Below are 115,343 nucleotides of genomic sequence, written 5' to 3'. Positions count from 1 at the left end.
TAAACTGCTCATAAAATCCAGCCCTTCGGTATTTAATTTCAGCGGTATTAATTTTTGATGATCGGTTAGTTCTGAAAGAGACGCACAAGCGGCTTCGGCCTTTGCCTGGTTTCTACCGGCGATATAAATTGTTTTTGTTTTGTGTTGACACAAATGTTGTGCAATACGTTTACCGAAGTTTCCATAGCCTCCAAGGATCACCAAGTTTCGGATATTATCGGACAAAGATTCCACACCGCGAGGAAATTGATAGTGCACGCAAGGATACCCAATGCTTGTCGATATTCCAAGATATCTGAAAATATGCGTCCAAATTGAAATAGCGGTTGGCCGACGGGGGTCTTTAGAGTTAGTATTGTTTTATGTAGGAATTAACCTATTTGTCAACGGAAATTGTTTTTAACTAACTGAGATACGACTGTTTAACCTTAAAAAATGCCAGAGGGTCTTGACTATTAAAGGTTTTGGATAACAAATTATCATGCGTTCGTTGTTATGGATTGTTATTACAATAATTGTTTACGGATCGCTCTATCCGTTTAACTTCGTATGGCCCGATTTTAGTCAGATAGCTTGGCTTGATTGGGGGATCAGTATTGCACACAAAACCACTAACGGTGACGTTTTGAGCAATTTTCTTACCTTTATTCCTCTCGGATATTTTGCTTTTTTCTATGCGCCTTTAGAAAAAACACCAATACGTCGACGTGCGATAGTGATTTTATTTTTGGGATTTGCATTTGCTTATCTTCTTCAAATGGCTCAATTCTTTTTACCCAGCCGCGTTCCGACCGTTGGCGATGCGATGGTTAACTTATGGGGAATTTTAATCGGTATTATTGTCGCGATTATTGTGCAGCAGCAAATGCAATTGAATCCCAGACTTAATCGCGAATGGCACAGCCAATATGTCGTACCTATTATTTTGGTGATGTTTTGGTTTTTGTATCAGTTGTTCCCATTTTTTCCCGACTGGAGCATGATCAGTTTTATCGATAGTATTGCTGCAATCGCCAATTCACCTTATCTAATTTGGTATCAGTGTTTTGCGCAAAGTGTATTCTGGTATTGTTTTCTGACATTAATTAAAGACAATCCTTGGCGACGCCTTAATTACCTGAACACTTTAGGTCTTGTCTTTGTTGTTGTTTTACTAAAACTTCTGATTGCTCATAACGATGTTGATTTTACTTTTATTATTTCAGCGCTAATTGGTGGAGTACTCGCGTTTAAAGTGCCAGATTCAAAACAGCTTGTCGTTATCGTTGCACTCACAGCGATTGCATTAGTGGTTAAAAATTTATTTCCGTGGCATCAAAAAATGTTCGTGTCTAATTTCAATTGGACACCCTTGGGCAGTTATTTGAGTGGCTCTATGTGGGTGAACACCTATAATTTCCTGGAACGATTATTTACGTTTGGATGCTTAGCCCACTTTGCGCAAGCCTATTGGGGAGATAAAATAAAGGCAATTTTAATCGGGTTAGCGATTGTCTCTGGTATTGAAATATGTCAGTTATTTATCTCCGTTGGTCAAGCAGATGTCACTGAACCAATATTATTTCTGGTAATCGCTTACGCATTTAGTCAGCTCGCTAAACCAGAATTTTTGCCCTCCTCTAAGGTTGGTGATGCCGATGATGCTGTTGCCTGATTGATTTTTTACTCTTGTAAATAGCAGCGAAACCGTCTGTCTGGAGGCTTGCGAAGGGCATGTAGATGCAAGTGTTAATAATGCGATGTTAATCAATTGGTGAATTGATATAGAATACCGCTATCTAATTTTGATACTGCAACAAATAATCCATGAAACTCCTGAGTTTTTCTCTGGTTGTCATTTTGTCAGCCTGCGATAGTGCGCCGGTCACGATTGAACCACCAGCTAATTCGCCGACTAATTCATCACCTAAACCAAAGAATATTATTCTGCTGGTTGGTGACGGCATGGGGCCGGCTCATATCAAAGCGTACCGAATGTTTAAAGACAATCCCGAAACTGCTGAAGAAGAAAAATTGGTTTTTGATGATTACCTGGTGGGAAGTTTAAGTACCAATTCTTATGATTCTAAAGAAAACGTGACGGATTCTGCGGCTTCCGCAACCGCCTATGCAACAGGAAAGCGGACGGTAAACGGTGCATTGTCGATTGACAAAAATGGTAATCACTATAAAACGGTTCTGGAACAGGCTAAAAACATTGGCTTGTCTACAGGGTTGGTCGCTACCTCAGAAATTGTACACGCTACACCAGCTGCGTTTGCCAGTCATCAGATTGATAGAGAGCAAAAAAATAATATTGCCGATCAGTATTTTGACAATCAGAAAGATGGCTCACCAATGGTTGATGTAATGCTGGGTGGCGGATTAAATTACTTTGTCCGAAAGGACAGAAACCTGTTGTCTGAGTTTATTCAGGCAGGCTACACAGTGGTCGATAGTAAAAAAGAACTACTCAAAGCTGATAGCGAAAAACTTATTGGTCTATTCGCTAAAGAAGGCTTACCGAAAATGTGGGATCGTGATAGTCACACACCTTCCCTGGCCGAGATGACACAAGTGGCCATTGAGCAGCTTTCAAAAAATCCAAAGGGTTTTTTCCTGGTTGTGGAAGGTAGCCAGATTGACTGGGCTGCCCATGAGAATGATATTGTTGGTGTAATTTCTGAAATGGCGGACTTTGAAGCCGCAATGAAAACGGCCGTGGACTTTGCAAAAGCCGATGGTAATACATTGGTCGTTGCCACCGCCGATCATGAGACCGGTGGATTATCAATTGGCTCCAGGTGGACTGGCGAAGACCGATACCATTGGGATGTAGAGGTTATCCGGTCATTTAAGTATACGCCAGCCAAAATTACAACAGAGGCTCAGCGATCAGGCAATCTTGTTGCTGAATTTCATAAGGCGACTTCACTTAAACTCAATGAAGCAGAAAAGCAATTATTGCGCGAATCCAACTTAAAAAGCTGGGATAAAACACGACGTTTGGTGAGTGAGGTAATTTCTAAAAGGAGTTATACCGGTTGGACGACCTATGGTCATACTGGTGTTGATGTTTTCCTTTACGCGTTGGGACCTGGAAGTGAAAGCTTTCGTGGGCATTTGGACAACACGATAGTTGGGCAGAATATTTTCAAGCTTTTAGAGCAAAAACAGCTTTCGCTAGCAGAATAAACTATCTCGAAGGCATGGCGGCTTAATCGGCTGGAATGATTTCACTTTCGCCGATTTCTTTACCTGGCTCTTTTTTGTCAACGGGCGTGACTCTCAAATCAAATCTGATTTTGGTTTCAAGAGTCGGCAACCAATAATTGGGGTTATGAAAAGAGTCGTCAAGCCAGGGAGTAATTTCTTCCGGCAGCAACATGAGTGGTATCGATTTATCATGAATGTGACAAAGCTTCGGGTGTGGTGGAAGTGTGATGATCGAGCAGGAGTAGTGGGGAGGTTCATCGCCGGCGTGCCACACTTTATATAAACCGCCGAACGCGATTGCTTTATCTACGGGTTCAATTTTGTAGCGGTTGCCTTTCCACTCATAAAAACAACTGGCGGGAATAACACAACGTCTATATGAAAAATCTGCTTGGCGATTAGAAAAAAGTTTATCTTTGCGTGTATTAAATGAACGCCATTGATTGTGATAGGTAAAGCCTGTTTCAGTTCTCTTTTGAAAAAGCCACCAATTAGCTTCAACGCCTGTAGCTTGACCACCTTGACCAATAGAAATGGGAATTCTGGCGTTTGGCCTGATATTCAAGTCACTCTCTATTTCGGTGGAAATATGCAGTGCTTCGAGTAATATTTTGATCAATGAACTATTCTGATTAATGCCGAATGCGCCACACATGTAACCTGCCTCTTATCAAAAGTGAAAAAATTACCAGTTAAAGCTGAATTGTCCGATGAATCGGATTTTGCAGCGATATAAAAGTTTCGGTTGCGCGAATTTTTTCTATTGACTGTATTTTATCGAGTAACAACCACTGCAAATCATCGTTCGAACGACACATAATTTTTGTAAAAACGCTGTATTTACCGGTGGTGTAATAGGCTTCAACCACCTCGTCAATTTGTTTGAGCTGTTTGATGACTTCTGGATAATCTCGCGCGCTACTCAAGCTTATGCCAATAAAACAGCAGACGTCATACCCAAGTTGCTTAGGCTCTACAGATAGTCGGGTTCCGGCAATAATGCCGACGGCTTTCATTTTTTCGATACGAACATGGATAGTCGCAGGGCTCACTTTAAACCGCTTGCCCAATTCGGCATAGGGCGTTCTGGCGTCTTCAATTAATGCATTTAGAATATTTTTATCCAAATTATCGATTTGTTGACTTTGCACGGGTTTAGCCCTCTTTTTTTAACGATTTTGAAAAATACTAACCTAATTTTAAATATTATTCACCTGTTTGGTTGTTTTTGTTTTGTTCTATTCACAAATAGCTTGATTTGGTTAACTATTGTGTAAAGCGTTGGTGTAATTAATCGCTTAAAGCTCTAGCTTATGAAACCCGAGCTTATAAGACCTTAGCTTAAATAGTTAATTGATGTAAAAGGTGAAATAACCATGTGTTCTATTTTCGGTATTTTGGATATTCAGCAAGATCCTCAGGCGCTGCGTAGCCTGGCGCTTGAGCAGTCCAAAAAGCAAAGACACCGAGGACCTGATTGGTCAGGTATCTGGACAAACGATTCTGCTGTGCTGGTCCATGAACGGCTTGCGATAGTTGATATCAATAGTGGTGAACAACCTCTACTCAATGAAGATGGCGACCTGGCACTGCTAGTTAATGGCGAGATATATAACCACAAAGCGCTAGCACAGGCTGAAGTGACTGACTATGCATTTCAAACTGAGTCAGACTGTGAAGTATTGTTAGGGTTATACGCAGAAGATCGTAAGTCAGGTGCCGTTGTGTCCCGACAACAGATCGAACATCGTTTAAATCAATTGGAGGGAATGTTCGCTTTTATCCTGTTTGATGACAAGGAAAAGCGATACCTGGTTGCCCGCGATCCAATTGGTATTATCCCCCTTTATTATGGCTATGATAAACAACGCCAACTGTTTGTTGCCTCGGAGATGAAAACCCTGGTTGATATATGTGAAGAAGTGCATAGTTTTCCTCCGGGGCACTACCTTGACAGCCAGATAGGCGAAATCCGCGCCTATTATCAACCCGATTGGAAAGACTACAGTAATGTCGCAACCCAACCTGCTTCACCTGTCGATATTCGCGAAGCAATGGTCGAATCCGTCAAGAAACATATGATGTCAGATGTGCCTTACGGCGTATTGTTGTCCGGTGGTCTTGATTCGTCGGTAGTTTCTGCAATCGCTCAGTTAAATGCAGCCAAAAGGGTGGAAGATGATCAGAATTCTCCAGCCTGGTGGCCCCAGCTTCATTCATTTGCTGTCGGACTAAAAGGATCGCCAGATTTGAAAGCCGCACAAAAAGTGGCAGAAAAAATCGGTACTATCCATCATGAAATTCATTTTACGGTACAACAAGGACTAGATGCGCTTTCTGATGTGATTTACCACCTGGAAACATACGATGTAACCACGGTGAGGGCATCGACACCTATGTTTTTAATGGCGCGGAAAATTAAATCCATGGGTATCAAGATGGTGTTGTCTGGTGAAGGCGCTGATGAAATATTTGGTGGTTACCTTTACTTTCATAAAGCACCAAATGCGAAAGAGTTCCATGAAGAAACAGTGCGAAAATTAGAACGACTTCATCAATTTGATTGTTTGCGAGCGAATAAATCCATGGCTGCATGGGGAGTTGAAGCAAGAGTCCCATTCCTTGACCGTAAGTTTCTTGATGCTGCAATGAGCATAAGCCCGGAAGCTAAAATGTGTGGTGGCGGTAAAATTGAAAAACATATCCTGCGGGAAGCTTTTGAAGGTTATTTACCAGAAGAGATTTTGTGGCGACAAAAAGAGCAGTTTTCTGATGGCGTGGGTTACTCGTGGATTGATTCGCTTAAGGATTATGCTGAGGCAGAAATTAGCGATCTAGAATTTGAAAGAGCGGCTGTTGATTTTCCGATCAATACGCCGGACACCAAAGAAGGTTTGTTGTATCGAAGACTATTTGCAGCTCGGTTTAACAGTAACAGTGCGGCGGTTACTGTCCCTGGTGGAAAGTCAATTGCTTGTAGTACTAAAGAAGCATTGGCTTGGGATGCAAGTTTTCAAGGTAACTCAGATCCTTCAGGAAGAGCTGTTGCCGGTGTCCATGCGATGGCCATTTAGTTTGTGCCGATTGCAAGCAATAAAAGATTAATAATAATTAAATAAATATATGAGATAAATGAAGGAATAAAAGATAAAAAAAAGGAATAATAAGGAAATAAAATTAATAATAAAAAAGTTGGAGAGCGACACGGCTATGTCCGGGAAAAAAATGGAACGACCAAAAAGAGGTAAATAAAGAGCAATGAAACTTCAACAATTGAGATTTATTTTGGCAATTGCCGATTGTGGGTTGAATATCACGCAGGCTTCGCAAAAGCTTTATACATCCCAACCAGGTGTTAGTAAGCAACTGCGCTTGCTTGAAGAAGAATTAGGCATAGAGATTTTTTCCAGAAATGGTAAGAGTCTGGTTGGTATTACTGCACAAGGCAAAATTGTATTAGAAAAAGCGCAAGAAGTGATGGAAACGGTTAATGAGATAAAGGAATTTTCGAACCAGCTCAGTGCCCGTGCGCACCCACTGCCAATACAAAGATTTGCACCTGGTGCCTGAAAATTTAAATTTAGTTAGCTACTAAATTTCGATTGATGACGTAAACGACGTTTGCGAATGTGTATGCACGCGTGTGGAATATTTTCAATTGATATAGCGTTGCGCACTACTCGATAACAATCGTAATCTTTTGTTTTGTTGATATCTCTAAGTTTTTGGAGAGGGTGTTCGTCTGTTTGATATAAAAGTAACAATCAGTGCTAAATTAAGCAGAATTTAAGCTGACGTTGCTACAATCGAGGTTAGGCCGCACTTTATAATCATCTGTTTTGTCCAATTGGTTGTGATCTGTATCTGTTTTAACTGAATTTATATCCCATAATTAATTGTGATATTCAGGTAAGACAGGATTAAGCGATGATACCTCGTAAGACTGACTGGCAAGAGCTTGAGAATTTTCTAGCAACTTTTTCGTTATTGACCAAAAATTTTTTTCATGATTTGGATGAGCGAGCCGTTGCGATTACTCACGCGAAACTCCCTGATTTACCAATGTCGACTAATGGGCTCGATTTTCAATCTGCACTTGAGGTACTTTGTGACCACGTGATTCCGCAGTTATCTGCCAGCAGAGGTCCACGGTATTGGGGATTTGTTACTGGTGGTGCAACGCCCGTTGCAACTTTTGCTGATTGGTTGGTCAGCACTTTCGATCAAAACCTCTCTTCATCGGGCGACTCTGTTGCAACGCAGGTGGAAAAACAAACCATTCGCTGGCTTTGCCAATTATTCGATTTGCCTGAGAGTTTTTCTGGAATAGTAACAACCGGCGCTACAGCCTCAAATTTTTTAGGCGCGTTATGTTCACGACAGTTTGCGGGGCAAAAACAAGGAATCGATGTTGCTAAAGAAGGTGTCGCCGGTCTGTCAGTTGAAATCTTTTCAACGACACCTCACGCTAGTATGTTAAAAACGCTTGGTATGGCTGGGTTAGGCCAAAATTGTGTTACCAAGGTAAAGTCTTTACCTAATTCGGAACAAATGGATGTGATAGATCTGGATAACAAACTATCCGAGTCAACAGTCAAAGCGAAAGTTATCATAGCCAGCGCGGGTACAGTAACCGGTACAGACTTTGATGATTTGGAGAGCATTAGTGAGCTTGGCGAGCAATACCAATGCTGGCTGCATGTGGATGCCGCGTTTGGCATATTTGAACGGTTGATTGGCGGAGAAAAAACGAGAGGATTAGAGCGTGCAAACTCGATTACGCTCGACTGCCACAAATGGCTAAATGTTCCTTATGATTGTGGTGTATTTTTGACACGCAATTTAGACATGTTGTTTAACTCGTTGAATGTTCCGGCGCCATATTTACAAACGAACCAGACTGACCCTGATTTTTTGTCCCTTGGTGTTGAAAATTCTCGGCGGTTTCGCGCGCTTCCAGTGTGGCTGAGTTTATTAACCTATGGAAAAAAAGGCATTGCTGACTGGGTCAACAGGAACGTAAAATTAGCAAAATTTTTTGCGAAAGAAATTAACAAATCTCAAGATTACGAATTACTTCATGACTGCCAGTTGAATGTTGTTTTATTTCGGCCAAATTGCGAAGGGCTATCTGATATTGAAGCGACTCAAAAAACAAAAAAGTTTCTCAAGGCAATTAATTTGGACGGTCGCGTTTTCCTTAGCCCTGGACTATGGCAGGGTAAACAATGTATTCGCGCGGCATTAAGCAACTGGGAAACTCAAACCAGTGATGTAGATATTGTTATGCAATGCTTAACGGATGTTGCGAACAATTTCTGATCACGCTTTTTGGAAAATTCGATACATATTCAGTCTTAATGAGTATTAAAAACTGCTCTGGTTTTTGACCTCTACCAACCAATGCTCAGCAAGTTTAATGGTATCACCTAGATGCCTTTCTTCTGCAAGTTCTAATGCCTCTCTGAAAAAACTTTTTGCCTTTACGAACTCTTTGGAATGAAAAGCGAGCTCACCTAAATCGATGAGAGTATTTGAACGACCGAATGGACACTGAATAGCGCTATGGGAAGAAAGGGCCTCGTTAAATTCGTTTTCTGCCATATCATAACGTTGCTGAGCTAAGTAAATTTTACCTGATACTCTGGAAATATTTGCAATATACAAAAAATCATTAACCGCTTTCGCTTTTCGTTTTGCCTCTTCTAACACTATTAATGCCTGTTCATATTTGTTTTGCTGGGTGATACTTAAAGCATTCCAAAACATTATTCTCACCAGTTCCAGCTCATTTGGGTTTTTCGCGATACGTCGCATACCTTCTGAGCTTACTTGCTCTGCTTCTTCAAATTCGCCGGTATGGTTAAGAACTTGGGAGAGCAGTTTATATGCGGTCCAGTTGTTAGGCTCGGTAACCAGAACTGCTTTGAGCAAGGTCGCGGCTTTACTGAAGTTTTTAAGTTGAAGTTGATCCATCGCTTTGGCAACCAATTCATTTGCAAAGTCGTTCTGATAATTATTACTTTGTGATTTTTTTTGAATGCCTGTAAAGCTTAATATTCGGTCATCGAGATCAACAAACAAGGATTCAACATTTTCAGAAAACAACGCACCTCGCCTGGTTTCAGCTTTTCTGTGCAAGCTATACACCAATTGGTAGTCTCTTGTTGAACCTGAAAGGGATTGCTCAATAATAAGCTCTGCACCTGACACTTCAAAAATTCTGGAAATACCATTAGTATCCAATGAGTCTGTATCAACTTGAGCTCGCTTGATGATTTCTAGTACATCCTCGGTTTGCAAAACAGAAAGCTTCATTTGCGGCTTTAAGCGTTTAATGAGCAAATCCATACCGCCATATTTGAGCCATGAATGATCTGCATCTTCAATATGGTTTTTCACTGGTAAAACAATAATAGAGCCGAAAGAATCCAAGGGCTCAATATCAATGAGTGAGCGATAGAAAACTGCAGCAAACAGAAACGCTGTCATTGCAACAAGGTACTTAAGCCAAGTAAGGTTTTTTGTCTTCTCAATAAATGTCTTAGGACCGGGATTTAAATCAGGAGCTGCTGTAAAGCATTCTTTGATGTTCGCTGTAACTGAATAACCTTTTCTCGGGTGTGTTTTTATAATAGAAGAGTCATCAAAAATCTTACGGAGTTCAGTTATCGATTGAAAAACGACATGTTCTTCTACAATCGCATCACTCCATACTTGCTGAAGTAAGTCATGCTTACTAACAATTTCACCATTAGCTTTCAGCAATACCGCAAGTAGATCGGCCGTTTTAGGCCTTACTTTAAAAATCTCATTTTTTCGGTGAACTTCATTTTTTTGAGGGTAAAAAAATAACTCATCTATTCGATAGTAACGTGACATTTTTATACTTTTAACTATTTATTTATGGTCTAGAGCAAACAAATTGTCGACATTTAGCTACATTGTGATTTTAGTGCAAGTCGTTGTTATGTAAGTAATTATAGAAAATTATAGAAATCTATAATGCGTGATATGGGGCGTATGGTGACATTATAGCGCTAAATCACACAGAACAGGTAACGATCAAATTGAATACGTTAAAACAATATATGGAAGAGTGTCCAGCGACGCTTACAATCACCATGACATTCTTGTCAGTCGCGTTATTATTTCTAGCTAAAATATTTGAGCCAGATCCAGTACCGCTATTTAACTTACCAAGATTATTTTTGCTTGCAGGAATTTCTGCCGCGGTATTCAAAATCCTTAAACACTGTAATTGGACAGAATCCGCAGGGTTAACCAAGCCTCTATCTTCGTGGCACCCTAGATGGTTTCTAGCCACAATTCCATTACAGCTAATTGCTTTCTTGAGTTTTACCAGTGTTAACTGGACAGAAATACAGTTTTCAACACATGCCGTTTCTGCCTGGATTTTGTCTAATTTCGCCACTGGTTTTTTTGAAGAAGTGCTCATGCGCGGCCTTTGTTTTTATATACTAGTTAAGGCTTGGGGCGCTACCAAAAAAGGGGTTTTTCTTGCTGCAATTTTTCAAGCGGTCATATTTGGTCTGGCTCACCTTGGCAACCTTTATAACATGCCCGCACTCGACGTTTTTGCACAAGTCGTTTTTGCAACCTTAATAGGGGTTGGTTTTGCTGGTCTGGTTTACTTAACAAAGTCATTATGGCCTGCCATTATCGTGCATAGCTTAATCAACGCCATTGGAACGATTAATGACTACCTGGTGCCCGGTACTGGCGAATTTCAAAGCCCTGGTTTGGCGGGCTATATCGTTATCATTGTCATCTTTTTCGTACTATCCACAATTCCTGGTTTGCTTTATATAAAGTCGAGCAAGCCCTATTTTTCGCAAGCACACGATTAAGCGGTGATGAACATGACAGTAGATAAAGTACTCCTGATTTTCCTGCTTTTTTGCCCAGTTGCTGCATCAAGTGAGAAGTCTTCAACAAATACCGCTCAAGCGGCTTATAAGCTAGCTTTAAATAAAATTGTCACTGGTTGGCAGCCTTTGTTAAAAGGGCAATCTATTTCCTTCTTAGAAGTTAGTGAAGAAGAAAGTGGCGATAAACAGTCAATTGCTAAATTAATCAAATTAGATACCAACGGTGAAGAAATCGTCAAGCCAATGGTTGGCACCAACAATCAAGAGGAAGATGAATTCAATTGGGAAACTAGTGTATTAGTTAATCCAGCAAGGTTTCCTGCTAACGCCAAACTCATTAGAGAAACTGAAACTACGTGGGTATTTAGCATTCCAAGTTTAGTTAAGGCAAACATTGACGATGCTACAGGAGATGTCGACAGTAATAGAATCAACAAACAGTTGACGTCCGCATTGGTTTCGGAGCTAACTGTATCCAAACAATCCCCTCGTTTCATATCATTAAAAACATACTCTAAGCGACGTTTTAAACCAGCTCCTTTGGTTGAAGTTAGTAAGTTCAATGTCAGAATCGAATACACCCAGGCATGGCAAAATGGTCCGTGGGTTACTGAGTCAATTTCAAGAACATTAAAAGGAAAATATGCAATTTTTGTTAGCGTAAACGAATTTTCTCTTAAAACATATCGCTCGTTTCACCTTGTTAATTAACACCTGAGTACTAATAAAACTTATGAAAAACATCAATAAAAGAAGCTTGGTTACCTTATTGGTTATGTCGACGTTTGTGATTATAACCGTTACATCCTTATTAATGTTTAGCCAACGATACAATAGCGCTATTGCTTTGATTCATACTATCGTGGGCTTTTCGCTGATACTCATCGCAATATTTCATCTTAAAAATAATTTTCCAGCTTTAAAGCATCATTTAAAAGTGAAGTTATTTACAAAGCAGGCACCGACAAATCTTGCATTACCAGTTGCGATTGTTGTCACCAGTATACTTGCTGTAATGTCTTATTATCGATTGCCACCCATGGAGCTGCTTTATAAATGGGGTAACACACTGAGAGCTGGCGCAGAGGCTTCCGATAAAAACGAACTAGTGTATGCCGTTGTCGACAAAAGACAAGATTCACACACCGGCCCAACACTGACAATAGATTTACGTAAAGGGCGTTACTTTACCTGGCCACAATATGCTATATGGGTTGAGGATATAGAAGGTAATTTCATACAACCAATCTATGTTACGTCGAAGCTCGCAAAGAATAACTTTGTTAATAAAGTAACAAAAATAGATAGTAATATTGTTTTTGATTCACACGTCTTTTTATCGGGAGATGTTGATTTGTCAACCACATTTGAGTCTGGAGTCTTCCCTGAATCGAAAACTGAAAGAGCCAGACCAGAATCTCTACCGGTATTTTTGTACAAAAATATGTCAAGTACGAATGATGACAAGCTCATACCTGACGGTGACTCTGCGATTGCTGATGCATATACGGGAGCCACGATAAATCAAAGTATCTTGCTAACTTCAAATTTAAATACTCGGGTTAAGAATCGTTTCAAAATTCGATTAGAAATTAACACATCATTTGATTTTAACGAGTTCTACTCTAGTGATCGTTTTCCCAACGATCGGATCTATTCAGGTGATGGTTATAGCGCGCAACCTTCCCTCGTTTATGAAGCAATCATTTCATTAGACGATACACAAAAATTATATGCAATGGAGTTAATTGGTAGGGGGCACCACTCAGGAAAAGATGGAAACATATATCCTGATTTAGAAAACATTACTACTGCTCGAGAGATTATTGACCGAGTTATTGTGGAAGTTAATAACTAATCTAACTAATTTGATGTTTTTACATGACTGTAAAAAACTGAGGAAAACAATGACACCATTTTTAAGCGTTTATTTTCTGGTGGCAATTACTTAGCTTCTTGAGAACATATTAATCAAATATGGTAGGTCTGAAAACTTTAATTTAGAATGCTACTAAATCAGGAAGGCTTACACCTTTTCTCTTGTTAAATGAATTAGTTTTGAGTGTTCAATAATGTCGTTAATTTCAATTGTATTGCTATTAGGTGGTTTTCATGGCTTTTACCTGAGCTACGCCCTTTATCAATGCAACGACCGAAAGAACAATGCTAATCTGATTTTGTCACTATTGATATTCACCTTATCTGTGTCATTGATCGAGGGGTTATTGGATGATAATGGATATTTGAGGTCTTTTCCGCACCTGGTTGGTATTACTGAACCACTTATTTTTTTGTATGCGCCTTTACTCTACTTGTATACGCGCCGGTTAACATCGGCTGATTATTTCAGAGCGAATATTGTTCATTTTTTTCCTGCAATATTGCTAGTTTTGATATGTCTGCCTTTCTATTTTTCCAGTGTGGAGATCAAGCAGGACTTTTTGTATTCGCCTAACATTCAGTCTGATATCGGTCAATTTTATGATGACTTATTCGAGTTCTGGGTTACTCCATTCGCCTATGTCATTGTCGGAATTTACCTGGCTTGTGTGTTAAAGCGATTACTTCGTCATAAAAAGTCTATCGCTGATCAATTTTCTTATTCAGAAAAGATTAATCTGAACTGGCTGTTTTTGATCACAGTTTCGTTAGTCGTACTTTACCTGTTATGGATATTTGATGAGGTAAAATTCATCTATATCGAAGCTTGTGAAGAAGGAATTATAAAGACTGGATGTGACCCTCTGGCTTTGCTTTGGGATCAACCGGTGAGGTTTGCCGAGGTTGGAATGGTCTTATCTATTTATCTCTTCAGTCTGTTAGGACTTAAGCAACCTGGTATATTTAATCGCCCTGTTGTTGAAAACAAAATCGAAGCTTTGCAGACTCCTGAGCAAGAACTATCCAATGCTGATGAAAAAATTGGTAGCGATTTATCCAAGAGCCCGAAAATTGAAATTTTGTCAGAAAAGTATAAAAACTCTGCCGTTGACCACGAACAAGCGAACGCCATTTTTGAGGAATTACAAAACTATGTTGCAAGCCAACAGCCATTTCTGGATTCAGCGTTGTCGCTTGATCAGCTGAGCAAAGCGACCGAAATTCCTCGTCATTACCTTTCCCAGGCGATTAATCAGTGTGCAGAGCAGAATTTTTTCGACTACATTAATCGTTTTAGAGTCGAAGAAGCTAAGCGCTTGTTACAGGCCGAATTAAACACCAGTGTTCTGGATATTTCCCTCGCCGCCGGATTTAAATCCCGTTCCGCTTTTTACAATGCCTTTAAGAAAAATACGGGGATAACGCCTAACCAGTTCCGTAAAAATATCCAGAATCCTTCACGATGATTTTTTCAATTCAATAAAGCTCGAAAATTTGTCCTGATTTGTCGGGAGGGACGACATTACCGGCGTTTCAGGGCAATTTAACCACGTTCAACTTCAACTGATTTTTAAGGAGCTAATAGTGGTTAATTTTTTTCGTTTCATTGTTTTAAGTATTTTCGGGGGAGCTGTATTATCAAGTTGTCACTCTGACAATCCTGACCCTATCATTAACGAACCTCTGCCTGTCGAAACATTCCAGGCGGGTAAAGCGCCGCCTGAATACCCCGCCAGCGTGGTATTCGATAATGTTAATGTGATTACCATGACAACCGAAGAAGACGATGTTGTGAGGAATAATCAGCGTGTTATCGTTGAAAATAGCGAAATTATTGAAATTGGTCCACAAGATAGCATTGCTATTCCAACAGAAGCCCTTGTCATTGATGCGCAAGGGGGTTATTTACTACCTGGTTTTATCGATTCTCACGTTCATTTTGAACACGATGGAAATTTAGAGGAGGTCGCATTACTTTTCACTGAACCAGCACAAATGTCGCTCTACTTGCAACAGGGGATCACCACTACGCGATCTTATTCTGGCACGCCCCGAAATATTGATTGGCGTGATAAAGTTTCTTCCGGTGACTGGCTCGGTACTCGAATTATTTCTAGCGGACCAATGCTAAATAATCCATTACTATTTGAGGAGTTGGGAATCGATATCGAAGAGTTAAGTGATGATTTTTTAGAAAATGTGTCTGTCGCAGTGCCTTCAGACCCCGATGCAGCTGTTCAGGAAGTCAATCGTCAAGTTCAGCTGGGCTATGACTACCTGAAAATATATGCTGGTGTAGAGGAAGCTATTTATATGGCTGCGGTTGGTGAAGCCAAAAGTAATGACTGGTTTATTGCAGGGCATATTCCAGAGGTTGAGTTGGAAACTGTGTTGAGAAATCACGATGAAATTGCGCATATCACTGAGCTGGTTGAGAGGTTTGAGGATCAAGACATGTCGTGGGAAGTTTATCAACAATGGCTTGTTGATATGATGGTATCAGAGCAGGTTTCAGTAGTATTTAATTGGTCGACTGATGAAGTTGTCATGGCGTTATCTGAGGGAGTCGATGTATTTCAAAATGACAGTTACCGGTTTATTCCTGAGCCAATTCTTGAACAGTGGCGAACTCAGATCGGTGAAGAATCAAGCTTAACCGAATTAGAACACGAGCGTTCATTAGCACTTGCAAAGTCGTTGATTGATGCAGGTGTAATAGTTTTAGCCGGCTCTGATACTTCCGATCCCGGTTCTATCCCGGAGTTTATACATCGTGAGCTAGAACTACTGGTTGAGGCTGGTGTTACTCCCTACCAGGCCCTGTTGACAACAACTCGCTTTGCCGCTGAGATGATTGAAAAAATCACCGGGGAAGATACCAGTTTTGGTGAAATTCGTGTAGGTCATAAAGCCGACCTGGTTTTATTGAGCAATAATCCGTTAACCGATATTTCAAATACCCGAGAACGACTTGGCGTAATGGTTAATGGTCACTGGTTTACCCAGGAGGATTTGGATGAGATGGCGAAAGAATTTCAAAAAATGCCGGTAGTTCCTTTGAAATTTCAGTAAAATAAAAGCATGTTACTTGCGTGATAAATGTTAAGTATCATCGTTAGGGGATGGGCTAGCCTAGCCTAGCCTTGGAGGATCTCCCGACTACGCTCAAGATGACAAGGTGTGGTTTCAAGAGATTTTGATATTGGAGCCGGAATTCAGATTCATTCTCTACTTAAAATCGACTTTGCAAATAAAAATTAACCTGGCGATCATTAATCTGATAATCAAACGGGAATGGCCCGGTTTTAACTAACCGGGCTTTTTCTTCGAACAGGTTTTTAACGTGTATACCGATATTTATATTTTCGTTGATTTGATAATTTGTTTTCAGGTCGAAAGTAATCCAGCTATCAACAGTCGTAGGTCGGTGGTCATCAAGGTTGTAATTTAAAGGCACCGTCACGCCTAAAGGCAAAACACCGCCGGGGTTGCCAATTTCATTATCTCTGCGTTCTACTTCTCCGTGATAGTGAGTTGTTAAAGCTAAATCAAATTTTCCAACCTGGTAGGTGAGGCCTGCATTAATTTTAACTCCCGGTTCCCATTTGAGATCATCAGCGTGTTGAGTAAACTCGGGTATTGGTACTGAATCTGGATCGGTTTCATCAATAAAAAATGCTAAAATAGTTTCGTCTAACCGCTCGGTATAAGAAATATTGGCAAACCAACTCATATTAGTAGAATTGCCGATAAACTCTAATTCTATTCCTGCGTTTTCGGTAGAATAAACATTGGTGCTCAAATTAAAGTTGACTGTTGAAAACGCAATTTGATTTTCGAATTTTGTCCAGAATAAATTTCCACGAAAAAGATGATTGTCATCTATGGATAGATTGGTTTCTAATTCGTAAGTGGTTAATAACTCAGGCTCTAACTCTCCAATATTGGACGCGAGAGAAAAAGTATGAGCGCCGGCCATTTCAGTCGGTGTCGGTGTGCGAAAAGCTTCTCCTGCTAAGAGTTTATAGGACAAGGTATCATCCACAACATACACCAATGCAAATTTAGGGCTGGCCCGGGAAAAGTCCCGATGTTTTCGAATGTTATTATCATTGATATCTTGATAGTGAACCGACAGCCTGTCCCAACGAACACCTAGCGTTAGAGATAGCTGATCGCTTATAAAAGCATTATTGGTGTATTGACCATAAACCGCTGTATTGATCACAGGTTCATCGATGATAAAGTGTAGCCAGGGTCCAAGTGGGTTATTCATGTTACCAGGAAATGGTTCCGCTAACGCCGAGTCGATATTAATGTTGCTAAAGTGTTCGTTGTCGCCATCATAACTAAATCTATCGCCCTCGATCCCTGCCAACCATACGACATTGCTATCGGGTTGAAAGTAAGTCCATTGAGTTCGAATAAAAATATCCTCGGCGTCTGTATCCAGATATTCCCACATACCCGTTGGGTAGAAATTTTCGAAAGCACCATTGGGATAATAACGCTGATTCCAGGTGATGTTATGTTTTTGGTATCGAAGCACGTATTCCTGTGAAACTTGATCAGAAATTTTACCAGAGTATTTGACTGACATAATATTACGATACTCATTCATTTCTTCATCCAGATCGGGTATCCAGAATACCCAACCATGGCCGGTATCAAAGTCCCATTCTTGATGGTGATACTGGATATTCCAATTATCATTGATCGATAGTTTGGCCCATAAGTAAGAATCTCTCCGTTTGTCTCGATTAAAAAATTGTTGTGAGCGCGGGCGGCCAGTTACTGGATCAGATAGTGTTGCCAGTCGATCAGAGCCGTCAAATGAAAGGTAACTATTTCCGTCTGTTTCATGAGTAGAAAACGCCATAATAAAATCATATGAGCCACTATTGATTCCACTCATGACTTCAACTCGACGAGTATTGCTGTCGCCGAAACTTATTTTTGCAAACGATTCGCCATGTAAATCTTCTGCGTTAAATGTATTCATTTGCACCACGCCATTGGTGGCGTTAGAACCATAAAGCGCCGAGCCTGGGCCTCGAATAACTTCAAGAGTATTGGTTGTAAAAAGCGGCATTAACCAGGTGTAAGCTGAGCCGTACAAGTTATCATTAAATGGTACACCATCAACAAGATGTAAAATGTGATTGTTACTCCAGCTGTCGAAGTTTCCTCTTGTAGCAACTGTTGGACGATCATAATCCTGTGAAGGCCCAAACCCCGGTTGAGAGTAAAGAACATCATTAATAACTGTCCAGCCATATTGATGAATTTGTTCGTTTTTGAACACGCTAATGACGCTGGAAGCTTCTGATATTTTTTGTGAAAACTTTGAGGCGGCAGTAACTTTCAAACTTAGTAGATCTTTGAGGCTAAGATCTAATATATCTGAATAGTTTTCGTCCTCTTCATCATTTGCTAAAGCTGTTATTGAAAACACAGAGCCTGCCAGAGCTATCAGAATTGAATGCCTAATATTCTTAATAAACGCCATCAGGTTTCTCTTCAGTACTGCTTAATGCAATAACAAGAATCAGTCGGGGATAGATTAATTAAAGAACAAATTCCTGAAAAATAAAGGGGAAGTCAGTGAAAATTTGATTAGTTTGGCCTTATCGAATTGACGAGACCGTGTCTTTAATCGTTTCTGTTTGCGAATGAGCTTCGGTTCTGAGAGAATTTACACAGGGAATTCAATAGCTTGGTGGCGTTCCACTTTTAAACAGGTAAGATAAACCACTTAAAATCTTTTAACGTGCTCAGTTGATCGTTTAACTTACTTTTTATTGATAAATTCAGTCAAACTTATTGTTCAAATTAATTACCGACATTTTAAGCCTGATAAGATAATATAGAACTGAATTGGATAACATAGAACTGAATTGTGAGCCTGCTTATTCTGACTAGTCTCGAATTGATAATCATAATCGTTTGAGGAGTAAATAGTGTACAGTCAGCTCAATTTCTTATTAGCTGATAAAATTGTCAATATGAAAACAGTTTTGAGTTTATATAACCTGTGCTTTTATTTTTAGCCAATAGAGCACAAACCTCTAGCGATTATGTTCAGAGAAAAACTACCGATAGAATTTAATAAAAGAATTATTCATGTACCACTCTAAAGTCGTTACTAGCAATCAAAATGGCGTTCATGAACAATTACAAAGAGTTGTTCTTCGTCACATCAATTCCGATTATCGGAAACCTTATCAAGCGCATAATCTTAGAGCTTTTGAGCTATTGCAATTAAGGCTAGCACAAAGTAACTATGATGCGCTCATGATGGATTCTTGTTGTGGAACAGCGATGAGTAGTATAACGCTTGCTCAAAATAATCCTGGCGCTTTGATTGTCGGTATTGATCAATCTTACCATCGTTTAAATAAGCAAGGTGTAGAAAATGATACACCGGAAAATTGTTTATTATTGCGAGCGAATTGTGAAGATATCTGGCGGCTTTGTATCGAGAATCATATTTATTTCGACAAGCACTTTATTCTTTATCCTAACCCCTGGCCAAAAATGGTACATTTGCAAAGGCGCTGGCATGGTCATTCTGTATTTCCATACTTAGATCGACTCGCAAAAAATCACACACTGAAAAGTAATTGGAAAATTTACCTTGAAGAGTTTGCCATCGCATGGGAGTTACTAACGCAAAATCGCTTCAAAGTTGATGCTATTGATATTGGCGAGCCTCTCACATTATTTGAGAAAAAATATTCTCAGAGCAATCAGACAATTTATCAATTGGTCGTGAGTTAGTCGCTTTACGGTTGCGCCATTTTATTTCATTCACTTTCTGTGTTTTAAGTCAAAATTATTTACCCTAAAAAATGCATCCCCTGCTTAGTTATTAAACTTCTTATAAAGCAATAAAAATTCAAAATAATACGAATTGCTCTTTCGGTGACTATACTAGAGTTTATTGAGTAAAAATTAAAATTTCTTACCGATAACAAATGAAACGAAATGAGATCAAGGAGATAAAAATGACTTTAGCAAAAAAGGTAACCGCGGAGTTTATTGGAACATTCTGGTTGGTATTGGGCGGATGTGGTAGTGCGGTTCTTGCTGCTGCATTTCCACAGGTGGGCATTGGCTTACTTGGCGTTTCTTTAGCATTTGGATTAACTGTATTGACCATGGCTTATGCAATTGGACATATTTCTGGTTGCCATCTCAATCCTGCTGTGTCTTTTGGGCTATGGGCGGGAGGACGATTTTCTGCATCAGAACTTGCTCCTTATATTATTGCCCAGGTATTCGGAGGAATTGCAGGGGCTGCTGTGCTTTTTGTTATTGCAAGTGGTCAGGCCGGATTCGATGCTTCAGCAGGATTTGCGTCCAATGGTTTCGCTGAACACTCTCCTGGCGGTTATAGCATGACTGCTGCATTTGCTACTGAGATTGTGATGACCTTGATGTTTCTGATAATCATATTAGGTGCAACGGATAAACGTGCACCAGAAGGATTCGCACCAATTGCAATTGGGCTTGGTTTAACCTTGATTCATCTGATTAGCATTCCTGTGACTAATACATCAGTAAATCCCGCGCGTAGTTCAGGGGTGGCCATTTTCCAGGGAGATTGGGCGCTTGCACAGCTATGGCTATTTTGGGTGGCACCTATTTTAGGAGCCGTTGTCGCGGGTGTGATTTATCGCTGGTTTGAAACTGATAACGAAAAGTGAAAAATACTGGTTAATAATTGTTATGTGAGTCATCCGTGCTTCAAGTTAGTTGTATTGTTGAGCCCGTTGACTCATAAAAACGGTATTTGCTTGAGCCGGGTTATTTTGAGATGATAGTCACTAAAAACGAAAATATAGTGACCTTATGAAAAAAATAATAAACGGCAAACGCATAACTGATTTTGTCACGGAGTTTTTGTTAATTGTTGTAGGAATTCTGGTCGCCTTACAAATTGAAAACTGGAATGATGAAAGGAAGTCACAGTCTTTCAAAAACAAAACCTTGAGCCAGATTAAATCTGCGTTAAAGCGAGATGTGGAGCATTTTAATAACCGAATTAGGCGACTGGAATCTATTTCTGAGTCTGTTGGGTTGATAGCAGAGCACTTAGAGAAAGAACTCCCGGAATCGGATATATTTGCCTCAGAGTTTTCTAGAATATCATGGAGCCTGGTATTAGAAACTCGAACTGCTGCTTATGAGTCGTTAAAAAGTTCTGGTTTAGATGCGATAAAGAGTAGTGAGCTTAAAGTTAATCTTATTAACGTTTATGACTATATTTATCCTCGCCTCAATTGGTTTCTGGAAAATAAGTTCAACAAGTTTAATGACCTTTATGCGACCCCTTTTCTTTTCCGATACTTTTCGCTAGAAAAAGAAGCAGGTGACGAGAATCCTGTTTGGAATACGCAGCTTTATCAACAGCTACTGAATGACAAAAAAGCTCTGACACTTTTATACCGCAAGCAACGGCAAATACATGAACTTAAACTAGAAATTCAGCTTGCGCTAACGGAAATAGAAAAGCTGCTAAGCAGTATTGACAATGAAACTCAATTGTAAGGCAAAAAAAACGGGCTAAACAACAAGCCCGTGAATACCCAAGGAGGGAGGTCTAAACTGGTTAATTGATCGTTACTTTTCTTCTAAGTACCAAAATTCAGAATTAGCTAGAGACATTGGTTTATAGCCATTACGATTGAGTATTTTTCGCGTTGAAAACTCGCCCTTTTGTAAAACTTCGGTTGCCTCTCTTAATGTCCAGGTTCTAAATGAGCGAATTTTTTGTTCATCTGTCAGTGAGCGCTTCCTGATGTAATTAGTTTGTGCACTTAAAATTGCTTGCTCAAGGCTTTCATAGGTTTGAGAGCCGGTTAACTCAAGATTGGTATCACCTGAAAATATTAGGGACGGAAAAACTTTAGCACCAAGTTTCTCCATTTCCGCTCGTTCTTGTGCAAAGTGTTTTTTAATTTTTGCACTGTGAAGTAACTTGCAGAAAGCGCTACTTTTAATTCCGATACTTTCTGCGAGCCTTATCAATTCGAAATCTTTGGCGATGTTCTTGGCATAAAGAAATACCTGCTCCCGCATTCGTCTGACAAATGTGAGTTCCAATTCAGGGGCTAATGTGCGGACAGCTAATGCAGCCTTACACAAGATATATGAGTTTGAAATAGGATCTCTTTCCCAAACGCTGGCATCAATTGGTTGATGATAGTCCTTCGCAACTTCGTTCCAGTGTTTTACCACGTCTTGCGGTTCCGAAATATTGTTTCCTGGATCTCCAAAGTTTTCCCATCCCGGTAGCAAGCCACCGTGTATGTATCGGGTTGTTATTTCATAGTTGAGGATTAATCGACGCCAAGCTGGCTCAATTGCCCAACAGTGAGAACAAATTGGATCTGTCACAAAAACTACATCGGCCACTGAATTGTCGACTATCGATATTCCTCTTTGGCTTTCGAGTAACTGCTTCTCCATTTTAAAAAGTGCCATTAATTCTCCTTTTCCTTACTGACTGCTCTTTCAATTCGATTTAGTCCTTCGCTAAGTATTTCTTTGCTTGTTGCGAAGCTAATTCTGATATGACCTTTTGCTCCAGGGCCGAAAAAACGTTTGGTGCCGGGTACCACCGCAACTTTCTCGTTGAGAAGCTTCGCTGAAAAATCCTCAGCGGTGAATCCTGTCGCTTCAATATTTGGAAATAGTAAATAGGTTGCCTGGGGCTTCTCACACTGAATTCCAGGCATATTGTTTAGACGTGTTACTGCATAGTCACGCATTTCTGTTAGATGCTTGATAAACTCATCCACCCAATACCAACATTGAGTGAGTGCGGTAATCGCCGCTATTTGGGATAATACCGACGCTCCGCCGGCAGTTGTCAGCACGTTTGAAGTGTTAACGATTCGCTGATAAATATTGTCATCAGGCGCGATAATCGCACCGATTCTTAATCCTGCTAATCCAAAGTTCTTTGAAAAGCCGTAAACTGTGACAACTTTCTGACGCAAGTTAGATGCTAAATGGTGAAAGCTGAAAAACTGATTTTCTGGATAGATAATATCGGACCAAACTTCGTCATTCATAATCCATAGCTGGTGTTCATTGGCAAAACGGGCAATGTCTTCTATTTCTTGTGGACTTAGCAATTTTCCAAGCGGATTGTGTGGATTACAAACGCCGATCATTTTTGTTTTGCGACTGATTAATTTGGGTAGTAACTCCAGCATAAATCGACCCGAACTTTTATCGAAAGGGCAGCGGATTACTTTGGCTCCTGCACTGGTCACTGATTTTTCAAATAAAAAATCGACCGGATCAAAAATAATAGCCTCATCTCCGGCCGATAAAAAAGTACGGGCAACGGAGTACATTGCGCTGGCCGCACTATCGACTGGTAACAGGTTGTTGCACGAAATATCGTATGACTTTCGTTCCGATAACACGTTAGCTAATGCGTGTTTGAATTGACTTAAACCGCCGTGAGGGCCGTAGGACAGAACACCATCCATCGCATATGATGCAATTGCATTTCGAACTTCGAGCGCAACTTGAAAGTCAGGGTCTGCGGCTGTTAAAGGTATTATTCCCGCATCAACTTCCGCCCATCGAAAATTATATGCTCGTTTTGCGAGCAAATCTAATGGCACATTGTGATGGGAAAACAGCGTTGACTGCATAGTGTAATTGATTACGTTGTCCATTTGTCTGCGCAAGTTACTTGGTTAAATTAAAAAGCAAAAGGAATTTTTTGGTCCGCTTGATGAGGACGTAAAAATTCATCTTGCAGTTTTATACCTTGGTCCAGGTATTGAGCGATAATTTTTTTTCGCGTCACGAAAAAACGATCAAGCGCTAAACTTAAATATTCAGATTGTGTGCTATATAAAATATTCGCTAGTTCAGTTGCGTCTTCAATCGCTGAGTTAACTCCTTGGCTAGTGAAAGGTAGAAGTGCATGGGCTGCGTCTCCAATCAAAATAACATTTTCTTTATGGAACCTTTCGATGGGGTTGAGGTAGCTACTTTGTGACAGGTGTGAATGATTAAAATTTGTTTCTCTAATTAACTGTGCTAAAGGCGCTGGCCATTTTTCAACGATATTTTTAGCAAAAATTCTTTTACCTTGTTCGCTTAATACAATGAAGTTATGTTTTGTCACATCAAATTGGATAAACCAGATTAATTTTTCTTTATCAACGGGAAGAATACCAACAGCTAATCCACCATCAAGAGATTTATATTTGGTAAATTTTTTATTGAGAGAAGCAACAAGAGCGGGATTCTCAACAATTGAAACTAGCTCTTTGACTTTTACCTGAGAACGAGACGACTCGGGAAAAATTTGTGTGCGTACAGCTGAGTGGGCTCCGTCGCAGCCAATAAATAAATCAGCATTCACACTAACGCCGTTATCGAACACGGCCGTTTTTGCTTTATTATTTTTGTCCCACTCAAAATGGGAAAAGTAATGATCGAAATGTAACCAGTCGTTGGGTATCTGAGATAACAGCGCGTCAATAAATGCCTTTCGTGTTACACCAAAACTAGCGCGAAGTGATTCTTGAATTAAGGGGCTGCCATTGTTGTCAAGAATTTGGCACTCTTCCAGTATAAATCCAAAGTTCTTAATCTTAGATTCTAACCCTAAATGAGATAGTGCCTTAACGCCATTTTCTAACATAATAAAACCAAGGCCGTCTCGACTTGACTGTAATTTTTTTTCGTAAATATCAACACGGCCTCCGAGCTTTTTATAAAATGCTGCAAGTGCTAAACCTGCTATCCCGCCACCGATAATTGCAATATTCTGTGTCATATCAGCTCCCCTCCCGTTACAATACAGTCACACAATAGATTTATTTTTTAGACGATAATGCTACTCTGTTAATCAAAAAAATTTAATGCTTAAATACGCAGAATAATTTTGCATTTATGCAGAACTGAAAAATTTTTTAAAAAATTAGAGATGAAATATATTTTTTAGGGATTTAAAAAATGGTAAAAGATCTAAACTGGAATGATTTAAAAGTCGTTTATCGTGTTGCAAGTTTTGGCTCGCTGGGGAAAGCTGCCGAACAGCTGAATATCAATTATACTACGGTGTTGCGTCATATTAATCGCTTAGAAAAAGCGTTAGGATGCAAAATGTTTATACGGCATCAGCGAGGTTATCAATTAACTGATTCAGGAAAACAATTACTTGTAGAGATGCCGGATATTGAAGTAAAACTTGACCAACTACAGTCAAAGCTTACAACTAAAAATAATAACGTAACCGGCACTTTAAAAATTACAACACTACCAGAATACTCTTCTTTTTTGCATCCGATACTAAAACGCAGTCAACAACTTTATCCTGAATTGAGAATTTTAGCTGACGTTAGCGACGAGATTGTACCGCTTGAAAGTGGTAGAGCGCACATTTCAATTCGCGCCGGTCATGCGCCGACCCAAGGTGATCTGGTCGCTAATAAAATTTGCGATCTAAATTTCTCTTACTATGCTTCTTCTTGTTATATCAGCCGTCGAGGGATCCCTGAAAATGAAGGTGAATTTAATTTGCATACTTGGGTAATGCCCAGCGGGAGAAAGCGACATATTTCTTTTATTAAAAACATTATTCCAAAAATTGATAGTCGTAATATTCACTACCAAAGTAATAATTTTTTTGATATACAGTCGGCAATAGAGCATGGTATTGGAATAGGACCTGTTGACGATAGAAAGGCAAAAAACGTCGAATGTTTGACTAAGATCACGCAAATAAAAAATTTTAATGATAGCGCCCTGTGGTTTGTATACCATCGCGACTTAAGAGAAGACGTTAAAATTAAAACGATGCTCAAACTTTTAAATAGCTGAACGAAAGAAATAATTATTTGCTTTATTAATAAAGCATCGCTAGTTAATAAAATAGTGAATATTTACGCGGATACTAATTGACAATTACTTTGCTGAGATTTTTTAAAAGTTGATACCATAGAATGTTAATTTTTTATGTCAATATCAAGAAGTGTTTTTTATTTTGAGGAAAAATAAAAAACACTTGGAGAGGACTTTTAAAAAATTGCTTTACTCATCCCGTTTCAGATACTTGGCTAGCTGTTGCTTTAGAGATTTGGGAACTAGCTTTAATGTTAGTTCTCCTGACTCAGGATTGTAAATAACATTTTCACCCATCATATCTGATGAAAAACTGATGCTCAGATCTTTCTCCCTACCATAAAAACGAACAAACTTTTTCAGGCTATTTCTATGGGCATAAATTTGTTCTTTGGGATCTTCCTGCTTGTCTTTTACAAAATCGGAGAAGTGTTCTGGCTCAGTTGAATTGAGTTCACCGGAAAGATCTTTCAAGTTAATCGGGTTGCCTTGCATATCTTGCTCAACGCAGTATTCGACAATTTTGTTTTTATATTGTTTGCTGTCTTGTGGAGTCAGGGTTTGGGCATACTCATCAACAATGGTTAGGAATTCATCAGTTTGTTGTTGCAAATTGACACTAGAGACAAATCCGCAGAACTGAAGGAAAGCATGAGATAAATCTTTATTGCCCCGGCTTGTAATTGTGACCAGGTATTGTTGCCAGTTTTCCACTTGCCATTGATTAAAGTCGAGTTTAAACACATAGTTCATTTTGCCTGCATCAATATATTCGAGATTATCAATGTCAAGATCAGAGTCGATAAACTGTGCTTCGGTGTGATTAATCCAGAAAAAATATAAATGTGACTCTTCTAGCAACTCTTCAACAGCGAATAATAGATGGCCGCTGAATCCATCTTTGGTTTCTTCGAGTGTTGATTTGAGATGTTCGGTAATCTTTTTGGTGACAGTGGTAAATCCCATTGATTCTGATTCATACTGTTTAAGCCACCCCGGAAGAGGGTTGTCACTTTGTTCGGGATCGAAGAGACCGTACTGACGTTGAGCGCTTCGCTGAAAACTTTGTTTTAGTTGAGTGAATAGAGAAACAATAGGTCCTTCCGGCGTATTTTCTGCATCCCGCAGTTTCAAGCTAATTTCTCCGCCTTCTGTAGGACGTTTCAAAGAATGGATAATACAGTGTTTGATTGACATATTGGCGTTCAAAAGTTTGGTAGTGATGTTAGACGATAGTGATGTTAGACAGTCCAACTTGAGTTATAGATAGTTAAATACACGCACACTAGAGCGGCAGTTACGGAAAACGCTGTATTTTATATTATTCAGTAGTGTTTAAGCCAGGGGATAATTGACTTCATTGATGAAATACTAAACACGCGGTTAAAATTTTCATTTTAAGCTCGGGCATCTTACTTTCTACTGATAGACCGAGCGTTATTATAGTATTGGAGGAAATCTGGGGGCGAGAATTCTCTGGACCGTGACTAGCTGAGAAGCTCAACTGAGTCTCCTTTGCGAATGATGCCGCGTGTTCGCGGTATCAAGTTCATTCCAATATAGACGCCACCAGGCCCACGGCGATACTGGCTTAAAGTTTTCAAGGGTTCTTTATCTTCCCTTTTTTCGCCGGTTGTGGGGTTAACGGTGGTTAATACGCAACGACTGCAACGCTTGACCGCATCAAATACGACTTCTCCAACGCGAATTTGTTTCCAGTCATCTTCGGCATAGGGGGCACAACCATCAATGACGATATTGGGACGAAAATTTTTCATGGAAACCAGTGTCGCAAGGCGGCTATTAAGATCGTTCAGGGAAGCATGACTGATAACTAACAAAGGAAAACCGTCGGCAAAACTGACGATATCACCGGGCTGAGAGTATTCAGGGGCAGTAACACGAGGTTTTTGATGATCATAATGAACCAGCCTGACCGACATATTTAAAAATTGCGAAAACCATTGATTAATTGTTTCATTTGCAACATGTCCATAACATTCCGTTTTCCACACTTCAACCTGGACTGATTCTGGCTGAAATATTGAGTTGGCAAAATCCGTATTATCTTTCAATTCAAACTCAATTTCAGGTAACCCAGGTGCGCTGATGGATAGACGCTGTTTTATCAGGCGGGTTTTTATCAGAGCCATCCTCGGATATTTCCGTTGACTGATAAATACACCCTCATCATCGACAAGCATTAAATTTCGATCGTAATCCAGACCCCATGGGGAAACATGACTCCGGTCTATTGAAATTCCGGTTGTCGACTTGATTGGATAAATTGAAATGTCAGTTAGCGTTAAATTCTGGTTTGGCATATTGGATTCGCTACTCATTGGCATTTTGCAAAGCGCTTCGCTTTGAAGCCTGGCTAATTTGACTGTTGTTGAATCTAAACTCAATTGTTAACCAAAGCAACACTGAGATAGAAATTTTAATATTCAGTTTTGTTTGGAACGACAGAGGCCGGTTCGGGAATATTAACGACGACTTGGCCGCTCACGATAAAATCTCCGAGCTGTGCATCTAACAGAAAAATATTGTAAACCACGTCTCCAAAAATGTCTCCGTTATTATCCCAGTCGGTATCTGAATAAGCCCCGCTATAATCGACATCTTGCCCTTGCCGAATTAATGACAGTGCTTGCCCAATGTCGCTAGGGCCCAGTTTGATTCCTGGTGGATTCATTACCGAGCGAAGACTATTGCGGATCTGCTCTCCATTGGGCGAGTCAGTATTATTATCATACCCAGCTTTTTCTATCGCAAGGGCTGTTATCATTGCATAGTCATAAGCAGTGACATTAAAGGTTTGTGGTTCCAAATTAAATTGAGCGATAAAGCTTTGCTTAAAAAATTGAAATTCAGTATTGTTTTCTAATCCAAATCCTGATGAAGCGCCACGGGCATTTTCAACCAAACTGAGGTCGACCAGGTTATTAACAAATTCTGGTTTACCAGCAATGGTGTCGGGGAATAGATAAAAGCCATTAAAATTTATCTGTACCGCGGCGTTAATTTGGTTGGCCGCAAATTCTGGCAGTAACATTGCGTTCATAATTACATCTGGTTGCTGGTCATAAATTGTTCCCAGGAACGGTGAAAAGTCAGTTAAAGTTGTGGACGGAATTTCGACTGTTTGAATAACCGAGCCGCCGAGTAGTTCAAAATTTTGTTGGAACTGTAATGCCAGATCACTACCGAAAATATCGTCCTCATTGATGACTATAACTGCTGTGGAGGCACCAGCGTTTGCAGCCAGTTCAGCTAAAACTCGACCTTGGTAAATGTCTGAAGGAGCTAGGCGAAACAAATAATCGTCGTCGATAAAATCGGTTATTGAAGGAGAGGTGGCTGACTCCGAAATAATCAGTTTTTTAAGAGGGCTGAGTGTTTCGGTGATACTGGTCGAACGCGAAGAACCAGATACCTGAATAACTTCGATACCCGCATTAACCATGTCCAACGCAAATTGAACTGAGTCGGTAACATTGCGTCGTATCGTGGTAACTGCGTTAAGTTCTTTGTTGAGGACTCCGCCGCTATCGTTAATTTGCTTAACCGCTAATAATATCGCATCTCTTCTTGAAGGTCTGGCAGCAATGCTGCCAATATTGATTGCGTCAGTCTTTATTTGATCGGCAACAACGTCAGGTTGAAGTGGTTGGTTTTGATTTGAATCACTTGAGCTACATGCGATTAGGTTGATCGTCAGGTAGCAAAATATAATGATAGTAAATATTTTCGTTTGCATTAAAATGCCCACTCAAAGGTCAATTGGTAACGTCTGCCCAGACTGGGAAAGTCAATCCCGCCAAAGCCGGGATTGACGTACCTGTTGTCGAATAAGTTGCGAACTTTAAACTGGATATTGGCATTTCCATGATTAAGCATCGAACCGAGATCTTTGCGCATAAACAAGCTGGAAACTTGATAGGCATCTAACTCGTAAAATTGCTGTGCAATGATAACGTTTTGAGAAGAGGCTGGACGTTCTGAGCCATACCGGTGTTCTAGCGAAACAACGGTTTGATATTTTTCGAAATTATAGCTAGTGCCTAAGTTAATCATTTCCTCAGGAAAAATTTCGCCGTTTTTTCGGTGCTCTAGTACAAACAGGTTGTTCGGATCGGGAGAAATTTCCATTTCATGAAAACTTAAATTAGCGTAAGCATTCCATTGGTTTTGATTAAATTTCAGCTCCAGTTCGAATCCTTTCGATTTACTTTCCGTGCTATTTTGGGCAAACAAGTTGGTAAAGTCAGTACGATAAGTCACCAGGTTATCAACTTCAGTTTGAAATATGGTCAAATTGGCGTACCAGTTTTCATCTGGTTTCCAATCCATAACCACTTCATAGGTTTTCGCTTTTTGTGGTCGAAGATTCTCGTTGCCAATAATGTCCCCAGCTTGTACCGCCTCTCGAAAAAGTAGTTCTGCCGATGGGGATTGGAATGAGTTACCTGCAAGAAATTTGAAAGTTAAGTTTTCTTGGTAGCGCCACACCAAACCAATTCGAGAAGAACTCTGCGAATTTATGATGGAATTATTGTCAAATCGATGACCAATTATTGAAGTTAAGGTTTCTGAAAATGGGAATTGCCACTGGGCATAGAACCCTGTGTTATCGATTGTTGTCGTCGCCGGTGGTGTTAATGAGGTGACTTGACCGGTGGCTCGTTCTACCCGGTAAAATGTTTCCAGATCGAAGTCTTCATCATTATGATCAAAGCCGAAAAGTGTTTGACCAAAACTTTCCCATTGGGTCACGAGTTCTGCTTGTGCCTCGATGGCGTCAAACCCACTCCTTCTTTTTAAAAAGAAATCATTGGCACCAATTTCTGTGCGATCATCGTCGCCGGTATCACCTCGATGAAAAAGAAATTTTGTGCGCAGTTGGTGTTGACTATTCATTTGAAATTCGTGAGTCAAACTGATTTGCTGGTTAATAATGTTAATGCGGTTGTAACCAATGTCACTTAAGGGATTTAAATCGGAAAATGCATTATCGCTATTAACAGTTTGACGCATGGCTTGCAAATTCATATTCGCGTCTTCAGAAAAGTCATACTGCCAGGTGAAAAAAAAGTTGGATGGTTTCGAGTTATCGTTTCGTGTGGTGGCATGTAAATTGTTATTGCCGTCATAAAACATTGCCGATTCGGGAGAAATTTGAGGGAGTTCTAGACCTGAACGATCTTTGGTGACAAAGGATAAGTCGAGTAAAAATTGATAGTTATCCCCTTTGCCAGTTGCTGATAAGTTGAGTTGATATTCTTGCTTGGCGAGTTGGTAATCTTGATAGCTGATGGAGCCTCTGTATTGCTCGAAATCAGGAGAGTCGGTTGTAACAATGTTCACGACTCCGAGGTAGGCGTTGGCACCATAAAGTGTCGAAGCTGGGCCGCGGATTATTTCGATTCGTTCAACAATAGCGAGAGAAAAAAGGCTATCGTCAATGAAATTTTGTCCGGACGAACGAAATGAAATAGGGTGGCCGTTGACCAATACTTTGATAATTCTGCTGGCCGCTCTTACTCCTGCATGGGAGCCGCGAACGCCAAAATCTGAATAGACCAGGTTATCAGTGCTGGCAAATCCTGCGACAGTTTGCAACGCTTCAGCGATTGTTTGATAGCCATAGCGAGCGATATCATTTTTGCTGATTACAGTGACCGATGCAGGCGCCGCGTCTATAAGAGAGTCGCTCTTAGTAACCGAATAAACTTTGATTTCCAACAGCTCTTTCAAGCTCAAACCAAGAATATCTTTGTTTTGCGGTTCAGCTAATGCTTGGCTTCCCACACAAAACAACAGTGGAGCGCCATACTGAAGTATTTTTTTCACGTATCTAAAGGACTTATAATAGGGACTCGCAATAATGTTCTAAACAGTATAGACCATGTCCGTCAGAGGTGGGAGAATCGTTGACCAAACGAATTTAATGGAGTAGAACACCTGTAACCTGAACAGGTTAATGTACATTGGAACAAATCCACAGAGGCCCAGTGCTATCTGCTCAGCATAAACACATTGATAATGAGAATGAAACATGCAACAAGAATATTCAAAAATAGTTGTTGGTAGTGAAGAATGGTGTGCTTTTCCAAAGCTTGGAATTCCGGCGATTAAAGCGCGCGTTGACTCTGGTGCGAAAACTTCTTCCTTACATGCGTTTAATATCCAGACTTTTAAAAAGGAAAGCGAAGCCTGGGTCAGTTTCGAAATTCATCCATTGCAGCAAAATAGACGTATTGTGGTGCGATGTGAAGCCAAAATTATCGATAGGCGAAGGGTAAAAAGCTCCAGCGGCACTTCTGAAAAACGTTTTGTCATTAAGACCATGTTGCGAAGCGGAGGAGAGCATTGGGAAGTTGAAGTGACTTTAACTAATCGAGACTCAATGGGTTATCGTATGCTATTAGGTCGGGAGGCGATGAAAGGCCGAGTATTGGTAGATCCTGATGAAAGTTTTTGCCTGGGAGAAGTAAGTGACACTGAACTTGAGGTTCATTATCCTTCTGAGCCCGGTGAAAACAGCGGAGGATTGAAAATAGGTTTGCTAGCAAGTAACCCGGACCTTTATAGCAATAAGCGAATTATTGAAGCCGCGCAACAACGCGGCCATCACATTGAGTTTTTCAATATTAAACAATGCTATATGAAGTTGGATGCAGTATCGCCTGAGGTCCATTATCGCGGTGGTAGAGTGTTAAATAATCTGGATGCTGTAATTACACGAATTCGCCCTAGCTTAACTTTTTACGGGTGTGCTTTAAGTCGCCAATTTGAAAGTATGGGGGTTTATGCTTGTAACCGGTCTGATGCAATTACCCAATCACGAGATAAACTTTATTCACTACAACTCATGTTAAAAAGTGGCATTAATATTCCAACTTCAGGGTTTGCTAATTCTCCAATTGATACTTCTGATTTGATTGATATGGTTGGTGGGGCTCCTTTAATCGTTAAGCTGTTGGAAGGTACTCAAGGTCGAGGTGTTGTTCTGGCCGAAACGCGTAAGGCCGGCGAAAGTGTAATCAATGCATTTAAATCGTTGAAAGCCAACCTGCTTGTGCAAGAGTTTATAAAAGAAGCTGACGGCAAGGACTTGCGTTGTTTTGTGATTGACGGCAAGGTAGTGGCGTCCATTCAACGAGAAGCTGCGCCAGGCGAGTTTAGAGCAAACATTCATCAAGGTGGCACTGCATCGGTCATTAAAATCACACCGGAAGAGAGAAAGCTGGCGACATTGGCTGCTAAAACTATGGGCTTGAAAATTGCCGGTGTCGATATAATTCGCTCCAAAAATGGCCCCTTGTTACTTGAAGTAAATTCTTCTCCCGGACTGGAAGGTATAGAAACCGCAACGGGTAAAGATATTGCCGGAATGATGATTGCCTCTATCGAGAAAAAACTCGGTTGGAAAAGAGAGTTGGCCACAGCACCAAAGCAAGTGTAATTTGAGTCAAGGGGCCGACAGTGATGAAAGACAACTGTGCCGGCTTATTGATATTGGTCGAGAATCACTCAGTATTTTTTGGTGGCCTACTCGGATCGTAATCGATAACTCGCTCGAATGTCTTAGCCATAGCAATCAATTGATCCTCACTTTGTGACAAGCCGATAAAGGATAGCCCTATCGGCATGTGATGAACTTTTCCCATGGGAACTGTCAAGTGTGGATAGCCGGATATAGCTGAATAGCTGGAATAACCCCCGGAATAATGATCGCCGTTAATCCGGTCGATTGACCAGGCGGGGCCACCGGTTATCGTGATAATTAAATCTAGTTGATGGGTTTTAAACAACTTATCTAAGCCATCTTCCCGTGTGGCTTTACGAATATTGGTAAGAGCGGTTTGGTAAGTTGCTTCTGAGAGGTTGCCTTTTTCTTGTGCTTTTTCAAAGATTTCTTGTTGAAAAAACAGCATTTCTTTATCTGCATTTTGACGATTGAATTTAATGAGTTTTTCCAGGGTCAATTGATTAAGCTCGCCAGGTAAACCTGCGAAGTATTGATTGAGGTCGTGCTTAAATTCATAAAGTAAGACATCGTAGCTATCCTTGCCAAAAGTTTCATAGGGTTCCACTTTTAGTTCGTCGACAAATACAGCTCCCAGCTTTTTAAATTGTGTTTTTGCTTTGTCAAATACTTTGGCGATTGCTTCGTGATTTAAAAGATTGGAATAAAGAATTCCAACTCGCTTTCCCTGTAGAAAGTTCTGGTTAGATTCGGGGAGATAATTTTTAGAAAAATTGAGCGCTGCCAACTGAGTCGCTGGATCTGCAGAATCTTTTCCGCGCATCGCAGTTAATAAAATCGCGGCATCAATGACATTTTTCGCCATAGGACCTGCGGTATCTTGAGTGTGTGAGATTGGTACAATTCCAGCTCGGCTGACGAGTCCTAAGGTGGGTTTTATGCCGACAATGCCATTGGCTGAAGAAGGACAAACCACCGAGCCGTCAGTTTCCGTGCCAATTGCTGCGACGGCGAGGTTGGCTGCGACCGCTGCGCCAGAACCTGAACTGGAACCACAAGCTGAGCGCGCCATATCATGCGGGTTTCGAGTTTGACCGCCGACTGCGCTCCACCCCGACGATGATCGTTCCGAACGGAAGTTGGCCCATTCACTTAAATTGGTTTTGCCTAAAATTATCGCGCCGGCTTTTCTGAGATTCGCTATTACTAGAGCATCTCTTTTAGTGTGGTTGTTTTTTAATGCGAGTGAACCGGCAGTAGTTGCCATTTCCCTGGTTTCAATATTGTCTTTAACCAGGATTGGGATCCCATGAAGTGGACCACGAACATTACCTGCTTCTCGCTCTTTATCAAGTTTGGCTGCAACGTCTAATGCATTTGGGTTGACGGTGATAACGGCTTTTAATTGATCATTTTTCATTTTGATTTGATCAATAAAAAATTGGGTGAGTTGTACTGCCGTTAATTGACCTTGAGTCATTTTTTGCGTGAGTTGAGGAATGTTACTTCGCTCAACCATTTGTGCAAATTGTTGATGTTCGCCTGTCTTGGTGACAGGAGGTTGGGTATTAAAATCTGTGGTCCTATTGTATTGGCAGCTCGCCAGAAATGTGACGACTAGTAAGCCGAATATTTTAAGAGTGTGCTGTGAATTATTTTTGTTATTGTTTTCATGCATTAACAACCTCCCAGGATTGTCGATTATTATATTCCTGATAAGAATGAGTTAAGAGTTCAATAAACCTTTGTGCCGTTTTCCCTAATTTTTTCTCTGCGCGCCATACTAAGTGAGGGGCAAATGCAAAGCGAGAGCCATGTTGATAGTTGACTTCTTTTAAACTGCCTTCACTTAGCTCGCGTTTTACCAGGTAATGAGGCATCCAGCCAAATCCAATACCCTGAAGAAGTGCTTCCTTTTTACTTTTGAAGTCACTTAGAAAAAACATCCTTTCACCACCAAAATGCATATGCTCAACATCATAAAGTTCTTGCTCGCTCGAATCATGGACACTCAACTCAACATGTTGCTGTAATTGAGCAATGGTTACACTGTCCAGTGAGGCTAGCGGGTGGTTGCCTGCTACGCAGAGTAAGCATTCTACATCAGGTAGCGCTTTAGATAAAAGCTGGGTGGATTTCTGGTATTCTTTGACCAACATTAAATCGGCCTGGTTTTTATCAAACCGGTGTTGTACACCGCCGAGGTATTCCATAGTGAGGGAGATTTTCGTGGGAATATCTTCTACTAAGAGTGCACGCATTGCAGACATAATAGGGTCGATTTCTAAAATACCATCAATGACCACTTCAAAAGTCGGCTCCCATTCTTGGTTCAACTGCACTGCAAGGCCTTCTATATGCTCAGCCTGAGTTAATAACCGGTTACCTTCTTCAAGAATCATTTGCCCGGCTGGTGTTAACTCGGCGCGATATTCACTTCGATCAAAAATTTCGAGGTTAAGCGCCTCTTCCAATTTTTTTATCTGGTAACTAATGGCTGACTGTGCGCGGTGCAAAGTCTTAGCTGCGGCGGCAAAACTGCCTTTTTCTACGATGGTTCTTAGTACGCGAATTGAGTCGAGATCTATTTTCATATCTATCAGTAATTTGGATGGTTTCGCCAAGACTAGCATAAAAATACTAGTTGGAGTGCTCTGATTCGAAAAAGATCTAAGAGATATTTGGATGGGTTTGAGATGCATGTGAGATGCGGCTGGGGTTTTGTTTGGTTGATTCGTGTATAATTTTTTGTGAACTGTTAGGTTAAAAGCCTATTGGTAGTTAGTTTTCTGATGTAGTCATCGTTATCGGTTGATTGTTTGAGAGGGCTGACTGATTGCTTAATTATTTCTGGATGAAAAAACGTCAAACTTCAATTTTTTACCCCTAATTCAAGTAAATTAAGCTTAAAGTGGTGAAAAAAACGTCAAAAACAATGCTTCATTAATCATTTAGGCGTAGAATACGCGCCTCTTTATAAAGCGCTCCGGATTTTGGCGTTAACTGAAGTTTTTTTGAGGCACATTAGCAGTGATTGAAAAGTTAAGAAATATTGCGATTATCGCGCACGTTGACCACGGTAAGACAACACTGGTTGATAAGTTATTACAGCAGTCTGGCACATTGGATCAGCGCGCAGAGCCTACCGAACGAGTTATGGACTCTAACGATCTGGAAAAAGAGCGCGGCATTACTATCTTATCGAAAAATACTGCTATTCGCTGGAACGATTATCGTATCAACATTGTGGATACCCCCGGACACGCCGATTTCGGCGGAGAAGTTGAGCGAATCATGTCGATGGTTGATTCGGTTTTGCTATTAGTTGACGCCGTTGACGGACCAATGCCACAGACCCGCTTTGTCACTCAGAAAGCCTTTGCACAGGGCCTAAAGCCGGTAGTTGTTGTGAACAAAATTGACCGACCTGGCGCTAGACCTGATTGGGTAATTGACCAGGTATTTGACCTGTTTGATCAACTTGGTGCCACCGATGAACAATTGGATTTCCCAATTATTTATGCTTCAGCACTCAATGGGTACGCTGCAACTGAAGATAGCGTACGAGATGGCGACATGACACCACTGTTCGAAGCTGTCGTTGAGCATGTTGACCATCCCCAAGTTGAAATGGATGGACCGACACAAATGCAGATTTCTTCTTTAGATTATTCGAGTTACGTTGGTGCTATTGGTGTCGGCCGAATTACCCGCGGTAGTATCCGCCGCAACCAGCAACTGATCAGTATTGACTCTGAAGGTAAAGAGCGAAAGATAAAGATTGGTCAAGTGCTTGGTTATATGGGACTTGAAAGAAGTGAAGTAGAAGAGGCTAGCGCTGGAGATATTATTGCGATCACCGGCATCGGTGAACCAAAAATTTCAGATACGCTGTGTGATCCTGACCACGTTGAAGCGCTACCAGCACTGACAGTTGACGAGCCAACAGTAACGATGACTTTCCAGGTTAATACATCGCCTTTTGCGGGCAAAGATGGAAAGTTTTTGACATCACGCCAAATTCTTGAGCGTCTGGAAAAAGAATTGATCCACAATGTTGCACTTCGGGTTGAACAAATGGATGACGCAGATAAGTTCAGAGTCTCGGGTCGAGGCGAGCTACATTTGTCTGTCTTAATTGAAACCATGCGTCGCGAAGGTTATGAGCTGGCGGTATCACGCCCAGAAGTCATTATGAGGGAAATCGACGGTGTCTTGATGGAACCCTACGAAAACTTGACCGTCGATATTGAGGAACAGCATCAGGGCGGAATCATGGAGCGACTTGGTGAACGTAAAGCTGAGATGCGTGACATGCAATTGGACGGTAATGGCCGTGTCAGAATTGATTTTTATATTCCATCACGTGGTTTGATTGGATTTCAAACTGAATTTATGACTGCAACTTCAGGAACTGGTTTGATCTATCATTCATTTGAAGAATACGGTCCAGCACATAAAGGTGCCTTAGCACAGCGTCATAATGGTGTCCTTATTTCAAACGGAGCTGGAAAATCTCTTGGATACGCGTTGTTTAATATCCAGGAAAGAGGCCGACTATTTATCGGACATGGTGCAGAGGTATACGAGGGAATGGTGATTGGGATCCATTCTCGCGATAATGACTTAACAGTGAACCCATTAAAAGGTAAGCAGCTTACTAACATTCGAGCGGCTGGAACCGATGAAAATATCATGTTAACGCCACCGATTCTGATGACCCTTGAGCAAGCGCTAGAGTTTATCGATGATGATGAATTAGTTGAGGTAACGCCAAGTAACATCCGTATTCGTAAAAGATTCCTGACCGAAAGCGAAAGAAAACGAGCTTCTCGGGCACCAAAGGACAGTTAATCGTTTGATGACAAAGCGGCTCTGATGGCCGCTTTGCTTTTTCTACAAGATTCCAATTTTGCTTATCCCGAACTCAGGTCACTTAGCATGAGTTTCTTTGGTTTCTGTCAGTTTTCCAATCCATTGAGCGAACTCATCATCCATTTCGGTTCCCCAGGTTCGAGTCAGTGCTTGGTATCTTGAGAAGTCGCCTTTTCTTAAGAAGCCCAGCATTTTTTCAATTTTTTCTCGGTGGTTTTCCATCATGAATCGAACCGCCATATAACCCCAAAAATAAACCCTTGCGGTTCCACCGTTAGTTTCATAGCTGGTATCAAACAATTCACTCAATTTATACCGTCGAGTAGCTTTTCGAATCGATTTGAAAGCGGCAGCGTGGTCGTCTCCATTTGCAATATACTCCGCGACCCCTTCAGACCACCAGACTGTGTGAGGTAAAAGTGGCGCTGGTTCTGGGCAATATTCTGGTGGAGAGTGAGAGTCATGAAGGCTGGCGCAAAAGTCGCCGTAAATGTTAAATCGCCCATCAAGGTAGTGGATATGTTCATGGCGAAGGTTCCATATCTGTGTTCCTCTCTCATAGGTGATAAATTCCGCCTGGTTATCAGGTTGCTCCGGCAAGCCTTCTAAATACATACCGCCATTATCCGTTGGGATATTAAAATGTGCGCTCGCGTATTTTTTATAGTCGTCACGTGAGCTATATACATTAACCCTGATGTTTGTGTTGTAGTCGTTTTTAACGGGTTTTCCCTCGGTGTTGAACAACTGATGAAATGCCACTTCTTGCTGTGACAAGGTTTTACAGGCATCTTCTTGTTGTTTGTCGGTCAGGCTTTGAGAACGAATTGAAACGCTAGGACTACATTTTTTAGATTGAGAAAGGACTTGCTCAATTTTAGGTGACTGGTTGTCAACCTGGGTATTAGCGGCAACGACAGTCGTGATTGATAAACCGACTATCAGAATGAAGTGAGTGATTTTTTTCATGATTGATACCAGTAATTTTCGGATTAATTGAAAATAGAACTTGTTTTATTGTATACAATAAAATTGTTGTGGCAATATACAATTAACGATTTCAATTAACCGACTAAGATAAAATAGCTTGAAAATTTTAGAAACTGTTTGATATTTGTCTTTATTGTTCGCTATTTCATATAGCTATTATTAAACTTAACCAGGTAAGTTCTACGCATGTTTAGCGCTATTTATCGCGACTGAGGCCTTAGTTAATGGATGTATTATGCACAAGAGCCTGTATATGAGCTTGCATAATAAGCCTGCATGTCAATGTGGGAATTGAACCTTTGAATTTAACAATGCTCAAATTAGCAGCGCTCAAATTAAAAAACAGCTTCAAGCCTGACTTAAGGAAATATATGCATAAAAGAATGATAATTCTAACCCTGACGTTCGTAGTGAGCGGTTGCGGGAGCTCCTCGCCGTTAGATGTTGCCAGAGGATTACTTGGTTATGTTCCACCTCCGGAAGAAACGACTATTTCTCAAGAATTGCAGTTGGAGTTTGAGCGGTGCAAAAAAATCGGGGAAGAGGAGAACTGTGCACAAGCCGCTTATGATATTGTGCGCCGAGTTAAAGGGTTGGAACCACGAACCGTTCCCAAAGGGGTGGTTATTATTCTGGAAGGTGATGGTGGTCACGGAGATAGTCAAGAAGCTGAGCCGGAAAACAAAAAGGACAATAATAAGTAAAAGGGAGTTGGAAGCATCGTGCCGCCAGATTATTCAATTTAATCCGTTACTTAAGGGCTTTATGTGCTAGGCTTAATGGATAATATATTACGGGCTAACGACAGCAAATGCAGAAGCTTTTTCCGGAAATTAAACCGAATCAAACTTACCGAGTTGAAGTTGGGCAGGGCCATCAGATATACGTAGAAGAGACCGGCACAGAAGACGGCATTCCTATCGTTTATTTGCATGGTGGGCCTGGTGCCGGTAGTGATTCTTCCCATCGACGATTTTGCGATCCGGAAAAGTATCGAATCATTCTTCTTGATCAAAGAGGCTGCGGTCGTTCTGAGCCACACGCCAGTTTAGAGAATAATACAATTCAGGCGCTGATTGCCGATCTTGAGATTATTCGTCAGCATCTCGATATTCCTAAATGGGTTGTGATGGGGGGAAGCTGGGGATCAACGCTGGCACTTGCTTATTCACAAGAGCACCCGGAAAATGTTTTAGGTTTAATCTTACGCGGGGTATTTCTTGGCAGAAAACAAGATATCGATTGGTTGTATGCAGAAGGGACTCGTAAAATTTTTCCTGATTATTGGCAAGAGTTTATCCAACCAATACCTAAATCAGAGCGAAGTAATTTACTTCAAGCCTTTTATTCTCGATTGACTGGGCAGGATGAGTTGGCGCGAATGGCCGCCGCAAAAGCTTGGGGAAGTTGGGAAGGTAAATCTGCTACATTAGAGCCCAATCCTGCAATTGTTGAACAATTCACATCGCCGCATCTGGCGCTCGCAATGGCAAGAATTAGTGCTCATTATTTCGTTAATCAGTGTTTCTTAGAAGAAAACCAGTTAGTTGACAATGTCGACAAGCTGGCCGATATCCCAGGCATCATCGTCCATGGGCGTTACGATATGATTTGTCCCTTAGAAAATGCCTGGACTTTGCAAAGTAAATGGAATGCTTGCGAACTACACGTTATTAGAGATGCTGGACATTCAGCAGGTGAAGCTGGAATAATTGATGGTCTTGTTAAAGCGACTAAAGAAATGCACCAACTTCTCACTCATGATTGCACTGATCCAACGGGTAACTAGCGCCAACGTCGTTGTTGAAAATCAAATTATCGGCGAAATCAACCAGGGAATTCTCGCCTTAATTGGCGTAGAAAAAAACGATCAGCAGCAGAATGCCGATCGATTATTAGAACGGCTGCTCAGCTACCGAATTTTTTCTGATGACCAGGATAAAATGAATTTAAGCGTTGCGGATATTGGTGGTGAGATATTATTAGTGCCTCAGTTTACCTTGGCCGCAGATACCCGAAAAGGAAGACGGCCCAGCTTTTCGACAGCGGCGCCACCACAAGTTGGCCAGTCTCTCTTCCACTATTTTGTATCTCAGGCTAAAGAAAAATATTCAGCCGTGTCAACCGGCGAATTTGGCGCGGATATGAAGGTCAGTCTTTGTAATGATGGCCCTGTCACATTTTGGTTGAACGCTTAAAAATAATGATAATAATCATTATTTTGTAATGGATATTTTTGAATTATCCTCCATAATTAATCTCATTAGAGAAAAATATCGCAACAGTAATATTTATTTAGAAGAAGAACATCGTTTTTTAATGGCCAGTCAATTAATTTTCATATAATAATTGGTGTTGTCATCGAACGAATAAGGATTTTCATGAAAAGGTTTACGCGAGTAGCCGGACTATTTGTTTTATCAACTTGCACACTGGTTTCTTGTGTCACGCAATCTCGATTGCAAGAGTCGAGTACCGATCAATTTCGCGGTTTAAGTAGTGCTGAAACCTTGTCTTGGACGGAAAAAGTTGAACGCTACGCCTCAAGGCCGTTACCACCGGTTGTGAAGCAAGGATTGAAGCCAATCAAAGTCGAGCAGCCTTGCTTTCCGACAAAAGCCATCAAGTATAATGCGCAAGGGTGGGTGCAGGTCGAATTTTCGTTGAATGAAAATGGCCAGGCTTTTAATGTGGTGTCGCTAGATAATTCTCCACCTGGTTTGTTTGAGTCCTGTGCCCTGAGCTCAATTAGAAAATGGGTTTTCGAAATACCTGAGACCCATCATCCGGAAAATCGCTACCAGTTCGTTTTCCATTTCAAACTTGGGTAGCGATTCGAGTTCTGAAGTAAACTCACTATATGACTTATCCTAATAGCCTGCCGCTTGACCGTCTTTACGAGACTCCGAAGCACCGTAGTAAACTTTATTTTTGGCGTCATACATAATGGCCTGGTATCCCCCATAACCCCCTCTGTCATAGCGTATTTTATGACCGCGGGCTAATAGCTTCTGAATGGTCTGATAACTGATATCAGATTCAATTGCTAAGGTGCCGCCATCTTTTAGATAAGTGGTATTTTGTTGGGTTGGTTCTGTCGAACCGAAATGTTGCCAGCGAGTTGCATCGCCAGCTTCCTGAAGATTCATACCAAAATCGATAAGGTTGGTAATTATCTGTACGTGCCCTTGTGGTTGCATTGCGCCGCCCATTAGTCCAAAGCTCATAAACGGCTGACCGTCTTTCATCACAAAAGCCGGGATAATAGTGTGAAAAGGTCTTTTACCCGGGGCGTAAACATTGGCGTGTGATTTGTCCATAGAGAAAAGTTCGCCTCGATCTTGAAAAATAAACCCTAGCCCTGGAACCGTGACGCCGGACCCCATGCCGCGATAGTTGCTCTGGATCAGAGAGACCATATTGCCGTCTTTATCGGCTGTCGCGAGGTAAATAGTGTCGCCCTGATAAAGTGCAGGATTACCGCTATCCACTCTGTTCGTTGCATTTTTATTGATAAGCTTAGCGCGTTCTTTAGCGTATTTTTTGGAGAGTAACCCTTTAAGCGGGATTTTGTTAAAATCCATATCAGCATAGAACTTGGCTCTGTCTTCAAAGACCAGCTTTTTGGCCTCGACCATTGTGTGCAAGGTTTCATCACTTAAAAAGCCCATGCCCTTAAGGTCAAATTGCTCTAGCATGTTGAGCATTTGTAACGCGGCGATCCCTTGGCCATTGGGCGGTAATTCAAACACCTCATAACCACGGTAGTTCACCGAAAGTGGCTCAACCCAGGTCGAGGTGTGCTCACTAAAATCTCGATATCTTAAATAGCCGCCGTTGTCTTTCATAAACCGATCAATTTTTTTGGCTATTGAACCTTTGTAAAATACATCTCTTCCCTGCGCTCCGATCTTCGTCAGTGTGTCGGCCAGTTCAGGGTTGGTAAAAATCTCTCCTTTTTTCGGTGCTTTTCCATTAATGGTAAAGGTTGACTTAAAACTACCGGGTTGTGGAGAGAGTCGAGGAACGCTCCGATCCCAATAATAGGCAATCAACTCACTAACCGGAAATCCGTCGTTAGCATAGTCTATGGCGGGTTTTAGATTGTCTTGCATTGACAGCTTACCGAATTTGTCATGTAGCTCAAACCAGCCGTCGACGGTACCAGGCACTGAAATGGGCAACATGCCATAAGGAGGAATAGTGTCTCGATTGAGCGCTTTCAGTTTGGTTTGTAGCTGCTTGAAAGAGAGTCCTTTGGGCGAACGGCCGCTGGCATTTAATCCGTAGAGTTTTTTTGATTTGTTGTCCCAGACAATAGCAAAGAGATCGCCTCCGATACCATTTCCGGTCGGTTCCATTAAGCCTAGCGCTGCATTGGCCGCAATTGCTGCATCAACCGCACTTCCGCCTTTTTTGAGAATATCCAGACCTATCTGGGTTGCCAGTGGCTGACTGGTTGCCACCATTCCGTTTTTAGCGATGACTTCTGAGCGCGTGGCGAAATTTTTTCCTGTAATGCGATCCATGGCTTTAACCTGTGATAAAAAGGTAATCGAAAATAAAGAAATGGCGAGCAGGGTTTTTGTTGTCATTTTCATATTGAATTTCCCTGATGTTGGTGATTGAAAGTCAATGGTTGTTCCATCTTAGAGAGGAAATGCTGGATCGGCAAATGAAAATGCAAGGTAAGCCACTTTCCGTCAGTTAATTTTTTAGATAGTGTTAGTAAAAAATCTTTGAAGCCAATCCAAACTTTTAACCTGGTTTAGTTGACTGTTATACTGATAACGCCTGTTTGAAAAAAGTTTCAATTTGTTGTCAGGACAAAGCGTCGCCGATGCATAACACCAAGCTAATGTATTCAAAAGGACCCGTGTAAACATGACCAATGAAAAGGTGACCGGTTTCGTCAAGCAGTGCCAGCAATCTAGCAACCATGCTTACGAGGCATTCAAAACTTTACTCAGTCAACTCGAAAGCAAGGAGACTCGGCTAGAAGCCTATCTTTTCTTTAAACAGCTTTACCAGTTTTATGACTCGGCCCCACCAGCAGATTGTCATTTTCAATTTATTAGACAAAACATTCTCGATCAAAGCGACGAGACCGTCAGCCTTAAGTTATTGCAGTTCCCTAGCACCTTTTTACCTGAAGCATGGTCTTTTACCTTTTACGAAGGTTTGATCCGTTATCCAGCTAACGAATATCAAGAGCGAAATGTGGTTGAGTTAGGCTGTGGAATTGGCTGGATTACAATTGCGTTGGCATTGCGCTATTCACCACAAAATATTACAGGATTGGATATCAACCCCAAAGCCATCGTTTGCGCTAAATTAAACCTGTTCCTGAATGCGTTTAATGACGACGATCAAACATTGAAAATATTGGCTAATGGAAAGTCACTACTGGACTGCGTTTATTTTTTCGAGTCTAACTTATTCAGCTATTTTAACCAGTCAAAGACTCATCCTTTTGAAGACTCCCGACTTGAAATTGATCGGATTATTGGGTGTATTCCCCAAGTGCTAAACCCTGAGCCTGAAGTGATGGAAGATCTGATTGCAGAAACGGCGAGTGACGATTATCTCTATTCTCTCAGCAACTATTTTGCAAAGCAGGGATTTATTGAAGATCAGTTTGGGCTAGGTTTAATTGCCAGTGCCGTGGAGCAGTCAATTCCATTATTGAGATCGACTGGAAAACTAATACTCAACTTAGGAGGGCGTCCGGGAAGGGCTGTATTAGAACGTCTGATGCGACGAAGAGGTTTCAAAGTCAGGCGAGTTTGGCAGACCCAGGTAGAACAGGCTGCGGATACCGAAATTGACATGTTGGTCGATATTGAAAAAAGCACTGGCCATCGGTTTGAATTTTATATGTCACCGAACTCAGATATGACAATTGACGCAAGAACCGCGCTGGAATACGCGCGAGCAGGCGGAAAAATTTACCATTCTGTTGATGTCTATGAAGCAGAAATGCTATTTCCAGATCAGGTTAAATCTATTTTTGAATCTGTTGACCTCGTTGGTGGAAAAGCGTTGCGTAGTGCGATTGACTTAACCTATGAAAATTTTGATGATGCGGAAGAACGTTATTCGTTTCTCGCTTTTCTTGCGCGACATTTACAACGAACCCAACATTTCCCCTATGGCGATACAGCTGGATTAAACTACTTCCGCCAGCAACTTGCAGAATATTTCTGCTACTACTTGAAGGTCAATGTTACTGAGCAACAATTAGTGATAACGCCGGGGCGTAGCGAACTCATCACCAGTCTGTTAACAAATTACCGGCCTAAACTGACTTTGGTGGCCAGAGAACTTATCCATCTAATTGAAAAAGGATTTGACGAGCAATCGACGCAAATAATTGAGGCGCCGTCAAAAGTAGAATTCCTCATTGAATTGGTTGATAAGCTTAAGCCTCAATTGATAATCACTCAGTTGGATGTACATGAAGTACAATCGAGCCAGCTGGTGAGGCAGTTAATCGAATGTGCGCAGCAAAATAATGTCTTTTTATTGGTTGATTTAACCAACAATATTGATCTGAGTAGTCAGCCTCAAATCAACGGGGTTTACCGGTATTTGTCTGAACACCCTTTGCCCAGTAATTTAATTATTATGGCGGCGCTAATTAATAATCGAGTTTATAAAAATTATTCTCTCAATATTACATTAACGAGTAATCAGCAGTTAGTGAAAGATGTGGTTGATGCGGCTGAATTAACCTACAGTCGAACCCCCATTCTAAAACAACTCTATTATGCGCACTTGCTTGAGGAACTATTATATTTTCAGCGGACACGCTCTACCTCAAAGCAAGAGGCTGCTTTCGTTTCAGAATCAAATACCAGGTTATCAATTCCTTTGTGCCTGCCTGCACAGAACGCTTTTAATCACCCTGCCATTCAAGGTAATCATCTGGCATTTGATCACCGAACAATCCGTCTCGATTATGGGGAGAATGAATTACCAGCTCCGACGATTTTAAAAGAGAAGTTATTTGAGAGTTACCTGGTGAGGAGATGTTCAGTTGAGGAGTCTAATCCAGAAGAGCCATTACGTGAGTTAATGGAGTTCCGGTTTGGTATTCCACTAACATTCTATTCTGAAATGCTGTTCGGAAATGGCGTTGCGCCTATTTTCTCCTCGTTGCTAAACTTGTGTACTCAAGAAAAAAAGTCGCTCGTTATTCCAAGCGGTAGTTATGGTTATTTTATGGCTGCAGCGCAATATAAAGATGTTGATATCGGTTGTTTACATACTGGAGAAGAGAACCAGTTTAAGATTAACGCCGAATCGCTCGATGAGTATCTTTCTACAAGAGTTGGCTGCTGGTTATTTTTAAATGCACCAGTGGTCAACCCCGTGGGTGCTGTCTATTCTCAGGCGGAATTGAATGATCTACTTTCTATCGCGTTAAAATACGATGTCACCGTGATTCTAGATAGTGTCTTTAGCGGACTGGAATTTAATGAAAATTCAAACTGGAACTTGTCCGATTGTATTTACCAATTCGTCAATAGCAAAAGAGCAAAACTTGTATTTATCGGTGGGATATCTAAAGAGTATGCTGCAGGCGGTTTAAGATTTGGCTATTGTTGGTCGACGAGTAAACCGTTAATTGCTGATTTAAAAAGCCTGTTGCCTCATAGTCCACACTTTACCCTCGGCTATACTGTGAGAAAAATAATTGAAGCGCAATTAAGTGGCGAAAGCTCGCTACAAGATCATTTGTTACGACAAAGGAAAGAACTCGAAAGCCGTGCCCACCGGTTGTCGCAACTGTTAACTCAAAAAGGCTGGAAAGTCATTCAACCAAGTGGTGGCTTATTTTTAGTTGCTAAGCCTCAAGCATTCATTGATAAATATGAAATTCCGCCGATTGATGCTGCTGATCAAGTAACAAGTCAGTTATTTAAACTAAAAAATTTGGTGATTAATAATTCAACCTGGACTGGGTTACCTGGATATTGTCGGTTTGTATTATCTTGTTCCGATGGTGACTTTGAAGAGGCGGTAAAGCGGCTTAGCGAATTTGATTTTTTAGGCTGAGTATTGATGTTTGGTTTTTTGAGGCGTAAGCCGCTTTTATCTGAAACTGATAGAGATTTTCAAATTGAAACCTACCGCTGGTTGTTACGCAATTTTGGCGGAGAGGATTTTTATCAGCACACGCAATTAGTTTTACCTACCTCAGAGTTTTTTCCACTCTCGGTCTCCACTGCAGATGAGGTTGCTGAAGCGACTTTTATGACTGTGAAAGCATTGGCTAACATGCAAAACTGGCATTGTGAATTAGAAAAGCAAGAAAAAGATATTGACCCGCGAGTCGCCGAAACCGTTGCATTGCAAAATGTGCCGAGTTCACCCCATGGCACATTCTCTGTTGATAGTGAGCAAAAAGTTGTTATTACTTACAATCCCCAACTGGTTAATAATCCGCAACAATTGGTGGCTACGTTTGCTCATGAGCTCGCTCACTATTTAACGGCAACTACCAAAGAAGCACCACCTGGAGGATTTGATAATTGGGAGTTTGCGACAGATATTGCGGCAATATTTCTTGGGTTCGGCATTTTTATGGCTAACACAGCATTCACGTTCCATCAGTATAGTGGTGCGAGTTCTCAAGGTTGGCGATCGCAACGGAGTGGATATTTGAGTGATACTGAATATGCCTATTCTTTAGCGATTTTCACCTTATTGAAAGATATTCCAACGGATGCTGCACTCTCTCACTTGAAAGCCACACCTAAGTCTCTCTATAAAAAATGTTTGCGGGAAATTAAGTCTCTAGGATTTGTCGAAGACTTAAAAAAGATAGAACTGGTCCACTATTCTTCTGACAAATAGTTTTCTGACGAGTAGTCTATCTTTTTTGAAAGTCGATGAGGGCTTGTTAGCCCTCTAAGAGTTTTTTAAGTGGCTCACTTTTTCAAATAGCATTTCTGCAGAGACATCTTCCGGCGCAATCGACTCGCCGGCGACCAGTTGAATTTTTGCCATAAATTTCTTGGGAATACCAGTCATTGCTTTTCCATTGAAACGGCTAAACCATGAACCCCACAACCCTTTTAGCGCAAGCGGAACGACTGGCACAGGAGTTCGCTGAATAATTTTCTCGATACCTTTTCTAAACTCGCCAATTTCGCCGTCAGGGGTTAGTTTTCCTTCTGGAAAGATACAGACGACTCGTCCTGCTTCGAGTTCTGAGGCAATTTTATCAAAGGCCGATTGCATCAGGTTTTTATCTTCGTGCGCCGGAGCAATTGGAATCGCGTTTGCCATTTTGAAGAAGGTACCGATGATCGGTGTTTTAAATATCTTGTGATACATGACAAACCGAATATTTCTCTTACAGTAACCCGCAATAATGAGTGCATCAATAAAACTCACATGATTACATACCAGGACACAAGCGCCGTGCTTAGGAACTACTTGCAGGTTTATATCACGGATGCGATAGATTGTGTTAACTAATAGCCAGGTGATAAACCGGAAAATAAACTCCGGTGCTTTGGTGAAAATATATATTGCGACAAGAAGGTTAACACCCGCTGTTGCCAAAAATAACTCTGGAATGGTAAAGCCTGATTGTAAAAGCAGGATAGCGAAGCCACCTGAAACCACCATAAAAAAGGCGTTCATGATATTTAGGCCGGCAATCAGTCGCGACATATGTTTTTGATTGCCTATCTTTTGTATTAGTGCGTACAGCGGCACGGTAAACAAACCACCGAAAATACCGATTAAAACAGCGTCGAGCAAGACTCGCCAAGAGTTATCGAGTACTAAAAATTCTTTGAAGTTGTAAATAGGTTCAAGGCCTGAGGCTGTATTCGCCAGATAAAGATCATAGCCAAACAAACTTAACCCAAATGCACCGATGGGAACCAAGCCAACCTCGACTCTTCCCGCAGATAATTTTTCACATAAAATGGAACCGATCCCGATCCCCAAGGTGAAAGCGGTCAAAAACAAGGTTGCGACTGACTCTGTTCCGGCAAGAGTAGACTTTGTATAATTTGGAATTTGTGTCAGGTAAACGGCGCCATAAAACCAGAACCAGGAAATTCCCAGAATAGCGAGAAAAACAGTTTTATCGGTTGCCATGAATTTAAAGTTGCGCACCATTTCTGTTGCCGGGTTCCAGTTAATTTTGAGGTCAGGAACAACAGCCGGTGTATGCGGAATTTTTCTGCTAGCTAAATAACCTGCAATAGAAAAAGCTAATAGAGTTATTGACAGGTAAAGTTCCCAGTTTAGCTCTATACCGAGTAACGCTCCGCCAATAATCGTGCCGAGCAAAATGGCGATAAAAGTACCGGATTCTACCAGCGCATTCCCGCCAACGAGTTCCTCAGTATGCAAATGTTGGGGAAGAAGTCCGTATTTTAATGGGCCGAAAATTGCCGATTGAAATCCCATTAGAAATAACACAAAGAGTAACCAGTTAACACTGTTGGTATATATTCCAATGACTGCGAGTGACATGATAATTATTTCGGCTAGTTTGACGAATCGAATACTGCGAGACTTTTCAAATTTTTCAGCCAGTTGGCCTGCGGTTGCTGAAAATATGAAAAAAGGCAAAATAAAGAGAATCGCTGCGACATTGACCAGGATTGCTGAGTTTAAAGGTAAATTTTGGGCTGTTTTGTAAGAGATAAGAATAATCAGCGCGTTTTTAAATACATTGTCATTCAATGCGCCTAACGCCTGAGTTATGAAAAATGGAAGGAAGCGTTTTTCTTTTAACAACGAAAACTGACTATGCGACATTATTTTTCTTCTCCACTGTTCTTAGCTTCAGTCAATGGCGTGAAACCATCGGGTCCACCATATTTTTCAAGTTCATCTTGTAGATGAAGGTAATTCACATGACGGTCGTAAAACACATGAACCTGAGGCTTCTGCAAGATATCTTCCTTGGTTGATTCAAGCGTTATGTGGATTTCGTTTTCCCAATTATCGCCGAGGAAAAACAAGGGCGTTCCGCAGTGAATGCAGTGGCCTCGCTTGGCATGTTCTGAAGAATCAAACCAGGCAATATCACGCTTACCTTTGATGTACTGAAAATTATTTTTATCGACCCCATACCAGGTTACCACCGGCGCGCCTTGTGCATGACGGCAATTTTGACAATGACAGTGAGCACACCATTTGACTGGAAGTTGAACCTGGTACGCTATCCGGCCGCAGAAGCATCCACCTTGAATTGATTTATTGATGACCGCTGTTTGTTCCATGATTGTCGACTCTCTGTTTGTCAGCACAGGCAATTGTTAGTGATTGGTTAATCATTGCTCATTGTGCTGGTTACTCATGATATTGATTACTCACGATATTGATTACTCACGACATTGGTAGCTTATTGTGTTACCGGTTGATACTCGTCAGTAAAATGGCCATTTTCGATAAAGTGGATGACCTGTTTGAGAAGCTCACTATCCCATGTCATAAAAGAGTGGTGCAACGGCATGATGATGAAGTCTGCCATATTGCTACATTGAGTATTAGATAGTTCAACGACGCCGTCCCCAGGCTCATTACCAGTCGCCCGTTTGTAGTACCAGCTAACCGGAATCACAATACTGTAATTAACATTGCCCGCGATGATGCCGGTTTCTATTTCCGGTTCTGGTAGTGAGTTTAATAACTCGCTACCGGGGGTGAGGTCAGAGGTTACTTTCGGAACAAAGTGTCTAAACCACCAGTGGGACAGCATAAAAGATGCGGTTTTTGTCCCTTTATTCGGTGAACCTAACATTACACAGCGGCCTTTGTTCCATTCAGGGTGTCTGGCGAGTAGCCCTCGAATTAAGATGCCGCCGAATGAATGTCCAACAAAATGAATAGGCCAGTGGGGATTAACCCACTCAGAAATCTTATTATCAAGTGCCTCCAGTATTTCCTGGTAACTATCGAGCAAACTGTTGTATCCAAGATTACGAACCAGATACCCGTCGTTTTCCAGAGTGTGCTGTAATTTCTTCATGCTGCGCGGTGAACGCCCAAGTCCATGGAGTAACACTACCTGGTGTGTGACCGCTGTATCTTGATTGCTTACTTCGCTAGTATCATTGCAGGCAGAATCTACAGGTAATTCAGGCATCGAAACATCCCGTTATCAATCCAGGTTAAAAAAATGACAACTATTGGTATAGCTGATTTCGGCGATATGTTGCAAACTTTGACCACGAGCCTCAGCGATAGTTTTCGCAATATGGGGCAAAAATCTGGGCTCATTTCGACCGTCTTTCGGTTTTTTGGGGAGGTTTCTCGGTGTTAAATAAGGTCCGTCAGTTTCAACCATGAGACGATCATCTGGAATAAACTTTACTATGTCGTATAGTGCTTTTCCTCTGCGTTCGTCACAAATCCACCCAGTAATACCGATAGAAAGGCCCAGGCTCAAATACGCCTCCAAATGCGCCTGTTGACCAGTAAAGCAATGGCTCACAGCGCCATTTAAACTGGGCAAATAATCTTTAAGGATTTGATATTGGGTATCGAAAGCGTCTCTTTCGTGCAGGAAAACTGGTTTTTGAACTTTAACCGCTAGTTCAAGTTGTTGCTTAAATACTTCAATCTGTTTTTCTTTGGGCGAAAAGTTTCGATTAAAATCCAGGCCGCACTCTCCGATTGCGACTACCTGCTGTTCGTTAGCCAGGCTGTCGATCTGCGCCAGTCCGTCTTCATCTAATGACTTTGCATCGTGCGGATGACACCCGGCAGTAGAAAACAAAGTGTCAGGTCGCTCATTTGCCATCAATAAGGCTCTTTGGCTCTCACGAACGCTAGTTCCAGTGATAACTAGCTTATTAACGCCAACCTCAATGGCGGAATCGATGACCTGTTCTCTATCGTGATCGAAGCGTTTGTTTGTTAAATTAATACCGATATCTATCCAATCCATTTGCATAATCCGGGTTAAATGGCTTTAGTAAGGAATAATACTACTGCAAAAATCGTTAACCGACTAATTACCAAATAGTTACCAAATAATCAAAGAATCGCTAATACTTGAGTTTAGATTTTCGTCATTCGAGATTCCTTGTATACTAGCGCCTTAATCGGGAAGAAAATAGAAAGTCCTAAATTGGACATTAAATAATAAATATGCAAAAAACATCTTTTATCAAAGAACTAGTCAAACGCAGAGTGCCGCAGATTTTAGGTCTTTATATTGCGGCTACCTGGATGATGATTGAGATTGGCGACTGGATGACTGAAAGGTTCAGTATGCCTCAGGAGATCACTTCCTACATTTTTGTCGGTATGGCGTTTTTCATTCCTTCAGTGTTCTACCTGGCGTATCAGTATGGCAAGCCCGGTAGAGATCCGTGGAAAAAACCGACATTCGTGTTTGTCCCTGGTAATTTGCTGCTCGCTTTTGGCGCTATGTTTTACCTGGTTAACCCCGTCGCTGCGACTGAGACGAAAGTCATTGTTGATGAAAAAGGTGTAGCACAAGCATATGAGATACCAAAACAAGAGTTTCATAAAAGCGTGGTTACCTATTTCTGGAAAAACAAAAGTGGTCAGCCAGAGCTAGACTGGATGCAATATGGCATACCCTGGATGCTAAGCAAAGATCTGGACCGTAGTTTGTTTATTTCAAGTTACACACCGTTTGATTCCAGCAGTATGCTGAGGAAAATGAAAAAAGTGGGATATGCAGATGCGCTCAATGTTCCAAATTCTATGCGTTTGGAAATGGCTAGAAAGCGTTTCACTAAGTTTAGTGTGAGTGGCAACTTTGAATTTCGGAATGACGAGTATGAGCTGAGCATTGATATTTTCGATGTTAAAAAAGGATTGAAAATGGCCGCCCACGCGGTAAAAGGGAAAAACTTACTTTCGCTGGTTGATGAGTTATCTAGTGCTATCAGGAAAACATTAGAGATCCCTCAAAACCTAAATGAGCATTCAACGGATTTAGCAGTTGCAGAGCATGTGAGCGAATCAATTCCGGCGATAGAAAAATTTGTCGAGTCGCAAACTAAGCGTCGGCTAGAAAATAATTTTCCCGAAGCGAAACTATTGGCAGAACAGGCAATAAAAGAAGATTTTAGTTTTGCTCATGCTTACTTTGAGTTATCCACAATCAATCGTTTAATGGGAAAGGTACAAGATGGTGCTAAGGCATTGGCCGACGGGCTGAAGCATGAATATAAATTCACCACACAAGATAAGTTTCGATTACGAGCGTCGACCTACGCCATTAAAGGGGATTATGTTTCTCAAGTAAAAATCTACGATATGTGGCTTGAGCTTTTTCCTGATGATATTCATGCCCATGAATTACGATCTGAAATTCTATTGGTCACCGGAATTGACCATGACAAGGCATTAGAGAGCCTTCGTCGTTTACGCCAACTTAACCCCAGCGACGACTCTGTTCTACGGAAGTTGACAAAGCTATTTGTATTAAGAGGTGAGCTTGAAAAAGCCTCGCAAAGTCAACTGGAGTATGTCTCGCTCAATCCATCGGATGTCAATGGGTTGGTTGAGTTGGCCAATGTGTTTGAACGAAGTTCTCAATTTGAAGATGCTCGAAGTATGCTAGAAAGAGCTTTACTACTTGAAAATGCCAACCTCGGTGCATCGTTAAAGTTGGTAACGCTCGATATGAAAACCGACAGGTTTGACAACGCGGAAAGAAGATTGTCTGAGTTGATGGATGTTACTGAGAATTCTATAGAAAGATATCAGATACTGTCTGGTTATCTATCTTATTACACACTGCGTGGGGAAATTACCAAGGCTATTGCAACACTCGATAGTTTATTCGAAAACAGCGAACATTTATCGCCGATAGTCAGATCTTTCACCATCCAATTTCCTAAGAGCCAGTTTCTAGCGTATCTGGGGTTGACGGAAGAGGCTTTGTCCCTGTTGGATGAGGTTAAGTCAAGTATGCAACCACCTTACGATAGCATCGCTGATTTGGGGATTCTAAATGTGTATGTTGCAACAAGAGATAAAGAAAAATTGAAGTTGCTTTTAGAAAATGTAGAAGAATCCTTAAGACGATTTCCTAATCCGTTATTTATTAGTGCCCTTGACGGTGCGAGAGGGCAGATTATGGAGATGGAAGAAAACTATGAAGAAGCATTAAAGTTTTATCAGAGGGCTTATGACGCCATGGCTAATTCAGTAGTTAATACAATGAACGAAACCAGTATTTATTCTATTGGCGTATTGGTGGCAAAAGTGAAACATAAGTCGGGCTTTTCAGCGGAGGCTAAAGAGTCACTGTTAAAAATTCTTGAGAAGTATCCGACATTGCCCACCGCACATCTTGAGCTGGCTCATATATATTTTGATAATGGTGAACGAGAAAAGTTTGATGAAGCAATCAATAGACTATCAAAAGTGTGGGCTAATGCTGATGAAAATTATTCAGAATATAAACGATTTTCCTCACTAAAAGAAAAAGCGAAATCAACAGGGCCTTAATGGCCCTGTTTTACATTTTATCGCAGCTCCATCCCACCGTTATTTTCCTTTAGCCGCCCGATAAAAGGGCATCATTTCCGGAATCATTGCTTTCAGGGCTTGCTGCCTGTTTTCAGGTGATGGATGAGTGCTAAGAAATTCAAAACCTTGATTACCGCCGGCTTGCGCCATTTTTTGCCAAAGGGTTACCGCTGCGTTGGGGTTATAGCCCGCTTTAGCCGCTAATTTGATGCCAATTTTATCTGCTTCAGACTCAGATGTTCGGCTGTTTGGTAGAGTCAATGCAACCTGAGCTGCGGCGGTGGCTAAAGACATTTGTTTGGCTGAAGCATCGGTTGTCGTTTTTAATAAATTGAGTGCGAGATTGTTAGCCATAGCGACTGACATTCTTTCCGCTGAATGATTGGCGAGTGCATGGGAAATTTCGTGTCCCATAACTTGCGCGATTTCATCGTCAGTGGCGGAGAGTTTATTAAGTAAACCTGTGTAAATCGCCATTTTTCCGCCAGCCATACACCACGCATTCACGGTTTCAGGATCATCAATAACTTTAACGCTCCATTCCCAGCTCCTGGTATTTGGGCGCAGAATGATTGCTTGTTGAATTAATTTATCGGTAATTCGATTGACGCGCCTGACGACTTGAGGATTGCTGTCCAGCTTTCCTGCCTGCTCAAGTGGCTTTAACGTGTTGACATAAGCTTGCTTTGACGCCTGAATAGCGCTATTTTCAGATACTAACATGATCTGCTTTCGGCCTGCGATATTGGTCGCACAAGCAGTGATAAGGCTGGTAATCGCAACACCAAGTAAAATTTTCTTACTGATTTTTAACATACCCATGACTCAATTTGTTTTTCAAGAAGACCAGATGTTTAAGATAGCAGATTTCAAGACTGAAACGAAAATTTAAAGTGTTGTTGGTGGCTAGGACTAAAGAGAGAACTGAGAGCAATTTCATGGCATACGACAAACAAAAAGCGAATCGAATTTGGCGAACCGTTTGTAAGGTACCGGCGGGGAAAGTTGCCAGTTATGGACAAATTGCCGACTTAGCCGGGCTACCAGGGAGGGCGAGGTTAGTCGGCAAGGCGCTTGGTTATGCCCCCAAAAACTTGAAAGTTCCCTGGTATCGGATTTTACGCAGTAGCGGACAATTGGCATTTACCGCAGGCTCGCAAGAAGCCGAGCGCCAGAAGGGATTACTTCAGGAAGAAGGGGTTGTAGTGCTTAACAATCGTGTGAAACTCAAACAGTTTGGTTGGCAGCCGGAATTGGGCGAGTTGTTGGATATGGAATATTAGGGCCAATTAGTCATTGTATGAACAATCGCGCTCTAGCTATCGGTTGATTAAGACGATAAGTTTTGATAAGCATTATTTCTAAAATGATTTATTATTAATATATGCCATTAGCTGTTTGATGAGTTAATCGTTCGAAATCTAGTATGGTTAAAAATGAAATAATATTAAAGTAGGTTTAGATGTCGAATTAGTAGTCGGTCAATATGGCAATTAGCTTCTTGCTGTTCCACAAAAGAAAACAGGGAGTAACCAAGTTCTCATGTCAGAACCGATAGATCAGACTGCACGCCAGAATAATCTTAATCAAGATAATATCAGCGAAATTAAATCCCCAATGATTCCTGCGCCTCCGCGATATTGGATCTTTCAGGCTGTTCCCGGAGATTTTGACTTAGCAAAGGAAATTACAGTAGGAAAAGTCAATCACTGGCCACTCAATCGGTACACGTCGAGTGTCCACAAAGGTGACTTTGTGTATTTGTGGAAATCGGGTAAAGAGCGAGGAATATATGGTTGGGGGATTGTAGAAGAAGAGCCAACTATCGAAAACAAAGCAGGCATGGTTAATGTCCGCGATCAGGAAAAGTTCCAGCAACCTATTCTTCATGAAGAACTCCTTAATCAGGGAAAAAAATTCAGAGCGCTAACCATTATTCGCAATCAAACGGGCACTAATTTTCGGGTAAGTTCGACGGAGGCGGAGGCGCTTAACAAAGTCATCTCCAACTCGAACCAGCGACCGCCGGCGGATCCCTTTAAGTTTGAAGAGCAATTTTTTTCTGCAGCAACATTATCAGATTACCGCTATTCAGGAAACACATCAAAAATCATCTCTGCGGCGTTAAAGCTAGCACTTAATAATGAAAGTCTTCCAAAAATTTCGCCAGAGCACCTGATTCAACTGACTATTTCTCTCGCACTAAACTCAGACTCAGAAAGCACTATTTTTTTGCGAGAAAACTTGCCGACATTGAGTTCGTTAGACCTCAAATATGCCGAGAGTATTAATTGGAGTGAGGTTACTGGTTTCTTAGAAAGTGATTCGCTCTTGTCAACATTCGTTGAGCCTTCAGTTCTGGCGTTGTTAGATACCGCTAGACTCGCCGCTGTATCTAGCTGTCGTAAAGAAAGAATTAGTTTAAGACACTTGATTGCCGCAGTGATACATGGCGGCAGCGAAGAGGTTCAAAGTTTACTGACGGAAATGTTACAGAACGCGGACATTGACCTTGATAATACGAGGCAGGTTTTTCTGACGTTTGTTTCACAAATGTGGCCCAATGATAATCACACGGCGTGGGGTGATTTTCTAGCGAGTAATTACAAACGTGATTCTAGAGATTTACTGGCGCTTGTTAACTCTGATGCTTCCAAAGGTCGAGATTTTCTCAACATAAAAAATGACGTCAACGCTTTCGCATCATTGCTAGCGGCGAAAGACGCCAATCCGCCAATAGCTGTCGGATTATTTGGAGACTGGGGTAGCGGAAAAACATTTTTTATGAATAAGCTCCGGGATCGAATCGATGAGATCGCGGAGGAGTCGAGAAAAGTTAGTAAGGAAGAAGAAACTGCTTTTTGTAAAAATATTGCCCAAATAGAGTTTAATGCGTGGCATTATTCTGAATCAAATTTGTGGGCGAGTTTAACTGACCACTTTTTTAAGGAGTTGCGATTTGAGTTAACCCGGATTGGCTATAACGATGAAAGCTACCGAGCTTTGATTGAAAAGCTCGGTTTCTCAAGTGAATTGCAAAATGCAGTAACGGACAAGATAAAAACTATTCAAGATAAAAGAAAAAAACTGTTTGCAGAGCAAAATAATGCACAGATAAAAAGAGATGAACTAACCGGCAAGCTGTTATCAAAAATAATATTAAAAAAGAACAGTGACGGTAAGGTCGAGTTGGCTGAACCATTTATCCAGAATTCTAAGGATATTAAAAAACTAACCGATATCGACTTAACGAATGAAAAAATTGATGACAGCTTAGAATCAGTCAGCACCTTGATATCGTTGTTGCGACGAAGGAAGGTTCTTGGTAATCGTCTGAAAAATATATTCAAGGGACTATTAAAATATAGTTCAATGGGGCAACGAATTTTATTTGTGATTTTAATAGTCGGAATAGTTTCGCTATTTTTTGTTGATTCGTTCCAAAACATCGCGGGAGCAGTAGGACAAGTGATAGCTGCGATCGCTTCATTTTTCGCTGTTTTAAATAAACCACTAAAAAAGGCGAAAGGAATTCTTAACTGGGTTGAAAGTATTAGCGATGAGTATGACAAGGCTAAAGATGCGTCCTATGAGGTTAAGATAATTAATAAGGAATTGTCAGACTCCCAAGCAGGTCTATCCAAATTGTTAGAAGAGCACCCTGAAATTGCTCATGAGAACTTTATTAAATTTGTTTATGAGCGAGCTGACAGTTCTGATTATGACAAGCATCTTGGGCTACTCTCGACAGTCAGAAAAGATTTTGAACGCTTGAATGAATTGATGTGTCAACAAAAAAATGCGGGGAGTCAATCAAAATTTGAGCAAGATAGTTCTCTGCCTTCACTGGATAGAATTGTTCTCTACATTGATGATTTAGACCGCTGTTCACATGAAAGGGTAACCCAGGTGCTACAGGCTATCCATTTGATCCTGGCATTTCCATTGTTTATGGTTGTGGTAGGCGTGGATGCAAGATGGGTTGGCCGCTCTTTGAAAAAAAATTACCCATTTCTCATTCACGATAACGGCGAAATAAAGCTCCGTGGCGATCCTAACGCGGCATCCACCGATGACTATCTGGAAAAAATATTTCAAATACCTTTCTGGCTTAAGTCAATTGACGGCAATATGACTGGTGACTTAATTAATGGCGTTGTCGGTGTGGGCGCAGATGAAGGAGCAAAAAATATACAGACTGATAATGCTCCAATACTCGATAAAGCCGAGAGCGGACAGAAAGAAAAAAAAGCCGGGGCCGATCGCTTATCGAGTGGTGAAGCTGATACTGAAGATGAGGAAGATAGTTTTCATGATGAACTTTCAGATACTGAAAATTCGCTCGACCTTAAGCCACGCTCTTTAGATATTTCAGAACATGAACTTGACTATATGAAAGTGTTAGGTGGAATTGTCGGTCGGTCGCCGAGAACTGTCAAAAGATTTATTAATCTGTACAGACTGCTTAAGGCGAGTGATGAACGAGCACATAGTATTAGCTTTTCAAGTCAATCTGGCGGGTTTTATGCGCCGATGTTTTTACTCGCGGTATTGTGTGGGCGACCGAGAGTCTCCGAACACTTTTTTTCTATCATAAGAAATGCCTCGCGCGACTCGTCGCTAACTGACTGTTGGGCAAATAATAAGGAAAAGGATTTTGGCACCGGCAGTATCACCGGTAGCCATTGGCAAGCCTTTAGCCTCTCGATGGATAACTATTTGAGTGCCGGCTCAAATCGGCATTTTTCCGTTGGTGAATTGGTTAGCTGGCTAAACGATGTTGCTCGATATGGATACCGCGAGTGGAGAATCTAAGTTGCCCCATAAAGCTCATCAGTGACCGTTCTGATAGTTAGAGTCATCGTTAATGTGGCATGCCGACGTTGTTGCCATTAAAAATTTGTTACTAATTATTAGGGCGTGTTTATCTTTCATTCTTTGAGATTGTTGCGGCTAAAATTTTGTCAATCAAGAAGTGCGAAGCGTGGTTTAGTTATTCTAAATGAGCGACAAACGACGCAGAGTGGCGAAATTTTAGTCACAACCCGAAGGGCCGGGCCATTTTTTCGCCCAGCCGCGTTAAAAGCTGAACCTGTAGAATGACTACATGGTTCATCTTTCGCCTCGCTGAACAAAAAAATGACCTCGGCAATCTCAAAGAATGAAAGATAAACACGCCCTAGTATTTCTTTATCAATTTATCCCCATTCTTACTAGCTCGTGATTGGCTGGTCAGTAATTATCTTCACCATGGAATAATCGGACAGCGTTTTGCGTTATAGCAAAAAGCACGGCGAACTTTGGCAAATCGGTTAACAATTGGTGAAAAGCAATAATTTTTAATCGGTATTGCAATAAGTCGCTTTACTTTAGGTCGCAGTTAACAGTAACTTGACGATGGTATATTATTTGCTTAGCTATACCAGTGAGTAGAAACAAGGGAAGCACAAGCATGGTTCATCGTTTTCGAACTGTCTGTGGCCTAATGTGTTCCTTTAACCTGATGGAGTTTTAATTTGCCAGTTTTATCAAGAAAACCAGATCCCACTTATTTAGAACGATTAGATTCAAAAAAACTTGATCGAAAGCAAACAAAACATAGTACAGAAACTATACAGCCTGCCCAAACATCCGAATTTGTTGATGCTCATTGTTATTTACGCGCAGAAAAAAGAGCGAATTGGTATCTTAAAGAACTCCAGCAACTCATCGACGAAGGCTCGTTATTTAATCAGTTGAAGGAGGATTATTCAAATTGGCGACATCAGTCTGATCGTTTTATTTACCAGGGCGTAAGCCTCTCGGAGTTAGAAACAGAACAACATATCGGTGGGCAACTTGATTCGATGGGATTTCTTAAAAAGCTCTCTGCCGACCGTAAGCTGAGAAAGTATCTTGAGAAGTCTGTCTCCTACATATTTATGCGCGATCTGGGCAAGTCTTTACAAGACAAGAGCACAAAGAAAAATATTGACGATACAGTCACTCGTCTTCACCGTTGGATTAAAAAGCAGGTGAACAAGGATTCGAAAAATTCAGCGCTTAATGATTCATTCTCGTCAAATTTATTATTTGGTAAGGCGAAGGATAATGGCGTTGAAAAAACCTTGTACTGGTTGATGGGGAAGTTAGGGCAAGTTCAAGGCAATATGCCTGAAGAGCTTGATCAAACCAACGGCATGCGGAAATTGGTAAAAATAATCGCCGGTGTCGTTTTACATCAATTTATTAGTCAACCCCAGTCTGGCTCAAGTGAAGCGGAAACATCAAAGCAAAATAAAAAGGAAGGCCTCGACTCGGCAATTCGGTTAGGCTACAGCTATGGATTAACTTATCCGTTTATTGATGACTTACAGGATTCTGCGTCGGTACTGAATGATGAAGAAAAAGAAGTATTCAATCAGGCAATTCGTCAAAGCTTACTTCAGGGAAAGGTGGTCGAATTTCCTCAGTTCTCTAAAAAAAATCAACGTAGTATGACATTTGTTTATCAGGAACTTTCAGAAGCTTTTGACTACATTAGAGACTGCCGCTCGCCACATGCAGCGAAAACTTTTTTTGAACAGGCTTTTATATTCTTCGAAGCTCAGGATATCGACAGACGCCGAACTTTATCTTCTAAAAAATATACGATTGAAGAACTTTTTCTGCCAATTATTCTTAAGTCTGCAGGTTGTCGTTTAATTGCCAGAGAGTTGTTGAACTCACAGAGTGATGAAGCGTTTAATTACCACACTTTCTGTTTTGGAATATATAACCAGTTTAATGATGACATAAAAGATATTTTTATCGACTTAGATGAAGGCAATGTCACGCCGTATACATACTATTTACAACAAATAGAAAATGTTGAAGGTGTTGCTTTCGATAACAACAAAGAACTCATTAACCCATACGAAGTTTACTGGTCGGTTGTTTTCTATCTCATTTATGAAGTCTATAAAAATGAGCCATTCAGCAAAAAGTTGCTACTTGAACGAAGCATTAATGCACATAAAAGTTTAAAGGCATCAATTGGTGAAAATGATTATCAGCTACTACGCCAAAAACTCTTAACTACCGGTGATGCTAGCTTTGACCGACTCATTGACGAACTTGTTGAGCAGCCTAATGATATTGCCTGGTTTGATAAATTAATCAGTCGCCATGTGGCAGAACATTTTGACAAACAAAAACAACAACAAGCCCATTTTAAGTCGCGTTTTGAAGAAGTTCGAAGATTTGTCGATGAGTGTCTTCCTGTTGCAAATCACAAAAAGCTGAACCAGTCTACCTTGATTGAAGCGGCGAACTATAGTTTAAATGCCGGCGGTAAAAGGTTAAGAGCGACACTCGCTTATGTTATATGCGTTGATAAATACGGATTTAGTCCAGCACAAATTAAGCCGATACTTCAGTTATTGGAGTATATGCATACGGCGTCGATTATTTTCGACGATAAACCGTCACAAGATAACTCAGATTTAAGGCGTGGGCATGTTGCATTACACAAGCAATATAATTGTGAGGCAACAGCAGAGTTAACTGCTGTTTTTATGATGATGAGAGCGGTTGAGGTTCAAAGTAACCTCAAGGAAATTCCGCCAGAAAGAGTGCTGGAGTCTTTAAGCTATGCATCCAGTATTACCCAGGCAATTTGTGAAGGGCAACTATTGGACCTTAAATCAACTGAGCGACTTACCAATCTGGCAGAGTTGGAAACCATTAGCGAGTTAAAGACCGGTTTAGCGATTGAAGCTTCTCTGATGATTCCTGCTATTCTTGCTGGAGAGAATGATATCGAAAGGGGCCACATCAAGGAGTTTTCCAAACACTTGGGACTCGCTTTTCAAATTAAAGATGATCTGTTAGATCACTGTGGTGACAGTGAGCGTTTAGGAAAGCCGACTTTTCAGGATGCAGATTTAGGCAAAGCGTCATTTGTTACCTGTTTGGGAGAAGAACAAGCAAAGCAAAAACTTTTTGAACATTTTTTTCTGGCGCAGGAAGCTTTAGAGTCGCTACCTGAAATCAAACCTTTTATGGGACAGGTGCTGGATTTTGTTGTACACAGAAGTTCCTGATTGCATTTTGTTTTTAAAAGTGATGGTTCGAAAAAAAACTCACGCTAATATCGTAATCGTGAAAAGCCTACATTGGATGTAGGCTAATTTTATCAGGGAAACTTCTCCTCTGGGTGAAATCAATAATATTCTAATTCTGTTGTTTTTCCCTTAAATACCCGATAAGAAAATAATGTATATGCGAGAATGATAGGGAGTACTATTGCCACACCATAAAAAATAAATTTCAATGATGCGGTTGAGCTTGCTGCGTCAACAGCTAATAGTTTATCCGGCACGACATAGGGATAAAAACTATATGCCAGTCCGATTAGACATAGCAAGAAAAGACTCGCGACAGACATAAAGGGAAGCCAGCAAGCTTTATCTTGAGAAACTGGAACACTCTTTAAATAGATATCCGTCACGAGCAACAGAATAAAACTCATTAATGGTATCGGCATTAGCAAAATGGCTTCAGGCAAACTAAACCAGCGATCAGCTACTTGCGGATTAATGAGCGGGTTGGTGATACAGATTGCGATAATTCCGACTGCCGTTATCCAGCCCGCAATACGCGCTTTTTTTGCGGCAAACACTTGTAATTCACCTTCTGTTTTCATCACTAACCAGGCGCCACCGATGTAGGCATAAGCTGACGTCACGCAAACAGCACTGAGTCCCGCAAATGCCAAAGCAGCCCAATGGTATTCAAACCCCATAACATACAGTCCGAGCATAAAACCTTGTGAGCCAGATGCTAGAATTGAGCCTGCTTTGAATAGTTTATCCCACAAATTTTGATAACCAGTAACGGCTTTGGCGCGAAAATCAAAGGCGACGCCGCGTAAGATAAGTCCAATCAAGAGAAACAACGTCGGTAGGTAAAGTTCTTTCAATACCATGCTATGTGCTTGTGGAAAAGCGATAAGCAAAATTCCTACTGCAAGTACCAGCCAAGTTTCATTAGCGTCCCAAAATGGCCCAATTGACGCTATCATTTGATTTCGATAGTTTCGGTTATCCTTTGGTAGCATCACGCCAACGCCCAGATCGAAGCCATCGAGAACGGCGTACATCAAAACTGAAACAGCCATCAACAATAGAAAAATATAGGGTAGTGATTGTTCAAAAGTCATTGCCAATACTCCGCTTTCGTTAAGGCTTTAATGTAGATGAAACAGGTAAGTTAGCTTCAATTTCTGAGTTATTCGAGAGACGCTCGATTCTTTCTGGATGATGAAAGGGTTTTGAAATCGAAACATCATCTGTCTCAAATTCTTCGACCGCGGCGGATTTTCTTGCCATATAAAATATTGTGTGTAGATAGGCAACGAGTAATGCCAGGTAAAGCAGGCTGTATAAAGTGAGAGAAATAGCCACATTGCTCGGTGGTAAGTCGGTGACTGCTTCAGCAACGGTAAGCACGCCGCTGACCAGGTAAGGTTGTCTTCCTATTTCTGTGACGTACCAACCGGCTAAAGTTGCGACCCATCCGGAAAATGCCATGGAAACTAATATTAAGAGTTGGCTTCTTGAAAGCGTTTTATGTCGTATCAGTTTAAAACTGACCAACCAACTAACGATTAACATTAGCATTCCCACGCCGAGCATAATTCTAAAACCATAAAAAACAGGTTTTACCGGCGGGTGTTCGCCTTTAAATTCATTCAGTCCTTTTATTTCTCCATCCAGTTCATGAGTTAAAATCAGGCTGGCCGCTTTGGGAATCCCTATTTCTAAATGGTTGCTGCGTTCGCTTTCATCAGGAACCGCAAATAACAGAAATGGTGCACCTTGCTTTGTTTCCCAGATTCCCTCCATGGCCGCTACTTTTTGTGGTTGATGCTCAAGTGTATTCAGGCCATGAAGATCACCGACAAAAATTTGAATTGGCATTAATATCGCTGCTGTATACATTGAAGTTTTTAGTGCGATTTTAGGCGCTAACTTATCATCCTTTTTCAAAATTCGATAGGCTGAAATACCGGCGATTAAAAATGATGCTGTTAACCCTGAAGCCAGTAAAGTGTGAAGCAGTCTGTAAGGGAATGAGGGATTAAAAATGATCTCGAACCAATCTTCTGGATGAGCGATTCCGTCAACAAGATAAAAACCTTGAGGTGTTTGCATCCATGAGTTTAAAGCTAAGATCCAGAAAGCTGACATTGATGTGCCAAAAGCAACTAAAAAAGTTGCCAGGGTGTGGAGCCAACTGGGTAACCGCTTAATTCCAAATAGCATGGCACCAAGGAATGTCGCTTCCATAAAAAAAGCAGTGAGTACTTCATAGCCCAGTAACGGACCGGCTATGTTACCGACTCTTTCCATAAAGCCTGGCCAGTTAGTGCCAAACTGGAAAGACATAGTGATACCGCTCACGACACCCAAAGCAAAAGTCAGTGCGAAAATTTTTACCCAAAAACGATAGATTCGCATCCATACCGGATGTCCGGAAATATCGTGTCTGACTTTAAAATAAAAAAGAAACCAGGCGAGTGCAATGGTGATGGTTGGGAATAAAATGTGGAAGCTAATATTGGCGGCAAATTGAATACGAGATAATAGAAAAGTGTCTAACATGTCTATCTCCAACTGGGGCAGTTGAGTGTTCTAAGTGTTTACTTCGAAAGCTGCTTTATTGTCTGTTAACTTTTGTCTCTGGTGGTCAGTCGCTCTTTCAAATCAAGAACCTTTCCCACACCAGAGCCAAGCTTTAATAATGTCTTTAAACTATCAGGATTCATTCGGTGAATGTCTTCAAACCAGGTATTAAAAAGCTCTAGCAAGTCATGGATTTCTTTGACTCGCTCAGTGGCGAATTGATATTCACCGGGCTCGTTCATCAGCTGACCGCGTAACAGCGACAGGGTTGGATCGACTTCTCGTTTACGTCTTTCTGACAAAACTTGCAAAGCCAGTTCCCAGATGGTTCCGGCAGGTTTGAAATAATCTTTTCGGTCGCCGGGCTTATGGTGGACACGGATCAATTGCCAGGATTGAAGTTCTTTGATCCCCATACTTACATTACCTCGGGAAATACTGAGCATCTTGGCAATTTGATCAGCATTAAGCGCTTCCTCGGTGAAAACGATCACTGCCAGCATTTGCCCGACGGTGCGATTAAAGCCCCACCGGCTGCCCATTTCACCGAAGTGTACGACAAAGGTTTCTAATTCGGATGGAAGTTCCATTGTGTAATGCCTGAATTTTCAGAAATTTCTGAAAATTATAAATCTAATTGATAATAAGGCAAATGGCGAAGGAGGGCGAAAATGATTAAATAGTTGTTAGCTATGAGCGGCGAACATTACTTTATTGAAAATATTCTTTGGTTATCAAATAGATAGCCGGATATCGTTATTGTGAGAAACCGTTAAGCATGAGCACATGATGTTAGCGGCTAAAAAATTGATAGAAAACATCTATCATATAAAATCAATCACTGCTTATTGATCTGGAAGTTCATAACGGGCTTAGAATTTCCAGAAGAATAAGCAGCTAATCAAATTGGCAATGTAGTCTACATCTTCATTTTATAGGCCTTTACTCAAAATTAACCCGCCCCAATAAACGCTTCGATCGGCTTTACCAACTTTTACTTCGGATGACTGTGTTCTCAACAAGTAGCTTAAACGCCAGCCATTTTTGAACTGTCTGGTAACACCAAGCCAGGCTTCGGCGACAATGTTTCTGACTTCGCTAGAAGAGTATTCAATAGTGTTGTTTTTGAATTGCCCTTGTAAAAAAGCATTGTATGCCCGCAAATGCAAATTGAACCCACCCCAGAAATAAAACTCTTCCTGATTTTTGTTAAGGCCCGCGAGGCTGGCGGACTTTTCTGAATAATCATTAAATTGTGGTCGGAAGCTGTACCAGGGAGTGTCGAACTGGCCGACACGAGCGGCTAAACCAAATGATGCTTCAGAAATATAACCAACACTTGCTTGCATGGTTGTCGACACTTCAAAATTATGTTCGTTTCGATAATTAAAATGAAATAAGCTTTGTCTGGCTATGCTATATCTCGCGGTTAGTTCTCCGCCGTCGCTGATTTGGTTGTTCCAGCCTACCGGTGTTTCACTACCCAGTGTTTTATGCAGTTCTGTTTGTACTTCACTAATTAAAGAGGAACCAATCACGCCCAGAGTGAATGTCGATACCCAGGCTGTGTCAGATTCGAAGTCGATTGACTCATGAGTATTAGAAAGAAATAGCAAACTCGCGTAAGGTCGATCGCCAACTTGTTCTTCAACATTAGCAATTGACTCGGGTGTAAAAACGGTAAATCCCATTTCAATACTGTGCAGCTGACGATCGCCCTGCGAATGAAGAGATTCAAATCCTGTCAGTTGATCAACCCTCTCCAGAATTGGGTTGAGCGAAAAGTCATACTCAACGGCCCGGCGTCCCGCCAGCGTGAGTGAAAAACCGCCGGTATAATCCTGATCACTACTGCGTAGAGCGAATAAGTCATTGTCGATGTATAGCGCCCAACCAGTATCGTAAGGTTCAACTTCAGAGTCCCAGACCCAGCCGCGATGAGGATTTTTTTCGGCGTTTATTGTTCCGATTATCGGTTGTCCGCTTTGTTGGCGTTCATTTTGCTGATTCTTTTCTTGCTCTTCGGCAACGGTTGTTTTTGTTACCATGAGTTCTTCTGCTTCCGCGAATTCGACTGAGAGTAAAAGAAGCAGCGTCGCAAAAATGCGTGGTAGTAATTTCATCTTTCTTCCTTTTCTTAATCATCTACTTATTAAGTGACCGGTCGTCTTAATTGTATATATGACCGGTCGTCTTGAAAAATGTTACAGCTAAATTGAGTTATGTGATCTGTTACTGGTCGTTGGATATTTTTATTTGAAAATATGCGCTCTGAATGAGCTGATCGAAGCGATTATTAGCGAAAGGGTTCAATTATAAAGAACACTCCGCTGCAAAAGTACGACTACAAAAAGTACCAACTACAAAAAGAAACTCTCCAATTGACTACGAAATATATTGAATGGCTCACAAGCCTTACTTGCCTTCATTCTCATCAGTGTCCCTTCCCAGGCACAATGAATAAACTCTGCGAGCTCCTTAACATTCGTTGATGTATGCAACTCTCCGGCTTCACGGGCCTGGGTTAAGCACTCAGCAATGGAATTCACATAATCGTCCATGATCCGATTAGCAGTATCTCTGATTGCGGGATTTTCATCGGACATTTCCAGGCAAAGATTACCAATCAAGCAGCCGCCGCAAAATTCTGAGGATTTCAGTTGTTGATGATTCTCATCAAATAGATTGAGTAAGCGCTGTTTAGGACTATTAGTTTGATCATTGAGAATAATCTCCGAGCGAGTCGAGCTCTCATCGGCTAGTTTTTCCATTGCCTCAATAACAAAAGCTTCCTTACTTTCGAAATGATTGTAGAATGAGCCTTTGGGAACACCTGCGGCGCCCACGATCTCTTTTACGCCAGTGCCGTTGTAACCCTTTTGAGAGAGTACTGCCAGCCCGGCATCAAGTATATGTTGTCTACAATGTCCAATTCTTCCCATAGAGGTTATAATAAATGACCGGTCGTCTTAAAGTCAACTGTTTAATTATAAATGTTAATTAATACTTTATTTTCAAATGCTTATAGCGTTTTTTCTTTCTGATTAAAAATGCTGGTATGTACTAATCATGTAGTATCTGGAAAGCGAGTGGGGAATATTTAACTATTTGTTTTATCGGATTTATTCTGAAATAATATTGCAAGTGCACCAAATAAATCAAACTGAAAAGGAGTAAAATGTGAGTTGGATAAAAACGATAAGCTTTGAAGCTGCAACAGGCAAACTAAAAAAACTCTATCAGCGAGTTGTTGGTCCCGATGACAATGTCGACAATATTTTGATGGCCCACAGCCTACGACCTCACACGCTTGAAGGGCATATGGCACTTTACAAGAATGTGCTTCATCACAATGCCAACCAGTTGGAAAAGCATTGGCTAGAAGCGCTGGGTGTGTATGTCAGTTTACTCAACCGATGCGACTACTGTGTTGAGCATCATTATCAAGGCTATAAAAGACTCATCAATGATGATGAGCGCGCACAAACTGTTCGCGAGGCGTTACAGTCCGACCGATTCGATGTTGCATTTTCTGCGAAAGAGTCGACTTTGTTTCAATACGCAAAAAAACTCACATTAACTCCCTATGCTGTGGCCGAAGCCGATTTAGCAATCATCCGCGACGCTGGATATGATGACGGGGAAATTCTGGAGGTTAACCAGGTTGTGGCTTATTTTAACTATGCCAATCGTACGGTATTAGGGTTAGGAGTTTCTACCGAAGGAGACTTATTGGGTCTCTCGCCCAATGATAGCGATGACCCTGATAATTGGCAGCATAACTAACCTGCCAGTCATAACGAATGAAATTTGATTGTCTTGAATTGTGAGTGATTCTCGCCTTGTGAGTGATTATTGTCTTGTGAGTATTGGCGGGGCGAGATTTATTATCGATTATCAGATAAACTGCTTTCCTTGAGTTAATTCGAATTAATCTGTTTTCCTTGATGATTATATGAACACGTCGGTACTTTCCAAATTATTTTGGGTTCTCGCTTTTTGTTGTTTTTTATTACTGCGCAACTGTAGCGAGCAGGGCGCAGGGCTTGGCAACGAAGAATCGGGGTGGCGCCAGCTCGTAGATTTTAGCGACTCGACAGAGTTAAGTGATTCAGACAGACAAAAGTATCCCCGATTTTCTAAAGCTTACCAAGATGTGCTCGAAGCATCCGAAGCCGATCAACGACTTAAGTTAATTAAAGCGGCGTTAGTCGTTGCCAATGAAGAAAGTTTTCAGTCTGGTCCTATTCTCAAACAACTCCATCTGATGGCCGCAGATATTCATCAATCTAAGTGGCACCACCTCTTCGCCATTGAAAGCTTGGTTAAAGCGCAGAACTACCAGTTTGACAAGCAAACTGACAGAAGACTAAAAAGTTTGCGTCGTCATTTAGCAAGCAATGAAAAAGAGAGAAATTTTAATGCTGATTATGTCGCGACACGTGCTACCGGCCCAGCTAAAGTCCTCAAAGATAGAGTACTGGTCACTTATATATTTATCGACGATGGGGTAAAAACTCGCTGGAGTAAAAAAGATATGTTACGCAGTGAGCAAGTGTTGAGCGAAGTTGAGCGTTGGAAACAATTGCGCGCTTCAGAATATAATATTGATAATTTAGAATTTATTAATAAAATTTTTATTGCACAGAGAAACCCTAGAATTAAGCAGTTATCAGCGATATCCCATAAAAGTGCAACGCCACAAATAGACAAGTTTGTAGACGCGGTTATGGAAGATCTGGGTGAGAAAAATGTTGGTGACTTTATCAGTAAGCACATGAAAATTGTTGGGGCCGATCAAGGCGTGGTAATTTTTCATAGTAACTTTGAAAGACGTTCGTTTGCCCGGCGATGTGGTTATACCCATAAGCGAACTTATTACGAAAATGGCAAAAAGCGGACACAAATGATTTCGAAATGCCGTGAAGAATATGTCATGTTAATGAACCAGGTTAAGCGTAATCGATGGGACAAACTACATAACACTCAGGCACACGAAATACTGCATTTGTTTGGCGCTGATGATTTGTACAGTATTAAGAACGCGGCGAGTTATGCGGCGACCGATATTATGAATTTTTATAGTAAAAACTTATCCGATGGTAGCATTCATCCGATTACCGCATACGCTATTGGATGGCAGGATCATAAACCTGAAGATGTGCCGTTCAGAGTGCTTGATAAATAAAATTTTTGAAATTTATAAACAATAATGAATAAAGTCATAAGGAGTTAATTGTGGAAATTAGTTCAATTCAGCAGACCTTAACTTTTTTAGGAATTAATTTACTCTATGCACTGGTCACATTGCTTGTGAGTGTTTTTGCATTGGTTATCATTGATAAATATGTATTTACAAAAATCGATTTTATTGAAGAGATTAAGAAAGGTAATATTGCCGCTAGTATTTTTCAAAGTACTATTTTAATTTTTATTGGATTAGTTGTTGCTGTGTCGATGAGTTAGGTGGTAGTTAATTCGAGAAGCAATATTGAACAGTAAATGTCATCTCGACTGCGCTCGAGATGACATGGTTCACTAGTCGATATCATTTCGGCCAACGTAGCTCTCGGTTATAATCGCCCCGTGAATATAAATGTGTAACATCAACTTAACTCGATTGCTTTCTTAACAAAATTCCCAACCTTCTTTTTTTCTATATCGTCAATCTCACTAATTTTAATGTGCCTTCGATATTTGCCTTTTCCTTCTAATATTTTGTCCGGGTCGAGAAATTCTGCGCCCTGTCCGAATTCGACAGACAAGTGATTTTTATAAACGAATATTCCACACCGCAAAGTATTCGAGCAAGAGTAAATCAAACCGCCATACTTAATTCCTTCAATCAGGTGAGGGCCTGCCTGTTTTATTAGTTTTCTTAACGAGACGAGTATCTCGTATTTTTCCGGTGACTGGAACTGGGTATCTTCGATAAATTGATTAACTTTTTCCGACTCTAGAGAACTCACTTTATTTCCTTAAGTTGATCTTTGATAAAACCAGCATAACTTAGGGCTACTGACACCATAATGTCAGTAGCCATTGTTCTTGAGTGGCATCGGGGGCTATCTGTTTCTTGGCTCAATCAGATAGTTCAAAACTCAATTTAATTTGAACTCACCAACTCATTACGCCAGCCAGCACTATTTTTGAATATTTTTTGTGTTGGCCAATAGTGTAGATCTTGTTTAAGTGTGATGATTGATTCTCGCCCAATCAAATCCAGTAGTCGAATCCTCAAATAGTCTTTGTCGCGATGCTTTTGTGTGAGTTGAATGAATTGCTCAATACTTTCAACTTTTTCACCTTCAAATTCAGTAATTCGATTTAATGGTCTGAGTCCATAACGATTAGCTGGTGAGCCAAACCAGTACCAGGAAACATAAACGCCATCAGCTTCAATGGCGTGTTGTGATGCCAAAGCGCGGTGGGGCTTCTGTAGTAATGCGCCAGACCAGAGATAAACTTCTTCAGTATCATTTCCTGATAGCATTTTAGTTTTGATATTAAAATCGTGCTGCTCGCCATCGCGCCAAACGCTCAGATTAATTTCAGGTTGCTGAGTCATTTTATCCAGATCTGAAAAGTTATGAATAATTTCCTCGTCAATGGATAGTAATAAGTCACCTTCTTTCAAAAGTTCGAATGCATCGGAACCCGCTACCAGTCTGGTAATTTGCAGCATTTGTGATTTGCTGCCATTCGATTGAAATTTTTCCATCCATTCATCAGATAGTCCAAAATTGCGAGCATCAGCGATGGTCACTGGATGCAATTCGACTTCAAGCGAGTAGATATCAATTTTTCCTTTTTTACGCCACTGATCACGAATACTTTTGACGTAAGAAATCGGTAAACCTCGGTCAATCGTCTGTGTGGTGGAGCGACCAAATGCAAAGTTAGTCCACCAGGAACGAACTTTGCCACGCTTATCAAGCAATACCCCGCTTGCAACTGCGGGTGGATTATTGATGGTGACAGCGTTAATGTTTACCTCCCTAAATTGTGGAATTGAAGGCGCGGGAAGCGTCAGCGGATCGAAGCTGGAAACATTCAGTTTTTCGCTGATAAGACGATTTGCCGTTTGATAACCAACCAGCCAAACAGTTTCGCCGGATTCTAATGGAGATGTGTTCAATGGTGCTGACCTAATGCCTGAGTTAGGAACCAATTCAGGGTCATATTGAATTAAGGCGAAACTGTGTAACGGATGAACAAACAATACTTTTGCCGGAATTTCGGCAACGCCTGAAATTGTGATGTCAACCTGTGCCATTTTTATCGGTACAGTATTTCGATCAACGATAACTAGTCCCTTGTCAGCGTCAATAACCAAACCTGTGCCAGAGTAGTTTGGGAAATTTTGGCCGTCAACATGGTAGGGAAGACTGGTATTCACCATCACCAAAGAACGCGCGATTTTATTTTTTCGCTTATCAGAATATTGATTAAACTTAATTTCAGTTGGCGCAGGTAAATGGGATTCTTGTTCCCAGTTAATTGCTTTACAAGGCCAAAGCCCGGTTTCATCATTGCGGTTACAGCGTTTGGAAACGTGCCAGTTGGTTTGAAATTTTACATTCGCCACCCTGGTACTTTTGGGCGCACCGATATTGACGTATTTTAGGGTAAAATATTGGTTTTGTTTTAATTCTGAAAGGGCTTGTTGAAAATCATCCAAATTGGTAATTTCCTGGTTGTTAATAGATTGCAAAACAACACCGCGACCAATGCCTGCGTTACCAAACATAAAGCCTGCCGATGAAACATAAACGCCACTAGTCGATAAATTCGTTTGCCTTGCCAGCTGATAAGAATAATTATTAAAAATCCCACCGGCAACTTCCATATATTCATCTGGTGTAACTTGATGCAAGTTTTCCACTGTTAATGCAAGGGTTTTTAGTTTTCCCTGGCGAGAAACAGTGAGTGTGATTTCTTCGCCGACGTGTTCATCGAGAAATATTTCGAACTGTTCGTAGCGACTCACATAATCCAGTTTTTGGTCAGGCGATTGCAGCGAAATAACAATATCGCCGGGTTTTAATTTTTTGTCTGCAGCCCCATCAACGACTGTTTCTGCAATTGTCAGGAGTCCATCTCCATCGCTTTTTTGGCGGAATTTTGACTCTAAATCGCTCGACAAACCTAACCGCCGAACCTGATCATAGGGCTGATAGCTTAATGTTGTTTGCAGCGTTCCTCTCTTAATGGGCTTGTTTTCCTGAATAGATTTTAATGCGCGCGTTATTTTATAAAGTGGTAAGAAAAAACTCGAAGAGCTGGCATTATTGCCGCCTGCATTGATGGCGATGACTTCGGCATTTATGTTCACAACCGGAGAGCCAGAAGATCCCCCCGAAGTATCAGCAGCTGATTGAAAATAAAAGGTGTTGAAATCATTATATCCGCCGCGCCGGTATTTGGGAGCAGAGCGATCAAGTCGTGCAAGCGTCCCCGACAAGATGGACATATGTTCGCCAGAATCGTTACCGATGACTTTGATTTCATCGCCTATTTGCGCTTTGTTATCGACCAGCTTGAGTTCTTGAGGTTTGATAAATTCTAGAGACTTTGGGTTGAACTTGAAAAAGCCGAAATCGTGAATAGGATCTCGATAGATCGGAATCAGCTCAACTTCTTCACTATTCGAAAATATCGCTTCTGCTGTCACCGGGCCGGGGTTGACCACATGACGATTGGTTAAAATAATGCCATTTTGAGCGTCTACTACAAAACCTGTTGCCTGAGTAACCATGCTCCCTTCAGTGTCAAAAGGACGAACGGCGTTCACACGGATGCTAACGACTGCATCGGTGACCTTTTGAATGGTTTTGTCCCAGCGAGTCGATTGTGCAGCGTTGAGGTTAGCGTTAGTGAGCATCAACAGACTAAGAATGGTTAGACAACTTATCAGTTTAAACTTCATATAGGAGACTTTCTCTAGCTGCAAATAGATTGATTACATCATAGCAAGTAGCTGATGAGCAATTGAAGAATTGATACCAATTATGACTCAAGTTGTCGCTTTATTGTTACTTTCAACATTGAATATTTTCAAAGTGACTATTCGTACTACTATGATTTTTACTCTAGTCAATCAAAAGTTGACTGCTACAAGTACGACTTCTGACAATGCAATTAATTCAATTCAGTTACCTTAATGGTGTTCGCTTTATCAACTTTTCCGTTATTGGGCTCTGCTAGCTCCGGAAAATTTTCAGGCATAAAATAAGCCAGTAGCTCGTTGAGAAATCGATAACCTTGTTCCGATGGTTGCAATTGGTTGTTGGAACAATTCAATAAGCCCTGTTCTTGCGCTTGCGAGATTGCGTTTTTGACTTGTCCGATAAGTAGCCCGGTTGTACCAAAAAATAATTCCTGCGCAACGCCATTTTTTAGACGCATGGCATTCATCATAAACTCCAGCGGCAATTCTTGTTGTGGAATAGTTCGTGCATTTTCGATTATCGGTTTATCCGCATCCAGATAATCCTTAGGACTACGTTTTTTACTTTTACGAGTGATTGTTTGATCGTCAGCGCGAGATATTTTGCCATGAGCGCCGGCACCTATTCCGAGGTAGTCACCAAACTGCCAATAATTAAGGTTGTGCACAGAAGGGTGCTTTCCGTTTTTAGAATAGGCAGAGACTTCATATTGTTGGTAACCATTTTGTCGTAAAAACTCAATGCCTTGTTCAGAAATATCAAAAGCGGAGTCTTCATCAGGGATCGGAGGAGGTTGATGATAAAAAAGCGTGTTAGGTTCCAGCGTCAGCTGATACCAGGAAAGGTGTTCTGGTGATAATGCCACTGCTTTTTGTAAGTCTACCATCGCTTGAGAATCAGACTGATTTGGCAGCGCGTACATTAAATCAAGATTGATATTATCGAATCCTGCTTGTCGTGCAATCTCGAAAGCTCTTGTTGCTTCATCACCATTGTGAATTCTTCCGAGAGTGTCTAAAAATTGATTGTTGAAACTTTGTACACCGATTGAAATTCGGTTGATTCCCGCGTTAAAAAAATCTTTGAATTTTTGGGCTTCGACCGTACCGGGGTTTGCCTCCATGGTAATTTCCATGTCTGGCTGAAAAGGCAACAGTGCTCTAATTCCGCTCAGTAGTTTTTCGAAACCTTGGGCGCTGAATAAACTGGGCGTTCCACCGCCGATAAAAATACTGGATAGTTGGCGACCCCAAACTTGTGGAATTTCCTGCTCCAGATCGACCAACAAGCGATCGATATACGCCTGTTCAGGAATATCATTCTTTACCTGATGGGAGTTAAAGTCGCAATAAGGGCATTTTTTCACACACCAGGGGATGTGAATGTAAAGTGACAGGGGAGGAAGTTGGGTCAGCGCCATGAAACTACTCGGTAAAAATTACGCATAACGCTGTTTTAGTATTGTTTGAAAAGCTGATAACGCCTTGCCGCGATGACTAATTGCCGACTTTTCCGCAGGCGTCATTTGAGCGGCGGTTTTATCTTGCACTGGGCAATAGAAAATTGGATCGTAACCGAAACCGCCATCGCCAATTTTTTTATCCAGTAAAATGCCTTCCCAACTTGCTTGGCAAATAATGGGGGTAGGATCTTCTGCGTGACGCATATAAGCAATAACACATTGGTATCTTGCGGTTCTTTGCGATGACTCTACGTCTTTGAGTTCATTTAATAATTTATCAAGGTTTTCTTCGTCACTTGCGTTTAAGCCGGAATAACGGGCAGAGTATATTCCTGGTGCCCCATTCAGGTAATCAACTTCAATACCTGAATCATCTGCAATTGCCGGCTTTCCTGTGGCCTGGCATGCGTGTCGGGCTTTAATGATAGCGTTTTCGATAAAAGTCAGGCCATCTTCAATTGCATCACTTACTTGATATTCTGATTGTGGAACTAACGTCACCTCAAATTGGCCAAGAATTTCAGTTAATTCTTTGAGCTTTTTTTGGTTACCGCTAGCCAGAACAATTTGATTTGGCAAGGTTTGCGCAATGTGTGGTTGGTTTGAGGGCATGGCGAAAGAAAATGTTTAATGGATTAATCAGTTATTATAGCAATTCTTGTTGGTGCGAGCTATGTGGAGTGTGTGAGTAAGTAAGAGTCAGACTGAGCTAGTAATTGGGGAGAGGTTCCAGTTGTTATCCCCTCTGAGCAGAGGGGACGAAAGAGTTGTTACTGGGTATACAATTGTTGCTTAAATTTTACCGGGATTAAAATCCCCTTTTTCTCTGCTTGTACCTGTAGATCAAATATCAATTTTTCGCCGTCTCTGAAGGTAAAAGTTGCGATATAGTAAATGGCTTTTTCTTCTTTTATTTCTTTAAAAGCTAACTCTTTTAACTGTCCGGCCAAGTTTTTACCGTGGCCGAAAATATTCGCGATCACTGGCTCGCCACTTTTACTGACTGCAATGTTAACGATGCCGGTTCGTCCACTTCGAGTAATACCATATTGACTAGCGACCTCTGCAGGGATCATAGCGGCACTGAGGGCATTGTAGTTGACTGTGACATCGCCAACGGTATGCTCGTTCGCGCTTGTAGTAAAAGAGAAGGCCGCGATGATTGAAGTTATGATTAACAAAAATCTTCTTGAGTATTGTGATAAGTGAAATAATTTTGAGTTAAAACCAATCATAACTGACTCCTTAGAATGTCGTTAATTGGTTGAATGGCGTTGGCGAGTAACCAGACACCAAATCTTTAAGTGAGCTTATAATACAATTGTAGCTGGTAATTAGGGGTTGTTGCTAGTTTGCACTAGTAACTTATCGACCAGCTGAAGATATTCTGACGATGTTAGACTTTTCTTTACCCGGTTTTTTGGCTTCAAATGAGTCGATCAATTCAGTGGCTGTTTGACGTTCCATTTCGATTTCATCAATCAGACGCGAAAGTCCTTTAATTTTTCCGTCAAGGTTGGCGCGTGACTTGGTTAACTCAGCCAATTCATTCCGATGATCGGTAATCAACTTTTGTTGCATTCGCAATTGCTGGGTAAGTGGGTGAATGACATTTTGAGTCCAGCTAATTAGTTCTTGGCGGGTCGATTTAAAAAACGACATAACGTCGGTCACAGTACCAGAGAAAAAGCGTTTCACAGCCAGGCTATGTTCGGTGAAGGTCGTAAAAATACTATTATTCAACCGTTCAGAATTCTTAATAATTTGTTCCAAATCTCGACCAAGACGTTTTGCTGGAAATAATTTTGGCTCTAGCAATTGCATGCCGAAATCGTTGGTAAACTTATCGTATAGTGACACTGCCATTTTATTCGTGAGCTCTGCTTCTCGTGTGAGCTCTTTCATAATCGTTTTGACTGCGATAAAGAATTGTCGCATATGACGAAATAAACCAATGGTCGTTTTACTATTTACCAGTTCATTTAGCGTTACTTCCACTTCTTTTGATAAAACTCTCGCGCCGATAACTGAAAGCAAAATTTGAGTTTGTCGTTCTAACAATCGTTGACTGGGTTTGATCGCAATAAGCCGGTGTTCAAATTCTTTTAAATCTCTTTCATTTTCTGATACGAGCTGAGTAATTCGTTGCTTGTTATCGCCGGTTAATGACTGAAGCTCTCCTTTTTGAACGTAAAGTTGATCACTTTTGTTTGTGAGTAGTTGGGTTGCTTCTTCAACCAGGCTTTTCGCATCTTTAATGACCGATTCCCAGATAATATGTTCTTTGTTTTCTAATAAACTGACAGACAATAAATGTTCCAGTTCAGTAATTTGACTGCGGATTAACATCGACTTGTCATTGCGAACTTTCGCCACCAGCGCCTTTTGAGCGGACACAGGCAATACTTGTTTAGTCTCTATCTGCAATTGTCTTGCGGTTGTGTTGATCATTCGGGTAACTGCTTTATCGACTTTTTTACGGCTTGATAGCTCGTCCCAAAGCGTGTCTATTTTGTTCAGAACTGCAAACGTACCTAGCGAATTATCTCTTTCCAGATTCTGAATATAATTTTCCCAAATGGCCATGTCTGACGCGGTTACTCCCGTATCAGCGCCTAGCAGAAAGACAATCGCTTGCGCTTGCGGTAAAAGCTTCAGGGTTAACTCTGGCTCGCTACCCAATGCATTAAGCCCGGGCGTGTCCAGAATACAGAGTCCTCGCTTTAGCAAATCGTGGGGGAAACTAACTAGTGCGTGACGCCAGGCCGGAATTTCGACCTTGTTATCTTCGCCCATTAATTTTTCTAGAATATCGTCAGTGAAGCCGAGATTTTTGGCTTCTTCAAGAGAGACTTCTTTAGTTTGAGTAATCGTGTGTAAAGCGTACGTCATTTCCTGGGCTGAGCCTGTCATTAACGGCACTTCTGTCCATTGACTGGGCATATCTCGATATTCACTTAGAGTTGTGCTCTCTAAACGGGTTTCGATAGGCAATAATCGCAAATAAGGCCTTGCCTCTTTTCGATCATAAAATAATTCCGTTGGACACATGGTCGTGCGCCCCGCCTCAGAGGGCAAAATGCGTTGTCCATAATCAGCGAAAAATAAAGAATTGATTAGTTCGGTTTTTCCGCGAGAAAATTCACCGACAAAGGCAAGTGTTAAATATTCGCTTTTTAAAGATTCTTGTAGCTTAAACAGACGAGAGTCAATGTCCTCATTAAATAGCTCATTGCGCCTTAACCACAAGCGGAAACGGCTAAGAGTTCGACCAATATCTGACTTCCATAAGTCAAACGCGTCTATATTTTCGGAAAATTCATGTGACATAGCTATTTAGTTCTTTAATTGAGTGCCTTTTATTCTAATTGAATGAGTCGAATTTTTATTCTGTATTTTTATGAACTCATATGACTAATGTTATCAGAATTTTAGAGACACAAACTGGCTAACTCAAAAATTTTAACAGAAATTCTATAAAAATCCGTTATATAGATCTCAATTTTTGAGTAATTTCTAGATTAGTGGAGGATTTAAGCTTATTAAAGGTTAATCTTTTGATTGGTTATCTCTCCTTGAAATATTTGAGTTTGATTGTAAGTGCTTGCTAACAATGAGTTTTGATAAAAAAAAGCCAAATACACTTGATAATCAAGATGTTATTTAAATCTCAACTCAACTAACGCCTTTGTCGATCAAAAAGTTTGCGTAGGCTCGATCACTTTTTTGAATGTGGCCAGTTAACCAATGTGTCAGAAATTGCATAATTTCCAAGCTAATAGCGCCACTGGCGTCTTGTTCGAAATCAATTTTAAATTGTTCTACTCGGGCAATTAAACGTGAGTGTTTTTGAATATGCTCTTTCGTTTCTGGATATCCATATTGTTCGAACAGCGATTCTTCAAAAGCAAAATGAACTCTGGTGTATTCGGTTAACCCTGCGAGAATATTAGCGACCACACTTGCCGTTTCACCTTGTGCCATCGCGATATTAAGCCGGTTGATCATTTCGACCAGGTTTTTATGTTGCGCATCGATACTCGGAATGCCAATACTGTATTGATGGGACCATTGAATCAGTGACATGCTCTGCTCCTTTTGAAAAAGAGAATAACCCGATCACCTCGTTCAATTGCGGGTGATTGCAATTCATGGGTTCACCAAGAAGGATGACTGGGTTAACGCGATAGCCCGCCGACCTGATGCCGTTAAGGATACCAATAGCAAGTTGCGAAACTATTGATGAAGGACAATAAAATAGGAAGAATTCGAATTCTAAGTCTTAAAGCTACCAACAAGTGAATTAAGAGAAGTCACACTTTCGTAGAGAAGATCGCAAGATTCATTTGTTTGTCGAGCGGCGTCGGCTGTTTCAGTAGTTTTGTTATTGATTGATGCGATATGCTGATTTAGATCTTCAACCACGGTACTTTGTTCTTCGGTTGCCGTGGCCACCTGTATACTCATATCGGATATTGATTGCACTGACTGTGTGATAGCGGTTAAAGAAGAACCTGTGGAGTTTGCGCCTGATACTGCATCAGCCACCCGACCAATTCCCACTTCCATGGCCTTAACCGCGTCACTGGCGCCGTGTTGAAGTTTGTCGATCATGGTACTGATTTCTTCGGTCGATTCATGTGTTCTGCTAGCGAGTGTTCTGACTTCGTCCGCAACAACAGCGAAACCTCTTCCTTGTTCTCCGGCTCTTGCTGCTTCGATGGCGGCGTTTAAAGCGAGTAAGTTCGTTTGATCTGAAATGGAACGAATGACTTCCAGCACACTGCCAATTTGTCCTACGTCTTTCGCTAATGTTTCGATGACAGTTGCTGCACTTTGAATATCTTCATTAAGCACATTGATATTTTTCAATGTAGATTCAACCACAGACTGGCTATCTTTCGCTTCGTCTGCGGATGAGCTTGAAGCCTTGGCTGTTTCAGAGGCATTTTCTGCAATTTCCTGTACTGTCGCGCCCATTTCTGTAATGGCAGTGGCAACTGAGTCAATACTTTGCATTTGATCATTCGTATTATTCTGTGTCGTTTCGGCCAATACTTGTACCTGACGAGTAGTTCCTTCAACTTCTTTGGCAGTGTTGACCATGTTGATAACCAGATCGCGCATTTTTTCAACGAAACGGTTAAAAGCGACTGCCAATTGTCCGATTTCATCTTTACTTTCCACTGCCAAAGTTTTTGAAAGATCGGCGTTTCCTTTTGATATTGCGTCGAGCATTTCAGAGGTTCGAACAATTGGTTGGGCCATTGAACGAGCGAGGAAGGTGGCAAAAAATAAAAATATTGCGGCGATAAATAAATTGACGACAATCACTTTTTGATTGGTTTCATCAACCTGTTCGAAAACCTGTTGTACAGGGATCTCTGCGATAACGTGCCAATTTAACGACGGAAAACTTTTCGACGCCATAAACAATGGTTCGTTCTGAGTCACTTGAATAACATTGCTTCCTTGCTTGATGAGTAGTTGACTCAAATCTAAATCTTGATAATTCAAGTTTTGGATATTTTGCTTACCGACCAGGGAGGAGTCTGAATGAACTTTTATCAGTCCTTCGTTATCGATTAAAAAAACTTTTCCACTCTCGCCGATTCGATATGAACGTATCAACTCCGACAGTTGAGCGACTTTTATTCCAATACCGGTTATCGCCTGCTTATTGTTAGTAAGATAGTTGATAAACAAAGTATAGGCGCCGGTTGATTCATCGATGTCCAGCGACATTTCATAAGACTGACCACTTTTTAAAAATTGATAAAACCACTGATCTCTTTCTCTGTCGGGGCTAAGTGTGCGTTCTAATCCGTCGGCTGAGTAATAATTGCTTGTTTTAGCCGAAACCAAAAATGAAAAACTGGACTGGGAGGTATTTCTCACGCGATCTAAATATTTCTGGATGTCGCTTCTGCCTGACTCTTTTTCACCGTTCGCTAACCAATCATTCACAAAAGTGTTATTGGCCATTTGTTTCGCAGTATTTAATGGAATAGCGATTTCGAGTTCAAGTTGACTAGCAATACTTGAGAGTATTTGAGGTAGATCATTTCTTTCTATTTTGGACTGGGCTATCGAGCGCATCAAACTATTAGAAATGATTGTTGAAAAAACAATGCTCAATAAAAGTGAACCACCAATGGCTAGCGTGAGTTTATTTTTAATACTGAGTGAGCGCCAAGCATTCATTGTTTTAGTTCCTTTGGTTAAAGGTATAACTCATATCGATATCAATCAATTTTAGCCTGTATTTTGCGATACCGCCGAAGATTAAATTGCTCTGGCCGTTTACTCGACTTTTAGGAAAGGCTCTGTGGAATATACAAATTTGCCTAAATGTCTGTGATGAACTAAGTTTTGTTTACGTTTCAGATTGTTCTATCGAATCATGTCGCTACTCGCAGGTTTTTTGGGGGGGTGAAAAGCGGCAAGCTTCGCTATGACCACTGTGTTTTGAATAACCGGTTATGAAAAAGTAGTTGTGGACAAAGTTGTTATGGATAAAGTAGTTGTGGACAAAGCGGTTTCGAAAAAGTAGTGATAAAAAATAGTCATGGAAAAATAACGATGGAAAAATACTGCAAGCGATATATTCCTATTTTATTAATGGTCTGTCTAAATAGCATCAACCCTGCTCATGGCGCTGAATGGAGTAATACCGAAATACATTTTCAATACGGAGAATTGAAAGCTCCCTCGTTTGCAAATGGCGTTAAAGCCGATACCACGATCGTTACTTTTCAACACGCGAGTGGCTGGAAATATGGAAGTAATTTTTTCTTTATTGACCGTATTGATGATAACAGGCCCGATGGTTTCAATGATCAAGATTGGTATGGAGAGTGGTATACCCATTTAAGCGTAAATAAAATGAGCGGTCGCCAGCGCGGGGCTTTGCTTGCGGATTGGGGGCCCGTGATGGGGTTTAATTTTGCTGCAGATGCCAGTGTCACCAAATACCTGCCAGGTATTCGTTTTTCATGGAATGTCGACGGATTTGCCTATCTCAATACTGACTTTACCGCTTATATTGACGATAGTGAAGGGGTTAACAATGGAGGTGCGCCGAGTGATGATGATAGTTACATGATTGATGTTAGCTGGAGTTATCCATTTTCGATTGGCGAGCACGCTTTCATGATAAGTGGTCACGCAGAATATATTGGAGAAAGAACCAACGAATTAGGTAATGAAGTGAGTGACTGGATTTTGGCTCAGCCCCAATTTCGTTATGACCTGGGAAAAACGCTTTGGAACGATGAAGGAAAAGTGTTTATAGGCATCGAGTATCAATATTGGAAAAACAAGCTAGGTGATAAGGCAATAACGGATAATGTCGCGCAGTTTCTGTTAGTTGTTCAACTTTAACAGATTTGTCGTATTAACCTCACAGTGATCTTATTATTGAAAAACGAGTTCTTTGGCTTTGTGGTATTTTACATAACGATTTCTGGAGATCATTATGAGCGTAAAAATATTACTCAGAATCCAAAGTATGAAGAGTACCAGAAAAGGGAATCTTAATGTCGCTTCGACTGGCGGCTTTGGTGGAACAATGACTTTAAAAGGCTGAGCGAGTTGAGAAGCGGCGGTTGAAAGTTTTACTTTTCGTTGCTCAATTTGTTCTTGTAACAGTTTTATATTGACTGGCCTGTTCTCGTTTTTCAATAAATGCTCAATGTTTTTTATTTCGTCGTTAATAATATTTTGCTCTCTATTGAGAATGAATTGATTAGCATAGTCGATCAGGAGCTTGGTGATGTATGAACCGGTGGTAGGGTCTTTCCACTTTAGCGTGATCGTAATAAGACCATTCTTTTTGTTCATTTTCACTTTTAGCTTTTTTGATAAAAGTTGAAGTGCTTTGTAGTCTTTGGGTTCATAACTTTTTCGTTGAGATTCGAAGCTCTCTTCTATCGGAGACGCTCCCCATTCAAAAACTCTCTTTATAAGGTTGGAGGAAGATTTAATCCATCTTTTATTCACTGTATCCCAGCGCTTTGGATACATAACTTGTTTCAATTTGTGGTGTTTGATAAAGCTGCTTAACAGGTTTTTAGACTTGAGTATTGCTAGCTTTTCTTGTGTACTCGACTGACTGCTGGCAATTGCTAGCTTTTGGCTCGCCCTTATCGCCCGCCTCAATGATTTTGGTAAACCCTTGAGCGAGCCTTTCTTAAAATCTCCTGCAAGGGAATTACTAACTACCAGCTTTGCCTTAACTATGTAAGTTGGTTTCAGGTTTATTAAGACGACAAATAAAGTGCACGCCACAAGTGGAATGAAAACTAGCGATGAGAATTCTGATTTAGATAGATGAAGGTAGCGTTGTCCCAATTTTATGCGCATAGAAATTCATTTTTTGTCAGAGTGTGCTTCCAGCTTTACTGGTTATTTGGTTTTGAGATTTTTTGTTTGCTCGATTTTTATTTTAAGGTTTTTCCTACTATAGTTCATTTAGCTATTTTTGCACTTTCACAGATTAAATATTAAGAGGCAATGAGGCTTATGATTGCCAGATAGTAAAAAATTAAACGGTTTTATTGTTGTTCGATTAAAACTAAATGATTAAAAAATTAAGAACAGGCAATAATGAGACAGTACAATGCTTTTGGATTAAACATTGCTAGCGAGTTTGAGCTGCCATCGCTTATTTCGACGTCATTTAAGAAAGCGGACGTTTGTATTAGAAAAGGAAGTGTCTGTAAAAAAGGTTTAAAGAATCCCTGGCGGACGCGTCCTTTCTGCCAGCAAGCCCCATCAGAGATATGGTTGCACGTACCAGAAGTTGCTCGGTTTTATATAACTCGGGGCAATGAAGTGATCGTAGAGCCTTGTATGAATTCAGACCAACAAAGTGTTCGATTATTTATCCTCGGCTCCTGTTTAGGTGCTGTTATGCATCAAAGAAACCGTCTAGTCATTCATGGCAATGCCATTCGCATTGGTGATAGCTGTGTTATTTTTGCAGGAAAATCAGGAACTGGAAAGTCAACTTTGGCGGCTGCTTTTTATCAAAGGGGCTATGAAGTGTTAGCTGATGATCTTTCGGTAATCGATCAGCAATTAAATGTACAACCAAGCTATCCACAAATAAAACTTTGGCATGACACCGTGGAAAAGTTGGGACTTGATATATGCGAACTGAACAAAATCCGTTTACAAATTGATAAGTATGCTTATCCGATGGCGGAGAGATTTTGTCAAAAGCCATTGCCTGTCAGAGCGGTCTATGTTCTTAACAATCACCGGAATGATCAAATTCTTTTTCAAGCTATTGAAGGTGGCGATAAATTACCTCCACTGAAGAATCATACTTATCGTCGCGGATATATAGATGGCTTAGGTATACAGGCACAGCATTTTAAGCTTTGTAGTCAATTAGCTAATCAGATTGAAATGACTCGTGTCACTCGGCCAAGTCATAAATTTGAGATTGACAGGTTAGTTGAAAGTATTGAAGCTGATCTCAGAGGGAAGGTGCTTGCCGCATGAACTGCGTTAGCACAGTCGCCCCAAAAATTTATTGGCTGGCTTCTTATCCAAAATCAGGGAGTACCTGGGTGAGGGCTTTTATTTTTAATTTACTGAATGATGAGCAAAAAAAATTTAGAATTAATGATTTGGATACTGGGCCGATTGCCAGTTGCCGCAAATGGGTAGAGGATGCCATAGATTTCGATATCAGCGAACTTTGCCACAATGAAATTGATTTATTAAGACCGGGAGCTTATCGCTGGTTATCTGAAAATATGTCTCAAAATGGTTATCATAAAGTTCATGATGCTTACACGACTTTACCTGATAGCAATCGATTGTTTCCCCTTGAAGCCACTCGAGGGGCATTGTATATCATTCGTAATCCTTTGGATGTCGCAGTATCCCTCGCCTGCTTTACAGGAAACTCGATCGATAAAACAATTGAGGATATGGGAAACATTGAAGCGACCACTTGTGGAAATCCCTTAAAATTTCATCAGCAACTCCGCCAGTTGTTATCTAGTTGGTCGCAACATGTTATGAGCTGGGTGAATGCCTCTGACATTTCTAAATTGATTGTTCGATATGAAGACCTGAAGTTCAAGTCTATGACATCCTTTACTCAGATAGCCCATTTTCTGCAATTGCCGACTAGTGAAGTCGCGATTAAAAATGCACTAGCTCAGTGTCAACTTAAAAGATTACAAGAACAGGAAATTCACCAACCTTTTAAGGAGTGCTCTGAAAGTGCTATGCGATTTTTTCGTAAAGGAGTTGTTGGTGACTGGCTGGAAATGTTGAATAGCGAGCAGGTGCAATCTATCGTTGATGAACACGGAAGCGTTATGCGTAAATTTGGTTACCTGACTTCGACTGGAAAACCAGATGATTCTAAAGGGTAACGTCTTATTGAAAGCGCTGATTGAGAGAAAAAGCCATGAGTACCATTCATGCTTGCCGATTAAATAAAGAGCGTTGCGCCAGCCAAATTTTGAGCAAAATGCTTAAGGCTTCGGATTATTGGCATCCGGACGAGCGAAGTAAATGGGTGTCGAGTGAAACTGATGTCGGTTTGGCCAAGGCACATTTATTAAATACTGAGCGTTCAATAGATGATGCGTCATATTTTTCTAGTGAATTAGGTGTCGCTATATGCGCCAATGCTCGTGTTGACAATCGTTCTGTATTGCTAAAACAGCTGAGTTTCAGCGAAGAAGATTCGAGAATAAAAACAGATGCTCAACTCATAGCCCACTGTTATAAAAAATGGCAAGTAGATTGTCCTGCTCGGTTACGCGGCGATTTCGTTTTTATTATTTGGGATGAAGAAAAGCAAAAGTTTTTTTGTGCCAGAGACCATTTTGGCGTTAAGTCTTTATTTTACTCACGCAATGAAAGGGGCGTCATGATCACTAATGAGCATAATGCCTTTTTTACCTCCGAATGGTTCAATCGATATCAGTACGATGAACCCTGGTTGATAGCGCGATTATGGAATTTAGGAGCGCTAGACTTCGAATCCCCTAATTCGGAGATACAAGCACTACCGCCTGCCCATTCATTAGAAATTGACGAGAAGGGAACTCGACTCCAACGTTATTGGCGGCTAACAAGTAAAACAACTTGGAAGAACTACAGTGATAATGAGCTTATTGAAGAACTAAAACTTAGGTTTGAAAAATCGGTTATCGCAAGACTTGATAGTCGATATCCTCTAGGCGCTGAACTCAGTGCTGGTTTGGACTCAAATGGAATTGTTGGATATGCGGCTCAGCATTTAAAAAAGCAATCTCTTTACACTTTTTCTCATCAGTGTGAGGCATTGACTAAGGAAAACTACTTTGTCTGGGGGGATGTCTATAGAGATATTCAAACAACATTTAAATTACACGAGAATATTGAACCCGTATGGGATTATTCACCGAAAACTGAATGCTTAGCGAGTGACACTTCTGAACAATTATTACAAAGTAAGAAGAAGTTTTACCGTTGCTTTGGTGGTGTAGTGCCAATTTATGGAGGACACTTTGTACGCTCAAAACTCGCAAAAAAAAATGGCGTGCGTGTAATGCTATCCGGGTGGGGAGGGGATCATTGTGTCACTGGTTATGGTGATGAGTTTGCAGATGAACTTTTTAGAAATAGAAAGTTTATTTCGATTTTCCGGCTGTTAAAAGCTAAGAGGTTACGAGGGCGTGGCGGAAATATTATACGTTCTTTTATTATTTTGGCGATAAAACAATTCTTACCATCTCTCTACCTAAAGATGAAAGGGCTTCGTTCGGGTGTTGAAAACTCACTTCTATTTCGAGCTAAAAACCACTTTCTTGGTCAAAAATGGAAAACTCAGTACGAACTGGAAAATACACTGGTGAAGTTTTTAAACAACTATCAGTGTCATTCGGTTAATAGAAAAGAGTCTCTTGAGTTATTTGAGTTAAGCCTGACGAATCGGCTAACCGAGTCTGAACTTGAGGGACGGCTATTCAAAGTTGAATATCGTTATCCTATGTTGGATGTTGACTTGGTAGAGTTTTTCTATAGTTTGCCCAGCCAGCTAAAAATCTATGATGGGATTGAGCGCTATCCGTTTCGGCTTACTCTTGAAGGACTTGTGCCTGAACATATTCGTTGGCGAAAAAAACATGATGTATGCCTTCCTCAAAAAGATAAGAAGGCCGAGATAGAACGAAAGCTAGAAAGGCTTATACCCAGGCTTGAATATAGTTTATTGGTTGAACGCTATAGTAGTGTGAACGCTTTGCAAAAGTGTATTAGTTCTAAAAGTCGAGCTTTACTAGATTCTCTGGAGTTTTTGATGGATGTAGAAGAATATTATTATTCAGGCAATGAGCAGAAGAAACCCTTGGAGAATCCGAACGAGAAAAAGGAAACAATTACTGCCTTATGCTAAAAAACTTGGAAAGTATATGTTTTGATGAAACATCATGTGGCGAAACTTTAACATGTTCTCGTGAGCATCAGCGTTCCGATGCGTCATATTTTCCGCTTGACTATGTCAATTACGATGGAAAAATCGTTATCCAATATATCAAGGGGGGGGACGCAAAACCAACAGATGCTTTTATTTCTCAAACTGAGAGAAGGCTTATCCAAAGTAAATCGCCTCGCCTGTTACGCCCATTAACAAGCAGAAGTTACAAAAGCATGGAGCCAATTGCCGGACTAATTTTTCATAGTTCCCGCTGCGGTTCTACTTTATTGTGTAATCTATTAGATACTCTTCCTGACTGTTATGTTATCAGGGAGAGCGAAGTGCTTAATAAATTGCTGCTTGATAAGGAAATTACCGAGTTTCAGCGGAAACAATTGTTTCTTACGGTGGTAAGTGCTTATAGCAGATACGCAAATTATATGGGAAAACGCTGTGTTATTAAGTTTACCAGTTATTGTTCTTTGTATTTACCTTATATTCAAAAATGGCTTCCAAATATTCCATGGCTTTATCTGTATCGAGATCCTGTTGCGATTGTGAATTCTTTGAAGAGAAAGACTGCCGGCTGGTTGAGACCTGATTTTATACGAGAATTGACAGGGTGGGAGGAACACGATACTGCCTTATCGGCAAGTAGCCTGGCGACAAAAGTTATCGACTTATGCTTCGAGCGTATGTTGGTATATTTTGACAGTTGTCATGAAAATAATTTGACTGAGAAAATGGAAAAGAGCTGCACAAAAAATTTAATTGAATATGAACAGTTATTCTCTAATGAGATGTCCAGAGTGCGTAGTATTGTCTTATCATTTGGTTTTACTCAGCCTCAGTCGAATAGCGCGATGATGGCCTGCTGCGCAATTGATGCTAAATCGGGAAAGCAACGTCAGTCTTCGATTGAAATCGAAAATCAATCTGTCGATAATCAGAAAAAATTATTCACCAGACAAGCTTGCTATCGGTCTTGCAGGAAACAATATGACAAGCTTCAAAAGCTCAACGGCAGCAAGTAACGCTACACCAAGCTCAGAAAAGGCGAACGAAGGCGATTTATATCAATTTCCAGAGCCCGTTCTTTTGTTCGATAACCGCGATGTCAGCGAACAGATGGTGCAACAAATACAATCGCGATTGTTGGCGTCACCTAGCGATCAACTTTACCAGCTGCTATTGGATGTATATCGGCGCACAGGCGAATTGGCGCGAGCGGAAGAGTTGGTTCGTCGATGGTTAGAGTTTTCCCCGGAAAACAAGTTAGCGGCCTACCAGGAAAAAATATTTACCCAAAAGATGCTCATACCAGGGATATATAAGCAAAGTGAAATACAGCCTGCGCCCTTTGCCATTTTTGATAAATTTTTAGAAGTTAGTGAGAGAAAGTATTTCTGGGAAAGAGCACTCGGTTCCAGCAATGAGTTTAAAAGCTCAGGAATCTCTTATGGCGATGGCGAGCGGGTTGAATATCAATATCAAAACCGAAATAGCGAAGTTTTGTTTTTAGAAAGTCAAGAAAAACAGAATATTAAAAGTAAGATACTCAAGTTAATAGATGAGCTGTTTGAACGGTTTCTAATACCAAAAAAAGCAATTAAGAATATCGAAGTAAAGTTAACTGCTTACGGCGAAGGCGGTTTTTTTAGAATTCACCAAGACGGTTTTTTTAAACAAGGAAATTCTTCAAGATTTATTAGTTGGGTTTATTATTTTCATGCTTCTCCCAAACCATACAGCGGCGGTGACCTTGTGCTTTTCGACTCCAATTGTGCTAAAACAAATCATCTGTTTAGTGAAAGTCACTACACTCGTTATAAACCGATGGATAACCAAATTGTTTTTTTCCCTTCCTGGTTTTATCACGGCGTAACGCCGGTTAAATTATTGCGGCCTGGATTTGATTCATATCGTTTTGCGGTGATGGGCCATATTAGTTGTTAGCACTATATACCAACAACGAGTTTTTTTATAACACTGACTCAAGCTTGAAAAGGCTAATAAATATTTGTTTTTCATTGTTCACGATACTATAATTTTTCGTACTTTACTGGCTTTAAATAAGCTGTTTCGGCTGGTTCTTGACGTCTATAATCGTAATGGAGAATAAGCGATGGGTATCGATGATAATAAAATTAACGCAGATGAGCTTCAAGAGAGTATCCCTGCTGAAAAGGAAAAAAAAGTTTGGAACAAGCCGTTATTAAAAACTTTTTCGACTCAAAATACAGAATCCAAAGATACATTTAACCCCGGTGAACTTAGTGACACGGTTGGTGCTTCTTAGCTTTCTAAGCTTCTTTTGACTTCATGGATATGTGGGGCGACTCCCCAGTTAATATTGCCTTCAAGTAATTTGATACCTTGTGTGGTTATAGCGAGGTCCCAGCCGATTGCCCTGATATCTCTAAATATTTTATGAGCGCTGATAGCAGTGCATTTTGCTTCTTGCCATAAAGGTAATTGATAGTTATCTAGCCTGGCTAAATTTCTTTCTTTATGTGCTCGCCCATTAAATTGAAGGTGATTGGTGGTTTTTAGTTTCCCCGTTGACTTCTGAATACTATAAGTATCTACATTATGAAAGTCATTTTTGGCAGGAACTTCCAAAACCGCTGAGAGAACTTGAGGCTCGCCATTTGTTAGTTCGGTGATAAGCCTGATTGTAATTAAGTCCTCACATTGACTATACATAACTAGGTTTGGATGGTTATATAGTAGTGGCTGCAGTAGTAATGAATGTGCGATCAAATCCTGTTTAATTTGTTCAAGTATCTCATTATTATCTGATAAAGCACTTATATTCTTTCCCCATAGTTGGTAGCTATTTCGCTCGATTTTGTATCTTAATTGGTAGCACCCTTGTTTTCGACTTCCATTTATTGGCTTGATAAAGCTCGAACTTTGGTCAAAAAGCTGTTCGTGACCTGGTTTTGTTCCTTGGGCTAATACTTGTTTGGTATCAATCACAGGAATACCTGATTTTTTCATCTCTATAGAAAAATCATGTTTATCTGACATCAAATGTAGACTTTTATCGCTGATACTCGGAGACATCATATGGTGCCAATGAGGGAGTTCATGGGTGTAGATAAAATCCAACCAATGTTTTTCTGGTACGCGATAAAGTTGATATTGATAATAAAAGTGAGGCGGGATAGTGTGCAATATTGCCAGGGATATTAAGTGAGCAAATTGCTGATAAAAAGGTATTTTTTCGTTGTTATACAGCGTGGTACGAAACTTTTTCCAAGCACTGTAAATATGTTTCCATGAAAAAAACAAATACCACAGCGTATAGCTATAAATTGCGATCAATGCCCAACTACCTCTTGAAAGCTTATTCCAGGCACCGAGGAAGGTCTTTTTGTGAAGTCGAACCATATTATTTTGCCTTGGTAAAAAGTATCTCCAACTTAATATGGCGTGAGGAACCTGACGAAATAGTATATGACGCTTAATATTCTTCCAGCGGGTTGTGAAAGATTTATTACTCAATAACTTTTTTGAAATCATCTTCTGGCAAACGTGTTGTTAGTTCGATTCGTTTATCAACATGTTGAATGGTAGTCTCGCTGTGGGCGATTATCAGTAGTGTTAAATTGCCACGCAGCTGCTTTAACGCCTGCTGTATTTTTTGTTCGTTATCTCGATCAAGTGCGCTGGTAGCCTCATCTAGTATTAGTAATTGGGGGTTCGTGAGTAATGAGCGAGCTAATGCGAGCCGCTGACGTTCTCCGCCGGATAAGCGCATACCATGATCACCAATAATAGTATCGAGTCCTTGGGGCAACTCTCGCACGAAAGTGTCAGCCGAAGCCTGACTTAGCACCTCCCACAGCTGTTGATCAGTGGCTCTACTATTAGTCACCCAGCTTAAATTCTTGCGCACTGTATCGTGGAACAAGTAGGTTTCCTGTGTGACATAAGCAATCTGCTTGCGCCACGCTAATCTGAAAGTCTCATCGAGTAAAATATCGTCGCAAAAAATTTGCCCATGCGTCGGTGTTAATAAACCGGCGATTAAGTCAGCAAGGGTTGACTTGCCTGATCCTGAAGGCCCAACAAGTGCTACCGTTTGGTTTTTATGAATAGTCAGGTTGATATTCGAGAACACCGGAGATTTTTTGTCGGCGTACTGGAATGAGATGTTTTTTAGTTGAATCTTATTATTTAGTTTTGGGCTGGGTATTTCTGATGCGTCAACTTCAGCGTGATTGATACATTTCTCCATCATTTGATGGATATCGTTAAAGGCCGGAACCTTATGAACCAGTTGCTGATAATTTTTTTGTAACATGGAAAATTGTGGGAGTAATCGAGAAAATATCACGAGTAGTAACAAACTTGTCGCCAAGGGGGTCAACAGTACCGTTTGTGATATGTAGAAAAACAAGCTAAATGAAATTACAGTGATTACCATATAAAGCCAAAGTGTTATGGCGTTCATTCGAACTAATTTAAGTTGTTGGCTTTCCAGCTCTGTACTGATTTGTTGCATTTTATTCGCGTGGTAGTTTTCACCTGCGAAACTTTTGATTATTTTTAAACTGATTAATTGCTCTGTTAAAATTTGGAAGATCATTTTGAAGTTTAATAATTGCTTTTGCCCTGAGCCATAAATAATTCGGTTCACAGGAAATAGTAATATTGATAATAATAGAGCAAACCCGATTGCCATTAGACTCAACTGCCAAGATAAAAGAAAGGCCAGGCTGAGTGTCAAAGTAGCGAGAATTAGTTGGCTTAATATGTTTAAAATCAAGTTAGATGCATGGCCGATGGATTGTATTTGTCCGCTTAAGCTATGAGCAAAGTCTGACATCCGGTTTTGAATGATAAATTGCCAGTTACTTTGCAACAGACATCGATACAACCTGTTTCGAAGAAAGTTAATATAAGCTTGCTGAATGGAAGAGGTCTGTATCGTAAGTTGGTAGCGTAATGATGCGATAGTTGTCACTATTAATACATAGCAAAGTAGAATATTCGGTAAATTAAGTTCCAGGTTAAGGTATTCAAACAATGTACCTGCGCTTGCTGCAATACCATTGATATTGGTAATTCCAACTTCAAAGCCAATAATTTGCAGGAGAGGAATAATAAAGAGAAGGCCTATGCTAGCGGTTAATCCCTGAAGGAGCATTAAGACCAAAATCACAGATTGTTTTCGGGGAGAAAACATGAAGAATTGTTTAAAGCCATACCACAGAGGGGTTAAGGAAAGAGTGCTCATTTTTTTTCGTTTAGGAAAATATTTTTCCGGCTTGTTAATTAAATTTGCTGTGAGACACTTACATCCGTAGATATTGAGTGTGCCAAGTAAGAGCCTACAACGCCATATGATTGATGGCCTTGTCGACCAGTTATGATCCAGGGGCCTACTTTAATCCATGTGTGAGCTGTCATTGGTTTTTTCTTTTGCCTGGTAAGTCTTGCACCAAAATGTATTACGTATGGAATTTGATACCATCCCAATAAAGTTCTTGCCATAATGACTTGCACGAAACACTTTGAATCCCATGGGGTGTATCGAGCAACCAATTTGATAACGTGTCCGATTCGCCGGGCTATCCCAAGTTGTTTGTCGGAGGCGAGGCAGGATAATTGATAATTATGGTGATATTTGCCTAAATACATGGCTATTTTGCGAAATGGTATTAACAAAATCATAGCTCTAATTAATCCGCTGTAGGGATATAGAAAGAGAAACCAGAATTTCTCTCTGAATGGCAGATTATATGCACTACGAATTTTTTGTACGAGGACCAAAATCATTGCTTATGAATAACTGTCAGTTAAGCTATCGTGACGGTTCGTACTTGTGCCATTTGATTGATGAAATCAATGACGTCCTGATGACACTGTTCTTCCGACACATCATACTCTGACAATAGTTGCGAGCAGATTGCCTGAACTGAAAGGGGTTTTTCTATTAGTTGCCAGATGCGAGTCGCAATGAGATCTAAACCATAGTAATTGCCACTTTCTATATCCATCATAACGGTTTCACCGTCAATTAGAGCTTCTACAACCTCACTATTTCTTTCTATCTGGGTACTCATTCCAATGTTAGTCATAGGTAATTTCCTTAAATGCTAAGACAACCGATAAAGCTACGTGCATTGCCTTCTATTTTTGGACGATTAAATACCAATTTAAAATTTTGATATAGGTAAAACTGCCTAGATTAATATTGAGTTTAAGTATAGAAGGGAATGTTGTAGTTAGTAAGTTTGATTTTAGTTTTTCTGAATATCGTAATGCTCTTAAAATATCTCTTTTGGCTATTTCGCAATTGTAAATTAGGTAAATAAATTTGATTTCTTGACTTTATCTTCATTCGTGTACTAGTTTAAAAAACAATCAATTTAAAAGTCCTTTATTACGATAGAGCTAAGTCATAATGGAGGAGCACAGGGGTCGGTAATAGTCAGTCAAGTTGAGTAAACGATCGCAGTTTCGTTATCGGCGATGTTAGAAAACTACAGACAAGGAACAATATCATGGCAGAACCTTTTATCGGTGAAGTGCGTTTGTTCGGCTTTAATTATGCCCCAAGAAATTGGGCATTTTGTGATGGCGCTATATTACCAATTGCACAAAATCAATCGCTTTATGCTTTGTTAGGAACTCAGTTTGGAGGTGATGGGCGAACGAGTTTTGCCTTACCTGATTTGCGCAGCCGAGTTCCAGTCCATCGAGGTGATGGATTTAATCAAGGCGCACGGTATGGAGCTGAAACAGTGACATTGGAAGTTAGTCAAATAGCAGCTCATACACACACACTTAATGCTTCAAACGATCCAGCAACATCGAGTAATATCAGCAATGATGAGACAACCAATTTTGCTCAAGCAAACGGAAATGTTTATGTTGAATCCGCCAATTTAACTCAGTTGTCAACGCAAACTGGTACGCCGACAGGAGGAGGACAAGCTCATGAAAATCGCCAGCCGACTCTGGCTGTGAATTTTTCTATTGCAATGTTGGGGATTTTCCCCTCGCGCAATTAATTAAGGAGAATCTGATGAGCGAACCATTTATTGGTGAAATTAGGATGTTTGGCGGAAACTTTGCACCGCGTAGCTGGGCGTTTTGCGACGGGCAACTCCTTGCGGTTAGTCAGAACGACGCATTGTTTTCGTTGCTTGGAACGATCTATGGTGGTGATGGCCGAACGACTTTCGGGTTGCCTGATTTACGGGGAAGGCTACCAGTTAAATTTGGCCAAGGAACGGGTTTAAGTAATTACCCGATTGGACGGCGCTATGGTGATGAATCTGTTGTATTAACTTCAAATCAAATACCTTCTCATAATCATCCTCTGCAAGGATCAAAAAATCCAGTTGACTCCCCACAAGCGGTGGGACGAGTTTTGGGAAAACAAAATGCGTTGTTCTATCATGCTGCTGAAACAGGTCGAGTCGCTAATTTTTCTCCGAATGCCGTTGGAAACTCTGGTGGAAGTCAGGCTCATAACAATATGATGCCTTCGCTTTGCGTAAATTTTATTATTTCGCTTATTGGCACTTACCCATCTCGAAATTAGAGGAGAATAAAATGGCTGATCCATTTATTGGTGAAATCAAAATTTTGCCTTACACGTTCGCACCCAGAAGTTGGGCTAGCTGCGATGGGCAACTGTTACCCATAAGCCAGAATACCGCGTTATTCGCTATTTTAGGAACGACTTTTGGTGGGGATGGGCGTTCAACTCTTGGCTTGCCCAATTTACAGGGGCGAGCCCCAATGCATCCAGGACGAGGACCCGGACTTACCCCACGCCGTTTGGGAGAGCGTGTGGGAAGTAGTACGGTGGTTTTAGATGAAGCTGAAATACCATCGCATAATCATCGTGTAGCAGGTGTTCGCCGTATTGGAACTGCTGACACACCAGATAATACTATGTTTCCTGCAACGGATGCTGACATCGATACTCATCAGTACATCAGAACAGATGCTAACCTCTCGTCTATGGCATCTAGTTCATTGGCTATATCGGGAGGAGGTCAGGCTCATGAAAACCGCCAGCCTTCGTTGGTTATGCAGTTTTGCATAGCGCTCGATGGTTTGTTTCCTTCGCGAAACTAAATTGACGGCTGTTTCGCGGAGTTCCAGATTAAACTAACAATTAGGATCATAAGATTATGGCAGAAGTTAGTTTGTGGCGAGAAAAAATATCACTGAAGCGGTTTGGTGACGGTGATCTTGATTTTTTAGAAGCGCTTTATGCTTCTGTTCGAGAGCCTGAGCTCGCGATGACAAATTTTAGTCAAGAAGAAAAACTTTCATTCTTAAAGAGTCAATTTGCTGCTCAACATAATCATTATTGTAGTGGTTACAATACAGAGCATTTTTATATCATTTATGCTGCAGGTGAGCGAGCAGGGCGTTTTTTTGTTGATTATTGGGATGAAGAAATTCGCATTGTTGATATTGCGTTAATGCCGTCGTTTAGGCAATTAGGACTGGGCAGCTACTTATTAAAAGATTTGTTCTCAAAAGCCGAAAAGCTTAAACAACCGGTATCCATTCATGTTGAGAGGCATAATCCTGCACGCCGTTTGTACGAACGATTAGGATTTGAAATAAAGGGAGCCCATGACGAGATCTATCTGTTAATGGAGTGGAACCCAAAAGAAGTGTTGGAAGTATAGATTAGACTGCACGTTCTAAGTAAAGCAGGTTTTTAAATCCTGCTTTACTTACTTGAGTAAGAGCAGCTTGAGTAAAAACTATTCTTGTAACTCGCGGTTAATAATTATTTCATATTCTGTTTCACTGTTTGGGCTCATAAAAAGTGAAACCTCACCAAAACTCTGATGGTTTATCTGATAAGTTCCTTGTGCTAAGGGCGTTTCCTTATCTCCACTGAGCAAAACTGAAAATGCTTCACGTTTGTCATCATGAGCTTGAGTTGTGCTAATTTCATCGACCGTGAGTTCAACTTGCGTATCGTCAGAGTTTTTCAGAGTAAGCTTTTCTCCTTGCATTGACTTCAGTGTTTGATAATTGAATTTTTCCATGATGACCTCTTATCTTGAACGATTAAAAATTTAACGGTTAAAAATTAATTATTTGTTTTATCTATTTAAATGTATCACTTGATTAGCCGAAGTAAAGAAAACTGAGAAAAAGATTTTATTTTATTTCAAATAGAGTTTACCTATACAAGCTGTTTATACCATCTCATTGTTTTAATACTTATGGTCGGTAATAGATTTTCTGATTTCTTTAACTGTTTTAATCATTAAGCACCTTATTTTTTAACCAGGAATTACTAATGCAGTCAATGACTAGATGTATTCGATCATCGCTGCTGCTGTTAACGACCGAGTGGACTTGATCGGCATCTATGTACCATAGTTCCCCAGGGTTCATTAAGACTTCATTTTCAGACACAAAAAAACTAACTTCTGATGAAGAAATAATTGGAACATGTAGTCGTGCCTCTCCATATTCCAGGCTGACTCCATTATCTCGGTGCGGTAAGATCTTTGCACCGGCTCGTAAACGCATAAAGCGAACTGACTTGATCGTGCACGGAATTTTTTTGAGAATCTCGTTTACTTCAGGGTAGTGCTCCATTAGCGGTAAATTTTCCCAGTTTTCTTCTGGAAGGTTGCTGTCGTGGGTAAAGCATTGCAAGATTGGATGGGCAAATCGATGTTCGCGAATACAGCGCAGTGCTAAAACGTCCCACGTTCCCTGGTAAGACTTTTTATTAACATGATTCACCCAGTTCTTTTCATTCGATATACGAGTGGTTAAACATCGCAGATTTTGTTCGTCAAAAACAGTGGTTAAGAGGCGACTGTGTGGTCGTTGTTGTGTGGGTAAATTGGCCATAGGTTAAGATGCATGTTCGCTGAAAGCTTTTGTTATTGGCGTGCTGACTGGATGCTGATGGTATCGTCTAGCGCTGTATAATTCTCCAGAATGTTCTATCTCTGTTTGATTTCCTTTAATACTCGCCACACTACAAAAAAAGGGCGCAAGAAATAATGAAAGAATGCAAAACTATCTGGAATTTTGGACATTTTTATTAAATCGACTCCACAAGGTGAAAAAAGCATATCGTTAAGTGTGAAAAGCTTTTGGTGTAGCTTTTCTGGAAAAATCAAACCACGCATCCTGGTAAAAAGCCAAAACTTTAATGTGCTGGTAGCGTCATTTCCTTTGATTCTAAAAATGGATTTCTCGATAAGCATAATTGTTGTTTTGTCGCTAGCGCAAAAGTCTAAAATAAGCTTCGGAACTTCTATTTCGTAGAGTATACTCGCCAACACCCAGCTGATTGCAATATATCTTTTAGCATTAAATTGATCCGATAGACTCCAAACCCTCTTATGAAAGTTTTTCTCTTCTTTTGTCTTGGTCTCGATAAATAATGCTATATCGAGCAACCATTTTAGACGGTAATGAAAGTTGTGAGCACCATGTTGACAAAGATAAATAAACTCATATTCAGAATTGCTTTTTGTTGTATCAGTGATTAGTAAGTCACCAATGATTTTCTCTGATAATGGCGATTTGTGTTCAAACAGGCGGATATGCAGTTCAATAAGAATCCCATCTTTATTCCAATAACTTAAATCTTTCTGCCGACCAAAGTAGATAATCAACTGTTTGGGCGTGAGCTTGTTATAAGCATCGCAACTAAATCCAAGTTGGTTTAGTATTTTGTCGGCTTTCTCCAAATATTCACGTCTAGTCACTAAGTCGATATCACTAGAATGACGTTTAGCAATGTCACCATATAACTTTTTTGCCAATAAACAGCCTTTAATGGACGCAACGGGGATCCCCGCTGAATTAAATTGGTAAATCAGCTTTGTCAGGATCTGAAATTGCCTTTTATGCAAAGATACATTTTGCAGGTACTTTTTATGCAGGTAAGCAAAAGTCTCGCCATGAAATCGGTTTTCAAAGTGCGACTGAACATTCAGATAAACACAAGGCCAGACCCGGTGCTGATCGAGTAAGGTCTTCAATAAGTCATAGTCTAGATTTTGCTGGAGTAGTGTGTGGGCTTCGGAGACTTGTTTGTTGGTTAACTCAGGGCGGCTCAGCAATGCAATTAGCTGCAATTCTGGACTGAGTAATTGGCGAAAATCTTCCACAGGTTTGATGCTAACTCAAGCTGGTTTCCTTTAACATTAGCAAGCTTTAGTTTTAAACGCCAATTGTGGAAGATTGCTTGAGGAATTAACTGGTTAGTTTCGCAATCAGCGGATAAAGATAATAGCTAATTGAGCTATTGATAAAAAATAGCACAATGAGAACTAACATCGGAGAAAGATCAAACCCGCCGGTTGGTGGGAGCTTTTCTCTCACTTTAGCCAGCAAAGGCTCAGTCAATTGGCCGAAGATTGCTAACACCGGATTGTATTGACCTGGCTGCATAAACCAGCTTGCAATCGCTCGTACTATAATCAAAAAGATATACAGTCCGATCGCGCTCTCAAACACATTGATAACGGAATAAAGTAACAGCGCTGCAATATTCAAATTACCAATTCCAGAGGAGATAAATTGGATAAAAAGATATTTGACAATAATCACCAGCCACGCAAGTATCAAAGTCGATAAATCGATACCACCAAAGCCAGGAACGACTCTGCGAATTGGTTTAACCAAAGGGTCGGTTATTTTAATAATAAATTGAGATACTGGATTGTAATAATCGGCACGAAAATATTGGAGAAAAAATCGAAGCAATATTGCACTCACATAAAGACCAATGAGCATTGAAATAAGTTGAGCAAAAGGGTTCATGACTTCTTACCTTGTTAGTTTTGTTTTTTCAAAAGCAGCGTGATGCTAGTCCAACAAATAGCAACATGTGCTAATTGTGATTACCTAATTCTCTACCTCTTTGAATGGAAGCACTCACCGCTTTTTTGACGATATCTTCGAATTCGTTATTTTTGAAAACGGTGATTGCCGCTGCGGTAGTCCCGCCTGGTGAGGTGACTTCTTTTCTCAGTGTATTCAGAGTTTTTGCCGGCGTCGCTTTGGCTAGTTGCGCTGCGCCCGATACGGCTTGTGTGATCAGATCAAAAGCATCTTGTTCGGGTAGTCCTGATGATACTGCTTGCTCAACCATTGATTGCATCATGAGAAAGATATAAGCCGGTGAGCTGCCTGCTATCGCGGTTACAATATCAATATGTGATTCGTTGCTGACCCAATTGGTTTGTCCCACTGCCTGGAATATGGACTCGGCAATTTGCCGATTATTTTCCGTCGCCTGAGACGTTGCATATAACCCCGTGGCTCCTAGCCCAATTAATGCCGGTGTGTTTGGCATCGCACGAATGATTACCGGATTTTGTTTAAGTCCGTCAGCAATTTTGGCTGCTCTAAATCCTGCTGCGACCGAAATGACCAGTTTGTTGCTAAAATCACATTGAGATAACTGCAAACAAACTTCAGGCAACTTTTGCGGCTTAACTGCGAGTACGACAATATCGCCAAAATTAGCGGCTTCTCGATTGTCATTGGTTGTTTGCAGAGAAAACTGGTCAGCCAGGTTGTCCAGTTTGCCGCGACTTGGATTGCTCGCCATGATTTTCTCAACTGGCCAACCTGAGGCGACTAGACCAGAAATGATTGCTGTAGCCATATTGCCGCAACCGATGAAGGCAATTTTTGAATAATTTGTCATTAACTATCGTCTTATTAATTAGGTTATTGTTAATTGTTTCTTCTGGGCCCGAAAATTCCGGTACCAACTCGTACCATGTTACTGCCACTGGCAATAGCTGCTTCCATATCGCCGCTCATTCCCATCGAAAGGGTATCCATGTTAGTAAATTCTTTTCTTAGTTCGTTAAATATTTCACTAACCTGATTAAACTGAGCTAATTGTTCCTGGTATGTGTCTCGTTTTGGCGGTATTACCATCAAACCACGTAATTGAATATTGGGGAGCGCTGCCGCAATTGCAAGTAGCTGGGTAAGTTGTTCTTGGGAGACGCCCTTTTTTTGAGGCTCGTTAAACAAGTTGGCTTGAATACAGACTTTAAGTGGACCGAGCTGAGGTGGTCTTTGCTGGTCAAGACGGGTGATAATCTTTTCTCGATCAACGCTTTGAACCCAGTCAAAATTTTCCGCAATTGGTCGAGTTTTGTTGCTTTGAATTGGGCCAATGAAATGCCAGATGATTGGAATGTGCTTGCATTCTTCAATTTTAACCAGGGATTCTTGCAGATAGCTTTCGCCGAATTCTGTGATTCCGCTCTCATAGGCATCTTGAATTGCGATAGCCGGATGTGTTTTACTGACGGCCAGCAATTTTACCCGACTGGGGCTGCGGCCGGCCTGCGCGCAGTATTGGTTGATATTTAATCGAACTTCTCGGATTTGATCTGCTATATTCATAGAAGTATTTTCTAAGCGTTTTGATGCAGTAATAAACCGCGCCGCATTTTAAAAAACGTAAAAGTATCAATCAATTAAAAGATCCGCTAGTATTTTAGCATCTAACAAAAAGAAATGTTGGAGTATTCTATCCATGGATATAACCGAATTACTCGCGTTTAGCGTAAAAAATAAAGCATCAGACCTTCATCTGTCGGCAGGTTTGCCACCGATGATCAGGGTTGACGGTGACGTTCGGCGAATTAATGTCCCGCCAATGGACCACAAAATGGTCCATAGTCTGGTGTATGACATTATGAACGATAAACAACGAAAAGATTTTGAAGAGTTTTACGAAACGGATTTTTCATTTGCCTTGCCTGGAATCGCTCGTTTTCGTGTGAATGCATTTAACCAGAATCGCGGCGCAGCGGCGGTTTTTCGTACCATTCCATCACAAGTATTAACCCTTGAAGAATTGGGGGCTCCCCAGGTTTTTAAAGAAATGTGTATGCATCCTCGCGGATTAGTGCTGGTTACCGGTCCAACGGGGTCTGGTAAAAGTACCACTCTGGCGGCAATGATTGACTACATCAACGACAACCACTATGGCCATGTGTTAACCATCGAAGACCCAATTGAGTTTGTGCATGAAAGTAAAAAATGCCTGATAAATCAACGGGAAGTTCATCGTGACACACTTGGGTTTAGTGAAGCACTTCGCAGCGCGCTGCGGGAAGATCCTGATATCGTGTTAGTTGGGGAGATGCGTGACCTGGAAACCATCCGTCTTGCACTGACTGCGGCGGAAACCGGTCACCTGGTGTTCGGCACATTGCATACTTCATCGGCTGCGAAAACGATTGACCGTATTATCGATGTATTCCCCGCGGCGGAAAAAGACATGACTCGATCAATGCTATCGGAGTCATTACAGGCCGTTATTTCACAAACGCTATTGAAGAAAAATGGCGGTGGACGAGTCGCTGCCCATGAGATCATGATTGGTACAGCCGCGATACGAAATCTGATCCGTGAAGATAAAGTGGCCCAGATGTACAGTGCAATTCAAACTGGTCTGGGGGTTGGCATGCAGACGCTTGACCAATGTTTGAAAGATTTATTGGCGAAAGGTCTGATCAGTCGTCAGGACGCAAAAGATAAAGCGAAGAACAAAGAAGAATTCTAGGACATTTTGTCGTTCATCCAGTGCCAGAATATTAGCAGTAAGAGTTGGCAGCTGGTTTTGAAAAATGGTTATTTGCAGTAAGTAATTTACCCGGAGTGAATAAGGATGGATTTTGAAGGTCTACTGAAATTAATGGTCACTAAAAAAGCGTCGGATCTTTTTATCACCGCCGGTGTGCCGCCCAGTATAAAAATCCACGGTAAAGTAATGCCTGTGACTCAGCGAGCATTAACACCTGAAAAAGCGCGTGAAGTTGTACTCAGTGTTATGAACGAGGAACAACGCCGTGATTTTGCCCGCATCAGAGAATGCAACTTTGCGATTAGTGCAGCTGGAATAGGTCGTTTTCGTGTGAGTGCGTTTCAGCAAAGAAATCATATCGGTATGGTATTACGTCGAATTGAGACAACAATTCCGACGATTGAAGAGCTACGTTTGCCCAACATTCTCAAGAAACTATCTTTAACCAAACGTGGATTGGTTATTTTTGTTGGCGCGACCGGAACAGGTAAGTCAACTTCCCTGGCATCTATGATTGGTTATAGAAACCGTTCAACCACAGGTCATATCATTTCTATCGAAGACCCCATCGAATTTGTTCACAACCATGATAAATGCATTATCACTCAGCGCGAAGTGGGGATTGACACCGAAACTTTTGACGCGGCATTGAAAAATACTTTACGTCAGGCGCCCGATGTTATTTTGATTGGTGAGGTTAGAACTGCTGAAACGATGAATTATGCTGTGGCTTTTGCGGAAACGGGCCATCTGTGTATGTGTACCCTCCATGCGAACAATGCAAACCAGGCACTTGATCGAATATTACATTTCTTTCCGAAGGAAAAGCACAGTCAGGTGTTGATGGATTTATCATTAAATCTACGCTCGATTGTTGCACAGCAGTTGATACCGACACCAGATGGCAAGAGCCGACGTCCGGCAATTGAAATACTGATTAACACACCATTGATTTCGGACCATATCCGTAAGGGCGAATTACATTTACTTAAAGATTTGATGAGCAAGTCCAATGAACAGGGAATGCAAACCTTCGATCAGAGTCTGTTCCGTTTGTTCAAGTCTGGCGAAGTGACTTATGAAGACGCGTTGCATCACGCTGATTCTCCCAATGATTTACGTTTGATGATCAAGTTAGATGCTTCTGAGAGTAGCGGTAATTCCCTGGAATCTGGTTTGGGTGGGATGACGCTGGAAGAACAAGATCCCCATTAATTATCCTGGAATTAATTACCTTGAATTCAGGTCAATGAATTTCTGAATTGAAAATCGGTTTTCATCTTATCTTGTTTAATTGGACTGCTGATTATTTCAGCAGTCAGGATTTTGTGAAAGATTAAGCGTTAAAAGCCGGTCTATTCAAGTTAAGCAACTAATTTTCATTATCTTTATATTGCAAAGTCAGATACTGTCTTGGTTAGACAAAGACAAGCTTATTGGGCTTAATAATACAGTAACCACTTTTTATGTCGTTGACTCTAACATTAACACTTTTAGCACTTATTCTGGTAGCGGCTCTGGGCCGTTTTTTTATTCGCTTGCCGAAAAATATCTGGCTATTATTTCTGGCGCAACCACTCGGCATGTGTTCATCTTCAATGGTTGTTTTTACTGGTGGATTAGTAGGAAGCAAAATTGCTCCTAGCCCAGACCTGGCGACATTACCATTGACGCTGATGATCTTGGGAACGGCTGCTGCAGTGATCCCGGCATCTATGTTGATGAAAAAATTCGGTCGTCGTATTGGTACTATCATTGGTCTTTCAATTGCAATTATTGGTGCATTACTGGCAATGGTTGCGGCGATACAAAGTCAGTTTGAATTATTAATTGTCGGCGCAGTTTTCCTTGGTTTTAGCATGGCTTTCGTTGCGCAAATGAGGTTTGCGGCAATAGAAAGTTTGACCAATTTTGATGACTCCGCTAAAGCTGTATCTGTTTTAATGGTCGGCGGAATTTTCGCAGCGATACTAGGGCCGGAAGTTGCAGTTGTCGCAAAAGAATGGATTGATTCTCCCCACGGTTTTGCTGGTTCATTTTTGGCGTTGGCGATCCTGATTTTTATTGCGATTATTTTCATCGCTTTTCTTAGTCCGATCGGTGTCGCAGAGAAAGTGTCTGGGCAACAAAAACGCTCGTTGAAAGAAGTGGTATCACAACCAATATTTATTATCGCAGTTTGCGCCGGGTTGATTGCATATTCAGTGATGAGTTATGTGATGACAGCCACGCCGTTGAGCATGCATGAACTCGAAGGTCATAGTTTACACGATACTAAATGGGTCATTCAGAGTCATATCGTGGCGATGTATTTACCTTCACTTTTTTCGGCGATACTCATTCGCTATATCGGAATTGCAAAGCTCATGATCGTTGGGTGCGTAATGTATGCACTGGTGGTGATAGTAGCGCTTGCCGGTAAACACGTCATGCACTATTGGTGGGCATTGGTTTTACTGGGCGTTGGCTGGAATTTTCTATTCACAAGTGGGACGTTGCTACTACCAGAAGCTTATTTACCGCAGGAGCGATTTAAAGTACAAGCGATTAATGATTTTACTATCTTTTTTATTCAGGCTCTTGCATCTTTGTCCGCCGGTTTAATTTTATTTAGCCACGGATGGTCGACATTGATTACCATTGCGGTGCCGATGATTCTGATTATGTTTGCGGTGAGTATCTGGTATTTCTTAATTTTAAAAAGAAGGCCGGCGATTCAAGCAACCTGATTATTGCATAAGTCGGAATTAATTTACCGCAGTGTTGATTTGAGTCTTCCTTCAGACGATTCGTTTACTGTAGTGATCGAAGTTATCAATTAGTCGATAGCCGAGCGATTGATAAAGGTGTTTTGCATTTTCGTTATCTATCGCCGTCGCTAGTTTTATAGAAAAAACTTTTGCTTTCTGGGCTTCTGCTTCAATTGCGAGCATGAGCTTTTTGGCAACGCCTTTTTGGCGTTTGGAATGAGTGACGAATAAATCATTGAGCAACCAGACTCGGCGCATGGCGACCGAAGAAAAAACAGGATAAACCTGTACAAAACCTGCTGCTTCCTGGCCGTCAAATGCCAATAAGATAATAGAATCTTTACTGTTTAATCTTTGTTCGAGAAATTGTTGGCTGCGCGATTTGTCAGGTTGGGCATTATAAAATTCTCGATATTGCTCAAAAAGTTCAACCAGTACATTCAGATGGAGCGAGGTTGCCTGTTTGATGGTTAGCATCTGTTTGTCATTATCCTGATTATTGTCCGGCGTTTTCCAGAATGGCATTAACAACTGCGATCAGAGTAAACACGAAAATAACGACCATCACAACGCCGACAAAAATGTAATTTCCAGCGTGGCCGCTTTCAAAATCTTGTTGACGTTTTTCTTCGCTCTGTACGCCGAACATCGCTGCAATCACACTTTGAAAAACACCTAACACTCCCGGTGGTTTACTCGTTTTATCAGAATTTGGTTGGAGCGGTTCTTGAGATGTATTGAGTGGATCTTTATCGGAGGCGACCACTGAGTCATCGGGATTTTTTTCTGTGCTTTCTGGCTGTGACATAAGGCTGAATCATTCAACTGAGAGCAGGTGGTTGCGAGGAGTTTAGCACTAAGCAAAAACTCAGGCCACTATAAGTTGGCCTGAGTAAGAGATAGGGTTGTAAGAGACAGGGTTGTAAGAGATAGTGCTTAGGCTGTTAAATCGTTTTTCTTTTCGATCTGGCAAGCAGAGCTAGTAATCCCATGATTGTCCAGACAACGCCATTACTTCCACCACCACCGCTTGATGTGACGCCGCCACCGGATCCGCCACCGCCACTTGGCGGCGCTGCTGGATCGGTAAATAGTGGACTACCATCGTTAACTAAACGGATACTTCGATCGACACCACCAATGTCACCAATGCTGCCGTCGCTCGATTCGTAATTGACCCAGGAGCCATTCTGCCAGGTGGCTACGGTAGCGGGATTGGCATCAACTGATTGTCCCGCCAGGTCGGTCACTGTAATTGCTAGTTGCTGTAATGTTGCGCCAATAACTGCCGAGCCGCCAGGTAAAGTAAATTCAAAAACATAACTATCATCTTCATAATTCAGATAACCGTCATTGGCTACCGATACATTATTAACCCATTGACCGACGCCGTTGTTGAGCGCAACGCTGTAGTTGTTTCCGCCACTATCAAAACCCTCCAGGCTGATGGTCGGTTGCATCGCAATTGATTGGCCGGGATATTGCGCGGATTGCCCGTTGTTTCGCCAGCGCATTGTTTTATTGAAAGACAATCGAACACGATAGTTAACGTCAGTTTCCAGGGTTGCGTTAGCCGTTTCTTGCCAGCTGCGGCTGGTTGCTGAGTCAGCCTGCCAGTTGCCAAGATAAACCGTCGCACCAGTATCAACACGAGTGATTTGCAGTTGTATGATACTTGGAACACCAGCTTGAATGTAGTAACCAAGAATGGAGGCATTCGCCAGCTCATTTCGAACGCGTGCTATTTCTGATTCCGGTAAAATGAAACCATCGTGTGAAACGCCAAAGCCGCCGTATTGTGTTCCGCCACTTTGTCCGGGCTCTGTTTCCAGTGTGTATGAAGGCACTTGAAATGTATTGGCAAAATATTCGTCTGTCGAACCAATGCCTGCGCCCGCTCCTGATGGTCCATAAGCATAACGATTTCCATTAACCGATTGCATTCGGGCGGCTATTGAGGCTGTGATGTTATCGCGCCGCGTATTGCCGGTCATCGGGGCGAAATAGATCTGGGTGAAGGAGTGGGTGTCGATGTAAAACCGAAGTGTTCCAGCTGCCAGGGCTGCAGCGGCTTGTAGTGCCTGAGTTTCTGGCTCTGACCCTGGTCCTGAACCATGGTGAACAATGGATTGCTGACGATTTGAAGAGCGTCCGGGATTTGTCGCCCAGTAAGGTGAATTATTTCGATTGAGATCAACGCCTAATAAAAAGTCGTTTTCAGTGCTCAGATCGGTGTCAACGTCCAGCATATTCTTGCGGCGCATTCTGCCGTCACGCGGAAATTCCGGGTTATCATCCTGATCGGTGCTAAATACGGCGTTCATCGGATATCTCTGCGTTTGTCTGAAGCCGTCAACATTGAGCACTGGAATAATAATCATCCGACTGTTGTCCAACAGATACCGATAAAATCCTTGATCGTTTTGATTGTCATAAAATCTTTCAATAATACCGGTAACCACTTCTGGTGATTGCCATTCACGGGCGTGAATTCCGCCATTTTGCAGCATACTTCCCTCGACGATATTGCCTTCGAAAGTTGTATTATCGGCGTCACTGAGTGTGTATGCCCAGATATCTTCTCCTGCGCGAGTCTGACCGATTATATTGCCGGTAATCGAATCAAAGTTGAGTGCCATGTCCTGATGACGAGCAAACAAGCTGTCGTACTGTCTGAAGCCATCAACCGGCGTCTGTGAAGCGACAGGTACTGGAACCGGGTAACCGAGTGCGCGATTGTTAGGATCGGTTGTATCGTTTTCTGTGTAGGTTAATTGTGTCGCTGACGCTGTCGTTGATAACACTACCGTTGATAATACCGCCGTTGATAAAAGTGTTGATAGTGCCAGTGTAGACGATAATAGGACAGTCATTGAAGAAAGAATTAATTTAACCATTTTGAAACCTCCTTCGCCAGATTGGCCGACACCAAACCGTCTTCAAGCAGCATTTTGATTTTTTCTTTTGCATAATCTTGTTTACTCAAATTCAGTGCGAGTAGTGCTCTGGACTGGAAGGATTGAGATTGTGTTTCAATCGATTTCTGCGCCAGGTTATCTGCTAAGTCATTGTTCATAATTTTTGCGAGAGAGTGTGCTGCGCTTGCTCCGCTGGTTGATTTATCAAGCTGTGAGATCCAGAAGTTAATTTTTTGTTCGCGAGGTATATTCAGGTCATTGACCAGATACATCATTTGGGACGCGTAATTTTCATTCTTGCTGATTGACGCTATTGCAGAAAGCTGCTGCGACTTTGACCATAAATTAATCACGGCTTGAAGATAACGATGGAGCGGAATACTTTTTTTATCCTGGAGTAAATTTAAAACAACATTTTTATTTTTCGCCTTAAGTGCAAAAATTAATTTCGACTCAAGGTTGATATCCGACCTTTCTAAACTCCAGTCTACAAAATATTCTGCTTGTTGTTGTGATAGCTGCCCGATAATTTTTTTGGTCAACTGAGTTTGCTTTTTGTCGAGTGATAAAAATTCATTTTGTAAACTTAGTGTTGCGTAGTCGGCTTGTTGAATAAGTGTGGTGACTTTTTCTGCCAACTGACTAAGTTTTAAATATTCCTGACTAGCTTCTGCCGCTTTATCAAATGGAAACGCAATAATAACTTGTTGATGATTACCGTCGCTTAAAACCGTTTTTAACTGTGGCTTCAGACTTTTGATGTAACTCAGTGCTGACTGTTTGTTAGCTTGCTTTATTTGCAAATTTGTTATTCTCAAATTTTTTGCAAGTTCGAATAACAAATACTCTTTGTTCACAGTAGATAAAGATTTTGAGCGAACAATTTGTTGTGCCAGCTCCAGCGGCGAAGTTGCTTGTTGAATTTTTTGAAAAAGCAAAAGCTGTTTTGTTTGATTGACTTGCTGGTTTAAGCTGTCGGGAGGAATCAGTCGATAGTTTTCAACGTTTGCGTGCGCTATGCTTGATGCGCCTACACAGAGAAATAATCCGACTAATAAAAAATGTTTTCTGATCTTCATTCAATCCTCCTTAAAAAAAGAGTCTATAGCTGAATCAATATAATATAACAGCGGCTTTATTCAGTGCTCAATCAAATTGAAGCTTGCTGATAACTCTGTGCTACATTGGATCAGAATTACATTTATTTGAAACCGCTAATAAAAAAATAACTAAAACTTAAAGAGTCTTAATTATAATGATTACTAAGCTGGCAAATTGTTACGTTCTTGTAATGGTCCTTTTTGTGCAAGTTGTTGATTTAGTTTAACGATTCGCATAGCCATTTCTAACGATTGATCGGCATTTAATCTTGGGTCGACCAAACTTTTATAAGCTCTCTGCAGATCAAATTCTGTCAACCCTCTGGCACCACCGATGCACTCTGTAACGTGCTCACCGGTTAATTCAAAGTGGACGCCGCCAAGGTGAGTCCCAAAATCTTGATGAATGCGAAAAGCTTTAGTGAGTTCATCAATAATAGCATCAAATCGCCTGGTTTTTGTGCCGTTTTGGGTGATTGATGTATTTCCGTGCATTGGGTCACAACACCAGAGTGGTTTGCGTTGGTGTTTTTTAATTGCTCGAATTAAATCAGGAAGGTGCTGTTCGATTTTCTGACTGCCGAAACGAGTAATTAAAACCAGTCGGCCAGGCGTATTATCTGGATCGAGTTTGTCGCATAATTTAAGTAGTTGTTCGCTATTGGTATTAGCACTTATTTTTACACCTACCGGGTTTGCAATACCGCGCATATATTCCAGATGTGCTGAGTCAGGCTGGGCTGTACGCATGCCAATCCAGGGTAAATGGGTGGATAAATTAAACCAGCGTCCGTCACTATGTTCTCGAGTGAGTGCCTGCTCATATTGAAGGTGTAGAGCTTCATGGCAGGTGTAAAGTTTATCTTTAAATGTCGGTTCTGCATGACCTTGTGAGAGGTTACCAAGTAGGTCGATGGACTTTTGAATTTTTTCCAATATTTGGTGGTATTCATTCGCGAGCGGAGAGTGTGAAATAAAGTCTAAGTTCCAATTTTTCATATCAGAAAAATCGGCAAATTTATTTTCAATGAGTGTGCGAATATAGTTCAGTGTTAAAGAAGCAAATGAATAACCTTTTAGAAGCCTTTTGGGATTAGGAGTTCGCTCATTGAAATTAAACGGAGCGCCGTTGATTAAGTCACCACGATAACAGGGGAGACTGACACCATTAGAAGTTTCTGTTTCTGCAGAACGTGGTTTGGCATATTGGCCTGCTAGACGTCCAATTTTAACAACCGGTTTGTTGAGTCCATGAATCAACACTAATGACATTTGTAAAAGTATTTTTAGCTTGCTGGCGATTGAATCCGCATTACAATCGGAAAAAAGTTCTGCACAGTCACCACCTTGTAAAATGAAGGTTTCTCCATTAGCGGCGCTAGCAAGTTTTGACTGGAGCGATTCTACTTCTTCTACACTGACCAGCGGCGGCAGTAATTTTAATTCTGATAGAACACTTTCCAGCTGCGTTTCGTCTGGATAACGGGCTTGTTGAGAGAGTTTAAATTTTTGCCACGATTCGGGTGTCCAGCTATTCATCGTTCACTCTTCATTCAATAACCATGCATTGAGACTCTTACATCGAGATTCTTTCATCAGGACTTATTCATCAGGACTTTTTCGTCAAGACTGTCGTCGCTAGAGTTTCGCTGTTTTTTGCTCGTAGTTAATTTAGCCTAATTGCTAGCGGAAAAAATAGATAGTGGTATATTAACAAATCACGAGTTCTAGGGAAAAAATAAAGCTTTTATGTCGAAAATAAAGACGATTTATGCCTGCAATGAATGTGGGGCTGTTTCGCCCAAATGGTCCGGTCAGTGTTCGGAATGTGGTCAATGGAACTGTTTGGTAGAACAAGTCGAGGCTAAAAAGACACCGCAAAATGCACGTTTTGCCGGTTATGCCGGGGCTGATAAGCAACTTCAGAAATTGGGTGAGGTTGAGCAAAGTGAGACGGCTCGAATTGCGACCAGCTTATCTGAGTTAGATCGTGTGCTCGGAGGCGGGCTGGTTGAAGGATCGGTGGTGTTAATCGGTGGTGATCCCGGCATTGGTAAATCAACGATATTGCTTCAGAGCATGTGCCACCTGAGTGAACAATTGAACGCGGTTTATGTTACCGGGGAGGAATCAGCCCAACAGATATCGATGCGCGCTAAACGACTCGGTTTAAATGGGAATCAACTAAGCTTGCTCACAGAGACGCAGGTCGAAACGATTATCGCCACTGCTCAAAATGTGCAGCCCCAAGTCATGGTAATTGATTCGATTCAAACCATATATACCGAACTGCTCCAGTCCGCGCCCGGTGGTGTGGCGCAGGTGAGGGAAAGTACGGCACAACTGGTTCGATTTGCCAAACAGAAAGGCATCGCTTTGTTTGTGGTTGGTCACGTGACAAAAGACGGCGCTTTGGCCGGCCCGAGAGTTTTAGAGCACATGGTTGACGCTGTACTTTACTTTGAAGGCGAACGTGACGGACGATATCGTATTTTGCGGGCGGTAAAGAATCGTTTTGGCGCAGTCAATGAACTGGGTGTATTTGCAATGACTGATGAGGGGTTAAAAGAGGTTCAAAATCCTTCTGCAATTTTCCTTTCACGCTATCAACAGGCTGCGGCAGGCAGCGTGGTGACGGTTACCTGGGAAGGTTCCAGGCCTTTGTTAGTGGAAGTTCAGGCGTTGGTTGATGAGTCCCATGCCGGTAATCCCAGAAGGGTAGCCGTGGGACTAGATCAAAATCGTTTGGCAATGTTATTGGCGGTGCTCTCTCGTCACGGCGGAATTTTTTGTCATGATCAGGACGTGTTTTTGAATGTTGTCGGCGGTGTCAGAGTGATGGAAACAAGCGCAGATTTAGCTTTGTTACTAGCAGCCGTTTCCAGCTTGCGAAATCAAATTCTGCCACAGAATCTTATTGCTTTTGGAGAGGTTGGCTTGGCGGGAGAAATACGACCTGTACCTAATGGGCAAGAACGTATAAAAGAGGCGAGCAAGCATGGCTTTAAAGTCGCGATTGTACCTAAGGCTAATGCACCGAAAAAGCCGATTGAAGGGATAAAGATTGTTGGTGTTGCACACTTGAGTGACGCTTTGACAGCTCTATCCGAGCTATAGCCTGATTCACGTAACCGAAGAGCCTGCTTGGGATAAGTAATCTCTCGATTAAATAAGGAAAAAAACTCCGAAATGCATTTTCATTTCGGAGTTTTTAAGATTTAGCAAAAACAAAAGCGAAAACAAAATAATTCGATTTCGCTTCGCTTAATTATCATCGACAATATGAAGGCTTATGCTTCGGCTCAAGGGTGCCGCCGGTACAGTTCCAGATCACATGGCCGCCGCGCTCTTCAGGGACCAGTATAAGTGTTTTATCTGAGAGTGAAGGATGCTCCATATTGAACATAAAGGTGACAGTAATTATTGCATCTTTAACACTCACTGATTGAATCATGTTGTTGGTATAAGCGCCCAACGGACCAATTCCTTCAGCATTACCATCAATCGTTGAAATTGCTTTTCCACTAATAATTTGACTGGAAATTCGAGATTTCAATGACTCGACAGGTTGTAACGTTTCGTTAACTTTGGCTCTTATGGTGTAGTCCTGATAAGCGGGTAATGCGACAGCAGCAAGCACGCCAACAACGGCAACAGACGCATAGCCTCCGCCGTAAAACATATCGAAGAAGCTCTGCTCAAATGTCATTTCCAGGGAAATAAAAGGTTGTGACAGGTTTAAGCTAAAACCGATTGTTCCCTGTTCGGCAAAAGCTAACTCACTTGCCAGAGGCAACGCAAACAAATCGAATTCAACTTTGCTGATGTCAGCAATCATCTGAAGAAGTTGTAAATAAATATGGTAAGATTTTCTTGATAAATCTTCAGCGGTACCGCTGTAGGCTAACAGCGAATGGGAAAGATCGTGATGCTGATTTTGTGCTAGCCAATGATTTAAAGAGATCTTGTCCTTACGAAGCGCCCGCTCAATTAATGGTTGTGGTACACCAGAAAAGATCAGGAAGCCATTTTCCTCTGTCCAAAAGTAATGGCTTTTCATATTTTTAAGTGCTTGTAATGCGAGAGGGACTTCTTGGCCAGCTTGGTGAGTCGATTGCATTAAATCGTCAAAATTCATCATTGGCGTTGTTGCATGATAAATTTTAAGATTATTTTTGTTATGTTCCGAAACACTAATTAGCTGTTTACTGGATAAACTATCAAGCAGTTTCTGGTAGTCTTTTTGGTTATTCAGTCGGATCGCAACAAAGTCACCGATGTCGTCAGAAAAGTAAATGATTTCAGGCCCAAAGGTCGCCAGAATCTCGTCTAAACCAAGACCAACATTTTGGGAGACCAGTTGTTTAAACTCTGCATATTCCGGTGGGAGTGCTCCCATCATCCCTTTTACGCCGTTTTCCATATTCTGCAAATGTTTATCGGTCGGCATTGAAAAAATACCGACCGTATTAATTTCACCGGTTGCGTTCACATCGAATTTGTTGTCGATGTTGGGTAACATTTTACGAACGCCCACAGACGGCATATCAATGAGTACTTTCATGCGAGTTTTCTTATCGCTCACACCGTAACCAAATGCCACAGCATTCATTTGGGACAAGCCCATTGCTTCAAAACCTGCTAGCTTATCGGGACCTACGAAGGGTTTTACTGCAGGTAGTATTGCTTTGGGATTAAGCCAGGTAAATAAGCCAAGGCCACTTTCATCGATTTGGCTTTCAGCGGAATACATCGGATGTTCCTGTTGACTTTGCATTGCGGCATAAACACGTTTCATACTGTCAATCGTTGCGCCCATTCCGGCAAACAAAACGAATTGTCGAGTTGTTGCATCATATTGGTAAAAAGACTCGGCATTTTGAATACGAACCAGGCCCTCTCCTTTTGCATCGGTCGCCTTGCTCAACTGAGCCATCGGTTCATTATTAATGGCCGCTTCGAAGGGCTGTTTGAATTCATCAATAGAATTAAATTTCAAACTTGTTGCCAACATAATTAACGGCATCATTTGTCCCGCTTCGGGTTGAACCAGGGAAAGTTCAATAGGGCCGTTGATTGATGTCATGAAAAATTGATTAATTGCAGAACTACCGGTCAGTTGCTTAATTAACCCCTCTTGTAAGCCTGCCTGAATATTTTTTATTGCGTCTACATGTGCTTTATTGCCATGAGCGTAGTTAAAACCGTTATCTTGCCCAGAAAATAGAAACCATGGGCTCGGCATTCTGATATAGGCGAGGGCATTGTTCGGCAGCTTTTCTCTTAACCAGGCTTTACCGGAAAACTGATCAAGTTTGATGTGGGCGGCGGGCTTGGGTTGTGAAGTTTTGTCCGATTGTTGGCTACCTTGCTCATCACTGCAACTACTCAGAAACAAGATTAACCCGAATACGGATATTAAATACTTTGTCATGATAATTCCTTGAATTTTATTCATCGATTTTCATTCATCAATTTTTGGGGCCAGGTTACTAACTCGTCTGAACCCAGAATTCGCAGCTATATAATATTGGTTGATGTTTGAGTCAGCAACCGTTAATGCAACTAATTAATAAAGGCGAAATATTCTGAATAATTTGTAGCGGAATCTTGATCATTGTATTGATCACTGGATTTCAGAGAGTAAAAAATATCTACCGTGAGAATAGATGGGGTTTAACAGAAAGGTTGCAAGGGTTACTCGTTATCTTTGATTAATGAGCTAAAATCTCGCTCAAGTAGTTCACTGTCTCCAAGATTAAGTTCAACCAGTCGCCGCAGGTGTGTAATACTG

96 protein-coding genes and 1 pseudogene (2 of these 97 running past the window's edge) are annotated in these 115,343 nt (G+C 41.1%); 45 read left to right on the top strand and 52 right to left on the bottom strand.

Annotated elements, in window-relative coordinates:
- Positions 1–258 carry the start of a saccharopine dehydrogenase family protein gene (locus tag FLL46_RS19825; protein ID WP_246119359.1) on the bottom strand. The gene continues 969 nt to the left of window position 1, outside the view, so the window shows 258 of its 1,227 coding nt (coding positions 1–258); it begins with the start codon at positions 256–258; its stop codon lies beyond the left edge, outside the window.
- 223 nt (positions 259–481) lie between these two features.
- Between FLL46_RS19825 and FLL46_RS19820 the strand changes: the two genes are divergently transcribed.
- Both FLL46_RS19820 and FLL46_RS19815 read left to right on the top strand, forming a co-directional pair.
- Positions 482–1,654: a VanZ family protein gene (locus FLL46_RS19820; RefSeq protein ID WP_142933093.1), complete on the top strand. Its 1,173-nt coding sequence runs from the start codon at positions 482–484 to the stop codon at positions 1,652–1,654.
- 152 nt (positions 1,655–1,806) lie between these two features.
- Positions 1,807–3,174, top strand: coding sequence for an alkaline phosphatase (locus FLL46_RS19815; RefSeq protein ID WP_142933092.1), 1,368 nt, complete (start codon positions 1,807–1,809; stop codon positions 3,172–3,174).
- Positions 3,175–3,196: 22 nt separating this feature from the next.
- Here the strand turns inward: FLL46_RS19815 and FLL46_RS19810 are convergent, their stop codons facing one another.
- Positions 3,197–3,850 (bottom strand): SOS response-associated peptidase family protein, encoded by a 654-nt coding sequence (locus tag FLL46_RS19810; RefSeq protein ID WP_142933091.1) that lies wholly within the window; start codon positions 3,848–3,850, stop codon positions 3,197–3,199.
- A 37-nt stretch (positions 3,851–3,887) separates the two neighbouring features.
- Entirely contained in the window at positions 3,888–4,346 is a 459-nt protein-coding gene (asnC, locus tag FLL46_RS19805; RefSeq protein WP_142933090.1) for a transcriptional regulator AsnC, read from the bottom strand.
- A gap of 225 nt (positions 4,347–4,571) precedes the next feature.
- Between asnC and asnB the strand changes: the two genes are divergently transcribed.
- From asnB to FLL46_RS19790, 3 genes are all read left to right on the top strand, one after another.
- Positions 4,572–6,269 carry an asparagine synthase B gene (gene asnB, locus FLL46_RS19800; protein WP_142933089.1) on the top strand — a complete coding sequence of 566 codons (1,698 nt, stop codon included), beginning with the start codon at positions 4,572–4,574 and terminating at the stop codon, positions 6,267–6,269.
- Between the two features lie 184 nt (positions 6,270–6,453).
- Positions 6,454–6,765, top strand: a complete 312-nt coding sequence (locus tag FLL46_RS19795) for a LysR family transcriptional regulator (protein ID WP_142933088.1) — start codon at positions 6,454–6,456, stop codon at positions 6,763–6,765.
- A 357-nt stretch (positions 6,766–7,122) separates the two neighbouring features.
- On the top strand, positions 7,123–8,517 hold the full coding sequence (locus FLL46_RS19790; protein ID WP_142933087.1) for a pyridoxal phosphate-dependent decarboxylase family protein: 1,395 nt from the start codon (positions 7,123–7,125) through the stop codon (positions 8,515–8,517).
- Between the two features lie 45 nt (positions 8,518–8,562).
- Here the strand turns inward: FLL46_RS19790 and FLL46_RS19785 are convergent, their stop codons facing one another.
- Positions 8,563–10,077 (bottom strand): winged helix-turn-helix domain-containing protein, encoded by a 1,515-nt coding sequence (locus FLL46_RS19785; RefSeq protein ID WP_142933086.1) that lies wholly within the window; start codon positions 10,075–10,077, stop codon positions 8,563–8,565.
- 188 nt (positions 10,078–10,265) lie between these two features.
- Here FLL46_RS19785 and FLL46_RS19780 point away from each other — a divergent pair, with 188 nt between their 5' ends.
- The 5 genes from FLL46_RS19780 to FLL46_RS19760 all read left to right on the top strand — a co-directional run bounded on the left by FLL46_RS19780 (position 10,266) and on the right by FLL46_RS19760 (position 16,040).
- The gene (locus tag FLL46_RS19780) at positions 10,266–11,066 is read left to right on the top strand and encodes a CPBP family intramembrane glutamic endopeptidase (protein ID WP_142933085.1); all 801 of its coding nucleotides are present in this window, start codon (positions 10,266–10,268) and stop codon (positions 11,064–11,066) included.
- A gap of 12 nt (positions 11,067–11,078) precedes the next feature.
- Entirely contained in the window at positions 11,079–11,798 is a 720-nt protein-coding gene (locus FLL46_RS19775) for a hypothetical protein (protein ID WP_142933084.1), read from the top strand.
- A gap of 226 nt (positions 11,799–12,024) precedes the next feature.
- A complete protein-coding gene (locus tag FLL46_RS19770; protein ID WP_142933083.1) occupies positions 12,025–12,945 on the top strand; it encodes a hypothetical protein in 921 nt (306 codons plus the stop codon).
- Positions 12,946–13,159: 214 nt separating this feature from the next.
- Positions 13,160–14,434, top strand: coding sequence for a helix-turn-helix domain-containing protein (locus FLL46_RS19765; protein WP_142933082.1), 1,275 nt, complete (start codon positions 13,160–13,162; stop codon positions 14,432–14,434).
- Between the two features lie 118 nt (positions 14,435–14,552).
- Positions 14,553–16,040, top strand: coding sequence for an amidohydrolase family protein (locus tag FLL46_RS19760; protein WP_142933081.1), 1,488 nt, complete (start codon positions 14,553–14,555; stop codon positions 16,038–16,040).
- 160 nt (positions 16,041–16,200) lie between these two features.
- Here the strand turns inward: FLL46_RS19760 and FLL46_RS19755 are convergent, their stop codons facing one another.
- Positions 16,201–18,477, bottom strand: a complete 2,277-nt coding sequence (locus tag FLL46_RS19755; RefSeq protein WP_142933080.1) for a TonB-dependent receptor — start codon at positions 18,475–18,477, stop codon at positions 16,201–16,203.
- Between the two features lie 614 nt (positions 18,478–19,091).
- On the opposite strand from FLL46_RS19755, the gene FLL46_RS19750 reads away from it, so the two are divergent.
- From FLL46_RS19750 to FLL46_RS19740, 3 genes are all read left to right on the top strand, one after another.
- Positions 19,092–19,748 (top strand): class I SAM-dependent methyltransferase, encoded by a 657-nt coding sequence (locus FLL46_RS19750; RefSeq protein ID WP_142933079.1) that lies wholly within the window; start codon positions 19,092–19,094, stop codon positions 19,746–19,748.
- A gap of 227 nt (positions 19,749–19,975) precedes the next feature.
- Positions 19,976–20,677, top strand: coding sequence for an aquaporin Z (gene aqpZ, locus FLL46_RS19745; RefSeq protein ID WP_142933078.1), 702 nt, complete (start codon positions 19,976–19,978; stop codon positions 20,675–20,677).
- Positions 20,678–20,822: 145 nt separating this feature from the next.
- On the top strand, positions 20,823–21,521 hold the full coding sequence (locus tag FLL46_RS19740) for a DUF6090 family protein (protein ID WP_142933077.1): 699 nt from the start codon (positions 20,823–20,825) through the stop codon (positions 21,519–21,521).
- Positions 21,522–21,593: 72 nt separating this feature from the next.
- On the opposite strand, the gene FLL46_RS19735 is transcribed toward FLL46_RS19740, so the two are convergent.
- The 3 genes from FLL46_RS19735 to FLL46_RS19725 are packed head-to-tail and all read right to left on the bottom strand — an operon-like array spanning position 21,594 to position 24,783.
- Positions 21,594–22,457 carry a DsbA family protein gene (locus tag FLL46_RS19735; RefSeq protein WP_142933076.1) on the bottom strand — a complete coding sequence of 288 codons (864 nt, stop codon included), beginning with the start codon at positions 22,455–22,457 and terminating at the stop codon, positions 21,594–21,596.
- Positions 22,457–23,668, bottom strand: a complete 1,212-nt coding sequence (locus tag FLL46_RS19730; protein ID WP_210418765.1) for a pyridoxal phosphate-dependent aminotransferase — start codon at positions 23,666–23,668, stop codon at positions 22,457–22,459. Before FLL46_RS19730 ends, FLL46_RS19735 begins: the two co-directional genes overlap by 1 nt.
- A gap of 26 nt (positions 23,669–23,694) precedes the next feature.
- Positions 23,695–24,783, bottom strand: coding sequence for an FAD-dependent monooxygenase (locus FLL46_RS19725; protein WP_142933075.1), 1,089 nt, complete (start codon positions 24,781–24,783; stop codon positions 23,695–23,697).
- A 179-nt stretch (positions 24,784–24,962) separates the two neighbouring features.
- Between FLL46_RS19725 and FLL46_RS19720 the strand changes: the two genes are divergently transcribed.
- Positions 24,963–25,829 carry a LysR family transcriptional regulator gene (locus tag FLL46_RS19720; RefSeq protein WP_142933074.1) on the top strand — a complete coding sequence of 289 codons (867 nt, stop codon included), beginning with the start codon at positions 24,963–24,965 and terminating at the stop codon, positions 25,827–25,829.
- Between the two features lie 210 nt (positions 25,830–26,039).
- On the opposite strand, the gene FLL46_RS19715 is transcribed toward FLL46_RS19720, so the two are convergent.
- The 4 genes from FLL46_RS19715 to FLL46_RS19700 form a co-directional block, all read right to left on the bottom strand.
- Positions 26,040–27,047 (bottom strand): nucleoid-associated protein, encoded by a 1,008-nt coding sequence (locus tag FLL46_RS19715; RefSeq protein WP_142933073.1) that lies wholly within the window; start codon positions 27,045–27,047, stop codon positions 26,040–26,042.
- A 290-nt stretch (positions 27,048–27,337) separates the two neighbouring features.
- Positions 27,338–28,258 (bottom strand): MOSC domain-containing protein, encoded by a 921-nt coding sequence (locus tag FLL46_RS19710; protein ID WP_142933072.1) that lies wholly within the window; start codon positions 28,256–28,258, stop codon positions 27,338–27,340.
- Between the two features lie 32 nt (positions 28,259–28,290).
- Positions 28,291–29,610, bottom strand: a complete 1,320-nt coding sequence (locus FLL46_RS19705) for an ABC transporter substrate-binding protein (RefSeq protein WP_142933071.1) — start codon at positions 29,608–29,610, stop codon at positions 28,291–28,293.
- Positions 29,610–31,703: a TonB-dependent receptor plug domain-containing protein gene (locus FLL46_RS19700; RefSeq protein WP_142933070.1), complete on the bottom strand. Its 2,094-nt coding sequence runs from the start codon at positions 31,701–31,703 to the stop codon at positions 29,610–29,612. Before FLL46_RS19700 ends, FLL46_RS19705 begins: the two co-directional genes overlap by 1 nt.
- Before the next feature lie 205 nt (positions 31,704–31,908).
- Between FLL46_RS19700 and FLL46_RS27450 the strand changes: the two are divergent.
- Together FLL46_RS27450 and rimK are read left to right on the top strand one after the other, a co-directional pair.
- Positions 31,909–32,319: pseudogene (locus tag FLL46_RS27450) on the top strand (ATP-dependent zinc protease family protein); the annotation flags it as partial.
- An 84-nt stretch (positions 32,320–32,403) separates the two neighbouring features.
- Positions 32,404–33,318: a 30S ribosomal protein S6--L-glutamate ligase gene (rimK, locus tag FLL46_RS27445; protein WP_210418772.1), complete on the top strand. Its 915-nt coding sequence runs from the start codon at positions 32,404–32,406 to the stop codon at positions 33,316–33,318.
- 64 nt (positions 33,319–33,382) lie between these two features.
- Here the strand turns inward: rimK and FLL46_RS19690 are convergent, their stop codons facing one another.
- Together FLL46_RS19690 and FLL46_RS19685 are read right to left on the bottom strand one after the other, a co-directional pair.
- Positions 33,383–35,020 carry an amidase gene (locus tag FLL46_RS19690; protein WP_142933068.1) on the bottom strand — a complete coding sequence of 546 codons (1,638 nt, stop codon included), beginning with the start codon at positions 35,018–35,020 and terminating at the stop codon, positions 33,383–33,385.
- A complete protein-coding gene (locus FLL46_RS19685) occupies positions 35,013–35,936 on the bottom strand; it encodes a LysR family transcriptional regulator (RefSeq protein ID WP_142933067.1) in 924 nt (307 codons plus the stop codon). The genes FLL46_RS19690 and FLL46_RS19685 overlap by 8 nt, the downstream gene beginning before the upstream one ends.
- Before the next feature lie 436 nt (positions 35,937–36,372).
- Between FLL46_RS19685 and typA the strand changes: the two genes are divergently transcribed.
- Positions 36,373–38,196: a translational GTPase TypA gene (typA, locus tag FLL46_RS19680; RefSeq protein ID WP_142933066.1), complete on the top strand. Its 1,824-nt coding sequence runs from the start codon at positions 36,373–36,375 to the stop codon at positions 38,194–38,196.
- Positions 38,197–38,274: 78 nt separating this feature from the next.
- Here typA and FLL46_RS19675 read toward each other — a convergent pair whose 3' ends face one another.
- Entirely contained in the window at positions 38,275–39,186 is a 912-nt protein-coding gene (locus FLL46_RS19675; RefSeq protein ID WP_142933065.1) for a collagenase, read from the bottom strand.
- Between the two features lie 392 nt (positions 39,187–39,578).
- Here FLL46_RS19675 and FLL46_RS19670 point away from each other — a divergent pair, with 392 nt between their 5' ends.
- The 4 genes from FLL46_RS19670 (at position 39,579) to FLL46_RS19655 (ending at position 42,038) form a co-directional block, all read left to right on the top strand.
- Complete coding sequence (locus tag FLL46_RS19670) at positions 39,579–39,911, top strand: hypothetical protein (RefSeq protein ID WP_142933064.1); 333 nt, start codon at positions 39,579–39,581, stop codon at positions 39,909–39,911.
- 107 nt (positions 39,912–40,018) lie between these two features.
- Complete coding sequence (gene pip, locus FLL46_RS19665) at positions 40,019–40,996, top strand: prolyl aminopeptidase (RefSeq protein ID WP_142933063.1); 978 nt, start codon at positions 40,019–40,021, stop codon at positions 40,994–40,996.
- Positions 40,968–41,405 (top strand): D-aminoacyl-tRNA deacylase, encoded by a 438-nt coding sequence (gene dtd, locus FLL46_RS19660; protein ID WP_142933062.1) that lies wholly within the window; start codon positions 40,968–40,970, stop codon positions 41,403–41,405. Before pip ends, dtd begins: the two co-directional genes overlap by 29 nt.
- A 183-nt stretch (positions 41,406–41,588) precedes the next feature.
- A complete protein-coding gene (locus FLL46_RS19655) occupies positions 41,589–42,038 on the top strand; it encodes an energy transducer TonB (protein ID WP_142933061.1) in 450 nt (149 codons plus the stop codon).
- 39 nt (positions 42,039–42,077) lie between these two features.
- Here the strand turns inward: FLL46_RS19655 and ggt are convergent, their stop codons facing one another.
- A complete protein-coding gene (gene ggt, locus FLL46_RS19650) occupies positions 42,078–43,808 on the bottom strand; it encodes a gamma-glutamyltransferase (protein ID WP_142933060.1) in 1,731 nt (576 codons plus the stop codon).
- 283 nt (positions 43,809–44,091) lie between these two features.
- On the opposite strand from ggt, the gene FLL46_RS19645 reads away from it, so the two are divergent.
- Both FLL46_RS19645 and FLL46_RS19640 read left to right on the top strand, forming a co-directional pair.
- A complete protein-coding gene (locus tag FLL46_RS19645) occupies positions 44,092–47,268 on the top strand; it encodes an aminotransferase class I/II-fold pyridoxal phosphate-dependent enzyme (protein ID WP_142933059.1) in 3,177 nt (1,058 codons plus the stop codon).
- Between the two features lie 6 nt (positions 47,269–47,274).
- Positions 47,275–48,069, top strand: a complete 795-nt coding sequence (locus FLL46_RS19640) for a hypothetical protein (protein WP_142933058.1) — start codon at positions 47,275–47,277, stop codon at positions 48,067–48,069.
- 54 nt (positions 48,070–48,123) lie between these two features.
- On the opposite strand, the gene FLL46_RS19635 is transcribed toward FLL46_RS19640, so the two are convergent.
- From FLL46_RS19635 to FLL46_RS19620, 4 genes are all read right to left on the bottom strand, one after another.
- A complete protein-coding gene (locus FLL46_RS19635; protein ID WP_142933057.1) occupies positions 48,124–49,998 on the bottom strand; it encodes an MFS transporter in 1,875 nt (624 codons plus the stop codon).
- Entirely contained in the window at positions 49,998–50,465 is a 468-nt protein-coding gene (locus FLL46_RS19630) for a GFA family protein (RefSeq protein ID WP_142933056.1), read from the bottom strand. The genes FLL46_RS19635 and FLL46_RS19630 overlap by 1 nt, the downstream gene beginning before the upstream one ends.
- A 122-nt stretch (positions 50,466–50,587) precedes the next feature.
- Positions 50,588–51,331 (bottom strand): esterase/lipase family protein, encoded by a 744-nt coding sequence (locus FLL46_RS19625; RefSeq protein WP_142933055.1) that lies wholly within the window; start codon positions 51,329–51,331, stop codon positions 50,588–50,590.
- A 15-nt stretch (positions 51,332–51,346) separates the two neighbouring features.
- The gene (locus FLL46_RS19620; RefSeq protein ID WP_246119358.1) at positions 51,347–52,135 is read right to left on the bottom strand and encodes a TatD family hydrolase; all 789 of its coding nucleotides are present in this window, start codon (positions 52,133–52,135) and stop codon (positions 51,347–51,349) included.
- A gap of 203 nt (positions 52,136–52,338) precedes the next feature.
- Here FLL46_RS19620 and FLL46_RS19615 point away from each other — a divergent pair, with 203 nt between their 5' ends.
- The gene (locus FLL46_RS19615) at positions 52,339–54,681 is read left to right on the top strand and encodes a tetratricopeptide repeat protein (RefSeq protein WP_142933053.1); all 2,343 of its coding nucleotides are present in this window, start codon (positions 52,339–52,341) and stop codon (positions 54,679–54,681) included.
- 39 nt (positions 54,682–54,720) lie between these two features.
- Here the strand turns inward: FLL46_RS19615 and FLL46_RS19610 are convergent, their stop codons facing one another.
- Positions 54,721–55,518: a M48 family metallopeptidase gene (locus FLL46_RS19610; RefSeq protein ID WP_142933052.1), complete on the bottom strand. Its 798-nt coding sequence runs from the start codon at positions 55,516–55,518 to the stop codon at positions 54,721–54,723.
- Between the two features lie 122 nt (positions 55,519–55,640).
- Between FLL46_RS19610 and FLL46_RS19605 the strand changes: the two genes are divergently transcribed.
- From FLL46_RS19605 to FLL46_RS19595, 3 genes are all read left to right on the top strand, one after another.
- The gene (locus tag FLL46_RS19605; RefSeq protein WP_142933051.1) at positions 55,641–55,985 is read left to right on the top strand and encodes an MGMT family protein; all 345 of its coding nucleotides are present in this window, start codon (positions 55,641–55,643) and stop codon (positions 55,983–55,985) included.
- 259 nt (positions 55,986–56,244) lie between these two features.
- A complete protein-coding gene (locus FLL46_RS19600; protein ID WP_142933050.1) occupies positions 56,245–59,517 on the top strand; it encodes a P-loop NTPase fold protein in 3,273 nt (1,090 codons plus the stop codon).
- Positions 59,518–60,218: 701 nt separating this feature from the next.
- The gene (locus FLL46_RS19595; protein ID WP_142933049.1) at positions 60,219–62,765 is read left to right on the top strand and encodes a polyprenyl synthetase family protein; all 2,547 of its coding nucleotides are present in this window, start codon (positions 60,219–60,221) and stop codon (positions 62,763–62,765) included.
- A 119-nt stretch (positions 62,766–62,884) separates the two neighbouring features.
- On the opposite strand, the gene FLL46_RS19590 is transcribed toward FLL46_RS19595, so the two are convergent.
- The 5 genes from FLL46_RS19590 to FLL46_RS19570 form a co-directional block, all read right to left on the bottom strand.
- On the bottom strand, positions 62,885–63,883 hold the full coding sequence (locus FLL46_RS19590; RefSeq protein WP_142933048.1) for a cytochrome d ubiquinol oxidase subunit II: 999 nt from the start codon (positions 63,881–63,883) through the stop codon (positions 62,885–62,887).
- Between the two features lie 19 nt (positions 63,884–63,902).
- On the bottom strand, positions 63,903–65,327 hold the full coding sequence (locus tag FLL46_RS19585; RefSeq protein WP_142933047.1) for a cytochrome ubiquinol oxidase subunit I: 1,425 nt from the start codon (positions 65,325–65,327) through the stop codon (positions 63,903–63,905).
- 65 nt (positions 65,328–65,392) lie between these two features.
- Positions 65,393–65,938: a GbsR/MarR family transcriptional regulator gene (locus FLL46_RS19580; protein ID WP_142933046.1), complete on the bottom strand. Its 546-nt coding sequence runs from the start codon at positions 65,936–65,938 to the stop codon at positions 65,393–65,395.
- Positions 65,939–66,280: 342 nt separating this feature from the next.
- On the bottom strand, positions 66,281–67,471 hold the full coding sequence (locus FLL46_RS19575; protein WP_142933045.1) for a lipid A deacylase LpxR family protein: 1,191 nt from the start codon (positions 67,469–67,471) through the stop codon (positions 66,281–66,283).
- A 237-nt stretch (positions 67,472–67,708) separates the two neighbouring features.
- Positions 67,709–68,290, bottom strand: coding sequence for a TetR/AcrR family transcriptional regulator (locus FLL46_RS19570; protein ID WP_142933044.1), 582 nt, complete (start codon positions 68,288–68,290; stop codon positions 67,709–67,711).
- A 238-nt stretch (positions 68,291–68,528) separates the two neighbouring features.
- On the opposite strand from FLL46_RS19570, the gene FLL46_RS19565 reads away from it, so the two are divergent.
- The 3 genes from FLL46_RS19565 (at position 68,529) to FLL46_RS19555 (ending at position 70,814) form a co-directional block, all read left to right on the top strand.
- A complete protein-coding gene (locus FLL46_RS19565; protein WP_142933043.1) occupies positions 68,529–69,134 on the top strand; it encodes a carboxymuconolactone decarboxylase family protein in 606 nt (201 codons plus the stop codon).
- Between the two features lie 169 nt (positions 69,135–69,303).
- The gene (locus FLL46_RS19560; protein ID WP_142933042.1) at positions 69,304–70,536 is read left to right on the top strand and encodes a hypothetical protein; all 1,233 of its coding nucleotides are present in this window, start codon (positions 69,304–69,306) and stop codon (positions 70,534–70,536) included.
- Positions 70,537–70,586: 50 nt separating this feature from the next.
- Complete coding sequence (locus FLL46_RS19555) at positions 70,587–70,814, top strand: DUF350 domain-containing protein (RefSeq protein WP_142933041.1); 228 nt, start codon at positions 70,587–70,589, stop codon at positions 70,812–70,814.
- 140 nt (positions 70,815–70,954) lie between these two features.
- Here FLL46_RS19555 and FLL46_RS19550 read toward each other — a convergent pair whose 3' ends face one another.
- The 8 genes from FLL46_RS19550 to FLL46_RS19515 form a co-directional block, all read right to left on the bottom strand.
- Positions 70,955–71,317: a DUF1801 domain-containing protein gene (locus FLL46_RS19550; protein ID WP_142933040.1), complete on the bottom strand. Its 363-nt coding sequence runs from the start codon at positions 71,315–71,317 to the stop codon at positions 70,955–70,957.
- Between the two features lie 137 nt (positions 71,318–71,454).
- Complete coding sequence (locus tag FLL46_RS19545) at positions 71,455–74,277, bottom strand: trypsin-like peptidase domain-containing protein (protein WP_142933039.1); 2,823 nt, start codon at positions 74,275–74,277, stop codon at positions 71,455–71,457.
- A 212-nt stretch (positions 74,278–74,489) separates the two neighbouring features.
- The gene (hemW, locus tag FLL46_RS19540; RefSeq protein ID WP_142933038.1) at positions 74,490–75,719 is read right to left on the bottom strand and encodes a radical SAM family heme chaperone HemW; all 1,230 of its coding nucleotides are present in this window, start codon (positions 75,717–75,719) and stop codon (positions 74,490–74,492) included.
- An 18-nt stretch (positions 75,720–75,737) separates the two neighbouring features.
- Positions 75,738–76,373 (bottom strand): RdgB/HAM1 family non-canonical purine NTP pyrophosphatase, encoded by a 636-nt coding sequence (rdgB, locus tag FLL46_RS19535; protein WP_142933037.1) that lies wholly within the window; start codon positions 76,371–76,373, stop codon positions 75,738–75,740.
- Positions 76,374–76,531: 158 nt separating this feature from the next.
- A complete protein-coding gene (locus tag FLL46_RS19530; RefSeq protein WP_142933036.1) occupies positions 76,532–76,996 on the bottom strand; it encodes a DUF4426 domain-containing protein in 465 nt (154 codons plus the stop codon).
- A 130-nt stretch (positions 76,997–77,126) separates the two neighbouring features.
- Complete coding sequence (locus tag FLL46_RS19525; RefSeq protein ID WP_142933035.1) at positions 77,127–79,091, bottom strand: dynamin family protein; 1,965 nt, start codon at positions 79,089–79,091, stop codon at positions 77,127–77,129.
- A 345-nt stretch (positions 79,092–79,436) separates the two neighbouring features.
- Positions 79,437–79,847 carry a bacteriohemerythrin gene (locus FLL46_RS19520; RefSeq protein ID WP_142933034.1) on the bottom strand — a complete coding sequence of 137 codons (411 nt, stop codon included), beginning with the start codon at positions 79,845–79,847 and terminating at the stop codon, positions 79,437–79,439.
- A 189-nt stretch (positions 79,848–80,036) separates the two neighbouring features.
- Positions 80,037–81,965, bottom strand: coding sequence for a methyl-accepting chemotaxis protein (locus FLL46_RS19515; protein WP_142933033.1), 1,929 nt, complete (start codon positions 81,963–81,965; stop codon positions 80,037–80,039).
- Positions 81,966–82,343: 378 nt separating this feature from the next.
- On the opposite strand from FLL46_RS19515, the gene FLL46_RS19510 reads away from it, so the two are divergent.
- Positions 82,344–83,144, top strand: a complete 801-nt coding sequence (locus tag FLL46_RS19510; protein ID WP_210418764.1) for a hypothetical protein — start codon at positions 82,344–82,346, stop codon at positions 83,142–83,144.
- A gap of 33 nt (positions 83,145–83,177) precedes the next feature.
- Here FLL46_RS19510 and FLL46_RS19505 read toward each other — a convergent pair whose 3' ends face one another.
- A complete protein-coding gene (locus tag FLL46_RS19505) occupies positions 83,178–84,125 on the bottom strand; it encodes a hypothetical protein (protein WP_142933032.1) in 948 nt (315 codons plus the stop codon).
- Positions 84,126–84,368: 243 nt separating this feature from the next.
- Here FLL46_RS19505 and FLL46_RS19500 point away from each other — a divergent pair, with 243 nt between their 5' ends.
- The 6 genes from FLL46_RS19500 (at position 84,369) to FLL46_RS27135 (ending at position 90,490) form a co-directional block, all read left to right on the top strand.
- Positions 84,369–85,271 carry a phosphoenolpyruvate carboxykinase (ATP) gene (locus tag FLL46_RS19500; protein ID WP_142933031.1) on the top strand — a complete coding sequence of 301 codons (903 nt, stop codon included), beginning with the start codon at positions 84,369–84,371 and terminating at the stop codon, positions 85,269–85,271.
- Positions 85,268–86,158 (top strand): sulfotransferase domain-containing protein, encoded by an 891-nt coding sequence (locus FLL46_RS19495; protein WP_142933030.1) that lies wholly within the window; start codon positions 85,268–85,270, stop codon positions 86,156–86,158. Before FLL46_RS19500 ends, FLL46_RS19495 begins: the two co-directional genes overlap by 4 nt.
- A 35-nt stretch (positions 86,159–86,193) precedes the next feature.
- The gene (locus FLL46_RS19490; protein WP_142933029.1) at positions 86,194–88,170 is read left to right on the top strand and encodes an asparagine synthetase B family protein; all 1,977 of its coding nucleotides are present in this window, start codon (positions 86,194–86,196) and stop codon (positions 88,168–88,170) included.
- Positions 88,164–89,225 (top strand): sulfotransferase, encoded by a 1,062-nt coding sequence (locus FLL46_RS27140; RefSeq protein ID WP_168204252.1) that lies wholly within the window; start codon positions 88,164–88,166, stop codon positions 89,223–89,225. The genes FLL46_RS19490 and FLL46_RS27140 overlap by 7 nt, the downstream gene beginning before the upstream one ends.
- Positions 89,191–90,147 (top strand): 2OG-Fe(II) oxygenase, encoded by a 957-nt coding sequence (locus FLL46_RS19485; protein ID WP_168204251.1) that lies wholly within the window; start codon positions 89,191–89,193, stop codon positions 90,145–90,147. The genes FLL46_RS27140 and FLL46_RS19485 overlap by 35 nt, the downstream gene beginning before the upstream one ends.
- Before the next feature lie 169 nt (positions 90,148–90,316).
- Positions 90,317–90,490, top strand: coding sequence for a hypothetical protein (locus tag FLL46_RS27135; RefSeq protein WP_168204250.1), 174 nt, complete (start codon positions 90,317–90,319; stop codon positions 90,488–90,490).
- On the opposite strand, the gene FLL46_RS19480 is transcribed toward FLL46_RS27135, so the two are convergent.
- The 4 genes from FLL46_RS19480 to FLL46_RS19465 all read right to left on the bottom strand — a co-directional run bounded on the left by FLL46_RS19480 (position 90,487) and on the right by FLL46_RS19465 (position 94,283).
- Positions 90,487–91,587: a sugar-transfer associated ATP-grasp domain-containing protein gene (locus FLL46_RS19480; RefSeq protein WP_168204249.1), complete on the bottom strand. Its 1,101-nt coding sequence runs from the start codon at positions 91,585–91,587 to the stop codon at positions 90,487–90,489. The genes FLL46_RS27135 and FLL46_RS19480 overlap by 4 nt on opposite strands.
- Before the next feature lie 106 nt (positions 91,588–91,693).
- The gene (locus FLL46_RS19475) at positions 91,694–93,439 is read right to left on the bottom strand and encodes an ABC transporter ATP-binding protein (RefSeq protein ID WP_142933026.1); all 1,746 of its coding nucleotides are present in this window, start codon (positions 93,437–93,439) and stop codon (positions 91,694–91,696) included.
- Between the two features lie 38 nt (positions 93,440–93,477).
- Complete coding sequence (locus FLL46_RS27975; protein WP_142933025.1) at positions 93,478–93,981, bottom strand: lasso peptide biosynthesis B2 protein; 504 nt, start codon at positions 93,979–93,981, stop codon at positions 93,478–93,480.
- 20 nt (positions 93,982–94,001) lie between these two features.
- The gene (locus FLL46_RS19465; RefSeq protein ID WP_142933024.1) at positions 94,002–94,283 is read right to left on the bottom strand and encodes a lasso peptide biosynthesis PqqD family chaperone; all 282 of its coding nucleotides are present in this window, start codon (positions 94,281–94,283) and stop codon (positions 94,002–94,004) included.
- 426 nt (positions 94,284–94,709) lie between these two features.
- On the opposite strand from FLL46_RS19465, the gene FLL46_RS19460 reads away from it, so the two are divergent.
- Genes FLL46_RS19460 through FLL46_RS19445 form a run of 4 tightly spaced genes read left to right on the top strand, consistent with a single transcriptional unit; the run spans position 94,710 to position 96,863 of the window.
- Entirely contained in the window at positions 94,710–95,219 is a 510-nt protein-coding gene (locus tag FLL46_RS19460; protein ID WP_142933023.1) for a phage tail protein, read from the top strand.
- Positions 95,220–95,233: 14 nt separating this feature from the next.
- On the top strand, positions 95,234–95,755 hold the full coding sequence (locus tag FLL46_RS19455; RefSeq protein WP_142933022.1) for a phage tail protein: 522 nt from the start codon (positions 95,234–95,236) through the stop codon (positions 95,753–95,755).
- 11 nt (positions 95,756–95,766) lie between these two features.
- Positions 95,767–96,297, top strand: coding sequence for a phage tail protein (locus tag FLL46_RS19450; RefSeq protein WP_142933021.1), 531 nt, complete (start codon positions 95,767–95,769; stop codon positions 96,295–96,297).
- A gap of 56 nt (positions 96,298–96,353) precedes the next feature.
- Positions 96,354–96,863, top strand: a complete 510-nt coding sequence (locus tag FLL46_RS19445; RefSeq protein ID WP_142933020.1) for a GNAT family N-acetyltransferase — start codon at positions 96,354–96,356, stop codon at positions 96,861–96,863.
- Positions 96,864–96,941: 78 nt separating this feature from the next.
- On the opposite strand, the gene FLL46_RS19440 is transcribed toward FLL46_RS19445, so the two are convergent.
- The 6 genes from FLL46_RS19440 to FLL46_RS19415 form a co-directional block, all read right to left on the bottom strand.
- The gene (locus FLL46_RS19440) at positions 96,942–97,232 is read right to left on the bottom strand and encodes a DUF6916 family protein (protein WP_142933019.1); all 291 of its coding nucleotides are present in this window, start codon (positions 97,230–97,232) and stop codon (positions 96,942–96,944) included.
- 217 nt (positions 97,233–97,449) lie between these two features.
- Positions 97,450–98,055, bottom strand: a complete 606-nt coding sequence (locus FLL46_RS19435; RefSeq protein WP_142933018.1) for an aspartyl/asparaginyl beta-hydroxylase domain-containing protein — start codon at positions 98,053–98,055, stop codon at positions 97,450–97,452.
- A gap of 95 nt (positions 98,056–98,150) precedes the next feature.
- Positions 98,151–99,329 carry a nucleotidyltransferase family protein gene (locus tag FLL46_RS19430; protein WP_168204247.1) on the bottom strand — a complete coding sequence of 393 codons (1,179 nt, stop codon included), beginning with the start codon at positions 99,327–99,329 and terminating at the stop codon, positions 98,151–98,153.
- A gap of 85 nt (positions 99,330–99,414) precedes the next feature.
- Positions 99,415–99,984 (bottom strand): YggT family protein, encoded by a 570-nt coding sequence (locus tag FLL46_RS19425; RefSeq protein ID WP_142933016.1) that lies wholly within the window; start codon positions 99,982–99,984, stop codon positions 99,415–99,417.
- 70 nt (positions 99,985–100,054) lie between these two features.
- Complete coding sequence (gene proC, locus FLL46_RS19420; RefSeq protein ID WP_142933015.1) at positions 100,055–100,876, bottom strand: pyrroline-5-carboxylate reductase; 822 nt, start codon at positions 100,874–100,876, stop codon at positions 100,055–100,057.
- A 29-nt stretch (positions 100,877–100,905) separates the two neighbouring features.
- Positions 100,906–101,592: a YggS family pyridoxal phosphate-dependent enzyme gene (locus tag FLL46_RS19415; protein ID WP_142933014.1), complete on the bottom strand. Its 687-nt coding sequence runs from the start codon at positions 101,590–101,592 to the stop codon at positions 100,906–100,908.
- Positions 101,593–101,725: 133 nt separating this feature from the next.
- Here FLL46_RS19415 and FLL46_RS19410 point away from each other — a divergent pair, with 133 nt between their 5' ends.
- From FLL46_RS19410 to FLL46_RS19400, 3 genes are all read left to right on the top strand, one after another.
- Positions 101,726–102,760: a type IV pilus twitching motility protein PilT gene (locus FLL46_RS19410; protein ID WP_142933013.1), complete on the top strand. Its 1,035-nt coding sequence runs from the start codon at positions 101,726–101,728 to the stop codon at positions 102,758–102,760.
- 105 nt (positions 102,761–102,865) lie between these two features.
- Positions 102,866–103,996: a PilT/PilU family type 4a pilus ATPase gene (locus tag FLL46_RS19405; protein ID WP_142933012.1), complete on the top strand. Its 1,131-nt coding sequence runs from the start codon at positions 102,866–102,868 to the stop codon at positions 103,994–103,996.
- A gap of 251 nt (positions 103,997–104,247) precedes the next feature.
- Entirely contained in the window at positions 104,248–105,510 is a 1,263-nt protein-coding gene (locus tag FLL46_RS19400) for an MFS transporter (RefSeq protein WP_142933011.1), read from the top strand.
- A 51-nt stretch (positions 105,511–105,561) separates the two neighbouring features.
- On the opposite strand, the gene FLL46_RS19395 is transcribed toward FLL46_RS19400, so the two are convergent.
- The 5 genes from FLL46_RS19395 to FLL46_RS19375 all read right to left on the bottom strand — a co-directional run bounded on the left by FLL46_RS19395 (position 105,562) and on the right by FLL46_RS19375 (position 111,088).
- Positions 105,562–106,056, bottom strand: a complete 495-nt coding sequence (locus FLL46_RS19395; protein ID WP_142933010.1) for a GNAT family N-acetyltransferase — start codon at positions 106,054–106,056, stop codon at positions 105,562–105,564.
- The gene (locus tag FLL46_RS19390; RefSeq protein ID WP_142933009.1) at positions 106,028–106,339 is read right to left on the bottom strand and encodes a DUF2970 domain-containing protein; all 312 of its coding nucleotides are present in this window, start codon (positions 106,337–106,339) and stop codon (positions 106,028–106,030) included. The genes FLL46_RS19395 and FLL46_RS19390 overlap by 29 nt, the downstream gene beginning before the upstream one ends.
- 136 nt (positions 106,340–106,475) lie before the next feature.
- Positions 106,476–108,428, bottom strand: a complete 1,953-nt coding sequence (locus FLL46_RS19385) for a M14 family zinc carboxypeptidase (protein WP_142933008.1) — start codon at positions 108,426–108,428, stop codon at positions 106,476–106,478.
- The gene (locus tag FLL46_RS19380; RefSeq protein ID WP_142933007.1) at positions 108,416–109,528 is read right to left on the bottom strand and encodes a hypothetical protein; all 1,113 of its coding nucleotides are present in this window, start codon (positions 109,526–109,528) and stop codon (positions 108,416–108,418) included. Before FLL46_RS19380 ends, FLL46_RS19385 begins: the two co-directional genes overlap by 13 nt.
- Positions 109,529–109,711: 183 nt before the next feature.
- On the bottom strand, positions 109,712–111,088 hold the full coding sequence (locus FLL46_RS19375) for a 3-deoxy-7-phosphoheptulonate synthase class II (protein ID WP_142933006.1): 1,377 nt from the start codon (positions 111,086–111,088) through the stop codon (positions 109,712–109,714).
- Between the two features lie 210 nt (positions 111,089–111,298).
- Between FLL46_RS19375 and radA the strand changes: the two genes are divergently transcribed.
- Complete coding sequence (gene radA, locus FLL46_RS19370) at positions 111,299–112,666, top strand: DNA repair protein RadA (protein ID WP_142933005.1); 1,368 nt, start codon at positions 111,299–111,301, stop codon at positions 112,664–112,666.
- A 154-nt stretch (positions 112,667–112,820) separates the two neighbouring features.
- Here radA and FLL46_RS19365 read toward each other — a convergent pair whose 3' ends face one another.
- Complete coding sequence (locus tag FLL46_RS19365) at positions 112,821–114,983, bottom strand: pilin (RefSeq protein ID WP_168204246.1); 2,163 nt, start codon at positions 114,981–114,983, stop codon at positions 112,821–112,823.
- A gap of 263 nt (positions 114,984–115,246) precedes the next feature.
- Positions 115,247–115,343, bottom strand: partial view of a PilZ domain-containing protein gene (locus tag FLL46_RS19360; RefSeq protein WP_142933003.1) — the 3' portion only. 272 nt of this gene lie beyond the right edge of the window; the window shows 97 of its 369 coding nt (coding positions 273–369); the start codon falls outside the window, past its right edge; the stop codon is at positions 115,247–115,249.

Source organism: Aliikangiella coralliicola, assembly GCF_007004725.1.
GTDB lineage: Bacteria > Pseudomonadota > Gammaproteobacteria > Enterobacterales > Kangiellaceae > Aliikangiella > Aliikangiella coralliicola.
This window is presented reverse-complemented; position numbering and strand designations above follow the sequence as displayed.

Bases quoted from the DNA above. Each gene is read 5' to 3' on its own strand.
- FLL46_RS19820 (WP_142933093.1), top strand. From the start codon at position 482: ATGCGTTCGTTGTTATGGATTGTTATTACAATAATTGTTTACGGATCG.
- FLL46_RS19815 (WP_142933092.1), top strand. From the start codon at position 1,807: ATGAAACTCCTGAGTTTTTCTCTGGTTGTCATTTTGTCAGCCTGCGAT.
- FLL46_RS19810 (WP_142933091.1), bottom strand. From the start codon at position 3,850: ATGTGTGGCGCATTCGGCATTAATCAGAATAGTTCATTGATCAAAATA.
- asnB (WP_142933089.1), top strand. From the start codon at position 4,572: ATGTGTTCTATTTTCGGTATTTTGGATATTCAGCAAGATCCTCAGGCG.
- FLL46_RS19795 (WP_142933088.1), top strand. From the start codon at position 6,454: ATGAAACTTCAACAATTGAGATTTATTTTGGCAATTGCCGATTGTGGG.
- FLL46_RS19790 (WP_142933087.1), top strand. From the start codon at position 7,123: ATGATACCTCGTAAGACTGACTGGCAAGAGCTTGAGAATTTTCTAGCA.
- FLL46_RS19785 (WP_142933086.1), bottom strand. From the start codon at position 10,077: ATGTCACGTTACTATCGAATAGATGAGTTATTTTTTTACCCTCAAAAA.
- FLL46_RS19775 (WP_142933084.1), top strand. From the start codon at position 11,079: ATGACAGTAGATAAAGTACTCCTGATTTTCCTGCTTTTTTGCCCAGTT.
- FLL46_RS19765 (WP_142933082.1), top strand. From the start codon at position 13,160: ATGTCGTTAATTTCAATTGTATTGCTATTAGGTGGTTTTCATGGCTTT.
- FLL46_RS19755 (WP_142933080.1), bottom strand. From the start codon at position 18,477: ATGGCGTTTATTAAGAATATTAGGCATTCAATTCTGATAGCTCTGGCA.
- FLL46_RS19750 (WP_142933079.1), top strand. From the start codon at position 19,092: ATGTACCACTCTAAAGTCGTTACTAGCAATCAAAATGGCGTTCATGAA.
- aqpZ (WP_142933078.1), top strand. From the start codon at position 19,976: ATGACTTTAGCAAAAAAGGTAACCGCGGAGTTTATTGGAACATTCTGG.
- FLL46_RS19740 (WP_142933077.1), top strand. From the start codon at position 20,823: ATGAAAAAAATAATAAACGGCAAACGCATAACTGATTTTGTCACGGAG.
- FLL46_RS19735 (WP_142933076.1), bottom strand. From the start codon at position 22,457: ATGGCACTTTTTAAAATGGAGAAGCAGTTACTCGAAAGCCAAAGAGGA.
- FLL46_RS19730 (WP_210418765.1), bottom strand. From the start codon at position 23,668: ATGGACAACGTAATCAATTACACTATGCAGTCAACGCTGTTTTCCCAT.
- FLL46_RS19725 (WP_142933075.1), bottom strand. From the start codon at position 24,783: ATGACACAGAATATTGCAATTATCGGTGGCGGGATAGCAGGTTTAGCA.
- FLL46_RS19720 (WP_142933074.1), top strand. From the start codon at position 24,963: ATGGTAAAAGATCTAAACTGGAATGATTTAAAAGTCGTTTATCGTGTT.
- FLL46_RS19715 (WP_142933073.1), bottom strand. From the start codon at position 27,047: ATGTCAATCAAACACTGTATTATCCATTCTTTGAAACGTCCTACAGAA.
- FLL46_RS19705 (WP_142933071.1), bottom strand. From the start codon at position 29,610: ATGCAAACGAAAATATTTACTATCATTATATTTTGCTACCTGACGATC.
- FLL46_RS19690 (WP_142933068.1), bottom strand. From the start codon at position 35,020: ATGCATGAAAACAATAACAAAAATAATTCACAGCACACTCTTAAAATA.
- FLL46_RS19685 (WP_142933067.1), bottom strand. From the start codon at position 35,936: ATGAAAATAGATCTCGACTCAATTCGCGTACTAAGAACCATCGTAGAA.
- FLL46_RS19675 (WP_142933065.1), bottom strand. From the start codon at position 39,186: ATGAAAAAAATCACTCACTTCATTCTGATAGTCGGTTTATCAATCACG.
- FLL46_RS19670 (WP_142933064.1), top strand. From the start codon at position 39,579: ATGCATAAAAGAATGATAATTCTAACCCTGACGTTCGTAGTGAGCGGT.
- pip (WP_142933063.1), top strand. From the start codon at position 40,019: ATGCAGAAGCTTTTTCCGGAAATTAAACCGAATCAAACTTACCGAGTT.
- dtd (WP_142933062.1), top strand. From the start codon at position 40,968: ATGATTGCACTGATCCAACGGGTAACTAGCGCCAACGTCGTTGTTGAA.
- FLL46_RS19655 (WP_142933061.1), top strand. From the start codon at position 41,589: ATGAAAAGGTTTACGCGAGTAGCCGGACTATTTGTTTTATCAACTTGC.
- ggt (WP_142933060.1), bottom strand. From the start codon at position 43,808: ATGAAAATGACAACAAAAACCCTGCTCGCCATTTCTTTATTTTCGATT.
- FLL46_RS19645 (WP_142933059.1), top strand. From the start codon at position 44,092: ATGACCAATGAAAAGGTGACCGGTTTCGTCAAGCAGTGCCAGCAATCT.
- FLL46_RS19640 (WP_142933058.1), top strand. From the start codon at position 47,275: ATGTTTGGTTTTTTGAGGCGTAAGCCGCTTTTATCTGAAACTGATAGA.
- FLL46_RS19635 (WP_142933057.1), bottom strand. From the start codon at position 49,998: ATGTCGCATAGTCAGTTTTCGTTGTTAAAAGAAAAACGCTTCCTTCCA.
- FLL46_RS19630 (WP_142933056.1), bottom strand. From the start codon at position 50,465: ATGGAACAAACAGCGGTCATCAATAAATCAATTCAAGGTGGATGCTTC.
- FLL46_RS19625 (WP_142933055.1), bottom strand. From the start codon at position 51,331: ATGCCTGAATTACCTGTAGATTCTGCCTGCAATGATACTAGCGAAGTA.
- FLL46_RS19620 (WP_246119358.1), bottom strand. From the start codon at position 52,135: ATGGATTGGATAGATATCGGTATTAATTTAACAAACAAACGCTTCGAT.
- FLL46_RS19615 (WP_142933053.1), top strand. From the start codon at position 52,339: ATGCAAAAAACATCTTTTATCAAAGAACTAGTCAAACGCAGAGTGCCG.
- FLL46_RS19610 (WP_142933052.1), bottom strand. From the start codon at position 55,518: ATGTTAAAAATCAGTAAGAAAATTTTACTTGGTGTTGCGATTACCAGC.
- FLL46_RS19605 (WP_142933051.1), top strand. From the start codon at position 55,641: ATGGCATACGACAAACAAAAAGCGAATCGAATTTGGCGAACCGTTTGT.
- FLL46_RS19600 (WP_142933050.1), top strand. From the start codon at position 56,245: ATGTCAGAACCGATAGATCAGACTGCACGCCAGAATAATCTTAATCAA.
- FLL46_RS19590 (WP_142933048.1), bottom strand. From the start codon at position 63,883: ATGACTTTTGAACAATCACTACCCTATATTTTTCTATTGTTGATGGCT.
- FLL46_RS19585 (WP_142933047.1), bottom strand. From the start codon at position 65,327: ATGTTAGACACTTTTCTATTATCTCGTATTCAATTTGCCGCCAATATT.
- FLL46_RS19580 (WP_142933046.1), bottom strand. From the start codon at position 65,938: ATGGAACTTCCATCCGAATTAGAAACCTTTGTCGTACACTTCGGTGAA.
- FLL46_RS19575 (WP_142933045.1), bottom strand. From the start codon at position 67,471: ATGAAATTACTACCACGCATTTTTGCGACGCTGCTTCTTTTACTCTCA.
- FLL46_RS19570 (WP_142933044.1), bottom strand. From the start codon at position 68,290: ATGGGAAGAATTGGACATTGTAGACAACATATACTTGATGCCGGGCTG.
- FLL46_RS19560 (WP_142933042.1), top strand. From the start codon at position 69,304: ATGAACACGTCGGTACTTTCCAAATTATTTTGGGTTCTCGCTTTTTGT.
- FLL46_RS19545 (WP_142933039.1), bottom strand. From the start codon at position 74,277: ATGAAGTTTAAACTGATAAGTTGTCTAACCATTCTTAGTCTGTTGATG.
- hemW (WP_142933038.1), bottom strand. From the start codon at position 75,719: ATGGCGCTGACCCAACTTCCTCCCCTGTCACTTTACATTCACATCCCC.
- rdgB (WP_142933037.1), bottom strand. From the start codon at position 76,373: ATGCCCTCAAACCAACCACACATTGCGCAAACCTTGCCAAATCAAATT.
- FLL46_RS19530 (WP_142933036.1), bottom strand. From the start codon at position 76,996: ATGATTGGTTTTAACTCAAAATTATTTCACTTATCACAATACTCAAGA.
- FLL46_RS19525 (WP_142933035.1), bottom strand. From the start codon at position 79,091: ATGTCACATGAATTTTCCGAAAATATAGACGCGTTTGACTTATGGAAG.
- FLL46_RS19520 (WP_142933034.1), bottom strand. From the start codon at position 79,847: ATGTCACTGATTCAATGGTCCCATCAATACAGTATTGGCATTCCGAGT.
- FLL46_RS19515 (WP_142933033.1), bottom strand. From the start codon at position 81,965: ATGAATGCTTGGCGCTCACTCAGTATTAAAAATAAACTCACGCTAGCC.
- FLL46_RS19510 (WP_210418764.1), top strand. From the start codon at position 82,344: ATGGAAAAATACTGCAAGCGATATATTCCTATTTTATTAATGGTCTGT.
- FLL46_RS19505 (WP_142933032.1), bottom strand. From the start codon at position 84,125: ATGCGCATAAAATTGGGACAACGCTACCTTCATCTATCTAAATCAGAA.
- FLL46_RS19500 (WP_142933031.1), top strand. From the start codon at position 84,369: ATGAGACAGTACAATGCTTTTGGATTAAACATTGCTAGCGAGTTTGAG.
- FLL46_RS19495 (WP_142933030.1), top strand. From the start codon at position 85,268: ATGAACTGCGTTAGCACAGTCGCCCCAAAAATTTATTGGCTGGCTTCT.
- FLL46_RS19490 (WP_142933029.1), top strand. From the start codon at position 86,194: ATGAGTACCATTCATGCTTGCCGATTAAATAAAGAGCGTTGCGCCAGC.
- FLL46_RS27140 (WP_168204252.1), top strand. From the start codon at position 88,164: ATGCTAAAAAACTTGGAAAGTATATGTTTTGATGAAACATCATGTGGC.
- FLL46_RS19485 (WP_168204251.1), top strand. From the start codon at position 89,191: ATGACAAGCTTCAAAAGCTCAACGGCAGCAAGTAACGCTACACCAAGC.
- FLL46_RS27135 (WP_168204250.1), top strand. From the start codon at position 90,317: ATGGGTATCGATGATAATAAAATTAACGCAGATGAGCTTCAAGAGAGT.
- FLL46_RS19480 (WP_168204249.1), bottom strand. From the start codon at position 91,587: ATGGTTCGACTTCACAAAAAGACCTTCCTCGGTGCCTGGAATAAGCTT.
- FLL46_RS19475 (WP_142933026.1), bottom strand. From the start codon at position 93,439: ATGAGCACTCTTTCCTTAACCCCTCTGTGGTATGGCTTTAAACAATTC.
- FLL46_RS27975 (WP_142933025.1), bottom strand. From the start codon at position 93,981: ATGATTTTGGTCCTCGTACAAAAAATTCGTAGTGCATATAATCTGCCA.
- FLL46_RS19465 (WP_142933024.1), bottom strand. From the start codon at position 94,283: ATGACTAACATTGGAATGAGTACCCAGATAGAAAGAAATAGTGAGGTT.
- FLL46_RS19460 (WP_142933023.1), top strand. From the start codon at position 94,710: ATGGCAGAACCTTTTATCGGTGAAGTGCGTTTGTTCGGCTTTAATTAT.
- FLL46_RS19455 (WP_142933022.1), top strand. From the start codon at position 95,234: ATGAGCGAACCATTTATTGGTGAAATTAGGATGTTTGGCGGAAACTTT.
- FLL46_RS19450 (WP_142933021.1), top strand. From the start codon at position 95,767: ATGGCTGATCCATTTATTGGTGAAATCAAAATTTTGCCTTACACGTTC.
- FLL46_RS19445 (WP_142933020.1), top strand. From the start codon at position 96,354: ATGGCAGAAGTTAGTTTGTGGCGAGAAAAAATATCACTGAAGCGGTTT.
- FLL46_RS19440 (WP_142933019.1), bottom strand. From the start codon at position 97,232: ATGGAAAAATTCAATTATCAAACACTGAAGTCAATGCAAGGAGAAAAG.
- FLL46_RS19435 (WP_142933018.1), bottom strand. From the start codon at position 98,055: ATGGCCAATTTACCCACACAACAACGACCACACAGTCGCCTCTTAACC.
- FLL46_RS19425 (WP_142933016.1), bottom strand. From the start codon at position 99,984: ATGAACCCTTTTGCTCAACTTATTTCAATGCTCATTGGTCTTTATGTG.
- proC (WP_142933015.1), bottom strand. From the start codon at position 100,876: ATGACAAATTATTCAAAAATTGCCTTCATCGGTTGCGGCAATATGGCT.
- FLL46_RS19415 (WP_142933014.1), bottom strand. From the start codon at position 101,592: ATGAATATAGCAGATCAAATCCGAGAAGTTCGATTAAATATCAACCAA.
- FLL46_RS19410 (WP_142933013.1), top strand. From the start codon at position 101,726: ATGGATATAACCGAATTACTCGCGTTTAGCGTAAAAAATAAAGCATCA.
- FLL46_RS19405 (WP_142933012.1), top strand. From the start codon at position 102,866: ATGGATTTTGAAGGTCTACTGAAATTAATGGTCACTAAAAAAGCGTCG.
- FLL46_RS19400 (WP_142933011.1), top strand. From the start codon at position 104,248: ATGTCGTTGACTCTAACATTAACACTTTTAGCACTTATTCTGGTAGCG.
- FLL46_RS19395 (WP_142933010.1), bottom strand. From the start codon at position 106,056: ATGCCATTCTGGAAAACGCCGGACAATAATCAGGATAATGACAAACAG.
- FLL46_RS19390 (WP_142933009.1), bottom strand. From the start codon at position 106,339: ATGTCACAGCCAGAAAGCACAGAAAAAAATCCCGATGACTCAGTGGTC.
- FLL46_RS19385 (WP_142933008.1), bottom strand. From the start codon at position 108,428: ATGGTTAAATTAATTCTTTCTTCAATGACTGTCCTATTATCGTCTACA.
- FLL46_RS19380 (WP_142933007.1), bottom strand. From the start codon at position 109,528: ATGAAGATCAGAAAACATTTTTTATTAGTCGGATTATTTCTCTGTGTA.
- FLL46_RS19375 (WP_142933006.1), bottom strand. From the start codon at position 111,088: ATGAATAGCTGGACACCCGAATCGTGGCAAAAATTTAAACTCTCTCAA.
- radA (WP_142933005.1), top strand. From the start codon at position 111,299: ATGTCGAAAATAAAGACGATTTATGCCTGCAATGAATGTGGGGCTGTT.
- FLL46_RS19365 (WP_168204246.1), bottom strand. From the start codon at position 114,983: ATGACAAAGTATTTAATATCCGTATTCGGGTTAATCTTGTTTCTGAGT.